The organism is Mycobacterium sp. 4D054, assembly GCF_052245755.1.
Lineage (GTDB): Bacteria > Actinomycetota > Actinomycetes > Mycobacteriales > Mycobacteriaceae > Mycobacterium.
The window spans coordinates 1-112,338 of sequence record NZ_JBQQCF010000016.1 but is presented as its reverse complement, the minus strand read 5'-3'; the positions used below and the strand labels follow the sequence as shown (position 1 = coordinate 112,338).

Here is a 112,338-nt window from a genome sequence, read left to right as displayed (position 1 = left end):
TTCGCCGACGAACCCGTCGACGAGCCGATCCCGGACTACCACAACATGCTCGAAGAGGTCCGTGCCGTCTTCGTCGGGATGGACGGGGTGCAACCCGGCGATCCCAGCCGTGGTGCCCGTGCAGTAATCGCAGCGATGGCCCAGGACTCACCGCCCCGTCGGCTCGTCCTGGGCAACAGCGGATACGACGCCGTGATCGATACGCTGGAGGAAAAACTGGCCGACATCCGGCGAACGAAACACTTTCTCGTAGCGCTGATTTCCCTACCTGACAGGCCTCAAGGCGCTTTGGCGGGCGTGAGTTGTCAGACCCTGCTGCTTGAATAGGGGCATGCCCTCGGCCGTAGCTGACACTCCCACTGTGCTGACACAGTCGGATCGGTTGGAGGTGCTCTTCGACGAACTGTCCCAGTTGGCCGGCCAGCGCAATGCGATCGACGGGCGGATCGTGGAGATCGCCGCCCAGATCAACCGCGACGGGCTCCTCGGGATCACCGGGGCTCAATCGGTGGCGGCATTGATGGCTTGGAAGACAGGGTGTTCGCCGCGCAACGCGGACACCATCATCGCGATCGCCGACCGGCTCGAAGAGTTCCCGCGTTGTGTCACTGACCTTCGCGAGGGGCGGCTCTCGCTCGATCAGGTCGGGGCGATCGCCGAGCGTGCCGGCGAGGGTTCCGATGCGCACTACGCCCTGCTGGCGAAGAGCGCTTCGGTCCGCCAACTGCGCACGGCGCTCAAACAGGAACCACGACCTGAGCCCGAACCGGTCACCGATCCTTTCGACGACGACGACGAACCGGCACCGCCGCCGCCCGTACCGCGGCCAGAGATCACCACCACCAGCGACGCCGACTACACCTACTGGCGCATCAAACTGACCCACGACCAGTCCGCGAAATTCGAGGCGGCCCTGCAATCGCACAAGGACGGGCTGATCGCTCAGTGGAAACGTGACCACGGCATCGACCGTGGCCCCGGTACCGGCGGCGACACCGGCAGCGGGTTGACGCGGCCGCCGCTGCCCAGCCGAGGGGATGCATTCATGGCGTGGGTCGACGCCGGCTGGGACGCCGAAACTTTCCGCCGACCGCACGGCCAGCACACCACCGTCATCGTCCACGTCAACGCTGAGACGAAAGTCGCCGCACTGCATCTGGGCCCATTACTGACCGACGAAGAACGACGCTACCTGAGCTGCGATGCCACGTGTGAAGTCTGGTTCGAACGCCAGGGCCGGCCCATCGGTGCCGGACGTTCCACCCGCACCGTCAACCGGCGCCTGCGTCGCGCGCTCGAGTATCGCGACCGCACCTGCGTGGTCCCGGGCTGCGGCGCCACCCAGGGGCTGCATGCTCATCACATCGTGCACTGGGAAGACGGCGGCGAGACCGAACTCGACAACCTCGTGCTGGTCTGTCCCTATCATCACCGGGCCCATCACCGCGGCATCATCATCATCACCGGACCCGCCCAACAACTCGTCGTCTCCGACCACGCCGGGCGAGAACTCAGACCCGGATCACTGGCGCGCCCCCCGACTACACCGCCACCAAATGTCGCGCCCTACCCCGGGTCGTCCGGAGAACGCGCCCAGTGGAAGTGGTACCACCCGTACGAACCACCACCGCCGATGCGGAACTAGCTTTCACTCACCGCGCTCGGAAGCCCACAGGCCGATCACGAATGCGGTCAAGTCATTGTGCTGCAACGGGTCTCGACCCGTGATCTCCTGGATCCGCGACAGCCGGTGCCGCACCGTGTTGGTGTGCAGAAAAAGCTCCTTGGCGGTGTCACTCAGAGATCCGTTGCAGGACAGAAATACTCGCAGCGTGCGCACGTGCTGAGTGCCCCGCTGATTGTCCAGCTCGGCAAGCGGGTCGATCAGCAACTGCTTGAACGGTGCCAGCTGCGCCAGCGGCAACTGCTCCAGCAGGCTCTCCAGCGTGCTCAGCTGATCCGGTCCGACCCGTCCGCCGCGCTGCTCTGCCAACGTCAACGCGATGCGGGCCTGCGCGATCGCCGACCCGATGTCGGTCAGGGGCACCGGGGCCGAGTGCCCGGTCGGTAACGCGAGGTCGTCAGTCATCCGCACCGGCCCGACCGACAACATGAGGCACAGATCAGGCGCGTCACCGATCAACGCGTCCGGGAAGGCCATCGACACCAGTGCTCCGGCACCTGCCGGCCACGCCGAGCACGCGATCTCACCGGCCGAGAAACCCGGCCACTCCAGCAGCTGGCTCAGCGCGTCCGGCAGAAGCATCCGCCGCTCGACCAGAGACAGCAGCTGCCCGACCCGCTCCCGGGCCAGCGCGGCCTCGATGTCGCGTTCGCCCTGGGCGGCGCGCACGAACCGCGCGATCAGATCGAGCAGCGCCGGTTCCGGCCGGTCACCACGCCCGACCCACGTCAGCGTGCCCAGCCCGGGCACCGGAACCGTCACCGCGTCGTCGTCGTCCGCCCCGCCGCGTCCGCCGGCCTCCACGCCAGGTTCGTCGGGCTCCAACAGGAAGTAGCACCCGAGCACCTGACCCGCGCTGTCGAGCAGCTGACGCGGCGAGTCGTGCCGGCGCAGCGAGGACAGCAGATCGGGCGCCAGCGCGTTGGTCGCGCGGGCAACGGCGATCTCCGAACCCAGCCAGAACTCCGCCACGAAGCGGCTGACCTGACTGAACGGCACGCTCGGCGGGGCGACCAGCACCGGCAACCCGCGTCGCCGGCACTGCGCGAGCAGGGCGGCCGGCACGACGTCATGACCGTCGCCCACCCCGAAGCACACGCCTGCTGCCCCGGCCCGGCTCAGCGCGTCGACGAACACCGTGCAGTCGTGTTCGGTCTGCAGACTGATCCCGACCGTGCACACCAGTTCACCGCCGCGCAGGTAGCGGGACGGGTCGCGCATCTCGGTGGTGTGCACCCAGCTGATGGGGCGGTCCAGATTCTGGGGCGCACCCGCAGGCACCGACACGCCGAACCCGCCGCTCTCCAGCAGGTCCCGCAGCGTCGGGGCCGCCGACTCTGCATGCACCTCCGACACCCCGCGAGCGTAACGCGGCCGTCACACGAACGAGCGCTGCCGTTGTGCGATCGTTCAACGCCACGGCACCGCCACGGTGCGATCTCTGCGTCTTCGGCCCGATGGCTGGCGTCGTCGCACGTCCGGCGTGATAGTTCTGCCATGTCATTGGTCAGCCCGGCTGAGCAGCAGCCACAGTTGCGCCGCGAGTTCTCCCTCGGATCGGCGTTCGCGTTCGCGTTCGCCTTCATCTCTCCGATCGTCGCCCTGTACGGGATCTTCGGCCTGGCGCTGTCGGCGGCCGGCCCGAGCTTCTGGTGGGGCTTCGCGCTGGTGTTCGCCGGCCAGTTCCTGGTGGCCCTGGTGTTCGCGACCCTGGTGTCGCGGTGGCCGCTGGAGGGCTCCATCTACCAGTGGTCGCGCCGCCTGCTGGGCAGCACGTACGGCTGGTTCGCCGGCTGGGTCTACATGTGGACGCTGGTGATCGCGATGGCCACCGTCGCACTGGGCGCGGCCGGATTCACCGCCCACATCGTCGGCATCGAGGAACCCTCGGGCGGGACGCTGGCCTGGATCGCGCTGCTGATCCTGCTCGCGGGTACGGCGGTCAACCTGATCGGGCGTCAGGCGCTGAAGATCTTCATGATCGGCAGCATCATCGCCGAGGTCATCGGCTCGGTGGTGCTGGGCACCTGGCTGCTGCTGTTCCACCGGCACAACTCGCTGTCGGTGCTGTTCGAAGGCGGCGGCACCGATGTGGATCTGTGGTCCTACCTCGGGGGGCCGTTCCTGCTCGCGGTCGCGTTCATCGGCTGGTCGTTCGTCGGCTTCGAGAGCGCCGGTTCCATCGCCGAAGAGGTGCACAACCCGAAGCGGGACCTGCCCAAGGCCGTGCTGTTCTCGCTGGCCTTCATCGCGCTGGTGGTGGGCTACTCGAGCCTGGCGATCATTCTGGCCATCCCCGACCTGGATGCGGTGGCCGAAGGCGCGGTCAGTGACCCGGTGTACGAGACGCTGACCGACGCGCTGGGCGCCGGCATCGCCAAGCCGGTTCAGGTGATGTTCGTGATCGGGTTCCTGGCCAGCTTCCTGGCGCTGCAGACCTCGGCGTCGCGGGTCATCTGGGCCTACGCCCGCGACGGTGCGCTGCCGGCAGCCGGCACGCTGGTGCAGCTGCGGGGCAAGGCCCGCATCCCGGTGGTGGCGATCCTGGTGACGACTGCGATCGGCGCCGGTCTGTTCCTGCTGAGCATCGTCGCCGGCGACATCTACTCGCTGATGGTGAACTTCACCGCCGGCGGCTTCTACCTCGCGTTCCTGTTCCCGCTGATCGGCTTCCTGGTGGTGCTGCTGCGCAAGGGCTGGACGGCCGGGGCGTTCTCACTGCGCGCATGGACGCTGCCCGTGGCGGTGGTGGCCGTGGTGTGGGCGGTGCTGCAGTTCGTCAACATCGCCTGGCCCCGTGTCGCGTTCGAGCAGCGCTACCTGGACTGGTCGGTGTGGATCGGCATCGTGGTGCTCGGGATCATCGGTGCGGTGCTGTACGCCACGGTGAAGTCGAGGATCACCGCGCCGCGTGACGAGGACGAGGACGAACCGGTACTGGCGAATGAGTGAGCAACCGGTCGCGCTGGTCACCGGCGGCGCCAGCGGGATCGGCGCCGCGGTGGTCGAGGCGCTGACCGCGCGCGGCTACACCGTCGGGTGCCTGGACCTCAACCCGGGAACAACCGAAAATGCCGTCGCGACCGACGTTTCCGACGCCGACGCGGTGACCCGTGCGGTGGGACAGCTCCGCGAGCGGCTGGGTCCGGTGAGCGCGGTGGTGACCTCGGCGGGCTACTACGAGATGGCGCCGGTGTCGGAGATCAGCGTGGACGCGTGGCGACGGATGCTGCGCGTGCACCTGGGCGGGCTGGTCAACGTCGCCCGGGCCACGCTGCCGGACCTGCGCGCGGCGCGCGGGTCGCTGGTCGCGGTGGCCAGTGAGCTCGCCGTGGGTGGCGGTGACGAGGACGTCCACTACGCGGCCGCCAAGGGCGCGATTCTCGGCCTCGTGCGCAGCCTGGCCGCCGAAGTCGCCGGCGCCGGGGTGCGGATCAACGCGGTCGCACCAGGCCCCACCGACACCCCGCTGCTGGCCGCCGACTCACCCTGGCGCGCACCGGAATACCTGCAGACGCTGCCGCTGCGGCGGCTCACCACGCCGGCCGAGGTGGCCCGCTGTGTCGAATACCTGGTCTGCGACGCGACGTTCAGCACCGGAGACGTCGTCAACGTGAACTCGGGAGCAGTGATATGAGTACCGATCTGCACGGTCGGGTCGCGCTGGTGACCGGGGCGGCCCAGGGCATGGGCGCCGCACACGCGCGGCGACTCGCGAAAGCCGGTGCGGTCGTGGCCGTCAACGACCGCGAAGACAGCGACGCGCTGACCGCGTTGGCCGCCGAGATCGGCGGGCTGACCGCCGCCGGCGACGTCTCGGATCCCCAGCAGTGCCAGACCATCGCCGCGCACGTGGCCGCCACCGCGGGCCGGCTCGACGTGCTGGTGGCCAACCACGCGTACATGACCATGGCGCCGCTGCTCGAGCACGACGCCGACGACTGGTGGAAGGTGGTGGACACCAACCTCGGTGGCACCTTCTTCCTGGTACAGAGCGTGCTGCCCTACATGCGGGACGCCGGGGCGGGCCGCATCATCGTGATCACCAGTGAGTGGGGAGTGACGGGCTGGCCCGAGGCGACCGCCTATGCCGCATCCAAAGCGGGGTTGATCTCGCTGGTCAAGACGCTGGGCCGCGAGCTGGCCCGCGAGCGGATCATCGTCAACGCGGTGGCGCCCGGAGTCATCGACACCCCGCAGCTGCAGGTCGACGCCGATGCCGCCGGAGTGCCCGTCGCCGAAATCCGGCACACCTATGCCGACGCGATTCCGTTGGGCCGCATCGGCGAGCCCGACGAGATCGCCGCGGCCGTCGAGCTGCTGGCCGATTTCAGCATGGAAGCCGTGGTGGGACAGGTGATCTCGTGTAACGGCGGCTCCACCCGCACCAGAGCGTAAAGGCAAGAGGAGAGCACAGTGCAACAAGATCCGCGGACGCGGACGGAGTCCGGAGTGCTGGGCCAGATCGACGCCCAGCAGGTGCCGCGCTATGCCGGGTTCGGCACGTTCGCCCGGCTTCCGCAGCGGCACGAGGTCGTCGACCATGACGTCGCGGTGATCGGTGTGCCGTTCGACAGCGGCGTCACCTACCGGCCCGGAGCGCGCTTCGGCCCGGCCGCGATCCGGCAGGCCTCCCGGCTGCTCAAGCCGTACCACCCGGCGCTGGACGTGTCTCCGTTCGCGGCGGCTCAAGTCGTCGACGCCGGCGACATCGCCGCGAACCCCTTCGACATCACCGCCGCGGTCGAGCAGGTCAAGGACGGCATCCTCGGCCTGGTCACCCGGCCGGAGCAGCGGTTCGTGCTGCTCGGCGGCGACCACACCATCGCGCTGCCCGCGCTGCAGGCCGTCAACGAGTTGCACGGGCCGGTCGCGTTGGTGCACTTCGACGCTCACCTCGACACGTGGGACACCTACTTCGGGGCTCCCTGCACCCACGGCACCCCGTTCCGCCGCGCGTCCGAGCAAGGGCTGATCGTCAAGGGCCACTCCGCCCACGTCGGCATCCGCGGGTCGCTCTACGACGCCAAGGATCTGCTCGACGACGTCGAACTCGGCTTCACCGTCGTGCACTGCCGCGACATCGACCGCATCGGGGTCGACGGGGTGATCGAGCGCGTCCTGGACCGCGTCGGCAACCACCCGGTGTACGTGTCGATCGACATCGACGTGCTCGACCCTGCGTTCGCGCCCGGCACCGGCACCCCCGAGATCGGCGGGATGAGCAGCCGGGAATTGGTCGCAGTGCTGCGCGCGATGCGCGCGCTGAACATCGTCGGCGCCGATGTCGTCGAGGTGGCGCCGTCCTACGACCACGCCGAGGTGACCGCCGTGGCGGGCGCGAACCTCGCCTACGAGCTGATCAGTCTTATGGTCGAGTGATGGAGCGCTTCCTCTGGCCGGCCGGCAAGGTCGCCGCGGCCGCGTTCACCTTCGACGTCGACGCCGAGTCGGCGATCCTGTGGGGCAACGAGACCGTCGGCGCGCGGATGAGCGTGATGAGCCACCAGGCCTACGGCCCGCTGGTCGGCATCCCGCGTATCCTGGATCTGCTTGAGCAGCACCAGATTCCGTCGACGTTCTTCGTCCCCGGCCACACCGCCGACCGGTACCCGGAGGCGGTGCGCAGCATCGTCGCCGCCGGCCACGAGATCGCCCACCACGGGTACCTGCACGAGCAGCCCACCGCGCTGACGCTGGAGGAGGAGATCGACGCGCTGGACCGCGGCTTGGCCGCGCTGGCCGAGGTCGCCGGCGTGCGGCCGGTGGGCTACCGGGCGCCGATGTGGGATCTGTCCTGGCGCACTCCGGCGCTGCTGGCCGAGCGTGACTTCCTGTACGACTCCAGCCTGATGGACGCCGACCATCCCTATGAGCTGGCCGTCACCCCGGGCGCGCAGCAGTCGCTGGTGGAGATCCCGATCCAGTGGGCGCTCGACGACTGGGAGCAGTACTGCTTCCTGCCCGACATCTCCGGCAGCGGCCTGATCGAGAGTCCCCGCAAGGCGCGCGAGCTGTGGCAGCTGGAATTCGACGCGCTGCGCAAGGCGGGTGGCTGCTGGGTGCTCACCAACCATCCGTTCCTGACCGGCCGGGCGTCGCGGGCCGCCGAACTCGGTGAGCTGATGCGGTATGTGCTCGACCACGACGACGTCTGGGTGGCCTCGCTGCAGGAGGTCGCCGAACACGTTCGGACGCTGAGGCTTTCACCGCGGTCGATCACGCCTCCCGACATTGCGCGCTGAGCAGGCTGCGCAGGGTGCTGGTGACGAACTTGCGCAGCGCCACGTCGCGTTCGGACCGGGCCTCGCCGACGGTGGTGAGCAGTGCGTAGACGCCGAGGAGGAAGAACGCCGCGCTGTGGTAGGAGTCGACGTCGTCATAGAGTTCGCCGCGGACGCGCAGCCGCTCGATCTCGGCGGCGAGCAGCACGAAGATCGGATGGTTGGTCCACTGTTCCCGTTCGGGCCGGGTGGGCGAGAAGTACAGACTGATGCCGTCGTGAAACAGCGCTGATCCCCAACGGGTCTCGAGTTCCAGCACCAGCTCGACGATCCGTGTCAACACCGCGGGCAGGTCGCGGCGGGTGTCGAGGAACCGGCTCAGCTCGTTGGCCAGGCGCATCTCGTCTCGTCGGATGAGTTCGAGCAGTACGTGTTCCTTGGTGGGGAAGTGGAAGTAGAAGGTGCTGCGCGCGACCCCCGCCGCCTTCACGATGGCGTTGATGTCGGCGGCGCTGGAGCCGGAACGCTGGAACTCCACAATCGCGGCGTCGAGCAGCCGCGCACGGGTGTTTCGCCGCTGGGCTTCGCGTCGCGTCGCACTCTCTGGCACGCGCCCCATTGTGCAGCACGGCGCCGTTGCTGACCAGTGTCACCGAAATCCTGAGATCGTCAGTCGGCCTGATCGGGCCGTGCAGGCGGCTCACTATCACACGATAAGCCGACTTAGGACGCCAGATTCGACCGGATCACCGTGCGGCGGGCCACCCGGGCCGGTTCAGGTTCATTGTCAATTGTCAGTGAATTGTGCTAGACCTGTGACGACCGGAGCGGCAGCAGATCGAATCAGGCGGAGCGAGCGATGACGACAGCGACGGCGAACACGACGAGGGCGATGAACACCAGAGGCCAGCGCATTCTCCTGTGGACGGTGCCGCCGGCGGCGGCGCTGTTCGTCCTCGCGTTCTTCCTTTTCCCGGTGTTCTCCCCGCCGCTGTCGCCGACGATGACCCCCGAGCAGGTGGCGGCCTTCTTCGCCGAGAACACCACCGGCATTCTGGGCGTCGCGATTCTGTGCAATCTCATCGCGTGCTCGCTGGTTCCCCTTTTCGCGGTGATCGCGGTGCAGATATCCCGGACCGCCACCTCGAGCAGCGTCTTCACCTACGCCTACATCCTGTGCGTCGGCGTCGGACTCACGGCGTTCATCCTCGCCGACTACTGCTGGGGCATGGCGGCGTTCCGGCCCGAGCGCGACCCCCAGCTGATCAGCCTGCTCAACGACATGGCGTGGTTCTTCTTCATCGCCCCGGTCGGCACGATCGTCGTGCAGAACCTCTGTCTGGCCGCCAGCATTTACCTCGACGCGCGGCCGGAACCGATCTTCCCCCGGTGGGTGGCGCACTTCAACATCGCGACAGCCGCCCTGTTGATTCCCAGCGCGTTCTCCGTCCTGCACACCACGGGTCCGCTCGCGTGGAACGGCGCGGTGTCATTCACGCTGCGGCTCAGCGTCTTTGCGTGCTACATCGTGGTGATGTTCATCGTCCTCGTGGGCGTGGTCAACCGCCAGGGCGACGAGCGGGAGGCTCTGGTATGACCCAGACCAGGAAGCTAGACCAGTGGATCGCGTTCTGGTCGGTCCCGATCTTCTTCAGCCTGTTCGGGTTGGTCTTCGTGCCGATGAGTTGGATGATGCCGCCGCGATCGCCGAGCAGTTCGCAAACCGAGATCGGCGAGTTCATGCAGTCGCCCAACCTGCTTGTCGCGTGCGTGATCCTGACACTGACGTTCGGGCTGGGGCCGGTGTCCAATGCGTGCTACCTGATCCAGATCAAGCGGATGTCGGTCAGCCCGGTGCTGCGCTTCACGCTGATGATGGGCGCGATCACCGGAACCATCGTCGGCATGCTGTTCCCGATGTTCTGCTTCGGGCTCGGCGCGTTCCGCCCCGGCTACGACCCGGCGATCCTGGCGATGCTGTTCGACTTCGGGTACCTGGCGTTCATCGGTTCGCTGGGCTGTTTCTGCGTGATGTGGATGGCCTTCGGACTGGCGATCATCCTCGACCAGAACAACATCCTGCCGAAGTGGCTGGGTTACTACACCGTGTGGCAGTACGTCACCGAGTTGATCGCCGCACCGGTCTGGATCGCCAAGTCGGGTCCGTTCGCGTGGAACGGGGTGATGACGTTCTGGTTCGCGATGGCGCTCTATGTGTCGTGGCAGATGATCGTGTACGTGTGCATCTTCCGGGCGATCAAGAATCAGCCCGACGAGGAGCTGGAGAACGCCTGGCTGACCACGGAATCGGCCGCCGCGCAACCTCCGGCCAAGGCCAGCGCATGACCGGGGTATCCACCGAGCCCACCGCGGTGGCCGGCGTCGGCTCGCGAAAGACCCAGCGGCGCGGTCACGTTCCCGGCGAATCCAGCATGTGGTTCTTCGTCATCGGCGACCTGCTGATCTTCGGCGTCTATTTCGTCGTCTACATGTACTACCGCGGCCAGGACCAGGATCTGTTCCTGCACAGCCAGGCGAAGCTGAACCTCACCATCGGCGCCGTCAACACCGTCGTGCTGCTGACCAGCTCGCTGTTCGTCGCGCTGGGCACTGCTGCGGCCCGGGCCGGGAAGACCACCGACGCCTACCGGTTGTTCTGGCTGGCGCTGGCCGGCGGTGCGCTCTTCCCGGTGCTCAAGGCGTTCGAGTACATCCCCGAGATCACCGCCGGTCTGACCCCGGGAACCAACCTGTTCTTCATGTTCTACTACGTGATGACGGGGATGCACCTGTGCCATGTGCTGCTCGGCCTGGTGATCCTGGGCTTCGTGATCCGTGATCTGCGCGGCCCGGCGCCCCGAATGTCGCTGGTGGAGACCGGCGCAACGTACTGGCACATGGTCGACCTGCTGTGGCTCGTCCTGTTCGCGCTGCTCTACCTGATGAGGTGATCCTGCTGATCGCATATCTGCGCCATCCGCTGACCCTGGTGTGGGCGCTGCTGACGGCGGTGACCGTGGCGTCGTGGCTGACCGCCCGCGACGGCGGTGGGGGAGAACACCTCAACGCGTCGGTGACCGTCGTGGTGCTGCTGATCGCGGCGGTCAAAACCCAGCTGGTGATCTGGCATTTCATGGAAGTACGGCGGGCACCGCGGTGGCTGAAGGTGACGACGAACGGATGGCTGGTCGTCCTTTTCGGTGTGCTGCTGGGTCTGTACTTCAGCGCTGTCTAGGGTTGTGCGAACTCAGCCACCGCGCACCTCATCGGTGATGTCGGCGAGCTGGTTGTCGTCGCGGTGGTCGTTGAAGTTCCGGCATTCCCCGTAGATCTCGACCGTGCCGCGGTCGGGGTAGTTCCCGGGGCCGACGAGGACCATCACGCCGCCTTTGTGGACCGCGTCGCCGGCGGGCTGGAAGCCCGGCGGCGGCCCCGGCGCCCAGCCGGGTTGGCCGGCCAGGGTGTCGGCGATCTGCCGGCTGACACTCTGGCCGGGCGGCGTCTCGAACGCCACATCGACGCGGCCGTGGAACGGCGGGTCGCCCTGATCGTTACACCACTCCCACTGGAAGCTCGCGTAGGTGACACGCAGGTTCGCCGCCCGCACAACATCTTTGGCCGCATCGACGACCTGGGCGCGGGATTCGGCGTCGGACGGCGGTGGGGCGGTGGGCCCCCCGGCCTGCGGTGTGTTCGGCTCGGACGGGGACATCGGTGAGCATCCTCCTACAGCTGACGTCGCGGCGGCGAGTATGACGGCCAGCCCCGCGATACGACGACTAGTACCCGTGGTCATTGGTCACCGATCCTCCCGCCCGGTTCCACTCGGGGTCATAGATCACCGGCGTCTCGACGTTCATGTGCGGCAACGGAACCACACCGAGGATCGGGACGTCGAGCTGCTGCGGTGTCGACACCGTCAGCTCGGTGCGCGGCTGCGCCAGCAGGCCGAGTTCGCCGAGACGGTCCGGATTGCCGGTGACGATCTCGGTCATGCTGCGCAGCGACTCGCTACCGACGGCGTAGTAATACGAATGGTCGGACGGGTCGATCATGTCGGCACCGGGAACCTCGGCCCGGAACCGCGTCGCACCGAAGTCCTCGAAGGCCGGGTCGGCGCCCAGACCGGCCGTCGGGCCGACCATGTTGCCCAACGAATCGTTGAGTTCGCCCGGCAGCGTGTTGCCCATCTGGCCCAGCCAGCCGACCGGGTCGGTGGACGCGTCCCCGATGTAGACCCGACCGCCGTCGAGGTTGAAGTCCGCGGCACTGCGCGCCACGTCGGTGCCGGGACTGCCGAGCAGGATCGCGTCGTCGGCGCGCATCCCGCTGCTGGCGAACGCGTCGGCGACGGTCGTGGAACCGTAGGAGTGCCCGATCACCGTCACATGCTCGGGAACGCCCACCTCGTGGGTCACGCTGAGCCCGTTGACATCCCACGCCAGTGCGTCGCCCCCGGCGCGTGCGAGGCCCGCGTTGGCGATGTTGGGGTCGGTGAAGCTCTCCGGGGTGTCGTAGCCCATCCAGGAGATCACCGCGGTGGGGTCACCGGGATCGGCCTTGAGTGATTGGCCGTAGAGATTGATCGCGTCGTTGTGCCCGTCGGACAGCCAGCCGTCGCGGACGCTGGCGCTGGTGCCGGGCACGATGACCGCGGTGTTCGACGCCTTGTCCGGATTGCCGATCGAGACCGCCGCGCGGCCCTTGCCGTCGAAGGCCTGTGGGTCGTAAGCCCACAGCATGGTCGGCCGCCAGTTCCTGTCGTGCCGCTCCTGTGCGCCGATCTCGCTGTAGCGGCGGGACTCTCCGTCGGGCGCGCCGAGCTGATGCAGCAGTCCTTCCTGGGTCCGCTTCGCATTCTGGTAACGCGTGACGTCGCCGTCGGTCAGCCCATAGCGGCCCGGATTGCCCACCACCTCATCGGCCGGGACGTGGTTGCGGGACGCCACGTTCTCCACCCGGTCGAGGTGGTCGTCCATCACCGCGACGTTGACCTGGTCGCGCACTTCGGCAGGAATCCCGTTGAGATTGCCCAGGATCGGTGGATGCTGGTCGATCAGCCCACGGCGTTGATCGTCGGTCAGCGCGTTCCACCACGCCGTCACGCCGGCAGGATCGGTGTCCGCCGACGGGATCGCGATGTTCTGCCCGCCCACGGCCACGGACGGAGTCGGGATGTCGACTCCGGCGGCCTGATCAATCGCCGACGCGGTGTTCTCGTCCAGGTCGGTGAACAGCTGCAGCATCTTCTTCAGAAACGCTGTGAACTTGTCGGCCAGGCTGTCCAGAAAGCGCCCGACAAGCCACTGCTGCGGGGTGACCGTCCCGTCGTCGGAGACGGCGAACCCGAACCGGTCCAGCGTCGACACCAGGTCCAGCAGAGCATCCCGCAACGCGGTCATCTGCACGCCGCCGTTGCGCAGCGCGGACTCGAGGTTGAGCAGCCGCCGGGCGATCCGGTCCTGCTTGGCGAGGTCCCTGACCCCCTGCGCAGCCGCGCCGGTGGCGGCCTGCCCGGTCCAGTGCTCCTGCAGATGGACCAGCATCTCCCGTTCGCCGGTGAGGATCGTCTCGAGTTCGCTGCGCCGGCGACCCAGGGCGTCGGCGGCGTCGACCAGCCGGTCGGGATCCGAGTCCCGCACCGTCGACACTGAAACCGACATGGCCCTCCTGTTCCGGTCGCAACGATCGTTCCACATCGAGGGCCGGCGCCTGCGGAGTTAATGTGGGCGGATGGGCACTCAGGTGATTCCGGGCGGCGTGGTGCACGAACTTCCCGATGATCTGCGCACCGCGCTGACCGGGAACGCGACGGCGCTGGCGGCGTGGCAGGACATCACCCCGCTGGCGCGCAACGAGTTCATCTGCTGGGTCGAGGACGCCAAACAGCAGAAGACCCGCGAGCGGCGGATCCGCCGCACTCAGGAGGAACTGGAGGAGGGCATGCGCCGGCCGTGCTGCTGGCCGGGCTGCAAGCACCGCGAGCGCAACGGCAAGGCCTAGCGGCTGCGCCGGCTCTCCCGCCGGTTGGCCTTCTTGATCTCGTCGACGAGTTCGTCCTTGGTCATCGTCGACCGGCCGGGGATGTCGAGGCGACGTGCCAGGTCGACGAGGTGCTTCTTGGTCGCGTTCGCGTTGACGCCCTCAGCGGTCTCTCCCTTGGCCTGCGGCCCGCCGCTCTCGGCCCGCTCGTCCGACGGCCCGCGCTGATCCTTCTTCTCCCAGTGGTCGCCGACCTTCTCGTAGCTGTGCTTGAGGGCGCTGTAGGCGACGCGGTGCGCCCGTTCACCCTCGCCGTATTCCTCGGCGGCAGCGTCGTGCGCCTTGGCGAACGTGCGCTGGGCCTTCTCCTCGGAGCGTTGCAGAGTGCTCGGCAGTTCCCTTTGCTTGGCCTTGCCGGATTTCGTGGTTTTCGGCATCGTTCACCATATTTTGTGGAAGTGGTTGTCGCTCAGTGGATTTGCTGTGCACAACGGTGCAGCACCTCCATCGTGTTCGTCTCGTCGACCAGCGGACCGAGCCGGCCGGTTGACGACGTCGTCATCGCGGGGGTCCAGGACGGTCGGTTCCTTCGTCTGCACGGGTACCCGGCCGACGGTGTGCGACACATCAGGAGCCGCCCTATTGAGCGGGCGGGGGTACAGGCGGGCGGGTGCGGCAGAATCGAGCACTTCACGGCAAGGCGATCCTTTGCTCGGAAAGCTGGGCCGAGCCGAACCGCTGCCCTGCATGGCAGATAAATTGTGTGCAGAAACGTGAATTCGCGGCGTGCGGAAGGTGAGCGGTGTGATCATGAAGTTCGCGGCAATGCCGACGACCTACCGCTAGAATGACGCCGCAATCGACTTCGGAGAGGCGGGACGCCCGTGTTCACAGGCAGGAAAACGCCTCTCACCGCGGCGGTCGCGCTGGTGGGAGCAGGCGTCATCGCCGTCACCCCCGTCGAACCCGCTTCCGCGGCGACGCCGCCGATCAACCCGGCCGTGCGGCTCGCGGCGATACCCAGCCCACTGCAGTTCTATCCGCAGGTGCTGCTGCGTGCGGCCGAGAACACCGCCGCGCTTGTCGAGGCGTACTTCGCCGACCCGCTGCCGCTGACGCGGCTGACCATCGAGAAGCAGGCGCACGCGCTCGTCGAGGCGTGGGACGCGATCGGCGCCGGCGACGGGGCGGCGGCATTGTCCGCCGTCGGCAGAATGGTCTTCCAGCCCGTCGTGACCGCCGCCGGTGCCTGGGAGTACTTCGACGGCCTGATGGACAATCCCAACGCACCGGGGGCGTTGTTCCAGATCGTGTTCAGTCCCGTCCTCGGCGGATTCGCGGCCCTCGGCGTGGCGATCGACGAGGTTGTCGACGCCGCGGTGGCCCTGGATCCGGTCGGTCTGCTCAACGCGGTGCTGAACATTCCGGCCCGTATCCTCGACGGTGTGCTCAACGGCGGGTACGGCTCTCCGTTCGGCAACTTCGACAATCTGCCGGGGCTCGTCACACCGCTGACGGTCGAGGGGTACCTCGCGCCCGGGCCGATCGCGCTCGCGATCCGGATCGGCCAGGACGCGGCCGACCATATCGAGCAGTCGGAGGCGGTCACGGCGCAGGTTGAGCCTGAACACGCTGTTGCCGTAGAACCTTCGGATGACAGCGGGGCCGGACCGCACTCGGAGACCGGAGGTGAGAAGTCCGAGCCGTCGGACGATCCCCTCGCCAAGGCGAATACCTCGAAGACCGGCGGACCGGCCGTGGCCGAGGACACCGCGACGAATGTGCCGGAGCTGGCGAATTCCGTGCCGGAGCCGACGGAAACAGAGCCGGACCAGCTCGACTCGAGGTCACACTCAGAGCCCGAGGCAGAAGCAGACTCCGAACCGGAGCTGGAATCGGAGCTGGCGCAGGACGCCGGTCCGGCGCAGGCGGTCAGCGCAGCGCGGCCCGACCCCGGACCCGAAAAAGCATCAACCTCGGCAGCGTGACGGCCGGCAGCAGCGCCGTGCTGCCGGCGGCCTGGAACACCTGATCCCGGCCGGTCCGAAGAGGGTCACCGAGGCGCCGATCCCCGCGGTGCGCGCAGACCCAGAGTCCGGCGGCCGGCGGCGATCAGATGCTCGCGGAACGCGTCCTCGTCGAGGTCGTCGAAGTCATTGCGGGCGGCCCCGGCGAATCCCGACATCACGATCGTCGCGTTGATCTGACCGCTGACGCCGGGTTCGACGTCGGCGAGCAGCCGCATCTGCCGGGTCACGATCGACCTCCAGTCCGCTCGCGAGCGCAGCAATTCGTAGACCAGCGCGTCACCACTGAGCACCGACACCAGGTCGCGGTTCGCGGCGGTCAAGGTGGCGTATCCGACGAGCATCCGGTCGGCACGCGCACGGGGGGTGCGTTGCGCCTCCGCCGCCTCGACGAGCGCCGACACGTCGGTCAGCACCGGTTCGAGGATCGCGTTCAACAACTCGTCTCGGGTCCGGAAGTGGTGATAGATCGCCGATTTCGTCAAGCCCAGTTCCTCGGAGATCATCTGCAGCGATGTACCTGCGACGCTGTGCTGCTTGAACAGTTCGATGGCGACCTCGATCAACCGCACGCGGGTCTGCTTACTGGTCTCGGATGCAGAACCGGGCACCCCGCCCCTGGCTGTCACGCCGCTCACAGCGCGATCGTAGCTGACCAGCCGGCTGGTCTGACCCGTACGTTTGGTCAGCTGTTCCTGTACGATTGGTCAGCAAGCAAGCTTGTGATCGTCCAGGACGCCGAACGACGGCGGACCTGCAGGCGGCCGTCATGGAGGCCGTTGAGGGCTGTCCCAAACGCGCGATCACCGCCCACCGAGAACCCGCCCACAACGGAGGAACAACTGCATGGCAATCGATTTCGATCGCAGAGAGCACAAACCTCTCGATCTCACCGGCAAGGTGGTGGTCATCGTGGGCGGTGGTCAGATGCCCGGACCCGGAACGGGCAACGGCCGCGCCACAGCCATTCTCGCGGCCCGGCACGGCGCCGAGGTGGTGGCCGCCGATCGTAATCGGGCCGCCGCGCAGGAGACGGTGGACATGATCGTCGCCGAGGGTGGACGCGCCTACGCCGTGCAGGCCGATGTCTCCCTCAAAGAGGACTGCCAGAAGATCTTCGACGTGACGATGCAGACCAGTGGCCGCGTGGACGGCATGGTGTACAGCGTGGCGATCACCCGCCGTTCGAGCGCGAAGCGAACTCGATGACGACCGAGGACTTCAACCACGGCATCAACGTCAACGTGCTGGGCTGCTACTACTGCAACTTGTACGCCGCGCAGTGCATGGAGAAGAACGACGGCGACACCACGGGCAGCATCGTGAACTTCTCGTCGATCGCCAGCTTGAAGAACGAGGTGGGCCTCAACATCGGCATCATGCCGTACGCACTGGGCAAGTGCGGCCTGAACTACATCACCGAACTGACGGCGGTGCAGTTCGCCGCTGCGGGTGTGCGCGCCAACACCCTGATGCTCGGGCCCATCGATTCCATTCTCGGCAACCATTCGCAGACGCTGTTCGGTCTGGAAGCCGAGGAGGTTGAGGCGACTTACCTCGAGGTCGTGAAGCTGAAGATGGGTCGGGGCAGTGTGTGGGAGACCGCGTACGCGGCGCTCTTCCTGCTGGCCGACGAGTCACGCTTCATGACCGGCCAGCAGATCCGTCTCGACGGTGGCGCCACCCTGGTGCGCTGACCGCTCCGTCCGCCGGCGTGTCCGTCTCCAATAACTCGGGGGCTCAACCCTGTTCGCCGCGGCCGGTGCGCTGTTGGAGGTCGTCGATCAGCTCGGAGGCCTGTGCCTTCGTCGAGTCCTCGGGAACCTCGACGCCGGCCTCCTGGGCCAGCGTGTGCAGGTAGCTGCGCTGCGCACCTGTCATCGGCTCATCTCCGGTGACCCACTGCGAGGTGTCCTTCTCGGCGTTCTCCCGAGGTGCCTGTGTCGTGTTCTCGCTCATGCGCTGCGGGATGCCCATCGCACGTGCGTTCGAAACACTCCGGGCGAATAGATCATGCGGACGGACGCCCCGAAAGCCGACCTGCCAGTATCGACGCGTGGGCAAGAACGAACGCGCAAAGATCGTGATGACCGACGACGAGATCACCGAGTTCATCGAACGCAGCCGCACGGCGACCATGGCTACCGTGCTGCCGAACGGCAGGCCGCACCTGGTCGCCATGTGGTACGCCGTCCTCGACGGAGAGATCTGGTTCGAGACCAAGGCCAAGTCGCAGAAGGCCGTGAACCTGCGCCGGGACCCGACGATCACCGTGATGATCGAGGACGGCCTGTCCTACGACACGCTGCGCGGCGTGTCGATCGACGGTCAGGCCGAGATCTACGACGACCCGGAAACCTCACTGCGCGTGGGCATCAGCGTCTGGGAACGCTACACCGGCCCCTACACCGACGAGATGCGCCCGTTCGTCGACCAGATGATGAACAACCGGATCTGCGTCCGCGTCGTGCCGTCCCGGATGCGCAGCTGGGATCACCGCAAGCTCGGCATGCAGGGCATGCCGGTGTCGGGCAGCACCGCACAGTACCTCAGCTGAGCGGGCGCCACCTCAGCTGAACGCGCGCGGCGGGTTGAACCCGGGGTTGGCCAGCGCAGTGGCCGTCGCCGTGCCGATCGGTCCGACCTCGTCGACCACCACCGCGGTGCCGGTCGCGACACCGGCGTGGCTGTCGTGGGTCAGCGCAGCCAGTCCGAGGTAGGGCCCTTCCGGCAGCCGGCTCAGCGTCAGCGTGTAGTCGGCGTTGATGAACGGCAGCCCGTCGGCGCCGAAGTGGGTCAGTGAGCTCGCCATGTCACCGGCGAGCGCCGCCCGCGTGAACGGTGTCAGCTCGATGTCGCCGACGATCGGGCCCAGTTCCCGGGTCCAGATGTACTTCGGGCCCTCGTGCGCCCACGCGCCGAGCCCCAGGCTGGGGGTGGCACCGTCCTTGCCGTAAGTCCACACCACCGTGACGATGTCGTCGGGAACGGAGTCGGCGTGGGACGGGATGGGCGGCATCGTCACTCGGGTGCTGAACCGCTCGCCCGGCGGCTGCTCGCCGCGGCGCAGGAACAGGGCGTTCGCCCGGGCGACGACGGTGCCCGACTGCGTCATGACGGCGTCGACCAGTTTGAGGCGCCGGCCCTCCCGGACCACGGTGGTCTGCACACGCACGGGTTCGGCGAGCGCGGCCGGCCGGAACAGGTCGACGGTGAGGCGGGCCGGTTGCAGCTCGGGATCTCCGGCGTCCCGCTCGATGACGTGGCCGAGCAGCCCACCGACGTAGTTGCCGCTGATGGTCTGGCCCCAGGGGCCGCGGGCCCAGTCGGTGGGACGGAACGCGTCACCGTCGGCGACGAAGAAAGCCCGGCTGCTCACCGCGGCGACGATAGCGGCCGCGCCCGGGTCGGCTCAGTGCAGCCCACCGGTGGTGTCGCGGTCAGCGCCGGGACAGGATCCGCTTGACGTCGGCGGTGACGGGATCGACGAGGTCATTGAACTCGGGGTGCTTGTCGATGAAGCCGGCGACCATCGAACACACCGGCACGATCCGCAGCCCCGCGGCACGGGTGGCCTCCAGCGCCTGCTGCACCAGAATCGTCGCCAGGCCGCGCCCGCTGAACGCGTCGTCGATCTCGGTGTGCGGGAAGATGCGCTGTCCGTCGTGGTCGATGTACTCGGTGAAGCCGGCTTTCGTGCCGTCGACGGAGATGGTGAAGCGGTCCGAGTCGTCGGTGACCTCGGTGGGGGCGCCGTTCTTGTCGGTGGTCATGGCCTCCTCTATACCCCGGGATGGGGGCGGGGACGCAGGGTGGCGTTCGGCAGTGGTGGCGCGGGCAGTCTGGTCGTGGTGCCGCGGTAACCCTCGACGGCGCCGAAGCGGTCGTCGTGGTTCTGCCACTGTTCGCGGTATTTGACGATGTCGTCGTGGCTGCGACCGACGAAGTTCCACCACATGATCAGTTCTTCGGTGAACGGGGTGCCGCCGAGCAGCAACACCCGGGCCGGGGTGTCCCCGCGGTTGTGCAGGTGCAGCCGGTGGTGGCCGGCGCCCTGGAACGCAAGGTCGGCGACGGCGAGGCGGGAGCCGCAGGCCTGGACGTCGCCCTGGTCGACGAGCACGCCGTGTTCGAAATCCCGGTCGATGTCGAGGGTTACGTCGACGCCCGGCTCTAGGTCCACCTGCGCCCCGAGCAGCGGGGTGAAGGTGTGCACGGGCGAGCGGTGGCCGTCGAGTTCGCCGAGGAACACCCTGGTGGTCACGCCGCCGGTGTGCCCAGGAGCGGGCGCGTAGTGCGCGAAGTCGCGGCCGGTGTCGCGGTCGGACTCGGGCAGCGCGACCCACAGCTGCGCGCCGTGCAGGACGGTCGTCGACGCCGTGGAGACCTCGGAGTGGCAGATGCCCGCGCCTGCGGTCATCAGGTTCAGCTCGCCCGGCCGCACCATCGCGTGCACGCCGGCGCTGTCACGGTGTTCGACCTCGCCGCTGAACAGCCAGCTCACCGTCTGCAGCCCGGTGTGCGGGTGCGGGGGCACGTCCCTACCCGTGCCTGCGCGCGCGTTGTGCGGGCCGTAGTGATCGGCGAAGCACCACGCGCCGATCAGCGACCGTTCCCGTTGCGGAAGTGTGCGCCGGACCCGGATGGCCCGCGGACCGCCCAGCGGGACCTCGCGCGGGTGCAGGACACCCGCGAATCCCGCGGCCGCGCAATTGATTTCAGGAGGCGCCAGATCGGTGTTGCTCATCGGTTCACAGTAGTCTCCTCTGCGTTCGGGCGGACCATCGCCGAACGGATCACCTCGAGGTCGTGGTCGTCGATCCGGAAGACGCCGAAGCGGAACTTGTAGCCCCACCGGGATTTGTCCTCGATGAAGTCGAGATCGCCGAGCAGCGGCCGGATCGGCGTCTCGACACAGTCGAGGAAGTCCACGTTGCGACGCCACGGTTGAAAGTCCGGCGTTATCTCTGCCTGATAGGGCTCGTCGTCGGCGACCTGACCGATCGCGGTGAACGCCTGCAGCGGTTCCCCGTCGGGATACGCGGTCTTCGGGGAGTAGAAGACAATCCAGTCGCCCCGGGACATTCTGCGCAGCATGTGCGGCTTGCCGTGGTTGGCCTGAGTGAAACGGCCGCGAACACCGCGCTCGACGTGGTCGCGGCTGACCGTGTTGATCCAGTTCGTCATGACCGCACGCTATGCCCGCGGCCCGACATTCCCCAGGGGCCGACCGCCCGCCCTGTGGATAACTCGGGCACTACTCTGACGCCATGAGCGACGGCGCCGTCACGGCCGACTATCTGCGCAGCATCACCTTCGAGAAGCCGCCGTGGGGCAAGCGCGGCTACAACGAGAAGGCGGTCGCCGATTTCCTGGCGTTGTGCGCGCGCCGCCTGGACGGGCGCGGGCATCTGACCGCCGAGGACGTGCGCAACGTGCGCTTCAACAAGCCGCCGTTCGGCAAGCGGGGTTTCAACGAGGAGCAGGTCGACGCCCTGCTCGCCGAGATCGCCACAGCCATCGCCGAACTCGATGCGCAACCCGAACTCGATGCCTGACCCGGAACCGATCCGCGGCGACCTGGCCGAACTGCGGCGCCGCCGTGCGCTCACCGAGGACGCCGCGCGTCCGGACGCCGTGGAACGCAGGCACGCCCGCGGTGGCCGCACCGCCCGCGAGAACGTCGACGATCTCGTCGACCCCGGCACGTTCGTCGAGTACGGCCGGTTTGCCATCGCGCCGCAGCGGATGCGCCGCGACGTCGAAGAGCTGGTCGCCCGCACCCCCGCCGACGGACTGGTGGCCGGCACCGCCCGCGTCGACGGGCGTCCCTGCGCAGTGCTGTCCTACGACTACACCGTGCTCGCCGGCACCCAGGGCGCGCTGGGCCATCGCAAGAAGGACCGGCTGTTCGAGCTGATCGAGCGCATGCAGCTGCCGACGGTGTTCTTCGCCGAAGGTGGTGGCGGCCGCCCCGGCGACACCGACTACCCCGTGGTCTCCGCACTCGACACCCGCGCGTTCGCGCTGTGGGCCAAACTCTCCGGCGTCGTGCCGCGCATCGCGATCGTCAACGGCCGCTGTTTCGCCGGAAACGCCGTCATCGCAGGCGCTTCCGATCTGATCGTCGCCACCCGCGACGCGTCGCTCGGCATGGGTGGGCCGGCGATGATCGCCGGCGGCGGCCTCGGCAACGTGCCACCCGACGAGGTCGGGCCGATGACGACGCAGGAACCCAACGGCAACGTCGACGTGGTCGTCGACGACGAAGCCGCCGCCGTCGCGGTGACCAAGAAGCTGCTCGGATACTTCTCGGGCCCGGTCGACCCGTGGACCGCGCCGGACCAGACGGTGCTGCGCACCGCGGTGCCCGAACGTGCCCGCCGCGCCTACGACGTCGCCCCCGTCATCGAGACCCTCGCCGACGAGGACTCCGTGACGTTCCTGCGGCCGAAGTTCGCCCGCGAGATGGTGACCGCGCTGGCGCGCATCGAGGGCAGGCCGGTCGGGGTGATCGCCAACGACACCCGCTTCACCGCCGGCGCCATCACCGCGGCCGCGTCGGACAAGGCCGCCCGGTTCCTGCAGCTGTGCGACGGGTTCGGGCTGCCGGTGGTGTCGCTGATCGACTGCCCGGGCTACATGGTGGGCCCGGCCGCCGAGGCGGAGTCGCTGGTGCGCCGCGCGTCGCGGATGCTGGTGGCGGGCGCCGCACTTCGCGTGCCGATGGTCGCGGTGATCCTGCGGCGCGGGTACGGGCTGGGCGCGCAGGCGATGGCCGGGGGCAGCCTGCACGAGCCGGTGCTGACGGTAGCGTGGCCGGGCGCGCACCTGGGTCCGATGGGCTTAGAGGGCGCGGTCCGGCTGGGGATGCGCAAGGAACTCGACGCCATCGACGATGAGCAGGAGCGCGAGGAACGCGTTCGAGCGGCCACCGCGGCGGCACAGGAGAACGCCAAAGCGCTGAATGCCGCGATGCTGTTCGAGATCGACGATGTGATCGACCCGGCCGAAACCCGCGCGGTGATCGCCGCCACCTTCGCCGCAGCGGAGATGGGCACGAAAAAACCGGCTCCTGTGGGGAGCCGGTTCATCGACACCTGGTGAAGAGAAACCAGGTGGGCGGTGACGGTGCCGCCTGCGCCTCTCGGCGAGTGGTCGCTCGAAGCGACGATTGTGGATGGGGCCCGGGGCATGCCCGGCACCGTCGCATGATGTAACCGGCGGGCGGCCGGATGTATTCCGGGCCGGGTCCGCCGCCGACCCGAAATCGGCGCATTCTGCCGAATCTGCAGTGCAAGCGATCTGAGCGTCTCGTACCCTGAGTTGTCTATAGCTGAAGGGGGAGAGCTAATGCCGCACGTGGGGACTCTGATCCGGGCAGCAGCGTCGGTTGCCGTAGTCGTCATTCTGGTCGTGTGGTCTGTCCTCGATTTGGACACCGCATCGAAGGTTGCCGGTGTCGGTGCCTGCCTACTGGCTCTGCCCGCCATCTGGGCGGTGGGCCGGCGGCGCCGAGGGCGGCAGACGGATGAAGACACGTCGGCGTCGGCGGCCCAAAGCATCCGGGGTGTCCGAGCCGGGGGAAGTGTCCGACAGCGCAGCTCGACCCCGACGGATCAGCGTATCGCTGGTGTGGTGACTGATCGCGACGTCGAACAGAGCCAATGATCCACCCGGCCTACAGCCAGAAGATCGAGGGTGCCCGCGCCGGGCGCGATATCAACCAGAGCCTGAACGTTGTCGATGGATCAACGCGCGACGCGGGGATCTGGCACTGGTCGAGCTGGCGCGAGAAAGCCTTGGCCTTCCACCTGAACAGCGCGGGTGCGCACGCCACTCGCTTGCTCGCGTCAGGGCTCGCGCTCCCTCGACCGGAGTCGACACTGATCGCCGAGTCTGCCGAGCGCTTCCTGAACGACGACCCGCATGCTCCTCAAACGGTCGCGCTGTACGGAAAGCACGGGACGGGTCGCAGCACACTGATGATGGCCGTCGCATTCGAGCTCGCGGACAAAGGGTTTGAGGACATCTTTGTCGCCGACGACTACATGCGGTTCGCGCAGACCGATCTGCGTCGGGTGCTGCCCACCGATCGGAAAAGCGTCCTGATAATCGATGACGCTGATCTGCAGGGGGCAGTGAGACCGGTCTACAACTGCCGGGGATCGGGCATCCTGGCGCTGGGCTCCTTTTCGAGACGCCGTGGCGCGACAACGTTCCTGGGTATCGGAGGCCGCCAGTACGAGCCGGTGACCCTGGCTGACCGGCCGGACGCTGAGCAGCTCGGGCAACTGGCGGATGTGCTGCAAGCGCCTCGGTTACCGAAGGACCGCCAGAACCAACTCAATCGGTGCAATTTCCGGTCGGCGTATCGCATCTTGAAAGGCGAGCCGCCCCCACTGGACTTAGCTCTCCAACTCGTTGACCTGCGCTTCGAGGGCCACGATATCGAGCTCGCAGTGTCCTTGTTGACATGGTGTGGGACGCACGATGTCCTGGTACCGGTTTCTGTCCTGCGAAGAGCCGTCAACACTCCCGTCATCGAAGAACTCGAGCCCTGGCTTCAGTCCCGCCCGATCTTCGATTCCGCCGGCGAGGCGTCGGCGGTGTGGATCGAGGACCAGGCAGTGATGAATCTCGCGATGAGCGAGTGGAAGAAACACCACGTCGTCGACAAGGCCAGCTTCGATTGGGAGATCGGCCGAAACATCGACGCAGTCCTCGGCGTGGTCAACGCGACCAAAGCCCCGGAACGCGTGTTCACCCGCCAGGTGATTCGAATCGCTGAACCCCAAGTGGCGCGAGAGGCGGTGGAACGCGGCTTCACAACGATCGTGAACTGCATTCACGAAGAAATCGACCGAGGGGCGCTTTTGGCTTGGGCATCGGCGATTCCGCCGGGTAGCGATGCCGCCTTCGCCCAGCTGCGCGACGCGGTTCAGGATCACATCCTCCAGACCAATCCCGATTTCGGTGCAGTAATCGCGTTCGTCACCGGCGAGTCAGAGCGCGAGATGTCTGACGACGCTGTGGCGACAGCCGCGAAAATGATCCCGATAGAGCAGTGGGCGGACGTTCTCGAACTGTGTCAGGGCCGGTCGGGCGGCGTCCTCGGGGTACCGACATTTCACACCGCGCTCAACTTCATACGTCGGCACCCCGACGCAGAAGAGATCCTGAAGATTAAGAACAGCGCTCAGATCATCGCGACGCGCCTGATACGGGACCCTCAGCCTGGACCACGAATCTGGCTGCGGGACCTGTTGATTGATCAAGACAGGCTGTCCCCGGCCGATGGAAAGTCGCTGTTGGCTCTGTGCGAAAGGTGCATCGGGCAGCGCCGGCACCGCGTCACGATGCAATCGAAGTGGGATCCGCCGAACGCCGACCAGAACATGGTGGACAGCCTGCGCGGCGAGTACATGCGCCTGTGGGAGACACGTGCGGCCGACCGGGTTGATGAAGTCACCGATGTGGTTCTGACACTGTTGAATTCGGGCAGGGCAGCAGGAGGGCAGGCGGGTACCCTGTGGGCAGCACTCTTCAAACTCGCCCGAAACTACCTGCCTGAGCGGGTACCGCATATGGTCGAGCCCATGTGGACGTTCGTCCGGTCAGCCTGGGAAACCGCGCGCGTCAGGGACTCGAGTCTGGCCGCTCAACTGTTGTTGAGAACGGACGCGGTCGGGGGACATCTCAGCCCGCAGACGATCAGGGAGGCCTTACAAGCGCTCGACGGGGACAAGTTCGAGCCCCTGCTCGTGCGTCTACTCGGAGATAGCGCATGGTGCGCCGGTGATGCCTCGGTGGCGCAGGCATCGATCTGTATTCTCCGTTCGTCGCTCGAAAGCGACCCGCAAAGGCGGGCCGACGGCATCAGCCGTGGTTGGGAGAGTCTTCTTCGTGCAGTCAATTTTGAGCCCCGGGGCGCACTGCGGGCGATCGACGGCCACGACATGGGGCGCATGATCGATGCTCTGCCGAGCGAAGTCATCATCAACGTCGGCGCGTTCCCGGATACGGACAGAGAAGCAGATCTGGCGTCGATGGTCCGCAGGTGGGGTCACAAACAGGCCATCAGTCTGTTCTCCGTATGCCTCTCGCACAACGCCCTACGCCTCGCCATGGACCTGGTTCCGAACAATTGGCCCGACGACCGCAATTGGTCGATTCAAATGGCGAGGCTGCGTGCCCTCCAAGGTCGGCTCACAGATGCGCGCAAACTGCTCATCGAGGGCGCGGCATTGGGCGGGTCCAACCCCACGTCCGTTTCACGCGCTCAGCACGAGTTGGCCAAGCGGACAACAGGTTACGAGAAGCAGATGTGGCAGATGCTCACAGCATTGAACAGGCCTCGCGTGCTCGACGAGCTTCCGGAAGGTTAGCCAGGCGTTCCTCACGACCCGGCCGAGACCCGCGCGGTGATCGCCGCCACCTTCGCCGCAGCGGAGATGGGCACGAAAAAACCGGCTCCTGTGGGGAGCCGGTTCATCGACACCTGGTGAAGAAAAACCAGGTGGGCGGTGACGGTGCCGCCTGCGCCTCTCGGCGAGTGGTCGCTCGAAGCGACTTTTGTGGATGGGGCCCGGGGCATGCCCGGCACCGTCGGATGATGTAACCGGCGGGCGTCCGGATGTATTCCGGGCCGCGTCCGCCGCCGACCCCCCGAGCCCGGCGGCGGACGAGCCGCTCGTCACGCACTTTCGGCGTAATAGACCCGGCGCTCTCCGACGGGGTAGCCGTTCTGCTCGGCCAGCGACTTGAGCTGTCGCAACGCGAAGGTCCGGCCACGGCCGCCCTCCGGGACGTAGATGCCCGCCCACAGGCCTTCAGCGCGCGGCGACTCGCAGGCCTCCCGGGCGCACAGCCAGCGCCGCGGGCAGGAACGGCAAATCGCCTTCGCCTCGTCGTCCGCGGTGGTGGTCCAGCGCTCGGGGTCCCTGGTGCACTCGCCGACCGGCGTGTCGTCCCACGACTTTGCGTTCATCGTTGTGCTCCTCTGTGCGCTGCGGCGGGGTCGCCGCGATGGAGGACAACGTAACCGACCAAACCGTAGCAGTGCAACAGTTACTGCAGCGGTTACCTGTCGCGAGCACGGTGCCTTCTGTCAACTTAGCCGTATTTTCCAGCAGGAATGCCGCTCAGCGAGCGTCGCAAGAAGGGGCAGGAATCTGTTGCATTGATGCGGTATAGACCGAAGAAGTGATGTAGTTTGGACATGCCCCGGCGCGTTCGGCGCCCCGGTACGCCACTACATTGCTCACTACGACGCGCACCACGAGAGTGCGCCGATCACACAGCTGAGGGACCCGGGTGATGACGAACGCCGAGCCGGTCGAGGAGTCGACCGGTGCGTTGGACCCCGGCATGGTCCGGGCCGGCGCGGCGGCCGCGGCCCGCCGGCGCGAACTGAACATCAGCCAGCGCAGTCTCGCCGCCGACGGCGTCATCAACGCCGGCGCGCTGATCGCGTTCGAGAAGGGACGCAGCTGGCCACGGGAGCGGACCCGGGCGCGGCTCGAGGAGATCCTGCAGTGGCCACCCGGCGCCATCGCCGCGATCCGGCGGGGTGAGCCGGTGCGGCCCGGTGCCGCACCGGGTACTGCGGCGCCGGGGTCCCCGGCCGGCAGTGACGAGGTGTCGCTGATCGCCCAGGCGGTGATCACCGCCGTCAACGCGTTCGCTGCGACGGTGGCGTCACTGCCGCCCGAGGACGACAGCACGTTCGTGCCCCGGGTCAGCGCGATCCTGGCCGATCTCCGGCAGCTCGAAGCGGTGGCCGCCCGGGCCGCGCGCATCGGCCGCGTGACACCGGCGTTGATCAAGGCGCTCAGCACGGTGCGCGGCCTGTACGACGACCTGATGCTGCGGGCCGCCCGTGCACCGCTGGCCACGCTCGGACAGCGGCTCTACGCGGCTCGGCGCGGGGCCAACCTCACGGTCGCCGAAACCGCGCAGGCGGCAGGCGTTTCCGAGCAGACGATCCAGCAGGCCGAGGCCGACGAAGCTCTCTCGCCCGCCGACATCGCCGCGATCGAGGCGCTCGTCAGCCAGATCGCGTGACCTGCGCGGGAAAGTACCCCGCCAGCGCGGCGGCCACCTCGACGAACTTCTTCCGGGTCGGAGCCGACATCTCACTCGTCCCGTCGATCACCCCGCCGGGCCGCAGCTGCCCGTCGAACGGTACCTCGATGACGTGCTGGCCATGTGAAGAGAACTGTTGCGTCAGAAGCTTTCTGGTGCGCTTGTCGGCGTGGCCGTCGGAATCGTTGAGCAGCACCACGGTGCGCTGCAGCAGGGTGGTCATGCCGCGCGCGGCCAGCCAGTCGAGGGTCTGACCGGCCGCGGCCGCGCCGTCGACCCACGGCGAGGACACCACGACCAGCGCGTCGAGGTCGCGCAGCGCCTCCTGGGTCACCGGCGAATCCATCGTGGAACTGCAGTCGATGACCGAGATGGTGAAGTGACGGTCGAGGCGGGCGACCGCTTCACGGTAGATCGCCGGATCGAGCACCCGACGGCGCGCCGGGGTGCCCTCACCGGCGAGCACGAAAAGCCCGGCGGCATTGCAGCCCAGCCGGTTCCGGACATCGGCGAAGGTGTCGAGGTGCTGGTCGCCGGCGAGCTCCCAGAACGATCCCTGCGCCTTCGGGTCGACCCGACTGCCCAGCTTTCCGAACGCGGTGTCCGCGTCGACGGCGACGACGCGCACGTCCTGGCGCAGCTCGGCCAGGACCGATCCGATGGCCGCGGACACGGTGGTCTTGCCGACGCCGCCCTTGCCCATCACGCCGATCTTGAAATTGCCGCGCAGCGGGCCCCGGATGACGGCCTCGAGTGCGGCGATGCGTTTGTCCTCCGGTGACGGGCCGAGGTTGATCAGTCCGAAACTGGCCTTGTAGACAGCCCGGCGCCACCCGCCCCCCGGGGCGGTCTTACGGGCGGGGACCAGCTCGTCGGGGCGGATCCAGTCGGCGAACGTCGTCGGCTGGGGCGCGGTCCAGGGCTCTTCGGCGGGTGGGGGATACGACAGCGGAGGCGGCTGCGGTACCCAGCCCTGCGGGCGCTGCGGCGGACGACCGTCGGCTCGACGCTGCGGTGCGGGCCGAGGCGGGGTGGGCTGGCGGTGCGCATCCGCCGCCCGGGCCGGGGCCGGCGGCGGCATCATCCGGGTCTGTTCGGCGGGGTCGCCGGGATCGGTCGGGTGGTCCCGCCGAAGATCATCGCGGTCGGTCACCACACGCCTCCTCTTCGGTGTTTATGGCATCGCCGCACCAGACTAACCGTGCGCAACTTTCAGCAAACTCATAGACGTTGCGATGGGGAGGGGCTGACGCCGGCTGGTGCGGCTGTACGTGGGGCGGTGCCGACCTCCGGCAAGTGCATCCGAACGGCCTCGTGTCCCTGGCCACGAACGTTAGCGGGAGTGGCAATGGTGCAGTTCCCGCTATCGGTAGCCATTGCTGTAGGGCCGTTCAGGGTGAACTCTGAGTCCATCCGCGGCGAGCAAAAAAGTGTCCGTGGGGGTCCTGCACCGCTGGTACGCTGCCGATGGGAAGGGGACCAGACCATGGCTAAGTTCGGCGGTCAACACGCGGCGGGCAAATTCGGCAACGCCGTCGGCCACGCATCCGCCGTCCGCCGGCGCGGTCTGCCCCGGTGATGGCGAGCCCGTTCTTCGGAGACGGCGAACCCACCCACTACGACGATGTGGTGGGTGTCGAGGTGACGATCGACGGGATGCTCGTCATCGCCGACCTGCTGCACTTGGTCGACTTCCCGCTGTCGCTGGGAATCCGGCCCAACATCCCCTACGAGGATCAGCGCAAGATCGTGTGGGATCAGGTGACCCGAGACCTGACCGCTCAGGGCATCCTGACCGCCTACGGCGATCCACATCCGGAGGTCGCCGCGATGGTCGACGCGTTGAGCCGTCCCGATCGCACGCTGGACTGCCGGTGGTGGCGCCGGGATCTCGGCGGCAAAATGGTCCGTTTCGTGGTCTGCCGGAAAGGCGAGCGCCACGTGGTGGCCGCCCGCGACGACGAGATGCTCGTGCTGCAGCGGGTGGCACCGCAGATCGGTCTGGCCGCGATGGTGACCGTCGTGATCGGTGAGGCCGAGCCTGCCCAGGTCGAACCACTGACGGGCATCGCGGCCAAGCTCGTGGAAGCCCGCACCGCCGAGCAGATCGGCAGGTACGGGCAACCGCCGCTGTCGGCGAAGATCTACGCCGAGGCGACGGCCGACCCCGACAGCTGGGTGGAGATCACCGCCACCGAACGTCACCCCGGCGGGACCTACTCCGAGGCCGGGGTGGGCGCCGGCGTGCTGGACTCCGGCCACGGCCGGATCGTCTCCATCCCCCGGCAGGTCGGCCGCGAGCTGTACGGAAGCTTCCTCCCCGGCTCCCAGGAGAACCTGCAGCGAGCCCTCGACGGCCTGATGCAGTTCCTTCCGTCCCAGGCGTGGTTCGACCACAAGAACGCGCTCGACAACGCGTACTCGGATTGAGAAAGGCGACAGACACGGTGGCCAACCCTCCGCCCGCGAACCCCGACGACGGGGAGCACGACGATCTGGCGGCGCTGGACTTCAGCCTCGCCCGGTCGCAGGGCGAGACCGACCTCAGTGTGATTCTCGGTGACTACGCGGCAGACGATGACGAGCCCGGCGACGATCTGTCCGCGTTCGGTCTCGACCCCTCCGTTGACGCCGACCCGATGCCGACCTTCACCGTCACCAATCCGCCGGGCACCGTGACGGTGACGACGTACATGGACGGTCGCGTGCACCAGGTCGATCTGTCGCCGAAGGCCGCGGAGCTCCCCGAAGCGGTACTCGCCGACGAGATCGTCGTCATCGCCGGCCTGGCCACCCAGGACGCCAGGTCCGCCCAGTACACGTTCATGTTGGATGGGATGAGGCAGCAGGGCCACGACAATGTGGCCACCCGCGACTTCCTCACCCGCGACCTCGATCTGCCCACTCCCGAACAGGCACAGGCGGCCCGCGCCGAACTGTTCACGACCCGTTACGCAGGTGACGAATGACCGAACACCTGGCCGGCATCTTCGGGACCGCGGTGGGATTGCTGCCCACCTCCCAGGCGCGGTCACTGGAGTTGTTCACCGAGATCACCACCGCTGATGAGGCGGCATGCGACGCGTGGGTAGGCCGCATCCGATGCGGTGACACCGACCGCGTGACGATGTTCCGGGCGTGGTACTCCCGCAACAACTTCGGTCAACTCGCGGGCACCGCCGAGCTGTCGATGAACAGTCTCGGTGCCCGCGTTCCGATCGGCGGCATATACGGCGACATCACCTATCCGGTCAATTCCCCGTTGGCGATCACGCTGGGCTTCGCGGTCAGTGAGGCGACGCTGGGCAACTACGCCGATGCGATGGAAGCCCTCGACGATGCGCCCGCCGCCGGCGGCGAGCATCTGATCGCGTGGGTCAAGGCGGTCATCTATGGTGCTGCGCAGCGCTGGACCGACGTGATCGACGAGGTGCGCAGCGCGGGCACCGCATGGCCTGACAAGTTCCTCGCCGGAGCCGCGCTGGTGGCCCACGGTGTGGCCGCGGCCAACCTCGGCCTGTTCACCGAAGCCGAACGCCGTCTGGTGGAGGCCAATTCGGCCCCGGCCGGGCAGGCGTGCAACAAGGCGATCGCGTGGTACTCCGCGATGGCCTATCGAGCGCTCGGCAACGAGGAAGCCGCCGTGCGCCTGCTCGAGTGGCTGCAGGCCTCCCATCCGTCCGCTGAAGTGGCTGCGGCGCTGCGGGATCCGGCATACCGGCTGCCCACCACCACGGCCGAGCAGATCGCCTCGCGGCGGGACCCGTGGGACCCGTCCAGCGTGGTGGCCGACAACTCCGGGCGGGAGAAGCTGCTGGCCGACGCGCAGGCCGAACTCGACCGCCAGATCGGCCTGACCCGGGTCAAGGAGCAGATCGAGCGATACCGGGCGGCCACGCAGATGGCGAAAGTGCGTGCCGCCCGCGGAATGAAGGTGGCCCAGGCGTCCAAGCACATGATCTTCACCGGACCACCCGGAACCGGCAAGACGACGATCGCCCGCGTGGTGGCCAACATCCTCGCCGGCCTCGGCGTGATCGCCGAACCCAAGCTGGTAGAGACCTCCCGGAAGGATTTCGTCGCCGAGTACGAAGGCCAGTCCGCGGTGAAGACCGCCCGCACCATCGACCGCGCGATGGGCGGGGTGCTCTTCATCGACGAGGCCTACACGCTGGTGCAGGAACGCGACGGCCGTACCGACCCGTTCGGCACGGAGGCGCTCGACACGCTGTTGGCCCGGATGGAGAACGACCGTGACCGGCTGGTGGTGATCATCGCCGGCTACGGCAACGACATCGACCGGCTGTTGGAGGTCAACGAGGGCCTGCGGTCCCGCTTTTCCACCCGGATCGAGTTCGATTCGTACTCTCCCGACGAGATCGTCGACATCGCCAGAGTGATCGCCGCCGGCAATGATTCGAGCCTGAGCGACGAGGCGGCCAAGCACGTGCTGGAAGCCGCGACGCTGCTGAGCCGCAGCACGTCCAGCGGCAAGCCGGCACTAGACGTGGCGGGCAACGGGCGGTACGCCCGCCAGTTGGTGGAGGCCGGCGAACAGACCCGGGACATGCGGCTGGCCCGGTCGCTGGACTTCGACGCCCTCGATGTCGAACAGCTCAGCGAGATCAACGGCGAGGACATGGTGGCGGCGATCGCATCGGTGCACGGACGAATGAACATCAGCGAGTAGGTCATGGCGGGATTCCGGCTCACCACCAAGGTGCAGGTCAGCGGCTGGCGGTTCCTGCTGCGCCGCGTCGAGCACGCGATCGTGCGACGTGATACGCGCATGTTCGACGATCCGTTGCAGTTCTACAGCCGCGCGGTGACGGCCGGAATCGTCCTCGCGGTGCTGATCTGCGTCGGCGCGGTGCTGCTCGCATACTTCAAACCGCTCGGAAAGCGCGGCGGTGACACGCTTCTCGTAGACCGCACCACCAACCAGCTCTTCATCGTGCTGCCCGACAGCAGCCAGCTCCGCCCCGTCTATAACCTGACCTCGGCGCGTCTCATCCTCGGCGAGGGTCGGACTCCGGTTGCAGTCAAGTCCGAAGAACTCGACAAGATGCCCAAGGGACAATCCGTCGGCATCCCGGGTGCGCCGTACGCCACCCCGGTCACGTCGTCGCCGGATTCGCAGTGGACGTTGTGCGACACCGTTATCAAACCGGACAGCGTAGCGCCTGCGGTGGAGTCCTCGGTGCTGATCACCCCGCTGGCGCTGGACGCGTCCGTCGCCGCGATGCGTCCGGAGCAGGGCATGCTGGTCTCCTTCAAAGATCAGGACTGGCTGGTCACCGCGAGCGGCCGGCACCTGGTCGACATGGCCGACCGGGCGGTGACCTCCGCGGTGGGCATCCCGGTGACCGCGCGGTCCACCCCGATCTCGGAAGGCTTGTTCAACGCGCTGCCCAACGCCGGCCCGTGGCGGTTGCCCGACATCCCGGCCGGCGGCACCCCGAACTCGGTGGGTCTGCCCCCGGTGCTGGTGGTCGGTTCCGTATTCGTGACCGTGACCGACTCCGACGAACAGCACTACCTGGTGTTGCCCAACGGTGTCGCGAAGGTCAACAACACGACCGCGGCTGCTCTGCGCGCCACCAACTCCTATGGGCTGATCGAGCCGCCAACGCTGGAGTCCAGCGCGGTTGCCCGCGTTCCGGAGCAGGTCTATTCCTCCCCGCTGCCCGACGCGCCGATGGAAATGCTGCCGCGCCAAGAGGTTCCGACGCTGTGCTGGGCCTGGCAGCGGGTCGCCGGGGACCAGACGCCCAAGATGACGGTCATCGCCGGCCGTCGGCTTCCGCTCTCCCCGCAGATGCTGCGCTCCGGTATCGACCAGATCACCGGCGACGCAACGGTCTACATCGACGGCGGGCAGTACATCCGGCTCCAGTCGCCGGATCCGCGCTACGGCGAGAACCTCTACTACATCGATCCGCAAGGGGTGCGCTACGGCCTGCCCGACGAGCAGACCGCGGCGAAACTGGGACTGTCCTCGCCGCGCACCGCTCCATGGCAGGTGGTGAGTCTGCTGGTCGACGGCCCGGTGCTCTCGCAGCAGGCGGCGCTGGTGGAGCACGACACGTTGCCGCCGAACCCGAATCCGCGACGCGCCGGGGGCGACGCCGCGGTGGCGGGCGCAAGCACTGGAGGCGGAGGATGACCACACGCAAGTTCACCCCGATCATCAAGCGGGGACCGCGTCTGACGCCCGGGGAGATCAATGTCACCCCGCCCGAAGATCTCGGCGTCGACATCCCGCCGTCGGGCATGCAGAAGGCGCTGCCCTGGGTGATGGGCGGCTGCATGCTCGGGATGATCGCGATCCTGATCTTCGGTGGGCTGCGCGCCTTCTCGCCGTACATGCTGATGATGCCGCTGATGGTGGTGATGGGCGCGGTGGGTCTGATGGCCGGTGGCGGCAGCGGCGGCAAGAAGGTGCCCGAGATCAACGCCGACCGCAAGGAGTACCTGCGCTATCTGGCCGGATTGCGCACCCGGGTGACGTCCTCGGCGTCGGCTCAGGTCACGTTCTTCAACTATCACGGGCCGCATCCCGAGGATCTGTTGTCGATCGTCGGTACGCACCGGCAGTGGTCACGACCGTCCAACCACGACTTCTACGCGGCGACGAGGATCGGGCTGGGCTCCGAACCCGCCGTCGACCGGCTGCTCAAGCCCGCGGTCGGCGCCGAGCTCGCCGGACCCGCCGGCGCTCCGCAGCCCCATCTGGAGCCGGTCAGCCACATGTGGGTGACCAAGTTCCTGCGCACGCATGGGCTGATTCACGATTGCCCGAAACTGGTGCAGCTGAAGACATTCCCGACGATAGCCATCGGCGGTGACCCCGAGGGCTCGGCGGCGCTGCTCCGCGCGATGATCTGCCACCTGGCGGTGTTCCATCCGCCGGACATGTTGCAGATGCGGGTGCTCACCGACAACCCCGAGGATCCGGCCTGGGCGTGGCTGAAGTGGCTGCCCCACCTGCAGCATCAGTCCGACACCGACGCCGCGGGCGCCACCCGCATGGTGTTCACCCGACCGGACGCGCTGAGCGACCTGGCCGCGCGCGGCCCGCACACCGCCGACGCGACCCCGAGCGGACCGTACGTCGTGGTCATCGACCTGACCGGCGGCAGAGCCGGTTTCCCGATGGACGGGCGCTCCGGCGTCACTGTCATCACGCTCGGTAACCATCGCTCCGCCTACCGGATCCGGGTCAACGAGGACGGCACCGCCGACGACAAACTGCCCGGTGCGTCGTTCCGGCAGGTAACCAGTCAGGTTGACGGGATCGCCCCGCGGCAGGCCGAGCGGGTGGCCCGCAAGCTGGCAGGGTGGTCGATCACCGGGACGATCATCGACAAGGGCACCCGGGTGCAGAAGAAGGTCGCGACCGAATGGCACGAGATCGTCGGGGCGCAATCGGTCGAGGAGGTCACCCCGGCGCGCTGGCGGATGTTCACCGACACCGACCGGGACCGGCTCCGGATCCCGTTCGGCCACGAACTCAAGACCGGCGACGTGATGTACCTGGACATCAAGGAGGGTGCGGAGTTCGGCGCGGGCCCGCACGGAATGCTCATCGGCACCACCGGTTCCGGCAAGTCGGAGTTCCTGCGCACGTTGATCCTGTCGCTGGCAGCCACCCATCACCCCGACCAGATCAACCTGCTGCTCACCGATTTCAAGGGCGGGTCGACCTTCCTCGGCATGGAGAAACTGCCGCACACCGCGGCGGTGGTCACCAACATGGAGGAAGAAGCCGAGCTGGTCAGCCGCATGGGTGAGGTGCTCACCGGTGAACTCGACCGCAGACAGTCCATCCTGCGGCAGGCGGGCATGCAGGTCGGCGCGGCGGGTGCGCTGTCCGGCGTCGCCGAATACGAGAAGCACCGCGAGCGGGGAGCCGATCTTCCGCCGCTGCCCACGCTTTTCGTGGTGGTCGACGAGTTCGCCGAACTGCTGCAGAACCATCCGGACTTCATCGGGTTGTTCGACCGGATCTGCCGCGTCGGCCGGTCGCTGCGCGTGCACCTGCTGCTGGCGACGCAATCGCTGAACACCGGTGGCACCCGCATCGACAAGCTCGAGCCCAACCTCACCTACCGAATCGCGTTGCGCACCACAAGCTCCGCGGAGTCCAAAGCGGTGATCGGCACACCCGAAGCGCAGTACATCACCAACAAGGAGAGCGGTGTCGGCTTCCTGCGGATCGGCATGGAGGATCCGGTGAAGTTCCAGAGCGTCTACACCGGCAATCCGTATGTGCCCACCGTGGTCAGCGCGGGAGACGACGAGGCTCCGAAAGCGCATGCCGACAGAAACATCCGTATCCACCGCTTCACCACGGCGCCGATCATGGATGCGAGGGTGAGCTGATGACGGTCGAGTCCGGGCAGAAGGTGCTGCGCGAAGTTGTCCTCGAGCAGCTGACCACCGGTGAGAATCATGCCTACCGGATGTGGTTGCCGCCGTTGGCCGATCCCACACCGGTCAACGAGCTGATCGCGCGCGACTACGAGCGGCGGCCGTTGCGGATCGGGCTCGGCATCATGGACGAGCCCCGCCGGCACCGGCAGGAGGTGTGGGGTATCGACGTCACCACCGCCGCAGGCAACATCGCGATCGGCGGGGCTCCTCAGACGGGTAAGTCGACGCTGTTGCAGACGTTCATCCTCTCGGCATCGGCGTCGCACACCCCGCGCCAGATTCAGTTCTACTGCGTCGACATGGGCGGCGGCGGGCTGATGTACATCGAGGACCTGCCACATGTCGGTGGCGTGGCGACCCGGGCCGAGCCGGACCGGGTCAACCGTGTGGTCGCTGAGGTGAAAGCCGTGCTGCGGCAACGTGAGCAGACGTTCAAGGAGTACCGGGTCGGCTCCATGGCCGACTACCGGCAGATGCGGGACAACCCCGATCACCCGGCGTCGGCGGACCCTTTCGGGGATGTGTTCCTGGTCATCGACGGCTGGCCGGCGTTCGCAGCCGAGTTCACCGAACTGGAAGCCACCGTGCAGGACATCGCCGGGCAGGGACTGGCCTACGGCGTGCACACGATGATCTCCACTCCGCGCTGGACGGAACTGCGTGCCCGGGTGCGCGACTACCTCGGCACCAAGATCGAATTCCGGCTGGGCGACGTCAACGAGACCCAGATCGACCGGATCACCCGCGAGATCCCGATCAACCGCCCAGGACGGGCCGTGTCGACCGAGAAGCACCACCTGATGATCGGGGTGCCCCGGCTGGATGGCGTGCACAGCGCCGAGGGACTGGTCCCCGCGATGTCCGCGGCCGTCAAGGAGATCGCGGCGCGTCACACCGAGGAAGCCCCGCGCGTGCGGGTGCTGCCCAGCCGCATCTACCTCAACGAGCTGGATCCGAACCCGCCCGGTCCGGACGCGGATTACCGGACGCGCTGGACGATCCCGGTCGGCGTGCGCGAATCGGACCTCACGGTGGCGCACAACCATATGCACACCACCCCGCACCACCTGATCTTCGGTGCGGCCAAGTCCGGCAAGACCACCATCGCGCACGCGATCGCGCGGGCGATCTGTGCCCGCAACACTCCGCAGCAGGTCCGGTTCATGGTGGCCGACTATCGGTCCGGTCTGCTGGAGGCGGTGCCTGAGACCCATCTGCTGCCGGCCGGCGGGATCAACCGCAACCACGGCGTGCTGGAGGAGTCGATCAGGGCGCTGGTGTCGAACCTGGTGAAGCGGCTACCGCCGACCGACCTCACCCCGTCGCAGCTGCGGCAGCGGTCGTGGTGGACCGGACCCGACGTCGTGCTGTTGGTCGACGACTGGCACATGATCACCGCCGCCGGCGGCATGCTGTCGCCGATGGCCCCGCTGGCGCCGTTGCTGCCGGCCGCCGCCGACATCGGTCTGCACCTGGTCGTCACGTGCCAGATGAGCCAGGCGAGCCGGGCCACGATGGACAAGTTCGTCGGGACCGCGTACGGGGCGGGCACCCCGACGATGTTCCTGTCCGGAGAGAAGCAGGACTTTCCGTCCCGCGAGATCGTGGTCAAGAAAAGGCCCCCTGGCCAGGCGTTTTATGTGACACCGGATGTGAAGGAAGTGATCCAGGCGGCGTATGTGGATCCGCCCGAAGAATAAGTGTTCCGAGCACTCTCTGACGGCGGTTAATATTGGGAAGTGCTTTTCCAGCAAATGGGAGAGTAGCCGAAAGGCAATTTTTGTCGGGGGGGTCAAAAAGCATCCCCGCTGGGTATCGGTGCCGATACTCCACAACTAAAGACATCCATGTGTTTAGACCAGCGAGGTAACAGCAAATGCAGCCATTGAGTCATAACCCGGGTGCTGTCGGCGTCGGCGGGCAGGTCACCGCGAACGGCGCGCGGGGTCTTGCGACGGGCACCGCGGCCACCGCCGAGGTCAGTGCGCTCGCCCCGGCAGGGGCTGATGAGGTCTCGGCCGCGGCGGCGTTGAACTTCGCTGCCGAAGGCGTGCAGACCCTCGGCATCAACGCACTCGCGCAGGAGGAGATCGCGCGCGCGGGCGCCGCCGTCATCGAGATCGCCGGGGTGTATCAGGCCGTCGACGCTGCGAACGGCGCGACGCTGATCTGAGCGGAGCAACCTGAGTCATGGCCGCCATCGGCATTCCCATCCCACCGATCTGGGGAGCGTTCCCTCCCGAGATCAATACGTCGCGGCTGCAGGCCGGTGCCGGTGCGGTGCCGATGCTGCAGGCGGCGGCGGGCTGGGAGGCGTTCGCGATCTCGCTGGAGACGCAGGCCGATGAGCTGACGGCCAGCCTCGCCTCGCTGGCCCAGATGTGGCAGGGAATGGGCAGCGAGCGCGCGGTTGCCGCGGCGATGCCGATGGTGTTGTGGCTGCGAATGCTCTCGCTGCAGGCGCACAAACGGGCCGCCCAGGCGTCGGCGCAGGCGTCGGCGTGGACCACAGCGGCCACCGGCACCCCGCAGTTGCCCGAGATCGAGCAGAACCACATCACCAACGCGGTGCTCAACGCCACCAACTTCCTCGGCGTCAACACCGTCCCGATCGCGGTCAATGAGGCTGACTACGTACGGATGTGGAACCAGGCGGCCGCGGTGATGACCGCCTATGAGGCCGAGACCATGCTGAACTCGACCTTCGAACCGGTGGCGCCGCCGAAGCCGATCGTGCTGCCGGGCGGAGCCGAGTCGGCGCTGGCCACCGGACTGGCCGGCGCCGCCCCCGGGATGGCGACCGCCGTCGCCCGCAATGCGACGTTTACCAAGGTGAGCAGCATCGGCAAGCTGGACGAGCTCAACCAGAAAGCCGGAAAGGTCGAAGGGACACTGCATCAGGCCGCGAATTCGGGCCGCTCCCAAGCCGAGCAGGGCCAGCTGCTGCAGCAGGCCCCCCAGCAGGGAATGCAGATGGGCATGCAGATGGCCTCCCAGTTGGGCTCGACGCTGGGCCAGGTCCCGCAGCAGATGATGCAGGGGGTCACGCAGCCGTTCCAGCAGCTGACGCAGCCGCTTCAGCAGATGTCCTCGCTGTTCGGTCAGATGGGCGGATTCGGTGGCGACAAGGGGGCACAGATCGGAATGCTGGGCGCCACACCGTTTTCCAACCATCCAGCGATCGGTGGGAACGGTGCTGCCGCCGGTGCGGGTCTGGTGCGCGCCGCGTCGTTACCCGGTGCGGGCGGTACTGCTGCGCGGACCCCACTGATGTCGAACCTTGTCGGTTCAGGACTGCAGCCGACGATGAACGCCGTGTCGGTCGGAGCGGGAGCCGGTGCGGGCGTCGGCGCCGGCCTGGCTCCTGTCGGCGCCGGAGCCGGGATGGGCGCCGGCGGACCGATGGGGATGCTGGGCCAGCGCGGCAGGAGCGGTGGCAGCAAGCCCGGATTGAACGCGCCCGCACCGCTGGAGCACGACCTCAGCGAAGACGAAGACGACGACTGGTAGTCGTCCACCACAGACTTGCCGGCCGCCTGGGTCGGGAGGGCTCGCCGATGCGGCGAGAGCACAGGGAAACCGAAACGCCGGTAACAGAGAGAAGGTCATCACATGGCACTTGAGGCAGATGTTGCGTCGTTAGCCACTGAGGCGGGGACATTCGACCGGATCGCGGGCGAGCTCACTGCGGTGCGCGCCCAGGTCGAGTCCACCGCCGCGGCTCTGGCAGTCAACCTGGATACCCCGGATGCGGGCAGGGCGGCGCAGGCCGCGCTGCTGCGTTACCAGGAGGCCTCCGATCAGCAGATCCGTCTGCTCACGGACATCTCGCAGAACATCCAGATCAGCGGCATCAAGTACGAAGCCACCGACGCCGACAACTCCTCGCGCGTCGCGGCCTCGATGAGCAACGTCCTGTAGCCCACACCCTCAGACCTTAAGGAGAACCATTGTGACTAGCGGAGGCTCGATCAACTACAACTTCGCCGGCATCGAAGCCGATTCCGGTGAGATCAGCGCGGCCGTGGGCAAGGTCAACGGCCTGCTCGCCGAGGGCCAGGGCGCACTGAACCGGCTCCAGGGCACGTGGCGCGGGGACGGCGCGATGTCCTACGAGGCCGTCCAGCAGCGCTGGAACCAGAACTCCGAGGAACTGAACCTGGCGCTGCAGAGCCTGGCGCACGCGGTTCGCGACTCCGGTGTCGACATGGGCGGCACCGAGCAGAACGTGATGGGAATGTTCACCTAACAGCTGCACCACGCCGGTGGGCGACCGGTCCCGGGACCGCGATCGCCCACCGCGTGCACAGCTCGCTTTACACCGAAACCCTTGAGAGGTGCACATGTCGGCCGACTATGACCGGCTCTTCCACTCCCCGGATGCCGTCCGAACCGCCGACGAGGATCCCGACCGGGACCCCACGCCGGCAGGGCGGGACACCGCGGTGCCGCCGGGGAACCCACCCAGCGGGGACGCCACCCCGCCGCCCATGCCGGCGGCATCTGCGCGCACCCAGACGGCGCAGGCACCTCCGTCCTGGCACACCGAGGTGATGAGCCCGGTCAACGATCTGCAACCGCCACCGCAGGCGGCTCCGCAGCATCGGGTGCCCAACAACGGGATGATGCGTGCTCCACAATCCACGCCCCAGCCGGGGGCACGCCACGAGCAGCAGCGCCCGATGACCGCCCCGGCGCCACGGCCGGCACCGGCGCCGCCGCCGTCGCAGTTCTACGGCGACAGCGTCGATCACCGACCGCCGGCGGCACCCACCTCGGCGGCCACGATGGGCAATCACCGCGCCATCGACGCGCTCTCCCACGTCGGGGTGCGCTCGGCGGTCAAGATGCCGTCCCAACGCGGCTGGCGGCACTGGCTCTACGTGATGACCAGGATCAACCTGGGGCTCTCCCCCGACGAGGTCTACGAACTGGACCTGCACACGCGGATCCGCCGCAACGCCCGCGACTCGTACCACATCGGGGTCTTCGGGCTCAAGGGCGGTGTCGGTAAGACGGCCGTCACCGTCGCGTTGGGGTCTGCGCTCGCCAGCATCCGCGGAGACCGGATCCTCGCCATCGATGCCGATCCGGACGGCGGCAATCTCGCTGACCGCGCCGGCCGGCAGTCGGCCGCGACGATCGCGGACCTGCTGTCGGACAAGGAACTGAAGCGCTACAACGATATTCGGGCCTACACCAGCATGAACGCCGCGAACCTGGAGGTGCTGTCCTCGGAGGAGTACAGCGCCGCCCGGCGCGAGTTCAACGACGAGGACTGGCGTGCCGCCACCGAGATCGTCTCCCGTTACTACAACTTGGTGCTCGCCGACTGCGGCGCGGGGCTGTTCCAGCCGGGCGCCCGCGGGGTGCTCTCGACGGTGTCCGGACTGGTGATCGTCGCCAGCGCATCCATCGACGGAGCGCGTCAGGCGGCGATCACGATGGACTGGTTGCGGCAGAACGGATATCAGGACCTGCTCGGAAGGTCCTGTGTCGTGATCAACCACGTGACCCCGGGCAAGCCGAACATCGACGTCGAGGACCTGGTGCAGCAGTTCGAGCGGCATGTGCCTGCCGGACGGGTCATCGTGCTGCCGTGGGACAAGCACATCGCCGCGGGCACCGAGATTCAATTGGGGCTGCTCGGCAAGACATTCACCCGCCGGATCGTCGAGTTGGCCGCGGCGCTGTCCGACGACTTCGACAGGCTTGAGCGGCGTTGACCGCAACGGTTGCCCCTCCGACGTCGTCGGGCACCACGCCGGGGCGCCCGTCGACCACCCGCGTCACGATCCTGACCGGCCGTCGGATGACCGATCTGGTGCTGCCGTCGGCCGCGCCGATCGAGACCTACGTCGACGAGACGGTGTCGGTACTGGCCGACATCCTCGCCGACACACCCGCAGACGTGTTGGCGGGCTTCGACTTCAAGGCCCAAGGAGTCTGGTCGTTCGCCCGTCCCGGCGCGCCACCGATCAAGCTGACCGACTCCCTCGATGACGCAGGCGTGGTCGATGGATCGTTGTTGACCGTCGTCTCGGTGAGCCGGACCGAACGGTACCGCCCGTTGGTCGAGGACGTCATCGACGCCATCGCCGTGCTCGACGAGACCCCGGAGTTCGACCGCGGCGCGCTGTACCGCTTCGTCGGGCTGATGCTGCCGCTGGCGGCGCTGATGGTCACGACGGTGGGGGTTCTGTCGTGGCAGTCAACCGGCCGCCACTGGTGGTGGGCGGTGGCCCTTGGCGTGCTCGGCCTGGGTCTGACGGGCGGCAGCATGCTCGCCCAGAAGCGGTTCGACAACTTGAACATGGCCGAGAGCCTGCTGGTGTCGTCGATGGTGGCACTCGCCGGTGCCGTCGTGTTGGCGGTTCCGTTGCCGGACGGGGTGGAGTCCCTGGGCGCGCCGCAAGTCGCGGGCGCCGGGGCGCTGGTGCTGCTGATGGTCCTGGCCACCCGAGGCGGTCCGCGCGGCCGGGCCGAAGTCGCGGCGTTTCTGGCGGTCGTCTCGCTGGCGCTGACGATCGCCGCCGTGGCGTACGGCTACGGATGGAACAGCTGGGTTCCGGCCGGGGCGATCGCTTTCGGGCTGATCGTGGTCACCAACGCCGCGAAACTGACGGTGGCCGTGGCGCGGATCGCGTTGCCGCCGATCCCGGCGCCGGGTGAGACGGTGACCAACGACGAGCTGCTGGACCCGGTGACCACGACGGATGCGTCCGAGGAATCCGAGACGTGGCAGGCGATCATCGCGTCGGTGCCGAGTTCGGCGGCGCGGTTGACCGAGCGCAGCCGACTGGCCAAACGCCTGCTGATCGGCTTCCTGAGCGCGGGAGCACTGATTCTCGCCGCGGGCTCGATCGCCGTGGTCGTCCAAGGACACTTCTTCGTGCACAGCGTGATCGTCGCCGTCCTGGTGACGATGTTGTGCGGCTTCCGTTCCCGGCTGTACGCCGAGCGGTGGTGCGCGTGGGCTCTGATGGCGGCGGCGGTGGCGATCCCGACCGGAGTCACGGTGCGGCTGTGCCTGTGGTACCCGGAACGGGCCTGGCTGCTGCTCGCGGTGTACACGGCGCTGGCGGTGGTCGCCGTCATCCTCATCGGTGCGAGCGAGGGTGTTCGGAGGATCTCGCCGGTGACCAAGCGGATTCTCGAATTGTTGGACGGGGCGACGATCGCCGCCGTGATTCCCATGCTGCTGTGGATCGCCGGGGTGTACGACGTCCTGCGGAACCTGCGGTTCTAGGAGGCCGATATGGCGACCGGAGGCACCCCACCACCGCTCTCGGTGAACCCCGAGGAGCTGAGCGCCGCCGGTGGTGCACTGTTGAACGCGGCAGGTCAACTACCGGAGGCGCCACCACCTTTCATGCCGGTGGGCACGGATCCGTTGTCGGTGGCGATCATCGGGCAGATCCCGGCGGTGGAAGTGCCCATCGCCACGCAGCTGCCGTTGATCCAGGCGCAGGCGACGACCACCGCGGAGAACGTGCAGAACGCCGCGCAGGCCTATGCGGCCACCGACGCACGCAACGGTGCCAAGATCACCAAGCTCATGGAGAATGCTCCGGAAACGCTCGGAATGGGTTCCGGCGGAGGGGGAATGGCGGCGGGGTCCGGCGGCGCCGGGTCGGCGGGTCAGATGATGAATACGCCGATGCAGATGGCCGGTCAGATGGCGCAGATGCCGATGCAGGTCATGGGTGCGGTGGCCGCGGTGCCGCAGGGAATCATGCAGGGCGCGCAGCAGGCCGGCCAGCAGGTGCAGCAAATGGTGGGGCAGTTCGGTCAGGGCGGTGCAGGAGGTCAGACCGGCTCGTCTGCCGGCGATAGTCGTGCCCCCGAGGTTCCCGGCGTTCCGGACACAGGTTCAGACGGTGCCGCCGCGGGAGCACCCGATGCCGAACGTGCACCGGAGGCCAAGGAGAAGGCGGATGCTTCCGGCGAACAGCGCGAGGGTCGTCATCGCGCCCCTGACCCCGACGAAAGGATCAATCTGTGACCGCACCCCTGGAAGTCGACACCAGTGTGCTGCGCCGGGTCGGCGGCGACTTCAGCGCCGCCGGCGACCGGATGGCGGGAATGCGGGCCGACGCACCGCTCGCCGACGCGGCGGCCGGAGTGCCCGAATTGCAGACCGCCGCGGCGTGTTACGCCGCGCAAAGCACCATCGCCGCTGAGATGGAGACCATCGCCGGCAACGCGCGCACCTACGGCACCGATCTGAAAAGCGCTGCCGACCGGTACGACGCGACCGACGAGGCGTCCGGCGAGGCGATCGAGGGCGTCGGCATTCCCGCGCCGAGGTGACTACCTCCGGACGGCGCGGCAGGCGTGGTCGGTGAGCGCTTGCAGCTGGTTGGCCGCGTCGTCGAGGTGGCTGTCCGGCAGCCCGTAGCTCGGGAGCGCCAAGGCGAAGGCGCGTCGGTAGTGGGACGACAGCGCGGCGAAGTCCGCGGCGGTCAGGTTGCCGCTCAGCAGGCCGAGAAGCTGAGTCCGGTCGGCGTTCTGCGACATGATGCCCGCGGTTCTGTCATCGAGCTGACGAAGCTCCGTAGGGCGTTGTGAGGCAGGCACATTCCGGTCGTGCCGGTCGCGCCATTCGCGGGTCTGGTCGGTGTATTCGATCGTCATCGAGATCCATTCGTCGCAGAAGGCGGAGGGCTCGACGATGAATCGCGGCGGTCGGCTGGGGTCGGGCAATCGCTCCTCGGGAACCGGGGGAGGTCCAGGCAGGACCAGAGGTCCGCGGTCCGCTGCGGCGCCGAAATCGATTGCCGCGCAGATTGACCGGATAGCTCCGACGGCGCCGGCTGCCGCACGCGCGAGCTGGTCTGCCGCGGGACGGTAGTTGCCGACGCTGCCGGCGTAGGCCCGCCAGTACGCGATGGCCTGTCCGTACAGCTCCCGCATGACCCGGTGCGGGGTCTGCTTGGCCAGCGGGACCGTCTTGTCTGCGGCTCCGCGCATCGCCTCCGCCACCGCCTCGTACTGTCGGCGCTGATCCTCAGTCCACTCGGATCGGGGGATGGCCGGGTCACGACGGTGCCAGCCGTTACCGAGCTCGGTGCCGAGCGCTGCGATGATCGGTTCCCAGTCCGGGCAGGTGGGGTCTTCGGTGATGATGCTGACCGGATCCTGGTCCTCGGCGCTGGCGATCTGCTCCGGTTTGACGGTGGGGCTGGGGGGCGGCGCCGGCGCGGCAGACTGCGCGGCCTGGTCGGATTCCCCACGGGAGATCCACAGCACGGCGGTGACGAGCACGATGACCGCGAGCAGGGCGCCGACCATGCGGGGCAGGTGGAGACGTCTCAGCTGAGTCATCTCCACCGACGGTACCTACACCGTGGCGTCCACGCCGACGGCGTCGCTCATCAGTACCTGAAGGTGCTGCCAGTACACCCAGTCGGCGATCGCTCGTCGCTGGTCAGCGGGTTCGGCGGAGATGTGGGCGTTGTACAGCGCGATCTCCTGGGCGTGGACGGCGTAGGCGACGAACGCCTTGAGGTGCGGAACGCTACGTTGCGGATTGGTGCTCATCAACGGTTTGGCCACTTCAAACCACAGCCGCGCAGTGTCGTCGGCGGGAGCCTCGATGTCGGCGGAGGCAGGAGGAAGCAGATCATTGAGCCCGAAATCGCTGACCGCGCCCAATCGTTGGGCGGCGTCGGGGGCGATGACTTCGAGACGGCTGCGTCCCTGCATTTGGCCCGTCTCGGGAATGTCGTCCTGGGTCAGGACGATCTTGGCGACGCCCGGGTCGAAATTCGAGAACTGTTCTTCGGTGGCGACCACCGCCCGTAGCTGATGGTTGTGGTGATGTGCCCAACCCTGAACGGCGAGAATCGGATAGGTGGCCCACCTGGCGCGTTCGGTGGCGGGGATCGATTCGTCGGCGGTGGCCATCCGCACTTGCTCGGGCAGGTTGACACCGTCGGGGATGTAAGCCAGGCCGTAGCTGTTCGCGACGATGATCGTGCCGTCGGTGGTGACACCAGTGACCCAGTAGAAGCCGTAGTCCATGACGCCGACGTTGAGTGCCGCGCCGATATGACGGGCTTGCTGCAGGGGATCGCTGCCGTTGTTCTTGCGGCGTGCGGCGCCGGCCGTTGAGGCGGACAGGATCGCGTCGCGTTCGGCACGGGCTGCCGACACTGGAACGGGTGCGGCGGCGGTGCCGCCAGCGTTGGACGTCGACATGGGCGCGACGCCGGGCCCGAGGGACGCGGTCGAGGCGCCGCCAGGTGTCGCGGTCGGCGGGGGCGGTCCGGGAGGAGGTGGCGTTGTCGGTGGTGCGAGCGGAACCGGCGGCGCGGCGGGGGGACCACCCGTCGCGGGCGGGCCGACGGGTGCAGCCCCAGCCGAGCCTCCGCCGGACACACCGCCTCCGCCACCGCCCATGCTCGCGCCGCTTGATGCGGCGGGCGGTGGTGCTGCAGCGGGTTGGCTGCTGGGCTGCGGAGCCGGAGCGGGGGACGATGCCGGCGCGGACGAGGCGAGCGGTGGTGAGGCCTGGTTGCTCAGCGGCTGCATCGGGGTGGCGCGAGAGGCTTTGGCTGCCTCGGCCGGCGCCGCGGTGGTCGGCTGACCGGCGGCCGCACCAGCGGGGGATGCGGTGCTCGTTGTCGGCGAGCCGGAAGCAGAGGACGAGTTGGCCGCGGACGAGGCGGATGGCGAACTTGAGCTGCCTGCCGATGGGCTGCCCGCGGATGGGCTGGTGCTGCCGAGCGGACTGGAAGGGGACGAAGGGCTCGAAGGGGAGCCGGGGCTGCCGAGTCCGCTCGGGGTGCCGGGGGTTGAACTGTTCGCTTCCACGGGCGCGTTCGGCGGCAGTGGGCGCGCAAGCAGGGGATCCTCTGTGACCCTCGCAGGATTTAGCAGGGGCGACGTACCGGTCGGCGCCGTCCGCGCCTGGAAAAACTGCACGTCGCGGCTGGACTTGGACGGTAGATATGAAGGCATCGGCGTCGGCTGCTGGGTGGGCAATGTAGCGAGACGTTCCGGCGGCGGTGGCGGTTGATACTGCTCAAAGGCCGTGACTTGAGTGGTTGCGCCAACAACGAGCGATGTGTTCAGCGCGTTCTGTGAGACGACCCATGCCTTTATGAGGGCATCCTTCTCTCCAGCGTCAAGATCTGGCAGTTCTCGAATGGCTGCAAAATACGCTTGGGCGTCTTCAAGGTTCTGGTTTATCGTCTCTTTGGTCTGGAGGATGACCTGGGCGACTAAGGTGTACCAGGCAATGGACTTCTCTATATGTGAGTACAGGTCGTTCATCTGGTTGATGCGTGTTTCGACTGCCGTACTACCTCTCTCTGCGGCACTTCCTTTCCACATTCCGCCGGCGAAAACCTCTGAATGCTTGCCCTTCCAGGACTCCATAACTCCTATAAGTTCGGAAGCCTTTTGTGAGTAGGTTACTGCCCGTCCACGCAGCAGATCTTCGTCAATGTCGGGCCAACCGGCCGGCTCGGTCATCTCTTCAATAAACTCACCTGGAGATTTCGCAATTCCCATTCTTATGCTCCAACGGCTCGGCACGCTTCGCTTATAGCGCCCGCCAGGGAGCCAGCAACTACCTGAAGGTAGTCATCCGCAGGTGCGTATGTTAGGAGTGCGCTTGAGTATGCCCGCCTGTACTGCGCACTCAGAGTCGCAAAGTCTGCCCAGACCGCATTGTCGCTTTTCCGTCCTACGCGTTGGGTTTCATCTGCGAATGCCTGCATGATTGGAAATACTGCTGCATTAATCGCGCGCTCTGCAGGTTGCAATTCTGTAGCCGGAATGTTCGGATCAATCGTACGCCACTCGGCGGTCTGATCCGTGAAAACTCTCGCGCCATCGAGCCATTGCGAACACATGGGATTTGTCATTGAAAGAAAAATGCCGGGGGCATCGGTATCCGGCGCGTTAACGCCACCAGGTGGCGGTGCTGCTCTCGCTACGAGGGGTGAACGTGCGCCCGCTGAACCGTAGGTGATGGCATTGCAAATGGCATCGAGAGATTCCGAAATTGCTATCGACACGCGTACGAAGTGATCGGCAGCGGGCGTGTAAGTGGCAATACGGTCGGCGTATTCGCGGCTATACGCTATGAACTGCTCGTAAAGCTCCCGCATAACTCTATGAGGTGTCTGTTGCGCCAGCTTCGCTGTGCGGCTTGCAGTGTCGTGGAGCGCGGCACCAACAGCGTCGTATTGATTCCGGACTTCGGCAGTCCATTGCGTCGCTGGTACCGCTGGATCGCGGACGTGCCAGCCATTCTGCTGGGCTTGCGCGAACGCCGCCGATATGGGCCTCCAAGGCTCACACGTAGGATCCTCAAGAATGATCCCGGCCGGGCTCCTGTCACCGGCACTGGCAATCTTCGGAGTATTGGCTGTCGGGTTTGGCGGGGCAGATGCGCTCGGCGGGTGAGGAGCACCCGAGTCCTTATTGAGGATGAGGACTACTGACACCACAGTGAGCACGACGATCACAAGCGCAGCCAGTCCGCCCAGCACCCACTTGCCGGTATTGCCCGATGCTCGAGCACCAGTCAGCTGCTGGCCCTGAGGCTGCGTCCCCCAAGGCCCGGCTGGCGGATCGCCCGGCATGGGATGGGACGGCGGCGGGGGCGGTGGCCATTGTCCGGGCGGCGGTGTGCTCACGTGGCCGCCCCCCGTTCGTGCCCGATCATCTCCAACCCCTTCCGGGTCGAAGAAGACCCGCCGTGGAATCATCAGCCGTCGTCCTAATCAGAGTACGAGACACACGGTCAGCTACTGGACGCTGATTCTGGCTCGGGGCACAGTGCGCCGGGAACGCGCTCCGAGGCGAACTCCATGACCCGCTGACGCACCGGACGGCGCCGAGCCCGCGAATCGGATCCTCCTTGAAGGACCTATGCCGGTGATGTTTCAGGAAGGCTCTCGCAGCATTACCCGGCCCAACCTCCGGTGAGCATGACTCGCAATCGGCGGGTTTCACGAGGCCAGTGCTGTGCATCCACAGTCGAACAAACATCAATTGCTTACCCCTCCCAGAGTGCCTGCGACCCAGAAGGGCACGATCGTGAGCGGAATCGTCGCCAGTGACAACACGAGTCCCGTGCAGAACTGCGCCGTCACCTTCAGGGCCAGCGTGAGCGGAAGCCCCACGACCAGTAGACCGACAAAACCTGCGGCAAGCCCGAACACCCCAAACAGGAGCAACACCAGGCACAGGGTCCCTAAGATGACCCCGACTAAGCTTGCGGGGCCGAAGAATTGGCTCAGTCCAGGACTGCCTTTCATAGCATCATCACCGCAGCGGCAAAGACGAAGAAGCCGGCGACAGCTACCGCGACCGATGTCCCGCGCATCCAGGGCGACACCGTAAGCCGCAGAACAACGAAGCAAATCCCCAGAGCGGCGAGGGTGGTGCCGACCGCGATTGCCTGGGCACCCGAGTCCGAAAATTCAAAGTGGCCCAGCACCATCACAACGACCAGCGTGCGCAGCAATGCTGCTGCCAAAAGGAGCGGAACGCCGAGGGTGGCTGCCACCCAGAAGTAGGTCTGTGTGTGTTGCGGCACCGGAGCGCCGAAGTGTGCAGTCATCGATCGCCCCTAACGCACCACGACGACGTTCGGGACCTGGTCGGTCGGTCCCAGGTCTGTCGGCATGTTCGGATCGACCCATTCGCGAACGCCCGGGACGATGTCGATGAAATCTCGGAACGCTCCTGGCACCGGTGAAGCGTATGGCGCGAAAGCTGCTGAGCCCTCGCCGATTCGATGGAAGAACGGCAGCTCCGTCAGCGGCCCGAAAGCGTTGCCGCTGTCCGCGGCGTCCTGCGCGAGAGTGTGAGACGAGCCGTCGGGCATGCTCTGGTAAATCTCCAGCGACGGGTAGTCCCCGATGATGCCGTCGACGGCGGCAGGCCGGCCGCCAGCTCCCGGGGTGATGACGACATCCCCACGCACCACGTGCCCAGACACCTCCGCTCGCGGCGGGGCAAACGCGTTCTTGGCCTCGTACTGGATCCTGACAGCGCCTCCCGGGGTCTGCTGAACCTTCACCTCAGGTAGCAACACCGCCACGTCGCCGTCAACGTCCACGGACGGGTTCTGCCGCGCGATGACCAACCCGTTCTCGTAATCGACATACAGACTCACACGCGTGTCCCCCGGCGCGAAATCTGGATCGAACCCGCGGTTGTCACCCAGATCGTTACGGGGGATGTTGAATACCTGATCGCTGGGTATGAAAAGGCCGGCCTTGATAAACCCTTGGCCGGGAACAGGTTCGATCCTTCCCACCACAATGCTCGGCGGCTTTCCGCTGTACCTGGTCGCGTAGCTGTGCGGGTCGAGGGCGGCCGCGGTCTGCCAATCGACCGCCGACGTCGGCTTCCGCCCGAAAATCTCCATGAATGCGGCGCTCTCATTGTCGCGCCGAATGACGTCGAGAACAGTGGGCGTTTGCCAGGTCCCGGGGAAGTCTTCCACCCGCATGTGCATGCCGGTGCGTTCGCCGCAGAGCGCCGCGGCGGTGGCCGTGTCGGCAGCCGTGAACGTCGCCAGCAGATTCCTCAGGACCGCCGAGTAGGCGGTGGCCACGTCCAGCGACATAAACCGGCCGATACCCAAAGATGTGACACGCCCGTCATCACTGAGCACACCGCCGAACTTGGCAACCTGGACAACCGCGGTCAGGACTTGTTCGCGAAGTTCGGAGAGCACACTGCCGCCGCGCGACATGACCTGCTGCGTCGTGTCCAAGCGGTCCCGCAGGGCTTGATGGGCAGCCACAATCGACCGGCCGCGATCAAGCGCCGCCAACCCGGCGTCGCCAGACCAACTTTCACTCAAGGCCTGCAACAGTCCGTGCTGGCCTTGAATCATGGCGTCGACGTCGGCTATCGACTGCCGCATCGCTTGAGCCGCACCGGTCAACCGGTCCGGCTCCGAAGACCGCACAACAGAGATGGTCACGGACACGGCTATTCCATTTCCGGAATCTCCGCCGTGATCTCGGCGACCACTGCGTCGATCCGCTCACGGTCGGCGTCGATCGACGCCGATGCTTGTTCACTCGCCCTGTGCAGAGCCTCGTTCACCCGATGCTCGACTTCTTCGGCGCCCAGACGCAGCAGGCCGTCTTGGATGTAGACGTCCTTGAGCCACTGATGCCCGTTGAGCGTCACCTCGACGGTGTCGTGTTCGTCAGTCGCGGTGAACGATGAGGTCGCCATCTTGTCGAGCTGCTCGTCCATCAACGATTGCAGTCGCCGTGCTTGCCGTAGCACCGCAGCCACTTCCGGGTGCATGTCGTCGGTCACTGCGTGTCCCCCTTCTTGTCCTCGCCGGCGCCGCGTCGCCGCGGCCGAACACCGATGACCTGCTCGGTGTGGGGCCGGTCCTCGACATAGAGCGGCTCGTCGGGCGACAGCTGCGGATTGCGTTTCTTCTCACCGCTTCCGCTGCCGTGTGCACCGCCCATCATCGGAGCCATGCCGCCGCCACCCATTGCTCCGGCAGCCGCACCGCCGGAGCCGCCGGTCGCCCCCGGGCCTGCAGCCGCCGGCAAGACCGGCGTCGGTGCCACCGTCTCCGCGCCGACCGCGGGTTGCATCGGCATGGCGGGGATTCCGCCACCACCGCCGCCTGCGCCTCCGCCCCCTGAGCCACCGCCTCCGGCCGCCGCGGGCCGCAAACTCGGATCGATCGGCAATTTCGGTTCGCCCTTCCCGACACCCGGCGACCCGCCTCCCGGAGAGCCGCCCGGCGACCCGCCGCCCGGAGAGCCACCCGGCGACCCGCCACCCGGTGACCCGCCGGGCGATCCACCTTGCGAACCCCCTTGCGGCGAGCCCTGTCCGGCCTGCGGTGCTGCCTGCTCGGCTGCCGACATCGGTGACACCGGCGCCCCCTGCGGCGTCTGCGGTTGACCTCCCGGCTGCTGCCCACCGGCGCCCGACGACGACTGTCCGCCACCGCCACCGGTGCCGCGCCGCTCCTCGGGCTCGGTCTGCGCCGGGACACCCCGTTGCCGGGGATCGCCGTTGCGCGTCACCGGTGCCGTGGGTGCCACCGCGTCGGGACGCGGTTGCGGCGGCTGCACCGGCGTGGGTTGGCCGGCCCTGGCGTAGGTTTCGCGGATCGCCTCGGACTCCTGGTACAGCTGCTCCATCTGCAGCTGAACAGCGCGTCGGGCGCCTCCATCCATCGGTGTGGTCATCAGCTGGGTCTGCAACGCCTCGTACTGAGCCCTGATCGGCGCATTGGCAGCCTTGGCCTGGTCGTGGGCGAGCGCCAGCTTCTCGGCCTCGGCCGCCAGCTGAGTCCACTTGCCCGCCAGGGCTTGCAGCCAGCCTCCGAACGACTTGAACTTCACATACGCAGCTTCGGCGGCGACACCTTCCCAGTTCTGGATCCTGATCTCGAACGGGAGTGAGGCTTCGGCCAGCCGGGCGGCGTTGGCGCTCCACTGGCCGGCTGCGGCCCGCAGCGCGGCGGCCTGGTCGCCCTCCAGCAGCTTGTTGTCGGTCTCGATGGGGTCCAGGATGTCGCCATCGGTGGCGACGTTGTCGAAGCCGGCCATCGGCGGGGGTGGCGGTGGCGCGGGTGTTGCGTTGGCTCCGATCGGCACCGGCGCACCCGGCGGTGACGACGTGCCGCCCGGAATCGTGCTGTCGATGTTGCCCGCTGACGCGGCGTCGACGGCCCGGTATGCCTGGCCCACCAATCGCAACGTCTCAGCGAGTCTTCGGCTTTCGGTCTTGCCCCACTGCTGCTCGGCGTTGAGCGCCTCGGCGTTTTTGATCAGGTTCCGTACCGATGCCGTTGTCGGGGTGAGTTTGTCCGGTTCGACGACCGTGACCGCTGTGGGATCCTCACCCCACGGGATTCCGTCGATCATGGTGGCCTTGCTGTCGAGATCGTCGGGATCGACCTTCAGTTCGTCGGCCATTACGCGTCCTCCCGATGCCGCGAATGCCCGGTCATGGCTCCAGAACCATCTGGTAGCGGCTCTCCTCGCGCGGATTGATCAGCCGGATCGGCAGCTGCTTGTGGCGTGGAGTGGCGATGAAGTTGTCCCGCAGCATGACTCGGCCGACTCCGGGATGCGGCCGAAGATACGTCGTCGCGGTCGGCCACACGACTTTCGCGACCTGCCCGATCCTGGCGTCGACGATCGCGGCGAACTCTTGGAACTGCGGCTGCAGGGTGACGACCGCGCCGGCCGCCGCCGACCTCACCACGAACTGGGTGAACAACCGGGCGTTACCCAGGTTCACGCTGACGTCCACGTCGTCGAAAGGCATGTACACCGGATAACGGTCCGCTGTCTCTCCCACGAGCACCCCGGCGGACCCGATCGGCAACTCGTAATGCCGGTCGGTCACCGGGTTCTCACCCAGTAGCGCTGCCCGCTGGCCGCCGTACAGACACGAAAAGCCGCGCGGGGTGGTCGGATTCGCCAGCGTCGTCAACAACACGGTCGTGGTCGGCGCCGAACCCGGCGCGATCCGCACTCGGGTCAGGGTGTGATCGGCCCGCGCCGACCACCACACGTCCGGGCCGCCCGGGGCGTGATAGGCGGCGGTGAAGGTGCTGCGGCCCTTCACCATCGACCACGTCTCGCGTTCGTAGCTGATCTCGGTGGCGCGGTCGAAGTCGTCGAAACTGCGCGCGGGCCGGGCGTCGACACCCGTGCCGGCCAGATGGTCGGCGATCCGGGTGGTGGACGACACCAGATACTGCGCCAGGCCGGCCACCCCGTCGTTTCGCCGCAACGCCGATTTGCGCGTCTTGTCCGGATCGGCGCGCAGCACGATCCAGGTGCGGCGGCTCGCCGGAGCGGGGTAGGGGCCGACGACCTGCTCGTAGAGCGCGACCAGCGCGGCCGGGGCGGTCTTGCCGACGCGGTATCCCGCGGAAACGATGTCGGCCTCCAGGTCCGGGCAGTATGCGCCGAGCAGCTCTTCGACCAGCTGGGTGTCGACGACGTCGTCGGTGGCGGCCGCACCGTTGACGATCACCGTCGGGGTGAACGGCCGGGGGATCAGCTCGATCACCGACACCATGTAGTCGCCCTGCCAGCGCAGCGCGACGTGGTCGCCGGGGATCACGGTCGCGCCCACGGCGGGCTCGGAGGGTTGCGGCGGCGCCTGCTTGTGCCGTCGCCGCCACGCGAACAGCGCAGCCACCCAGCCGCCGGGGCGGCGGCCGCGGATCGTCACCACCGCGGCCAGACCGATCAGCACCGACAGCGTGATGCCGAGCCACATCAGGTCCAGCTGGGCGAAAATCAGCAGGCACGCCGGGATCAGCACCGCCGCCCACAGCGCATGTCCAGCGCTGAACCGCAGGCCGAACAGGGACAGGATCTTGTTCATCGGCGCCTCAACGCGCGCCGCGCCAACGCTCCGATACCGAGCAGCGCCGCCACCCCGACGCCGACCACCACAACCCCGGTGATCGGGCTGCGATCCGGCGGCGGCACGTACACCGGCGGCGGAATCTCCTTGATGTTGTAGGGGACCTCGGCCGGTCCGGGCGGCACCTCCCAGGTCAGTGCAGCCACCGGATCGATCACCCCGGCGCCGACGACGTTGTTGACCCCGCCACCCGGATGTCGGGCGGTGGCGGTGATCCGGTTGATGACCTGGGCGGGCGTCAACTCCGGAAAGCGCTGCCTGATCAGCGCCGCCAACCCGGACACGTAGGCGGCCGAGAAGGAGGTGCCGCTGATCGGGATGGGTCCGTCCTCGCCCTGTAACGCGTTGACGGGGTTGCCGTCGTACCCGAGTGCGATGAGGTTCTCGCCGGGCGCCGCGGCCCCCACCCAAGGTCCCTGCATCGAGAACCCGCTGGGCTGACCGTTCGGGGCGATGCTGCCGACGGTGAGCACCAGCGGCGAGTACCAGGCCGGCGACACGATGGTCTGCACTTCCCGCCAGCCGCGCGGATCGGCCGGTACCGCGGCGTCGGGGGGCGGGTTCTGGGTGCAGTCGTTGCCGGTGTTGCCCGCGGCGACCACGATCACCGACCCCTTGACGTTGACGGCGTAGTTGATCGCCGCCCCGACGATGGCTTCGTTGATGGGGCGGGTGATCTTGTAGCAGGCGGCCTCGCTGATGTTGATGACGTGGGCGCCCATGTTGGCCGCATGCACGATCGCCCGCGCCAGGCTGCGCAGTGAGCCGGCGGTCTGGGTCGCGTTGGGATCGTTGGGGTCGTTGCGGGCGCCCACCGGGGAGAAACTGTCCGAGGTCTGCCGCAGCGACAGGATGCGCGCGTCAGGGGCGACGCCGATGAACGCGTCGGTCGGTGCCGGCCGGCCGGCGATCACCGCCGCCGTCAGCGTGCCGTGCGCGTCGCAGTCCGACATGCCGTTGCCGCTCTGATCGACGAAGTCACCACCGGGTTCGGCCGGCACCCGCGGCGAACCGTTCACGCCCGTGTCGATGACGGCCACAGTTATCCCCGCCCCGGTTGCGAACTTCTGCGCCTCGGGCAGCCGCAGGTAATCGTTGGCCCAGGGCCGGTCGGCGAAATTCGAATTGGGGAACACGGTCGGCGCCGCACAGATGCGGCGCTGCTCCATCGGCTGGTCAGGGCCGGTTTCGTCGGGAGGAATCGCCGCCGGATCGATGATCGGCGGCTCGATCGCACCTGCGGGCGGGGCTGTCAGCAGTACCAGCGACAGCGCGGCGATCAGCGCACCAATACGCCGCACGCGATGTCACCCCCCGCCTCACCTGACCGGCACACGCTGTGCCGGCGATCTGGCAGCAAACTCGCCGCCCATCGTCGCGCAACCCGAGAAACTGGCCTCGGGCTACGTGTTGAATGCACATCGGCAATGCTAAGGGCGCCGGGACGGGGGTCATTCCGCTTTCTTGGCGCCGAGATCGCGTCTGTTGAGGTCGTTGGACCGCTTCAGCCGCGTGGAATGCGATTTCGGCGGGATTGGGCGCTACGCGTCGAGGTCTTGCTGGACCAGCTCGGCGACCTTGTTCAGCGCGGCCTCGTCGTCGGACGACACAGTGACCTCGGCGCCGTTGCTGGCGCCGAGCGTCATGATCATCAGCGCCGAGCCGGCGTCCACAGGCTCACCGCCGTCCATCGACAGCGTGACGGGCACCCCGGCCTCGACCACGGCCTCGGCGATGATCGCGGCGGGCCGGGCGTGCAGGCCGATGGCCGATCCGACGATGACGGTCTTGGTGGGCATGGATTCTCCTTTATGGGTGTGGGGTGGAAACCGGTCAGGCGGTGACGAGTTCGGGTTCGGCCTTGTCACCGGCCTTGATGAACTGCTTGGCCGCGATCACGGCCAGCGCGGCGGCGACGGTGCCCGCCACCAGCGCGATGAGGAACCCGAGCTTGTTGTCGATGGCGAACAGCACGAAGATGCCGCCGTGCGGGGCCCGCGAGGTGGCACCGAACGCCATGCACAGCGCGCCGGTGATGGCGCCGCCGAACATCATCGACGGGATCACCCGCAGCGGGTCGGCCGCGGCGAACGGGATGGCGCCCTCGGAGATGAACGACGCACCGAGAAGCCAAGCGGCCCGGCCGTTCTCCCGCTCCGGCTCACTGAACAGCTGTGGCCGGATCGTGGTGGCCAGCGCCATCGCCAGCGGCGGCACCATGCCGGCGGCCATCACCGCGGCCATGATCTCGAACGACGCGGTGGTCTGGGCGGCCAGCCCGGCGGTGGCGAACGCATACGCGGCCTTGTTCACCGGACCGCCCAGGTCGAAACACATCATCAGGCCCAGGATGATGCCCAGGAACACCGCCGACGTGCCGGACAGCCCGGACAGCCAATTGGTCAAGCCGGTGTTGATCAGCGCCAGCGGGCGGCCCACCAGGAAGAACATGATCAGCCCGACGAACAGCGACGCACCCAGCGGCACGATCACGACCGGCATCAGGCCCCGGAACCATTGCGGCACCTTGCGATTGCTGATCCACAGTGCCGCGAAGCCGGCCAGCACACCACCGACGATGCCGCCGATGAAGCCGCCGCCGATGAACACCGCCAGCGCGCCGGCGGTGAAGCCGGGGGCGATACCGGGCCGGTCGGCGATCGCGAACGCGATGTAGCCGGCCAGCGCCGGCACCAGGAAGCTGAACGCCAGCCCGCCCAAGGTGAACAGGATCGCGCCCAGGTACTCCAGGAACCCGCCCGGCGGCAGGTTGGTCAGCGAATTGTTCAGCGCGATGTCGTTGCCGGTGTCGGCGATCTCGTACCCGGCGAACAGGAAGCCCAGCGCGATCAGCAGACCGCCGGCGGCGACGAACGGGATCATGTAGCTCACGCCGGTCAGCAGGATCTGCCGGGTGCGGGTGCCCCAGCCGACGTTTCCGGACGGCGCCGCCGCCGTCGCCGCGCCGGACCCCTCAACCCGCGCGGCATTCGGATTGTCGGCTGCGGCAACCGCTTCGGCGATCATCTTGGCCGGCTCGTTGATCGCGCGCTTCACCCCGGAGGCCACCACCGGCTTGCCGGCGAAGCGGCCCCGGTCCTTGACCCCGACGTCGGTGGCGAAGATGACCGCGTCCGCCTTGGCGATGGTGTCCGATGGAAGCGGAGTGCTGCCCGACGAGCCCTGGGTCTCGACCACCAGGTTCACCCCGGCCTCCTTGGCCGCGGCGGCCAGCGCGTCGGCGGCCATGTAGGTGTGCGCGATGCCGGTCGGGCACGCGGTGATCGCGACGACGGTCTTGGCGGCCGGCGTCTCGACCGGAGTCGCTGGGGCGGCGGGCGTCGGAGAAGCCGGAGAAGATGCCGCTGCGGGCGTCGCAGCCGGGGCGGGCGCCGGGTTGACCACCCCGTCGACGAGCCCGACCACCTCGTCGGCCGAGGTCGCCTCTCGCAGCGAGGCCACGAAGTCCTTGCGCACCAATGCCCGTGCCAGACTCGACAGCAGCTTCATGTGCTCCTGCCCGCCTGACTCCGGTGCGGCGATCAGGAACACCAGGTCGGCGGGTCCGTCCGGCGCGCCGAAGTCCACGCCGGGCTGCAGCCGGGCGAACCCGATGGTCGGGGTGTCGACGTACGGCGACCGGCAGTGCGGGATCGCGATGCCGCCGGGCAGGCCGGTGGCCGACTGGCCCTCGCGCGTCATCGCCGCGCCGACCAGTCCGTCGGCGTCGTCGGTGCGCCCGGCGGACGCGAGCGCGGCGACCAGTCGGGCGATGACAGCCTGCTTGTCCCCGTCGACCGAGACGTCGAGCAGCACAAGGTCACGCGTGATGATCGGGGTGGTGGAGGTGGTCATGGCATTACCTTCGTCCTCTTGTCGCTACTGGGTGGCGGGAATGGGCGAGATCGGTGACACCTGAACGGCATTCAGGTCGATCTGGGCGGGGGAGGGCAGTGTGGTGCCGGGCAGTGCGGCCGCGGCGCTGCCGTACGCGACGGCCATCTGCAGCCGCTGGGGTGGCACCGCGCCACCGACCTCGGCGCGCACGTATCCGGCCAGCGACGAATCGCCGGCACCGACGGTGCTGCGCGGCACGATGGGCGGCGGGGTGGCCATCCACGCCCCGTTGCGATCGACCAGCACGGCCCCGGCCGCGCCGAGGGTGGCCAGCACCGCGCCGATACCTCGGTCGATCAGCTGCCGGGCGGCGGACACCACCGGCTCCGGATCGCCATGGGCCACCGCGTCTTCCAAAACCTGCGACGACAGCCCGAGCACGCCGGCGAGTTCCTCGGCGTTCGGCTTGATCAGGTCGGGGGCGCCTCGGGCGAGTGCGTCGACCAGCGCGGCCAGCGGCGCGTCGGAGGTGTCGACGGCCACCCGGCACTCCCGCGCCGACAGCAGCGCGACGACGTCGCCGTACCAGGACGCCGGGACGCCCGGCGGCAGCGATCCCGACATCACCACCCAGTCGGCGCCGACCGCAGCGTCGAGCACCGCGTCGGTGAGCGATTGCAGCGCCGCATCGTCGAGTGCGGCTCCGGGCTCGTTGATCTTGGTGGTGGTGCCGTCGGGTTCGGTGACAGTCAGGTTGGTGCGCGCGGGTTCGGCGGCGGTGACGATGCGGTACGGCACCGCGGCGTCCTGCAGCGCGTTCAGCAGCGGATCGTTGGCGGCGGCCGGCAGCACCGCGACGGCGTCCACGCCGGCCATCGTCAGCACCTTGGCGACATTGACCCCCTTGCCGCCGGCCTGATTGGTCACCGAGGTGACGCGGTGCACCGCGCCGCGGGTCAGTGGTGACGGCAGTGTGACCGTGCGGTCGATGCTGGGGTTGGCGGTGACGGTGACGATCACGGGCGGCCTCCTGCGCAGATGACCTCGACGCCGTGCTCGCCCAGTTCGGCGGTGTCGGCGGCGGAGATCTCGGGGTCGGTGATGAGGGTGTCCACACTGGAGATCGGGGCGAAGCTGACGAGGTCCTCACGCCCGACCTTCGACGAATCCGCGGCCACCACGACGTAATTCGCGGCCCGCACCATGGCCCGCTTGACGGCGGCCTCGTCGCTGTCGGGGGTGGACAGGCCGTGCCGCACGCTCAGGGCGTTGGTACCGATGAACGCGATGTCCGCCCGCAGGGTGTCCAGCACGCGCAGCGCCTGCTCACCGACGGCGGCCTGGGTGACCCCGCGCACCCGGCCACCGAGCAGCTGCAGCGACACCGACGGCACAGTGGCCAGCCGGGCCGCGATCGGCACCGAGTTGGTGACCACCACGAGCTCGCGGTCGGTGGGGATCTGGGCGGCGATCCGCATCGTGGTGGTACCGGCGTCGAGCAGCACGCTGGCGCCGCTGAGCGGGAAGAACTCCGCGGCGGCCGCGGCGATGGCGTCCTTGTGCTCGGCGCGGGTGACGTCGCGTTCCCCGACGCCGGGCTCGACCAGATGCAGCGCGCGGACGGGCACCGCGCCGCCGTGCACACGCCGCACGATGCCCGCCTTGTCGAGGACGGCGAGGTCGCGGCGGACGGTCTCGGTGGTGACGTCGTAGGCGTGCGCCAGTTCGGTCACCGACGCCCGCCCCTTCGACATCACCAGCGAGGCGATCGCCTGCTGCCGTTCCTCGGGGTACATCAGCCTCCGTAAGTGTGGGAATCCAACCAACCGAATGTTGTTATGTTTGGTTTTACTCCTGAACGTGTTGACTTGTCAACAGATTTCTGTAATCTGGTTCACATGACCGCGTCGCCCTCACTCAGCTCACAGGCCGGCACCGTCCTGCACGGGGTGCCCGTCGTCGCCGGTGTCCAATACGCGCCGGTGATCCGCCCCGGCACCCTGCCCGACATCCCGGCTGGTGCCGGCGACGCCGCCGCGTTGCCCGAGGATCAGCGGCCCGCGGAGGTCGAACGCTTCACCGCCGCCGCGGCCACCGTGGCCGGCCGGCTGCGTGAGCGGGCCGCCCACGCCACCGGTGCGGCGTCGGAGGTGCTCGCCGCCACCGCGACACTGGCCCAGGACCGGGGCTGGCTGGGCGCGGCAGAGAAGCGCATCACAGCGGGCGCGCCCGCGGTGCGCGCGGTCGACGGCGCCATCGACCAGTTCGTCGACATGTTCACCAAACTCGGCGGGTTGATGGCCGAGCGCGTCACCGACCTGCGTGACATCCGCGACCGCGTGATCGCCCAACTTCAGGGGTTGCCCGAGCCCGGCGTCCCGCTACCGGATGAGCCGTCGATCCTGTGCGCCGAGGACCTGGCGCCGGCCGACACCGCCGGGCTCGACCCAGCGCTCGTCGTCGCACTGGCCACCACCCTCGGCGGACCGACCAGCCACACCGCGATCATCGCGCGCCAGCTCGGCATCCCGTGCGTCGTCGCCGTGGCCGGACTCGACGACGTCCCCGCCGGAACGATGGTGCTCGTCGACGGCACCACCGGTACCGTCACCGTCTCACCGGATGAGGCGTCGGCCCGCGAGGCGGTCGCCGAGGCCAAACGCGCCGCCGACGCGGCGGCCGACTGGTCCGGCCCCGGCGCCACCGCCGACGGGCACGCCGTCGCGGTGCTGGCCAACGTCCAGGACGGCGCCGCCGCGCGGTCCGCGCGCCAGACCCCCGCCGAGGGCATCGGCCTGTTCCGCACCGAACTGTGCTTCCTGAACACCGACACCGAACCCACCGTCGACGAGCAGGCGAGCATCTACGCTGAGGTGCTCGAGGCGTTCGCTGGCAACAAGGTGGTGATCCGCACCCTCGACGCCGGTTCGGACAAGCCGCTCAAGTTCGCCGGCCATCCCGACGAGGCCAACCCCGCACTCGGCGTGCGCGGCATCCGCATCGCCGCCAACAACCCCGGGCTGCTCGACCGCCAGCTCGAGGCGATCGCCGCCGCCGGGCAGCGCACCGGCAACCCGCCGTGGGTCATGGCCCCGATGATCGCGACCGCCGAGGAGGCCAAAGACTTTGCGGCCAAAGCTCGTTCACACGGGCTGACCCCCGGGGTGATGATCGAGGTGCCCGCCGCGGCGCTGCTGGCCGAGAGGATCCTTGAGCACGTCGACTTCCTGTCCATCGGCACCAACGACCTTGCCCAGTACACGATGGCCGCCGACCGGATGTCGGCCGATCTGGCGACGCTCACCGACCCGTGGCAGCCCGCGGTGCTCGCGCTGGTCGCGATGACGGTCAAGGCGGGCGACACCGCAGGCAAGCCGGTCGGGGTGTGCGGTGAGGCGGCCGCCGATCCGCTGCTGGCGTGTGTGCTCACCGGCTTCGGCGTCACGTCGCTGTCCGCCGCGGCCGCCGCGGTGCAGGGCGTCGGAGCCAAACTCGCGCAGGTCACCCTGCAGCAGTGCCGCGACGCGGCCGACGCGGTGCTCGGCACCGCCACTGCGGCCGAGGCCCGCGCCGCCGCGCTGGCCGTGCTGAGTTAGACCGTCCACCCGGTGGCCTGCGGCCACGCTTCGACATCGGTGCCGCCGCGGCGCAGCTTCACAGAGGAATAGCCGCGGTCGGCCGCCTGCGCGGTCGCGTCCGCGTACACCCGCCGGGCTTCGTCCTCGGCCCCTTGGACGAGAACGCTCTCCTCGGCTCCGTTCGCGGGATTGCCCGGGTCGTGCTGTGTGCCGACGACGACCTGCCAGGTCGCGTCTTCGTTCGGTTCGGTCACCGGTATCTCCTTCCGTGGGGACGGGGATACCCGCGCTCAGGTGCCCTTCACATTCAGCACCTGGCGAAGTGTGTGCTCGACCTCGACCAGTTCGGCGGCGTCGTGCATCACCTGGTCGATGTCCTTGTACGCGTCCGGGATCTCGTCCACCCACTGTTCGCCGTGGCGGTATTCGATACCCGTCATCCGGGCGGCCAGGTCGGCGGCGGTGAACCGTCGGCGCGCTTCGCCGCGCGAGAAGCGCCGGCCCGCGCCGTGCGGCGCCGAGCAGAGGCCGGCGCGGTTGCCCTTGCCGCGCACGAGGTAGGAGCGGGTGCCCATGCTGCCGGGGATGATCCCGCGGACACCCTCGTGGGCATCGATCGCGCCCTTACGGGTCAGCCACACCTCCCGGCCGCCGTGGTTCTCCAGCTGCGTGTAGTTGTGGTGCGTGTTGACGCGTTCGACCTCGATCTCGGCGGCGTCCTCGACGGCCAGCCCCATCCAGCGCGCCAGCGCCTGCCGGAACCGGTCCATCATCTCGGCGCGGTTGTCCAGCGCGAACCGCTGCGCCCAGTGCAAGTCACGCAGATAGTCGTCGAACTGCGGGGTGCCGTGGGTCAGATACGCCAGATCGACGTGGGGTAGGTCGACGTGCCTGCACAGATGCTGAGCCTGCTTGATGTGGTGCTGTGCGATTTTGTTGCCGACGCCGCGCGACCCCGAGTGCAGGAACATCCAGACCCGCGACTGCTCGTCGAGGCAGAGCTCGATGAAGTGGTTGCCGCCGCCCAGCGAACCGAGCTGCTGGGGCCACTTCGGGGAGTGTGACAGGTTCACCCCCTCGACGCCGGCCCGCGAACGCAGCTCCTCGATCCGCTGCTCGGTGAACGGGTACCGGTTGGTCGTGGCGTTGTCGTTGCCCGGGGACAGCGGGATCGCCGCCTCAAGGGATCGGCGCAGCAGCCGCAGGTCGCGGTTCTTGAAATCGGCGGCCGTGTAGACCGTGCGCGCGGCGATCATGCCGCAGCCGATGTCCACGCCGACCGCGGCCGGGATCACCGCGTCGATGGTCGGGATCACGGTGCCCACCGCTGAACCCTTGCCGAAGTGGGCGTCGGGCATCAGCGCCACGTGCGGGTGGACGAACGGCAACGCCGCGGTCTACTCAGCCTGCGCGAGCGCCTTCTCATCGACCAGCGACGCGAAGTTCACCAGCTTGCGCTCACCGACCTGCGGAGTGGTCACGGGTCCCAGTGTGCGCCCGGGTCGGCTCGGTCCGCCCGGGAATGAATCGGACTCTGGTCCGGTTGATTCGGGCATGCCTGCCATCACCGCCGACACGCTCACCCTTCCCCGCATCGCGGGCGCCGGACCGGCCGACACCGAGCGCCCCGTCCGCACGGTCACCACCGGCCCCCGCGGCTACGAGGGCGAGGGCTTTCCCGTCGTCCGCGCGTTCGCCGGCGTCAGCCCCCGCGACCTCGACCCGTTCGTCCACATGGACCAGATGGGCGAGGTCGACTACGAGCCGGGCGAACCGCGCGGCACCGACTGGCATCCGCACCGCGGGTTCGAGACCGTCACCTACATGATCGACGGCCGCTTCGCCCACCAGGACAGCCACGGTGGCGGCGGCTTGATCACCGACGGCGCCACCCAGTGGATGACGGCCGGCTCCGGCATCCTGCACATCGAGACTCCGCCGGCCGAACTCGTCGAGAGCGGCGGCCTGTTCCACGGCATCCAGCTGTGGGTGAACCTGCCGAAGAAGGACAAGTTCGCCGATCCGCGGTACCAGGCCATCGAGGGCAACCAGGTGGCGCTGCTGTCGTCCGACGACGGTGGGGCGCTGGTGCGCGTCATCGCCGGTGAGATCGACGGCCGGGGCGGCCCCGGTGCGACGCACACGCCGATCACCTTGGCGCACACCACGATCGAGCCCGGCGCGCGGCTGAGCCTGCCGTGGAACCGGGACTTCAACGCACTGGTGTACGTGCTGTCCGGGCGCGGCTCGGTCGGGCCCGTCGCGCACCCGATCCAGCAGGGTCAGCTCGCGGTGCTCGGGCCAGGCGACCGCATCACCGTGGCCGCCGACGGCGCGCAGGACTCGCACCGTCCCGCGATGGAGGTCCTGTTGTTGGGCGGCAAGCCGATCCGCGAGCCGGTGTTCCAGTACGGGCCGTTCGTGATGAACTCCAAGTCCGAGCTGATCCAGGCAGTCGAGGACTTCCAGGCCGGCAAGTTCGGCGTGATCCCGCCGGACGCGTTGATGCCGCACCGTCCGCTGGACTGACCTCACTCGGCGTGGGCCTGCTGGGGGTAGAGGAGTTCCAGCTCGCCCAGCGCGGCGGCCGCGGTCAACAGCGGCAGCGCCGCGGACACCCCGAGGTCGTCGTCGCGGGCTTCCGCGCGCAGGGCCCGCACGAAGTCGTCGCTGATCGGCGCCTGCGGCCGGTCCGCGTCACGTCCGGCGACCCGCGCGCAGATCGCCTCGGTGTGCTCCTCCAGCACCGCCCGCACCTTCGGATACGCGCCCAGCGGCGGGGGAGTCGGGATGTCGGCGACCAGGTCGGCGGCCCCGCGCAGCCGGATCGCCCGGTTGAAGGACCGCACGATCGGCGCCCGGAAGTCGGTCTCCCCGCTGCTTTCCGAAAGGTAGTGTCGCACAGCGTCGTCGATGACCCTCGATGCGTCGAGGGCGTTGTGGCCCAGCGTCGCGACCTCGTCGGTGCGTTCCTCGAACGCGCCGCGGGTGATCCGCAGGACCGTCGCCCGCAGATAGCCGGCGAACACCGCGCGGGCGGAGTCGATGGCCCTGGTCACCGACGCGGTGGCGCCCCGCGGCCACATCAGCAGTGACACCGCCACGCCGACAAGGGCTCCCACGACGACGTCCTCGACCCGGATCAGCCCGACCTGCCACCCGGTCGGCACGATCAGGTTGAACGAGATCAGCACCATCATCGTGAACGCAGCCTGCGCCGCGGTGAACGACGCGATCTCGGGCACATACGCCGACCCGAACACGACCAGCGGCAACAGCATCCACAACACCACCGGCTCGACGCCGACCAGGCTGATCAGCGCAGCGCCCAGCAGGAAGCCGATGCCGGTGCCGAACACCGCGCGCCACACCCGCGTGCCCGTGGTCAGCGCGCTGCTGCGCAGCACCGACAGCGCGCCCAGCACCACCCAGAAACCGTGCTCGACGGGGAACACGTGGGTGACCGCCACCGCCAGCGCCAGGCCGAGCCCGGTGCGCAGGCTGTTGCGCACCACCACCGACCGGTTCTCCAGGAAGCCCGACGTGATCTGCGCGGCGGCCACGGTCTCGGAAAGCAGCCGGTCCGAGGCGCCGGTGGGTGGGAGCCGCCGTCCCAGCGCGCGGGCCCACACCGGGCGGGCGTCGGCGGCGGCCGCCGCGGCGATGATGCGTCCGGTGGCGCCGATCGTGGCCGCGATGGTGCGCCGGCGCAACAGTTTCCGGCCCATCTCGATGGCCTGCTCGTCGTCGGGCGCGCTCAGGATCGCGTCCAGGTCCTCCCGCCAGCGGCCGCGCGCCACGGTGCGCAGCGTGGTCAGTGCGGCGTCCAAGTCGGCGCGGGCCCGGTCCCGGTCGGCCGGTCGGGCGATCCGCAACACCGCGGCGGCGCACCGCAGCACGCGGACCACCGCGTCCCGGTCGCGCAGCGTGACCCCGGTGCTCTGCCCGACGCGGTCGGCCACCCACTCGAGGTCGTCGACGACGCGGACCAGGGCGCGGCTGCCCGCCGTCAGGCCGACCGGCCGGAAGTCGGCGCCGAGGAAGGTCCGGCGCAGAGCGTCCATCGCCCGCGCGACGTCGTCGGCCGACGCGGAACCGTCGATGCGGTCGGCCAGGGTGCTGCACACGCGCGCGGCCCGGCGCCGCAGTTGACCGTGATGCCGCGGGGGGAACAGGAACAGCGCCGCCGGCACGCACACCGCCAGCGCGATGGCCCACCCGAGCAAACGGTCACCGATCGGGCCCGGCGGTGTGCACGCGGGCAGCACGAACGTCAGCAGCGTGGCCCGCTGCCCCGCCGCGATGGTCTCGCTCAGCACCCCGGAGAACGTGACCGCCACCCCGACCGCGAACATCGCGGCCACCGATAGCCACGGATGCGGTGCGACCAGCGTGCCGAGAGTGATCAGCACGAACCCGTTGAAGCCCAGCCCGGCGTAGGCCACGGCCCGGTTCTGCCGGTTGCCCGGGAAATCGGAGAACACCAGCAGCGCGATGGAACCGAAGATGGTGAACAGCGGGGTCTGCGCGTTGTCGCCGGCGACGACGAAACTCAGGCCGGCGGCCACCGGCACCACCACCGCCGCCCGCAGCGCCCGGCGCAGCGCATCGTTCTCGGGATCGCGCTGGGCGATTCGCCGCGCGACGCGGTCACGCAGCGCCGCGGCCATCAGTGCGCGAGAACCTTGATGCCGATCACCAGCAGGCCGATGCCGGTGAGCGCCAGCACCGTCAGGATCTGCTGCCACAGGCGCAGCCGGGCCCGCCGGACGCCCAGCAGCGCAATCAATCCCAGCTCGCCGACCAGGATCCACATGGCGATCCACATCGCGGTGTCGGTGTCCAACAGGTTGATCGCCGCGGTACCCAGGGCGAGCAGCGGAAGCAGCGCGGCCTGCAGGATCTGTCCGGACGCCTGCAGCATCCGCCACAACTGCACGCCCCGCGGGTTTGGCCCGTGCACGCTCATGTGCGCGACCCAGTCGGCAAGCAGGCTGGCCGCCCACAGCCCGCCCATCGTGATCCCGACGTCGAGCATCCGGGCCCACCCGCTGGTGTCGTCCTCGGTGTAGCGCGTCAGCACGACCAGCGTCGCCAGGCAGGAGATCGCGCCGTAGAGACGCTCCCGCAGCATCGCGACGACGTGCTCGACCGGCACCTCGTCGACCTCGGAGCCGGCGGCGGCCTCACTCACGTTCGGGCACCGAGGAGAACTGGCCGGAGTCCAGCGCCTCGCTCAGCTGGCCGACGATCCAGCCCAGCCCGGTGACATCCGGGGGCAGCGTGGCTTGCTCGTACCCGACCAGCACATACACCGCCCAGGCGGCGAACAACTCCGCCTGTCGCGGCTGGTGCAGGATCTCCATCGCGGCGTCGTACATCACGTCGAAGCGCTGCCGGTCGACGGCCTCCTGCACCGCGCGCACCTGCGGAGCCACCGCACTCCACACCCGGATGGCGGCTTCGGCGCCGTGCGGCAGCGTCAGGCCGGCTTCCATCAGCCGGTCGATGCGGCGGCGCGGGTCGGTCTCGGGCCGGACGGCCTCGACGATCTCCAGCGTCATGCCCTCATGCCAGTGCGCAACGAGTTGCTGTGTGAACGCGGGCCAGTTCGAGAAGTAGTGATAGAACGAGCCCGTGGTGACACCGAGCCGGTCACACACCGCCGCGAGCTTCAGACCTCCGTACCCGAGGTCGGACAGCACGTCGAGCCCCGCCTCGAAGAACGACTCCCGCGACGCCACAGCCCCCATGAGGGAGAACATTAGTTCGCATCCCGGCATGGGGAACAGTCCCGTGCCGGTGCGCGAGCCCGCCGTGGGCCGCGGTTCTGGCGTCGGAGTTTGCTGTCAGGTCACCCTCGGGTAACGGGTCGAGGACGTGTCACCGGGGCCCAGGTGACGTGTGGCACAATTTGACCGTGCCGTATACGGCTAGTCGAGGTCCAGGACGTCCTCCCGCAGCGAAGGCCGCTGAAACTCGGGAGCGCATCCTGCATGCCGCCCGCGAGGTGTTCAGCGAACTCGGCTACGACGCCGCGACGTTCCAAGCCATAGCGATCCGTGCGGATCTCACGCGTCCAGCCATCAATCACTACTTCGCCAGCAAACGGGTTTTATGGGGTGAGGTGGTCGAGCAGACCAACGCCTCGATCGTCAGCGCAGGCATCGCCCGGGCGCACGAACAGACCACGCTGATCGGGCGGCTGTCGGCGTTCGTGTCGGTGGCCACCCAGGCCGACGCCGAGGACCGATCGGCGGCGGCTTTCCTCGTGACCTCGGTGCTGGAATCGCAGCGTCACCCCGAACTCAGCAATGACGAACACGATTCGCTGAAGAACTCCCGTGACTTCGTGTCGTGGGCGGTCAACGACGCGGTGGCGCGCGGCGAGCTGAGCACCGACACCGACGTCAACCACCTGGTCGAGATGCTGGTCGCGGTGGTGTGGGGGATGGGCTTCTATGCCGGGTTCGTCGGCGACCGCAGCGAACTGGGCGCCGTGGTGCACAAGCTGGAGCTGCTGCTGGCCAACAAGTTGTGGAATCTCAGCGAATAACCTTCCCTTCTGAATGTTCCCTGTGAATGTGGTGCGGGCGCCGGTTTGACGCGAGTCGCTTAGTTAGGCTTGCAATGTAATGCCTCGTCCGAGCGAAAGAGCGCTGTCATGAGTTCACTCCGCACCGACAACGACACCTGGGACATCGCGTCCAGCGTCGGGGCCACCGCCGTCATGGTCGCCGCCGCGCGAGCGGCCGAGACCGAACGCCGGGACGCCCTCATCACCGATCCGTACGCCGAGATCCTGGTGGCCGGAGCCGGCGCCGGGTCCTGGCAGTACATCGCCGACGACGACTTCGTCGGCAGGGTCACCGAGTCCGATCCCGAGATCGGGACGCTGTTCGAGCACATGAAGAACTATCAGGCGGTGCGGACGCACTTCTTCGACGCGTTCTTCACCGCCGCGGTCGACGCCGGCATCCGCCAGATCGTCATCCTCGCCTCCGGCCTGGATTCGCGCGCGTTCCGGCTTCCGTGGCCGGCCGGCACCGTGGTCTACGAGATCGACCAGCCGCTGGTCCTCCAGTACAAGACCTCGACCCTGGCCGCGCACGGCGTGCAGCCCACCGCCGACCGCCGTGAGGTGCCGATCGATCTGCGGCAGGACTGGCCGGCCGCGCTCACCGACGCCGGCTTCGATCCGGGCCGGCCCACCGCGTGGCTCGCCGAAGGTCTGCTGATGTACCTGCCGGCCGACGCGCAGGACCGGCTGTTCGCGCAGATCACCGACATGAGCGCGCCGGGAAGCCGGGTCGCCGCGGAATCCATGGGCATTCACGCCCAGGAGCGCCGGGAACGGATGCGGAACCGTTTCGCGGCCATCACCGCCCAGATCGACGTCGAGCCCATGGACATCACCGAGCTCACCTATGAGGATCCCGACCGTGCGAATGTCGCCGAATGGCTGACCGCGCACGGTTGGACGGCCCGGGAGGTGCCCTCGCAGGACGAGATGCGGCGGCTGGACCGTCTGGTCGAGATCGCCGACAGCGACGAGCAGTCCTTCTCGACGTTCACCACCGCGGTGCGAACCTGACACCTGTTCACCAACCGGGTGGTTGGTTACGATGCGGGTACTCCCCCAGGTCAGGAAGGGACCCGTCATGACCACCGAATCCGTCGTACCCGCGCAGGCCGCCGCCGCCGTGACCAGTACCGACATCCCCGCCGTCGTCAGCAAGCTGCGGGCCACGTTCGCCACCGGCCGCACCCGCAGCGTGCAGTGGCGCAAGGAGCAGCTGCACGCGCTCGAACGGCTGATGACCGAGAACGAGGGCGCGATCGCCGAAGCACTGGAGAAGGATTTGGGCCGCGCGCCGTTCGAGGCGTGGCTCGCCGACATCGCCAGCACCGCCGGTGAAGCCGCCTACGCGGCCAAGAACGTCGGCAAGTGGATGAAACGGCGTTACCGCTTGCTGGAGATGTCCCAGCTGCCCGGCCGCGGCTGGGTCGAGTACGAGCCCTACGGCACCGTGCTGATCATCGGGGCATGGAACTTCCCGTTCGCACTCACCCTCGGCCCCGCCGTCGGGGCCATCGCCGCCGGAAACACTGCGGTGCTCAAGCCGTCTGAAGTCGCACCGGCGTCGTCGGCGCTGATGGCCGAACTGGTGCCGCGCTACATGGACAACGACGCGATCGCCGTCGTGGAGGGGGACGGCGCGGTCAGCCAGGAGCTGATCGCGCAGGGCTTCGACCACCTGATCTTCACCGGAGGCACCGAGGTGGGCCGCCGCGTGTACGAGGCCGCCGCCGCCCACCTCACCCCGGTCACCCTCGAGCTCGGCGGCAAGAGCCCGGTGATCGTGGCCGCCGACGCCGACATCGAGGTCGCCGCCAAGCGCATCGCCTGGACCAAGCTGATCAACTCGGGCCAGATCTGCATCGCACCGGACTACGTGCTGGCCGAGGCCCCGATCCGCGACAAGCTCGTCGACGGCATCCGCGCGGCCATCGACACGTTCGAGGCGGGCAACGCCGACGGCAAGAAGATCGTCAACGAGCGCCACTTCAACCGGCTTTCCAGCGCGCTGGCCGCCACCAAGGGCAGGGTCGCCGTCGGCGGCGGCTCCGACGCGGCAGCCCTGAAGATCGCACCCACCGTCGTGGTCGACCCCGATCCGGCCGAGCCGCTGATGACCGACGAGATCTTCGGCCCGATCCTGCCCGTGGTGACCGTGCAGAACCTTGACGAGGCAATCTCTTTCGTCAACTCCAGGCCGAAGCCCTTGGCCGCATACCTGTTCACCAAGGCCAAGGCGGTGCGCGAGCGGGTGATCAAGGAGGTGCCGGCCGGCGGCATGGTGGTGAACCATCTGATCTTCCACTTCGCCACCCACAAGCTGCCGTTCGGCGGCGTCGGACCGTCCGGTCTGGGCGCCTACCACGGCAAGTTCGGCTTCGAGGAGTTCAGCCACCGCAAGTCGGTGCTGACCAAGCCGACCCGACCCGACCTCGGCGCCATGATCTACCCCCCGTATACAGAGAAGGCGTGGAAGCTGGCGCGCAAGCTGTTCTAAGCCGGTCGAACCCCTAAGAGAGGAACATCAGTGCCAGGAGTGCAGGATCGTGTCATCGTCGTCACGGGTGCCGGAGGTGGCCTCGGCCGCGAGTACGCACTGACGCTCGCTCGCGAGGGCGCCAGCGTGGTCGTCAACGACCTCGGCGGCGCGCGCGACGGTACCGGATCCGGGTCGGCCATGGCCGACGAGGTGGTCAAGGAGATCAAGGACGCCGGTGGCCGCGCGGTGGCGAACTACGACTCCGTCGCCGAGCCCGAGGGGGCGGCCAACATCATCAAGACCGCCGTCGACGAATTCGGCAAGGTCGACGGTGTGGTCTCCAACGCGGGCATCCTGCGCGACGGCACCTTCCACAAGATGGAGTTCGGCAACTGGGACGCCGTGCTCAAAGTGCATCTGTACGGCGGATACAACGTGATCCGCGCCGCGTGGCCGCACTTCCGCGAGAACGGCTTCGGCCGCGTCGTGGTCGCGACGTCGACCAGCGGGCTGTTCGGCAACTTCGGGCAGGCCAACTACGGTGCCGCCAAGCTCGGTCTGGTCGGCCTGATCAACACGCTGGCCCAGGAGGGCGCGAAGTACAACATCAAGGCCAACGCGATCGCGCCGATCGCCGCGACGCGGATGACGCAGGACATCCTGCCGCCTGAAGTGTTCGAGAAGCTGACCCCCGAATATGTGGCGCCGATCGTGTCCTACCTGTGCACCGAAGAGGTGCCGGACACCGCCTCGGTGTTCATCGTCGGCGGCGGCAAGGTGCAGCGGGTGGCGCTGTTCCAGAACAGCGGCGTGACGTTCACCGAGGTGCCGTCGGTCGACGATGTCGCCGCCAAGTGGGGCGAGATCACCGATCTGTCGGCAGCCGAGCGAGCAACCTTCAGCCTCGGCTGACAGTAGTGAAAGCGCTTGTCGCACAGGAGCTGACAGGTCCGGCGGGGCTGGCGTACACCGACGTCGAGGAGGTGCGCGGCGGCGATGCCGTCGTCCTCGACGTCGGTGCCGCCGGCGTCTGCTTCCCCGACCTGCTGATGCTGCGCGGTGAGTACCAGATGAAGGTTCCGGCGCCGTTCGTGCCGGGCCTCGAGGTCGCGGGCACGGTGCGGTCTGCTCCGGAGGATTCGGGTTTGGTTGCCGGGCAGCGGGTCTCGGCGTTCAGCCTGCTGGGCGCGTGGGCCGAGCAGGTCGCGGTGCCGGTGGGCAGCGTGGTGCCGACCAACGCAGCGCTCGACGACGGGTCGGCGGTGTGCCTGCTGGGCAACTACTACACGATGTATTTCGCGCTGCACCGGCGCGGCGGGCTGCAGGCCGGTGAGACCGTGCTGGTGCTCGGTTCCGGTGGCGGGATCGGGACGGCGTCGGTGCAGATCGCGAAAGCGTTGGGCGCAAGGGTGATCGCGATGGTGCACCGCCCGTCGGCGGCCGGGTTTGTGGAGTCCCTGGGCGCCGACGTGGTGCTGCCGCTGACCGACGGGTGGCTCGAGGCGGTCAAGGCCGAGACTGGTGGCCGGGGCGTCGACCTGGTGGTGGACCCGATCGGCGGGCACGCGTTCGACGATGCCGTGCGCGCGCTGGCCACCGAGGGCCGGCTGCTGGTGATCGGCTTCGCCGCCGGCGGCATCCCGACGGTCAAGGTCAACCGGTTGCTACTGCGCAATGTCAGTGTGGTCGGCGTCGGGTGGGGCGAATTCGTCAACCGCACCCCCGGAGCGCAGGCCGAGGTCGGTGCCGCATTGGCGGGGTTGGTCGACAACGGCCTCAAACCGCCTGAGCCGGTGCGGTTTCCGCTCTCGGACGGGGTGGCGGCGCTACAGGCCTTCGCCGACGGGGCGGTCAACGGGAAGCTCGTCCTGGAGCCGTGAGTATTCGCGCGCTGGCCTTCGACGTGTTCGGCACCGTCGTGGACTGGCGCTCCAGCGTCATCTCCGAACTCGCCGAGTTCGGGTGCCGCAACGGTGTGTCGGCGGACTGGCAGCGGTTCGCCGACGACTGGCGGGCCGGTTACGCGCCGGCGATGGACCGGGTGCGCACTGGCGAGTTGCCGTGGACCCGCCTGGACGACCTGCACCGCGGCCGCCTCGTCGAGTTGCTCGCCGGTGCCGGGATCACGGTGAGCGACAACGAGATCGACGAGCTCAACCGGGCCTGGCACCGTCTGGATCCGTGGCCGGACTCCGTGGCGGGCTTGATGCGGATGAAGCGGCGATTCGTCATCACCACGCTGTCGAACGGCAACGTGTCGCTGCTGACGAACATGGCCAGACACGCCGGGCTGCCGTGGGACTGCGTGCTGTCGGCCGAGATCTTCCGCCACTACAAGCCCGACCGGCAGGCCTACCTGGGCTGCGCCGAGATCCTCGATGTGGCGCCCGGCGAACTGATGCTCGTCGCCGCGCACCCGTCCGATCTACGCGCCGCGCGTGATGCAGGGCTGGCCACGGCATATGTGCACCGGCCGCTCGAACGGGGTCCCGACCGTACGCCGGATCGCCCGGCCGCCGGCGAATTCGACGTCACAGCAGACGATTTCCTGGACCTGGCGGAGAAGCTGGGCGCATGAGCGGCGGGCGTACCGTGGTGACATGACTGAATCCGCGTTGCGCATGGCCGAGCGGCTGTTGATCGATCCGCCGGAGCATCCCGATGTGAGCAGAGGGTATCTGGACCTGCTCGGCGACGGGCAGGAGAAGAACCGCGGCGCGATCCAGGCGCTGTGGGCGTCGCAGCTCGGGTCGCTGTTCTACGACAACGCCCAGACGGTCATGCGGCGGCTGATGACGGCCTGGCACGAACCGACCGAGTGGCTGAACATCCCCGTCGGCGGCACCGCACTCGACGTCGGCAGCGGCCCGGGCAATGTCACTGCCGCGCTGGGCCGCGCCGTCGGCCCCGGCGGTCTGGCCCTCGGCGTGGACATTTCCGAACCGATGCTGGCGCGGGCGGTGGCCGCCGAGGCCGGGCCGAACGTCGGCTTCCTGCGCGCCGACGCGCAACATCTGCCGTTCCGGGACGAGTCGTTCGACGCGGTGGTGTCGATCGCGATGCTGCAGCTGATCCCCGACCCCGCGGTGGCACTGACCGAGATGGTCCGGGTGTTGCGGCCCGGGCGGCGGATGGCGGTCATGGTGCCCACAGCCGGCCCGGCGGCGAACCTGCTGCGCTACCTGCCCAATGCGGGCGCGCACGTCTTCGGCGACGACGAGCTCGGCGACACCCTCGAAGACCTCGGAATGGTCGGCGTGCGCACCAAGACTATCGGCACCGTGCAATGGGTCCGGGGCCGCAAACCGTGACCACGTAGGCTCGCCGGCATGAGCACCGGCGGCCTCGTCCTCGTCGCGCTGGCGATCGCCGTCGGCCTGGTCGGCATCGTGGTGCCGATCCTGCCCGGCGGGATCCTGGTGATCGGCGCGATCGCGGTGTGGGCGTTCGTGGTGAACAGCACGGTGTCCTGGGTGGTGTTCGGTGTCGCGGCCGCGCTGTTCGTCGCGTCCCAGGTGATCAAGTACACCTGGCCCGTCAAGCGCATGCGGCGCGCCGACGTGCGCACCTCGGTGCTCGTCGTCGGGGGCATCGCCGGCGTCGTCGGGTTTTTCGTGATTCCGGTGATCGGTTTGCTGATCGGTTTCGTGCTCGGGGTTTTCGCCGCGGAGATGGGAATCCGGCGCGACGTGACGCGGGCGTGGGCGTCGACCTGGCACGCGGTCAAGGGCGTCGCGCTGTCGGTCGGGGTCGAGCTCACCGGCGCGCTCCTGGCTACGGTGGCGTGGGTCGTCGGGGTGCTGCTGACCGGGTAGCTCACCGCCGAAATCGCATTCCACGCGGCCGAAACCGCGCGCAGACCGCGTGGAATGCGATTTCGGCGGAAGTCGGGGGTCGGGCTCAGCCGTGCAGGGCAGTGCGGAGCCGGCGGACGTCGTCGTCGGTCAATCCGGCGGCTTCCAGATAGCGTGCCAGCGAGCCGAATTCGGCATCGATCGTGCGCCGGGCGGTGTCGAGGTACTGCTCGCGCACGCCGAGCACCGCGTCGGTCAGGCGGGCCTCGGCCAACTGCATGATCTCGGGGGCCTCGGCCGCCCGCGCCCGCACCGATTCGAGGATGCTCTCCCGCAACTGCGGCACCGCGACATTGCTGCGCAGGTAGTCGGCCATGATCGCGTCGCGGTCGACACCGGCGGCCTCCAGCACCACCGCGATGGTGAAACCGGTGCGGTCCTTGCCGGCGAAGCAGTGCGCGAGCACGGCGCGGTCGGAGCCGAGCAGCGTCACCACGCGGTGCACCGCGCGGCGCGCCAACGGCGCCGCCGCGATCCGCCCGTACTCCTCGGTCATGTACCGGGCCGCGGCCTCGGCGACGGGCTCGTCGTCAGGCTTGTCGGTCATCATCCGCTGGAACGCGTGCTCGTGCGGGGACTCCCCGTCGGCGGCCATGGTCTCGACGAACGGCAGGTGATGGATCTCCACGCCCGCGGGCACCAGGCCCGGGCCGTGCCGCTCCAGCTCCCGCGACGTCCGCAGATCCGCGACGTCGGTGACACCGAAGCCGGCGAGCGCTTCACGGCCGGTGTCGTCGAGCATGGAGAGCTCACTGGCGCGGAAGAAGCGCCCCGGTGCGATACCGGTCTGCTCCGAGACGTCCCGGAAGTTCCAGGCGCCCGAGAGCTCACCGCCGGAGAAGGGCACTACTGCGTCACCGCCCGCGCCAGAGGGGACTTCTCCTTGCCGAGCTCGGCGCGCGCGATCGTGCGCATGTGCACCTCGTCGGGCCCGTCGAACAGCCGCATTGCGCGGTGCCAGCTGTACAGCCGGGCCAGCGGGAAGTCGTCGCACACCCCGGCGCCGCCGTGCACCTGGATGGCGCGGTCGATCACGTCGCAGGCCATCTGCGGTGCGACGGCCTTGATCTGCGCGACCAGCAGCTGGGCGTCCTTGCTCTTGTTGCCGTGCTGGTCGATGGTCCAGGCCGCTTTGTGGCACAGCAGCCGGGTCTGCTCGATCTCGTTGCGCGACTTCGCGATCGCCTCACGCACCACACCCTGTTCGGCCAGCGGCTTGCCGAACGCGACCCGCTTCTGCACGCGGTCGACCATCAGCGCGAGTGCCCGCTCGGCTGCGCCGATGGCGCGCATGCAGTGGTGGATACGGCCCGGCCCGAGACGGGCCTGCGCGATCGCGAACCCGGAGCCTTCCTCGTCGAGCAGGTTCGACGCCGGCACCCGCACGTTGTCGAACACGATCTCGCAGTGCCCGTGCTGGTCCTGCCAGCCGAACACCGGTAGCGAGCGCTGGATGTCCACCCCCGGGGTGTCGGCCGGGACCAGGATCATCGACTGCTGACGGTGGCTGGGCCCGTCGGGGTTGGTGCGGCCCATCACGATCAGGATCTTGCAGCGCGGATCCGCGGCGCCGGTGATCCACCACTTGCGGCCGTTGATGACGTAGTCGTCGCCGTCGCGGAGCATGGTCGTCTCGATGTTGCGCGCGTCGCTGGAGGCCACCGCCGGTTCGGTCATCGCGAACGCGCTGCGGATCTCACCGGCCAGCAACGGCTCGAGCCACTGCTTGCGCTGCTCCTCGGTGGCGAACAGGTGCAGGGTCTCCATGTTCCCGGTGTCGGGGGCGGCGCAGTTGGTGGCCTCGGGCGCGATTTCCATGCTCCAGCCGGTCAACTCGGCCAGCGGCGCGTACTCCAGGTTCGACAGCCCGGACTCCGAGGGCAGGAACAGGTTCCACAGCCCGCGCTGCTTGGCTTCCTTCTTGAGGTCCTCGACCACCGGCGGGACGGTGTGGTCGTCGGGGCCGGCCTCGGCGCGGTAGCGGTGGTAGGACTCCTCGGCCGGGAACACGAGTTCGGTCATGAAGCCGGTCAACCGGTCGTGGTAATCCTGCGCCTTGGCTGACATCGCGAAGTCCATGACGGCCACGATATGACACGGGTAAATCGCGAGGTCCACCGCCTGATCAGGACGACGCCAGAACCGCCGTCATTCGGCCCCGCGCCCCTGTCGGCTGTTGCGGTACGCGGCGCGGCGCAGCGAGGTGAGCCAGCGCGGCAGCAGGCTGATCTCGGTGCCGCTGCGGACCGTCGGATCGAAGGGCTGATCGCATCCCGGATCGCCGACCCGCAGCTCGCGGTCGAACGTCAGCCTCGCCAGATTGGCGAAAGGTCCTGTGCCATGCGCCTGTTCGACGTCGAACTCGATGGTGCCGGTGCGGACACGGTCGCTGATCGCGGACAGAGACAGGCCGTCGCCGTCGGGCGGCGTGCGCAGCTGAGCGCGCAACCAGAACACGCCGCCGCGGTAGCCGAGCGGCATCAGCGTCGAGTACGGCGCCGCAGGCCACGACGCGACGGGCCGCAGCGCGACCCGGGCCGCCGACGACACCGTGAGCACGTCCCACGGGCCGTCCGCATCGGCGAGCATCCGCCAGGCCAGGCCCGCGAAGTCCGGCAGCGCCCCGGGCGTCCCGGCACCCTTGGAGACGCGCCCGATCACGTCACCGGAGACCAGCGGCAGGCCTTCGCCGGCGGGCGCCAGACGGGTCACGGTGCCGCCGCAGAGCACCCCGGTGGGATGGAACACGCGCTTGTCACGCAGCGCCGCCCCCGCTTTGAGCGGCAGTGTGGTCAGGTCTGAGAGAGCCATGCGTCCTGTCTGCCCGCTCCCGGGCCGATGAAACGCGTGCCTGCGGCGATGGTGACGGACAAACACGCGGCGTTTGAGCAGGGGCGGACCGGGTAAACCGCGCGCCATGTCCTCGCTGTGGACCGAAGACCGGATCGAAAGCCCTTCCAGCCCGGATGAAGTGGCGCGGGTGCGCGCCGCCGACGTAGTGGTCGTCGGCGCCGGGATCACCGGCCTGACCACCGCCGTGCTGCTCGCGAGGGCCGGCAAGAAGGTGGTGGTGGTCGAGGCGCGCCGCGTCGGGGCGTGCGCGACGGGCAACACCACCGGCAAGGTCAGCGTGCTGCAGGGCAGCAAACTGGCCAGGATCGGGTCCAAGCACGGCGCCGATGTGCTGAACGCCTACGTCACCGGCAACGCCGAGGGCCGGGACTGGCTGGTCCGCTACCACGACGACCACGGGCTGGCCTACCAGCGCCAGGACGATCACGCCTACGCGCAGGCCGAATCTGGGATCGGTACCGCCCGTGACATTCTCGCCGCGTGCCGGGAGGCCGGTGTCGACGCGCAGTGGGTCGACGAGGCCGACGTGCCGTTTCCGTTCCGCGGCGGGGTGCGGGTTCGCGAGCAGGCGCAGATCGACCCGATTCCTTACCTGGGCAGCTTGGTCACCGAACTGGAGAGACACGGCGGCACCCTGCTGCAGGGCGTGCGTGTCACCTCCGTCGCCGGTACCGGTCCGGTGCGAGTTCGATTGCGGCTCAGCGAGATCGAACAGGACTCGCGCGATCAGCAGTTCGTCGTCGCCGCCGGGCACTGTGTGCTCGCGACCGGAATACCGATTCTGGACCGCGGCATGTTCTTCGCGCGCGTCGAGCCGGAGCGCTCCTACTGCCTGGCGTTCGACGTGCCGGGTGACATCACCACGGCGATGTACATCGCGGTGGACAGTCCGACCCGCTCGGTGCGGTACGCGCCGCGGCCGTCCGGCGACAAGCTGATCGTCGGCGGCGCCGGACACACGGTGGGTCGCGCCGACAGCCCGAAGAAGGCGGTCGAGGAGCTGGCGCACTGGGCCGCGCTGCATTACCCCGGTGCGGTGCAGACGCACTACTGGTCGGCGCAGGACTATCACCCCGACGACGAGATCCCCTTCGTCGGGCCGATCCTGCCCGGACACGACAGTGTGCTGGTGGCAACGGGTTTCGACAAATGGGGGATGACCAACGGGGTCGCGGCGGCACTCGCGCTGTCGGCGCGGATCCTCGGCGGCCGGATGGACTGGGCACAGGCATTCGCGAGCTGGCGGGCCCACGAGCTGCGCGGCATCTCGACGGCGGTGCAACTGAACCTCAAGGTCGGATTGCACCTGGCCAACGGCTGGGTCCACCCGCTGGGCGGCCATGACATGAGGCCGGCCGAAGGCGAGGGGGTGGTCACCGGGCCGCCGTGGCGCCGACGGGCGATCAGCGTGGTCGACGGCGTGCAGCGCACGGTCTTGCCCGTCTGCCCGCACCTGGGCGGCATCGTGCGATGGAACGACTCGGACTGCGCCTGGGAGTGCCCGCTGCACGGATCGCGGTTCGCCCCCGACGGCGCGCTGCTGGAGGGTCCGGCCACCCGCGGCCTGACCGCCGGCTAGCCGTCACGCGCGCAGCGTGTCGGACGGGTTGCGCCCGTAGGCTTCCCGGTACATCGATGCGAAGCGCCCGGTGTGCGCGAATCCCCAACGCGCCGCGACGATCTGGACCGTGGTGTCACCCGGGTCGGCTTTGACGAGCTCGCGGTGCGCGTGATCCATGCGCACCCTCCGCACATACTCCATCGGGGTCATGTCCAGGTGCCGGCGAAACATGTACTGCAACGCCCGCGGCGTCACGTGGATGCTCTCGGCGATGTCGGCCAGCGCGATGTCGCTGTCGGCGTTGCTCTCGATGTACGACGCCGCCCGCCGCACCAGCGGCGGTTTGGCTTCGTTGCGGTCAGCTGACGTGGGCTCGGTGGCGGCGTTAGTCGGGAACGCCGCGAGCACTGTGGCCGCGAGCATGGACGCGGTGGTCGACGCCACGAGGCGCGTCGGTTCCGGACCGTCGGAATGCACTACGGTGCGCACGAACTCGATGGCGGCGTTGAGCTGTTGCTCCGCCTGCGCCGAGACCGGGCGGTGGTCGAGGAGGCGCAGGGGGGCGGCGGCCCGGCCGCGCTCCGGCGCGGCGACCCGGTCCAGCAGCGTGGTGTCGAACATCGTCAGGTCGTAGGTCGCTTCGCAGACCCGGCCCGAATACGGGAGCTCAGGCGGGGAGAGCAGCGTGACGTCACCCGGCGCGAAGACGTCCTGCGGTTCCCCGATGAAGTCTTCCTCGATACAGCCTTCGTGCACCCGGCACAGGCAGATCTTGCCCAGCGGGGCGGCGTCGTAGGACATGTGGAAGTCGAGCCGAAGCTCGTCGTAGTTGACCGGTCCGAGCCAGCGCCGGTCGATGCGGGCCGCGGCCCGCTCACCCTCTCCGGCAGTGATGGACATCTTCGTGTACGCACGTACCAGAAAGTCTTCGGTGGCCTCGAGCGTGTGACCTTCGAAGTGAAGAGCCTGGTGTGAAGTCGCTGTCTGCATGCTGCTACCCCGCAACTCGCGGTGTACTACGGGGCGGTGGCTTCGCCCCCCGGCTTGGGCCAGCATAGCGGAATGGTCGCGGAAAGCCTGGTTACGTAGCCCGCCTATCCGGAAGAGGGCCTTCGACGTGCTGCGCAGGATGTCCCGGTAATCGAACACCAAGCTCGTCGACATCGCCGAGCGCATCGCGCAACGGGATCACACCGACGAGGAACGCCGCATCGGCGGACCTTTGCTGTGCGAAGCTGTGCGCATGGTGGGGCGATGACCGGGCAGAGGGTGCGCGTGGTGGTCGGTGACGACCACCCGATGTTCCGCGACGGGGTGGTGCGGGCGCTGCAGTCGAGCGGGTCGATCGACGTGGTCGCCGAGGCCGACGACGGGACCACCGCGCTGGCCGCGATCCGCGAGCACCGGCCCGAGGTCGCGCTGCTGGACTACCGGATGCCCGGCATGGACGGCGCCGAGGTGGCCGCGGCCGTGGTGCGTGACCGGCTGGTCACGCGTGTGCTGCTGCTCTCGGCGCACGACGAGTCGGCCATCGTCTACCGGGCTCTGCAGGACGGGGCCGCCGGGTTCCTGCCCAAGGAGTCCACGCGCAGCGAACTGGTCAATGCGGTGCTGGACTGCGCCGAGGGCCGCGACGTCGTCGCTCCCGCGCTCACGGCCGGGCTCGCCGGGGAGATCCGCCGGCGCGCGGAGCCCGACGGGCCGGTGCTGAGCCCGCGGGAACGTGAGGTGCTGGCGCTGATCGCCGCGGGCAGCAGCATCCCGGCCATGGCCAAGGAGCTCTTCCTGGCCCCGTCGACGGTCAAGACGCATGTGCAGCGTCTCTACGAGAAGCTCGGCGTCAGCGATCGGGCGGCGGCTGTCGCCGAGGCCATGCGGCGCAAGCTGCTGGACTGACCATGACCGGCCTGTGGAGCTCCTGGCGGGACTACCTGACCAGCGAGCCGGTGCGTGTGTCGGCGGTGCTGCGGCTGCCGCTGATCGCGCTGATCGGGGTGCTGGTGTGGATCTGGGAGGTGGACCACTGGCTCCCGCAGCTGTACGCGGTGATCCTCGGCGGCTACGCGGCCGTCGCGGTCGCCTGGCTGGTCGCCGTGTCGCGGGGACCGGTGCCCCGCTGGGCCGATTGGGCGTCCACCGCGGTGGATCTGCTCGTCATCATCGCGCTGTGCCTGGTCTCGGGCGGCGCGACGGCCGCGCTGCTGCCGGTGTTCTTTCTGCTGCCCATCTCGGTCGCGTTCCAGGACCGGCCGGCCCTGAGCGCGGTCATCGGCGCGATCACCGCGCTCGGCTATCTGACGGTGTGGATCTTCTACTCCAAGCGCGACGACACCGTCGGGTTGCCGAACATGGTCTACACCCATTTCGGGTTCATGGTGTGGATGGCGGTGGCGACGACGGCGCTGAGCTTCGTGCTGGCCCGGCGGGCGGTGCGGCTGAAAGCGTTGCAGCAGATGCGTGTCCAGCTGGTCTCGGAGGCGATGGAGTCGGACGAGCGGCACAGCCGCGAGGTGGCCGAGCACCTGCACGACGGACCGCTGCAGACACTGCTCGCGGCACGGTTGGAGCTTGACGAGGCCAGGGAACGCCATCCCGACCCGGCGCTGGACACCGTGTACGAAGCCCTGCAGCAGACCGCGACCGGCCTGCGGTCGACGGTGACCGAACTGCACCCGCAGGTGCTGGCGCAGCTGGGACTGACCGCGGGTGTGCGAGAGCTGTTGCGGCAGTTCCAGTCCCGTCACGACATCGAGGTACTCGCCGTGCTCGAGGAGGTCGGCACACCGCAGTCACAGGCCCTGATGTACCGGGCTGCCCGCGAACTCCTGACCAACGTCGGCAAGCACGCCGGCGCCACCACGGTGCGCGTCGGCCTGTGCCGGCGCGGCGACCGCGTCGTGCTCACCGTCGCCGACGACGGCCGCGGGTTCGACCCCGACACAGTCGGGAAGTCGTTGGCGCAGGGCCATATCGGGCTGGGCTCGCTGCTGGCCCGGTTCGACGCGATGGGCGGGGCGATGCGCGTCACCTCGAATCCCGGGACGGGCACCGAGGTGACGGCGACCTCGCCGCCGGAGCGCTAGACCCGTTCGGTGACCGACAACGCCGCGTTGATGGCGTCGACGCGGTCCTTGGCATCGCCGAACAGCATCTGGGTGTTCTCGCGGAAGAACAGCGGGTTCTGCACGCCGGCGTAGCCCGACGCCATCGACCGCTTGAACACGATGACGTTGTCGGCGTTCCAGACCGTCAGCACCGGCATGCCGGCGATGGGGCTGCCCGGGTCCTCCGAGGCGGCCGGGTTGACGGTGTCGTTGGCGCCGATGACGAGCACCACGGAGGTGCCGTCGAAGTCGTCGTTGATCTCGTCCATCTCCAGCACGATGTCGTAGGGCACCTTGGCCTCGGCCAGCAGCACGTTCATGTGACCGGGCAGCCGGCCGGCGACGGGATGGATGCCGAACCGGACGTTGACGCCGCGATCGCGCAGTTTGCGGGTCAGCTCGGCGACACCGTACTGGGCTTGGGCGACGGCCATGCCGTAGCCGGGGGTGATGATCACCGAGTCGGCCGAGGCGAGCAGTTCGGCCGCACCCTCGGCGGTGATCTCGCGGTGCTCTCCGTAATCCTTGTCCTCGGCCGGCCCTGCCTCGATGCCGAAACCGCCTGCGATCACCGAGATGAACGAGCGGTTCATCGCCTTGCACATGATGTAGGACAGGTAGGCACCCGAGGAGCCGACCAGCGCACCGGTGACGATCAGCAGGTCGTTGCCGAGCAGGAAGCCGGCCGCGGCCGCGGCCCACCCCGAGTAGCTGTTGAGCATCGACACCACGACCGGCATGTCGCCGCCGCCGATCGAGGCCACCAGATGCCAGCCCAGCAGCAGCGCCAGCACGGTCACCACGATCAGCAGCCACAGCTGCGGGTCGATGACGAACCACACGGTGAGCGCGAAGAACACCACCAGCGCGCCGACGTTGAGCAGGTTCTTGCCGGGCAGCATCATCGGCGCGGATTTCATCCGCGCGGACAGCTTCAGGTTGGCCACGATGGATCCGGTGAACGTCACCGCGCCGATGAACACACCGATGACGACCTCACCGGAGTGGATGCCCAGCATGCCTTCGCCTGCCAGTTGCGCGGCTTCGGCGCCGCCCGGGTCGGCCTCCACGTGCAGATAACCGTTCCAGCCGACCACCACGGCGGCCAGACCGACGAAACTGTGCAGCAGGGCGATCAATTCGGGCATGCCGGTCATTTCCACGAGCTTGGCCCGCCACAGCCCGATCGCGGCGCCGATGGCCATCGCGACGACCAGCAGGCCCAGGCCGAGCGGCTCGATATGGCGGGCGATCGCCAGGGCGATGGTCGCGATCAGCGCCACGGTCATCCCGACGATGCCGAAAGTGATTCCCGCCCGGGCGGTCTCGTGCTTGGACAGCCCGGCCAGGGCCAGGATGAACAGCAGGGCCGCGACGACGTACGCGGCGGTGGCGGCGGTTTCCAGGGTGAACATGGTTCTAGCTCCTCGAGAACATCGCCAGCATGCGGCGTGTCACCGCGAAGCCGCCGAAGATGTTGATGCTGGCCAGCAGGATCGCGACGAAGGCCAACCCGGTGATCAGCGCGCCACCGGAGTCCAGGTCGTGCCCGATCTGCAACAGCGCGCCGACGACGATGATCCCGGAGATCGCGTTGGTCACCGACATCAGCGGGGTGTGCAGGGCGTGGTGGACGTTGCCGATCACGTAGTAACCGATCACGATCGCCAGCGCGAACACCGTCAGGTGCACCTGCAGCGCCGCCGGGGACAGTGCGATGAGCGCGAACACCGCCGCCGCGACGGCGAACGTCAGCCCCAGCCGGCGTCCGGCCGTCATCGGCTTCTTGGCCGGTTTCTGTTCAACCGGGGCGGCGGGGATGGCGGCCGCGGGCGCGGCCGAGACCTGCACCGGGGGCGGCGGCCAGGTGATGGCGCCGTCGCGCACCACCGTCACCGAACGCTGGACCACGTCGTCGAAGTCCAGGTCGAGCCGGCCGTCCTTGTTCGGGGTCAGCAGCTTGAGCAGGTTCACCAGGTTGGTGCCGTAGAGCTGGGACGCCTGGGCCGGCAGCCGCCCGGCGAGGTCGGTGTAGCCGATGATGGTCACGCCGTTGTCGGTCACGATCGCCTGATCCTTGACGGTGCCCTCCACATTGCCGCCGTTGGCCGCAGCCATGTCGACGATCACGCTGCCAGGCTTCATCGACGCGACCATCTCGGCGGTGATGATGCGCGGCGCCGGCCTACCCGGGATCAGCGCGGTGGTGATGATGATGTCGACGTCCTTGGACTGCTCGGCGTACAGCGCCGCCTCGCGGGCCTTGTAGTCCTCGCCCATCTCCTTGGCGTAGCCGGTGGCCGACACCTCGGCCGCCGCCGGGTCCACGGCCAGGTACTCCCCGCCCAGCGAGGCGACCTGGTCGGCCACCTCCGGACGCGGGTCGGTGGCCCGCACGATCGCGCCGAGGCTGCCCGCGGCCCCGATCGCGGCCAGACCTGCCACGCCGGCGCCGACGACGAGCACCTTGGCCGGCGGCACCTTGCCCGCCGCGGTCACCTGACCGGTGAAGAACCGGCCGAACCGGTGGGCGGCCTCGACCACGGCGCGGTACCCGGCGATGTTGGCCATCGAGGACAGCACGTCCAGCGACTGGGCCCGCGAGATGCGCGGCACCGCGTCCATGGCCAGCACGGTGACCGGCCGGGTGGCCAGCTGTTCGAGCAGCTCGGGCTTCAGCGCCGGGGAGATCAGGCTGATCAGCGTCGCGCCGTCGCGCAGCCCGGCGATCTCGGCCGGGGTCGGCGCGTTGACCTTCAGCACGACGTCAGACGACAGCACCTGATACGTCGACTCGACGATTCCCGCCCCGGCCTCGGCGTACGCGTCATCGGAGAAGCTCGCCGCAGCACCCGCGCCGGACTCCACGACCACCTCGTAGCCGAGCTTGATGAGTTGCCCCACCGTCTGCGGGGTCGCGGCGACACGCGTCTCTCCGAGCAGTGACTCTCTCGGTATCCCGATGATCATCGATATCGATCCGATCTAAGCTTTGTCCGGGTGTGTGGACGGAACGCTGGTGCGCACTCCGGCACCGTCCTTCGTTGGACGGATAAAGCTGTCAGTGTAGGAGAGCCCGCACCGCGGCCTGCACCCCCGTCGGCGGGGGCGCCAGAATTTCACTCGTCGTGAGCGCAGCCATTCCCCGATCGTGACGCATCCGTCAATGTCTGCCGGTGTCCGTTTTCGTCGATCTAGCACCCGAGGACGCCGTCGCCCCGGCCCCGGGTACCGACGCCCGCCCGGGCGGGAGCCGCCGGCGCGGTCGCCTCACCCGCGCGGTGCTGCCGCTGCTGTCCGTCGCGGTGTTCGGTGTGCTGTGGCAACTCGCCGCGGCCAGCGAGATCTGGAGCCAGACCTTCGTGCCGTACCCGGCGACGGTGTGGAAGGCGTTCATCGACGTGTCGACGACGCATGACGGAGTCCGCGGCTACGCCGGCTACCTGCTGTGGGAGCACCTGTACATGACGTTGCGCCGCGTGCTCGCCGGCGTCGTCATCGGCGTCGTGCTCGGTGTGCTGCTGGGTCTGGTCATGGGCTCCGTCAGCTGGGTCCGCAGCGTGCTGGAGCCGTGGTTGACCTTCCTGCGGGCGCTGCCGCCACTGGCCTACTTCTTCCTGCTCGTGATCTGGCTCGGCATCGACGAGGCGCCGAAGATCACGCTGCTCGCGCTCGCCGCGCTGCCGCCCGCCGCCGTCGCGACCACGGCCGCCGTCGTTGCGGCCCCCGTCGGATTACAGGAAGCCGCAAGGGCCTTGGGGGCGTCCCGGCGCCAGGTCATCCGCGACGTCGTCGTCCCGTCAGCGCTGCCCGAGACCTTCACTGGAATCCGGCTGGCCGTCGGCATGGCCTACTCGTCGGTGGTGGCCGCCGAACTGTTCAACGGCATCCCCGGAGTCGGCGGATTGGTCAAAGACGCAAGCAATTACAACAACACCCCCGTGGTGCTGGTCGGGATCTTCGCCATCGGGTTCTCCGGTCTGGTGATCGACGGTCTGCTGCGCGCCGTCGAGCGGCGCGCTGTTCCCTGGAGAGGAAAGGTCTAACCGAAAATGAAACTCAAAGCTGCTGTGGTGGTGCTTGTCTCGGCTGTGCTGGTGCTTGCGGGCTGCTCGGTGGGCGGTCAGGGGCAGGACGCGAGTGACCCCGACAAGCCCACCATCCGGATCGGCTACCAGACGTTCCCGAGCGGCGACCTGATCGTCAAGAACAGCAGGTGGCTCGAAGAGGCGTTGCCGGACTACAACATCAAGTGGACGAAGTTCGACTCCGGCGCCGACGTCAACACCGCGTTCATCGCCGACGAACTGGACTTCGGCGCGCTGGGGTCCAGCCCGGTGGCCCGGGGGCTTTCCGCACCGCTGAACATCCCGTACCAGGTGGCGTTCGTCCTCGACGTGGCCGGTGACAACGAAGCTCTGGTGGCGCGCAACGGTTCCGGCATTGACACGATCGCCCAGCTGAGGGGCAAGCGCGTCGGGACCCCGTTCGCGTCCACCGCGCACTACAGCCTGTTGGCCGCACTCGACCAGAACGGGCTGTCCGCCAACGATGTTCAATTGATCGACCTGCAACCGCAGGCCATCCTCGCCGCGTGGGAGCGCGGCGACATCGACGCCGCGTACACGTGGCTGCCGACCCTGGACGAGCTGCGCACGACCGGCAAGGACCTGATCACCAGCCGACAGCTCGCCAAGGCCGGAAAGCCGACGCTCGACCTCGGCGTGGTGTCCAAGGAGTTCGCGCAGGCGCATCCTGACGTCGTCGACATCTGGCGCCGGCACGAGGCCCGCGCGCTCGATCTGATCAAGAACGACCCCGACGCCGCGGCAAAGGCGGTCTCCGCGGAAATCGGTCTGACCCCCGAGGAAACCGCCGGCCAGATCAAGCAGGGCGTGTTCGTGACCCCCGACGAGCTTGCCTCCGCGGAATGGCTTGGGGCCGAGGGAAACCCGGGCAACATTGCGGTCAACCTCCAGAGCGCGTCGCAGTTCCTGGCCGAGCAGAAGCAGATCCCGGCCGCCGCACCGCTGAAGACGTTCCAGGAAGCCATCTACACCAAGGGCCTGCCGGATGTCCTCAACCAGTGACAGCGCGATTCAGATCACGTCGGTCTGGCATCGCTACGGCAGCGGGCGGGACGGGGTCACCGCGCTCGGGCCGGTTGACCTGACCGTCGACCCGGGATCGTTCCTGGTGCTCGTCGGCGCCTCCGGCTGTGGGAAGAGCACGCTGCTGCGACTGCTGGCCGGCTTCGAGCCGCCCAGTCAAGGGTCGGTGCGGGTGGCCGGTGCGCAGCCCACGCCGGGAGTGACGGCGGGCGTCGTGTTCCAGCAGCCCCGGCTGTTCCCGTGGCGCACCGTCGGCGGCAACGTCGACCTGGCGCTCAAGTACGCAAAAGTGCCGCGGGACAAGCGGACCGAGCGCCGTGAGGAGCTTCTCGAGCGCGTCGGCCTCGGCGGCACCGCGGGTCGGCAGATCTGGGAGATCAGCGGCGGGCAGCAGCAGCGCGTCGCGATCGCGCGAGCTCTCGCCGCGGAGACGCCGCTGTTCCTGCTCGACGAACCGTTCGCCGCGCTGGACGCGCTGACTCGGGAACGGTTGCAAGAGGACGTGCGTCAGGTCAGCGCCGAGTCGGGGCGGACGACGGTGTTCGTCACCCACAGCGCCGACGAGGCGGCGTTCCTCGGTTCCCGGATCGTCGTGCTGACGCGCAGGCCGGGCCGGGTGGCTCTGGACATTCCGGTGGACCTGCCGCGGAACGGGGTCGACGCCGACGAACTGCGGCGCTCCCCCGAATACGGTGAACTGCGCGCGGAGGTGGGCCGGGCGGTCAAGGCGGCCGCGGCTTAACCGCGAATCCCGAGTGGCATATCTCGAAACGGCACCGATCGCGCATCGACATCGAATTAGAGGTGCGTCGGATGTGTTGGGCCACGCACGATGTCGATGTGAGCAGGGTGGTCGAACGCGGACTCGCCAGATGTCCGCGATGCGTCGCGGTGGCGGATTACGTCTTCATCGAGTCGGATCGCAACGTCGTGCGCTACGAGGTGCGCTGCCGCAAGTGCGGAGAGTGCTACCGCGAGGACAGCCGGCCGGGCGCGCCGTTGGCGGTCAGCGGCGAAGAGCCGTTGATCCAGTGGCCGCCGGACTGCGAGCCGACCCCGCCGCGCGACTGGCGCGATGAGTTGCGCGGCAAATTATCGGTGGCCACGCAGCGCGGCAAGGCCGAGATGGAGGTCGTGAACAAGCGGGCGCACGACCTCGTGGAGTTCGGGCGGTCGTGGCGCAACGAGCGCCGGTCGGCGCGGAAGGTGGATCAGACCGGGGGATAGGCCGGTGGCGGATACACCCCGCGCAGGATCCACGCGAACCAGTTGATGCCGTATTCGAGCTCGTCGCTCGCGTCGTAATCCGGATTCGGGTCCACCGCGCCACCTCCATCACTTCGGCCACTTCGGCCACGCCACTGCGGCCCGGCGTTTCGAGTCTAGACCCGGGGCGGCCGTGTGAACACAGCCTCGGCCTAAACTGAACCAACCAGTTAGTAGACCGCTGCGGCGGTCCGGCCTGCCTATAGTGAGTCGCCATGTCTGAATCCGTCACGAGCAACGGGATGTCCCGCCGCGAGGAACTGCTGGCCGTGGCCACCAAGCTGTTCGCGGCCCGTGGCTACCACGGCACCCGGATGGATGATGTCGCCGACGCCGTCGGTCTGAACAAGGCGACGGTCTACCACTACTACGCCAGCAAGTCGCTGATCCTGTACGACATCTATAAGGGCGCCGCCGACTTCACGGTGGATGCGCTGCACGACGACCCGAGTGCGTCGGCCCGCGAGACGATTTATCACTTCACCCGCCGGCTGCTGGTCGGTATCGCCAGCGACGTCGAGCGCGCCGCCGTCTACTTCCAAGAGGGCCCCTACATCAGCGAGTGGTTCACCGAGGAACAGGTGGAGTACATCCGGGAGAAGGAGGCGCAGGTCTACGAGCACGTCCGGGACGTGATCGACCGCGGTATCGCCAGCGGCGAGTTCTACGACTGCGACTCCCATGTCCTGGCCCTGGGCTATATCGGGATGACGCTGGGTTCCTACCGCTGGCTGCGCCCGCACGGCCGCCGGACCGCGCAGGAGATCGCGGTGGAGTTCAGCACCGCGCTGCTGCGTGGGCTGATCCGCGACGAGACAGTCCGCCAGGCGTCGCCGCTGGGTGTCGACGTCGACGCGGCGCGGGTGCGGCTCGGCGAAGAACCGAGCTAGCAACTGCGCCATCGCGGGTACCCGGGGCTGGTGACTGTCCGCATCGGCACGTCAGGCTGGGCCTACAACCACTGGCGCAATGTGCTCTACGAATCCGGGCTGCCGACCACGCGGTGGCTCCAGCGGTACGTCGCACACTTCGACACCGTGGAACTCAACGGCAGCTTCTACCGCTGGCCACAGGACGCGCAGTTCACGCGGTGGCGCGATCAGCTGCCGCCGGGCTTCGTGATGGCGGTCAAGGCCGCGCGGGGACTGACCCACGCGCGCCGGCTGCGGTCACCGGAGGTGTGGATCGAACGGCTGGAGCGCGGCTGGCGAGCTCTCGGTGACCGCGCCGGGCCGCTGCTCGTGCAGTTGCATCCCGCGCTGGAGCGAGACGACGCCCGGCTGGAGCACTTCCTTGCCGCGATGCCCGGCCAGATCCCGGTGGCCGTGGAGTTCCGGCACCCCTCGTGGGACGACCCGGCGGTGTACGAACTGCTCGAGAAGCACGACGCGGCCTATGTGGTGATGAGCGGGGCCGGGCTGCCATGCATCCTCAAGGCCACCGCGAGGTTCGTCTACGTGCGCCTGCACGGCCCGGATCCCAACGACATGTACGGCGGTTCCTACAGCCCTGCCGACCTTCGCTGGTGGGCCGAGCGGATCATCGAGTGGGACGCCCAGGGCCGGGACGTGTATGTGTACTTCAACAACGACCTCGGCGGCAACGCGGTGCGCAACGCGTGGGACCTCAAGGCGGAGCTGAGGGGCCGGCCCAACTCGCTATGCTCTGCCGATGCCGTTGGTGAGTAAGACAGTCGAGGTCGCGGCCGCGGCCGAGACGATCATGGCGATCGTCGCGGACTTCGAGAAGTACCCGGAGTGGAACGAGGAGATCAAGGGCTGCTGGGTGCTCGCCCGCTATAACGACGGGCGGCCGAGCCAGCTCCGCCTCGACGTGGTGGTGCAGGGCCAGTCCGGCACGTTCATCACCGCGGTGTACTACCCGGGCGAGAATCAGATCTACACGATGCTGCAGCAGGGTGACCACTTCTCCAAGCAGGAACAGCGGTTCTCGGTGGTGGCCATGGGGCCGACCTCGCTGCTGACCGTCGACCTCGACGTCGAGGTGAAGATGGCCGTCCCCGCCGCGATGGTCAAGAAGGTGATCGCAGACGCGCTCGACTACCTGGCTGGCAACCTGAAGGCGCGCGCCGAACAACTCGCGGCGTCCTAGCCTGCCTGGCCCCACCTGGACCGCGCCACCCGCGGCCACACCTGTCCCATGTTTCCGCTTTTGTCAGAGGTCCACTCGCACTTGTGCTGAGTTTCGCGGAAAGGTGTGACTGATGGGGCGTACGAGGCCACGGGGTCGGCAGGTCCAGGGGGCACAGCGTAGGGAACAGGTGGAGCCGACGCGCCGAACAACGCGCGGCGTCAGCTCCAGAGGCCGACCTGTTCCAGCCATGCGATCAGCCGGTCGAGTCCGTCGGTGAACTGTCCGCGGGTCAGGGCGACGACGGTGTGGACATCCCGCCGGCGCAGGGCCTCGATGAGCTCCGCATGGTTGGCGACGGCCGCCGGCCCCCACGTCTCGTCAAAGGCGAACAGCTGCGGCGGCAGATAACGGGCGGCGTGCAGCAGAAACCACGCCAGCTTGATCCGGCCGCCGGCGCGGTTGAACGCGCGGTGGAACGCGAACTCCGCCGCCGCCACCCGGTCGGCGTCCCGCGATTCGACCGCCGCGGCCAGTCGGTCGTTCAGCCGGGCCAGTTCGTCGATCTGATCGTCGGTGATCCTGCGCGCGGTGGTCGCGGCGAGTTCCTGCGCGATCGTCGACTGCAGCCAGAAGATGTCCTCGATGTCGCGGCGCGACAGCGGCACCACCCGGTGACCCCGGTGCGGCTCCAGCTCGACCATGCCCTCGCCGCGCAGCGTGCGCAGCGCCTCCCGCACCGGGGTGATGCTCACCCCGAGGCGGGCCGCGGTCTCGTCGAGACGGATGAACGTGTCCGGACGCAGCGCACCGGTCATGATCTCGGCGCGCAACCGGGCGGCGACCTGTTCGGAGAGCTGCTCGCGCCGCACCGCACCAGCCCCGGGCGTCCTGGCAGGAGCGTTCATCGCGTCGTCGCCTTTCCGGCCCGTCGGGTCAGCTGTCGGGACAGGTTGTCCTGTCGCCGCCGAGGTCCTAGTGTGACCGGGGCAACAACATGTTTGATCAAATATCATCCGTCCGCAAGTCGTCGATGGAGCAGAGGACGTTGACCGAACCGATCCGACAGCCCGGCCCCGAGACCGAGCAGCCATACCTGGCACGCCGGCAGAACTGGACCAATCAGCTCGCCCGGCATGCGCTGATGCAGCCCGATCAGCCGGCGTTGCGGTTTCTGGGCCACACCACCACGTGGGCTGAGCTGGACCGCCGGGTCAGCAACCTCGCCGGCGCACTGCATCAGCGCGGCGTCGGTTTCGGCGACCGGGTGCTGATCCTGATGCTGAACCGGACCGAGTTCATCGAGGCGGTCCTGGCCACCAACAAGCTCGGCGCCATCGCCGTGCCGGTGAACTTCCGGATGACGCCGGCCGAGATCGCGTTCCTGGTCTCCGACTGCGAAGCCAAGGCCGTCGTCACCGAAGCCGTGCTCGCCGGTGTCGCGACCACGGTCCGTGACCTCGATCCGACACTGGCCACGGTGATCAGCGCGGGAGGCGGCACCGGCGACGACATCCTCGACTACGACGACGTGCTGGCCGAGACCGCGCCGTGCCCGGTGGTGGACCTTCCGAACGACGCGCCCGCGCTGATCATGTACACCTCCGGCACCACCGGACGGCCCAAGGGTGCGGTGCTCACGCACACCAACCTGACCGGGCAGGTGATGACGCTGCTGTTCACCAACGGCGCCGACATCAACCACGACATCGGCTTCATCGGGGTGCCGTTCTTCCATATCGCGGGGGTCGGCAGCATCGTCTCCGGGCTGCTGCTCGGCAGGCCGACCGTGCTCTACCCGGTCGGCGCGTTCGACCCGAACGAACTGCTCGACGTGCTGGAGGCCGAGAAGGTCACCGGCATCTTCCTGGTGCCTGCGCAGTGGCAGGCGGTGTGCGCCGCGCAGAAGGCCAGGCCACGCGACCTCAAGCTCCGGTTTCTGTCCTGGGGCGCCGCGCCGGCCTCGGACACCCTGCTGCGGGAAATGGCCCAGACCTTCCCGGGCGCGCAGATCCTCGCCGCCTTCGGCCAGACCGAGATGTCGCCGGTGACCTGCATGCTGCTGGGCGACGATGCGCTGCGCAAACTCGGGTCGGTCGGCCGGGTGATCCCGACGGTGTCCGCGCGGATCGTCGACGAGAACATGAACGACGTGCCCGTCGGGCAGGTCGGCGAGATCGTCTACCGGGCGCCGACGCTGATGGCGGGCTACTGGAACAACCCCAAGGCCACCGCCGAGGCGTTCGCCGGAGGTTGGTTCCACTCCGGTGACCTGGTCCGTCAGGACGATGAGGGTTACATCTGGGTCGTCGACCGTAAAAAGGACATGATCATCTCCGGCGGCGAGAACATCTACTGCGCGGAAGTCGAGAACGTGCTGGCCGCGCACCCCGACATCGTCGAGGTCGCCGTGATCGGTCGCTCGCACGAGAAGTGGGGTGAGGTTCCCGTTGCTGTGGCGGTGCTGCGGAGTTCGCTGGGAACAACCACGCAGACGAGCCTGACGCTGGCCGATCTGGAAGGGTTCCTCAACGAGCGGCTGGCGCGCTACAAGCACCCGAAGGCCCTCGAGATCATCGATGCGCTTCCGCGCAACCCTGCCGGTAAGGTGCTCAAGACGGAGCTGAGAACACGCTTCGGCGCGGGCGAATCTGTTGACGCCGGCGAAAGTTCTACTCCGGCAACGATTTCAGCTGCGGCCCAGCGGGATTAGCGGCGGGGAGAACCATTTGCTTACGGATGGGGGGTCAATCCCCCGGATGCGGTACGCGGTGCCCACGCCATCGTGTACAGTCCTGAGACCTGTCTTACTACCGACCGGTAGGGAGACTGCGCTCACAAGATCGGGGACGGGGCTGGAAGGGAGCGTTCGACAGATGCTGCCGGTGCGCTACGCCAGCTGTCAGTGCGTCGCGGGAGCCGCTCGGTGACGACCAGTTCGAACCTGACCGGTTACGTACGCGATCAGGTCAGACCGGGGTTGGAGGCCGTCGGCGGCTTCGTGCGCATGTGCGTGCTCGTCGGAAAGGCCTCGCTGCGGCCGCCGTTCCAGTGGCGGGAGTTCATCCTGCAGAGCTGGTTCCTGATGCGGGTGGCGTTCCTGCCCACGCTGGCGGTGTCGATCCCGCTGACCGTGCTGCTGATCTTCACACTGAACATCCTGCTCGCCGAGTTCGGCGCGGCCGACGTGTCCGGCGCCGGCGCGGCCATCGGCGCGGTCACGCAGCTGGGACCGCTGGTGACCGTGCTCGTGGTGGCCGGTGCCGGCTCGACCGCGATCTGCGCCGACCTGGGCGCCCGCACGATCCGCGAGGAGATCGACGCGCTCGAGGTGCTCGGCATCGACCCGATCCACCGGCTCGTGGTGCCCCGCGTGATCGCGTCGACGTTCGTCGCGATCCTGCTCAACGGCGCGGTGATCACCGTCGGCCTGGTCGGCGGCTTCATCTTCGGCGTCTACCTGCAGAACGTCTCCGCCGGCGCCTACGTCTCGACGCTGACCCTGATCACCGGCCTGCCCGAGGTGCTCATCTCGATCATCAAAGCCGCCACGTTCGGCCTGATCGCCGGCCTGGTGGGCTGCTACCGCGGGCTGACCGTCGCCGGCGGCGCCAAGGGCGTGGGCACCGCGGTCAACGAGACCCTGGTGCTGTGCGTGATCGCGCTCTTCGCGGTCAACGTCGTGCTGACCACCATCGGTGTCCGATTCGGAACGGGGAGCTGACGTGACGAACACCGCCGCAGTCCTGCGCTCCCGCTTCCCCCGCGGGGTCGCCACAGCCGAGAAACTGGCCGGCGCCCCGGCCCGCGGCCTCGATTCGATGGGCCACGTCGCGGTGTTCGTCATCACCGCGATCGGCTCCATCGGGCATGCGCTGCGCTACTACCGCCGCGAGATGTTGCGGCTGATCGCCGAGATCGGCATGGGCACCGGCGCGATGGCGGTGATCGGTGGCACCGTCGCGATCGTCGGCTTCGTGACGTTGTCGGGCTCGTCGCTGGTCGCGATCCAGGGCTTCGCGTCGCTGGGCAACATCGGGGTGGAGGCGTTCACCGGATTCTTCGCCGCGCTGATCAACGTGCGCATCGCCGCGCCGGTGGTGGCCGGGCAGGCGCTGGCCGCGACGGTCGGCGCCGGCGCCACCGCGGAACTCGGCGCCATGCGCATCAGCGAGGAGATCGACGCGCTCGAGGTGATGGGCATCAAGTCGATCTCGTACCTGGTGTCGACGCGCATCATGGCCGGCTTCGTCGTCATCATCCCGCTCTACGCGATGGCGATCATCATGTCGTTCCTGTCGGCCCAGGTGACCACGACGGTGTTCTACGGACAGTCCGTCGGTACCTACGAGCACTACTTCCGCACGTTCCTGCGCCCCGACGACGTGTTCTGGTCGTTCATCCAGGCCGTCATCATCTCGGTGATCGTGATGCTCAACCACTGTTACTACGGCTTCTACGCCAGCGGCGGCCCGGTCGGCGTCGGCGAGGCCGTGGGGCGGTCGATGCGCGCGTCGCTGGTCGCGATCGTGGTCGTGGTGCTGCTGGCCTCGTTGGCGCTCTACGGCGTCGACCCGAACTTCAACCTGACGGTGTAGCGCGATGACTGCACCCGTGAACACCCGACGTCAGCCGCCGTACAAGCTCGCCGGCGCGATACTGGCACTGCTCGCCGTCATCGCGGTGGTGCTGGTGTACCTGCAGTTCCGCGGCGAGTTCCTGCCCCGCACGCAGCTGACGATGATCTCCGCCCGCTCCGGCCTGTCGATGGACCCGGGCGCGAAGGTCACCTACAACGGCGTCCAGATCGGCCGGGTCGGCAACGTCGACGCCACGACCGTCGACGGGGAGCCCCGCGCCAAGATCCTCCTTGAGGTCGACCCGAAGTACCTCGACCTGATCCCGCGCAACGTCGAGGCGAACATCAGCGCCACCACGGTGTTCGGCAACAAGTACGTGTCGTTCACGACGCCACCCAACCCGCAGTCGGAACGGATCTCGGCCTCCGACGTCATCGACGTCACGTCGGTGACGACCGAGTTCAACACCCTGTTCGAGACCGTCGTCGAGGTGGCCGGCCAGGTCGATCCGATCAAGCTGAACCAGACGCTGACCGCGACCGCGCAGGCTCTCGACGGGCTCGGCGACCGGTTCGGCCAGTCGATCGTCGACGGCAACGAGATCCTCGCCGACATCAATCCGCAGATGCCGCAGATCCGCCGCGACAACCAGCTGCTCGCCGACCTCGGCGAGGTCTACGCCGATGCCGCACCGGACCTGTTCGACGGCCTGCAGAACGCGGTGACCACCGCCCGCACCCTCAACGCACAGCGCGGTGACGTCGATCAGGCCCTGATGGCCGCCGTCGGATTCGGCAACACCGGCGGCGACGTCTTCGAGCGCAGTGCGCCGTTCCTGGTGCGCGGCGCCGCGGATCTGGTGCCCACCTCGGCACTGCTGGACAAGTACAGCCCGTCGTTCTTCTGCATGTTCCGCAACTACCACGACGTCGAGCCGAAGATCAGCGCCGCGCTGGGCGGCAACGGCTACTCGCTGAAGACCCACTCCGAGGTGCTGGGCCTGGGCGCGGGCAACGCGTACGTCTATCCGGACAACCTGCCGCGCGTCAACGCCAAGGGCGGCCCGGGCGGACGGCCGGGCTGCTGGCAGCCCATCACGCGGGACCTGTGGCCGGCGCCGTTCCTGGTGCTCGACACCGGCGCGTCGATCGCCCCCTACAACCACATGGAACTCGGCCAACCGCTGCTCACCGAGTACGTCTGGGGACGCCAAGTCGGGGAGCACACGATCAACCCATGAAAATCACCGGTACAGCGATCAAACTCGGCGCCTTCTCGCTGGTGCTGCTCATGTTCACCGCGATCATCATCGTGGTCTTCGGTCAGATGCGCTTCGACCGCACCACCGGCTACTCGGCGGTCTTCTCCAGCGCCAGCGGTCTGCGGCCCGGGCAGTTCGTCCGAGCCTCGGGCGTCGAAGTCGGCAAGGTCAAGGGTGTCGAGCTGATCGAGAACGGCTCCAAGGTCAAGGTCGACTTCAGCGTGGACCGGTCGCTGGAACTGTTCGACGAGACCAGGGCCTCGATCCGGTACCTGAACCTGATCGGCGACCGCTATCTGGAGCTTTCGCGCGGTGAGAGCAACACCAGAATGGCTGCGGGCGGGACGATCCCGATCGAGCGGACCCAGCCGGCGCTCGACCTGGACGCGCTGATCGGCGGCTTCCGCCCGGTGTTCCAGTCCCTGGAGCCGGAGAAGGTCAACACCATCGCGCAGTCGATCATCACGGTCTTCCAAGGGCAGGGCGGCACCATCAACGACATCCTCGACCAGACGGCGTCGCTGACCGCGGCGCTGGCCGACCGGGACCAGGCCATCGGCGAGGTGATCAACAACCTCAACACGGTGCTGGACACCACGGTGCGCCACCAGCAGGAGTTCGACGACACGGTGAAGAACTTCGAGGTGCTCATCACCGGACTGAAGAATCGTGCGGATCCGATCGCCGGCTCGGTGGCCGACATCAGCGACGCCGCCGGCACGATCAGCGACCTGCTCGCCGACAACCGGCCCCTGCTGCAGAGCACGGTCAGCAAGCTGGAGATCCTGAACCAGCCCCTGGTCGAACGGCGCGACGAACTCAACAACCTGCTGGTGCAGGTCCCCGACGCGCTGGCCATCATCGGCCGGTCGGGCGGTGTGTACGGTGACTTCTTCAACTTCTACGCCTGCGATGTCTCCTTGAAGCTCAACGGATTACAGCCGGGCGGGCCGGTCCGCACCGTGAAGGTCTGGAGCCAGCCCTCGGGTAGGTGCACGCCGAAATGAGAGTCCTGGAGGGTTCCAACCGCATCCGCGGCGGGTTGATGGGCATCATCATCCTGGTCATCGTCATCGGCGTCGGTCAGAGTTTCGCGAGCGTACCGATGCTGTTCGCCACGCCGACCTACTACGCCGAGTTCACCGACACCGGCGGCATCAACACCGGAGACAAGGTCAGGATCGCCGGTGTGGACGTCGGCACGGTGCGCTCACTGGAGATCGACGGCGACCGGGTGCGAATCGGCTACAACCTGGGCGGGACCGAGATCGGCACCGAGAGCCGGGCGGCGATCCGCACCGACACGATCCTGGGCCGGCGCAACCTCGAGATCGAGCCGCGTGGTTCAGACCCGTTGCGCGCCAACGATGTACTGCCGGTCGGGCAGACCACCACGCCGTACCAGATCTACGACGCGTTCTTCGACGTCAGCAACAACACCGCCGGCTGGGACACCGAGACGGTCCGCGATTCGCTGAACGTGCTATCCGAGACCATCGACCAGACCTATCCGCACCTGAGCGCGGCGCTCGACGGGGTGGCCCGGTTCTCCGACACGATCGGAAAGCGCGACGACCAGATCAAGCAGCTGCTGGCCAACGCCAACAAGGTGGCCGGGGTTCTCGGCAACCGCAGCGAACAAATCAACCAGCTGTTCGTCAACGGGCAGACACTGCTCGCCGCGATCAACGAGCGCAACTACGCGGTGAGCCGGCTGCTCGAAAACGTCGACACGTTCTCGGCCCAGGTGAAGGGCTTCATCGACGACAACCCGAACCTCAACCGTGTGCTCGAGCAGCTGCGGGTGATCACCGACGTGCTGGCCGAGCGCAAGCTCGACCTCGCCGACACGCTGTCGTCGCTGTCGAAGTTCATGGTGTCGCTGGGTGAGGCGCTCGCCTCGGGCCCGTACTTCAAGGTCATGCTGGTCAACCTGGCGCCGTACTGGATCCTGCAGCCGTTCGTGGACGCCGCGTTCAAGAAGCGCGGGATCGACCCGCAGGAGTTCTGGCGCAACGCCGGCCTGCCCGCATTCCGGTTCCCCGACCCCAACGGTGTCGGTTTCGAGAACGGCGCACCGCCGCCCGCCCCGACGCCGATCGAGGGAACCCCGGAGAACCCGGGGCCCGCGGTGCCGCCGGGATCCCCGTGCTCGTACACCCCGCCCGCCGACGGCCTGCCGACACCCGGCAACCCGCTGCCGTGCGCGGGTCTGACCCAGGGTCCGTACGGTCCGGTGCCCGGCGGGTACCCGCCGCCCAACGTCGCCACGTCGGAACCGAACATCCATGGGCCGCAACCGTCTCCGGGTGTTCCGGCCGCGGCGATCCCCGGCCAGCTGTCCCCTGACGTCCCGGGGGTGCGGCCTCCGCTGCCGCCCGCGCCGCCGGGGGCACGCACCGTGCCGCTGGAACCGCAGCCGTCACCGCCGGACTTCACCCCCGGCATCGCGCCGTTGCCGCCGGCCCTGACCGGACCGCCGCCACCACCCGGGCCCGGCCCGGCTCCCGCCCCCGCGGGCCAGCCAGTGCTGCCAGGTAATCCGCCGTTCCTCCCACCGGGATCGCAAGGGTAGGGGGTCGAGAAACGATGTCGACAGTCTTCAACGTCCGAAACCTCAAGGGACCCGGAGCGGCCCGCACGTTCATCATCGGCGCGATCGTGATCGTGCTCGTGATCATCGCGGCGCTCCTGGGCTGGAACCTGTACAAGAAGGCGACCACCAAGACCGCGGTCGCCTACTTCACCCAGACGCTGGCGATCTATCCCGGTGACAAGGTCCAGATCATGGGCGTGCAGGTCGGGACGATCGACAAGATCGAGCCCGCCGGCGACAAGATGAAGGTCACCTTCCACTATGAGAACAAGTACAAGGTGCCCCAGGATGCGACCGCGTCGATCCTGAACCCGAGCCTGGTGGCGTCGCGCACGATCCAGCTGTCCCCGCCCTACACCGGCGGCCCGGTGCTCGAAGACGGCGCCGTGCTCGACCTCGACCGCACCCAGGTGCCGGTCGAGTACGACGATCTGCGCGACTCGATCAGCAGGTTGCTGACTGATCTGGGCCCGACCCCCCAACAGCCGAAGGGCCCGTTCGGCGACATCATCGAGTCGGCGGCCGACGGCTTCGCCGGCAAGGGTGAACAGCTGAACAAGACCCTGAACAACCTGTCGGAGGCGCTGTTCGCGCTCAACGAGGGCCGCGGGGACTTCTTCAGCGTGATCAAGAGCCTGGCGATGTTCGTCAACGCGCTGCATCGCAGCGATCAGCAGTTCGTCGCGCTGAACAACGACCTCGCGCAGTTCACCAGCGCGTTCACCGACACCGACCGCGAGGTGGCCAACGCGCTGCAGGATCTGAACGAATTGCTCACCACCACAAGGAATTTCGTCAACGAGAACGGTGAGGTGCTGGCGCACGACGTGCAGAACCTGGCCGATGTGACCAACGCGATCCTGCAGCCCGAGCCGCGTGACGGCTTGGAGACCGCGCTGCACGCGTACCCGAACGTGGCCGCGAACCTGATGAACATCTCATCGCCGAACGCCGGCGGCATCGTGACCTTGCCGGTGATCTCGAACTTCGCCAACCCGATGCAGTTCCTGTGCAGCGCGATCCAGGCGGGCAGCAGGCTGGGCTACCAGGATTCGGCGGAGCTGTGCGCGCAGTACCTCGGGCCGATCCTCGACTCGATCAAGTTCAACTACCTGCCGTTCGGCGCGAATCAGCTGCAGACGGCGATGACGCTGCCCAAGCAGATCGCCTACTCCGAGGAGCGACTGCGCCCGCCGCCGGGATACAAGGACACCACCGTGCCGGGCATCTTCTCGCGCGACACCTTGTTCTCGCACGGCAACCACGAGCCCGGCTGGATCGTCGCTCCCGGCATGCAGGGCGTCGAGGTGCAGCCGTTCACCAAGAACATGCTGACCCCGGAGTCGCTCGCCGAGCTGATGGGCGGCCCGGACATCGTGCCGCCGCCGGCTCCGCCGGCGTTCGGCACCACCCGCGGCGGCAACCTGCCCGGCCCGCCGAACGCGTTCGACCAAAACAACCCGCTGCCGCCGCCGTGGTACCCGCAGCCCGGCCCGCCGCCGGCGCCCGCACCCGGTGTCGTCCCGGGCAATCCGGCTCCGGTGAGCGCCCCGGCCGCGCCGGCGGCGCCCGCGCCCGCAGCGCCGTCCGGTCCGCTGTTGCCGGCCGAGGCAGGAGGCTGATCGCGATGAAGAAGTGGACCACACTGGTGCGCCGCTCCGTCGCGCTGTCGGCGGCCGCGCTCGTGCTCACGTCGTGCGGGTCGTGGAAGGGCATCTCGAATGTGCCGTTGCCGGGCGGACCCGGCACCGGTTCGGAGCGCACCACCATCTACGTCCAGATGCCGGACACGCTCGCGCTGAACGTGAACAGCCGGGTGCGGGTGGCCGACGTCTACGTCGGCCGGGTGCGTTCCATCGAGCTGCGGAACTGGGTCGCCACCCTGACCTTGGATCTGGAGCCGAACATCGCGCTGCCGAAGAACACGCTGGCCAAGATCGGACAGACCAGCCTGCTCGGTTCCCAGCACGTTCAGCTGGACCTGCCGCCGGACCCGTCGCCGCGCAAGCTCGAGACCGGCGACACGATCCCGCTGCAGAACGCGTCGGCGTTCCCGACCACCGAGCGGGTGCTGGCCAGCATCGCGTCGATCCTGACCGGCGGTGGGGTGGCGAACCTGGAGACGATCCAGACCGAGGTCTACAACGTACTTAACGGCCGAGCCGATGAGATCAGGACCTTCCTCGGCCAGCTCGACACGTTCACCGCCGAGCTGAACCAGCAGCGCGCGGACATCACGCGGGCCATCGACTCGACGAACCGGCTGCTGTCGATCGTCGCCCAGCGCAACGAGACCCTCGACGCGGTGCTGACCGAGTTCCCGCCGCTGATCCAGCATTTCGCGGAGACCCGGGATCTGTTCGCCGACGCCGTCGAATCGCTCGGCCGCATCAGCAACGCCGCCGTAGACACGCTCGAGCCGGCCAACGACGACATCAGGACCAATCTGGCCAACCTGCAGCGGCCGCTGCGCGAGCTGGGCAAGTCCGGGCCGTACCTGCTCGGCGCGCTGAAGGTGTTCCTCACCGCGCCCTACAGCATCGAGAACGTGCCCAAGGCGATCCGCGGCGACTACATCAACGTGTCGCTGATGGTCGATCTGACGTTGTCGGCGATCGACAACGGGTTCTTCTCCGGCACCGGCGTCTCGGGCATGCTGCGCGCGCTGGAGCAGGCGTGGGGTCGTGACCCGAACACGATGATCCCGGATGTGCGCTTCACACCGAACCCGAACTCGGCGCCGAACGGGCCTCTCATCGAGAGGAGTGAGTGAGCGATGCTGACCCGCTTCGTCAAGATCCAGCTGATCATCTTCACGATCCTCACCGTGGTCGCGCTGGGCGTGCTCGGGATCTACTACCTGCGCCTGCCCAGCCTCGCCGGGCTCGGCGAGTACAAGCTGTACGCGCAGCTGGAGCGCTCCGGCGGCCTGTACCCGACCGGCAACGTCACCTACCGCGGCACCCAGATCGGCAAGGTCACCGAGGTCGAGCCGACCGAGACCGGCGCGCGGGTGACGATGAGCATCGGCAACGAGTACAAGATTCCCGCCGATGTAAGCGCCAACGTGCACTCGGTGTCGGCGATCGGTGAGCAGTACCTGGACCTGGTCTCCGAGAGTGGCACCGACCAGTACCTCAGCCCAGGCCAGACCATCACCGAGAGCTCGGTCCCGGCCGAGGTGGGTCCGGCGCTGGACGCCGCCAACAAGGGCTTGGCGGTGCTGCCGAAGGAGAAGATCGACGCGCTGCTCACCGAGACGGCGACCGCGGTCGGCGGGCTGGGTCCCGCGCTGCAGCGGCTCGTCGACTCGACGACGAACGTCGCCGAGGGGTTCCGCGACAACCTGCCCCAGGTCAACGACATCATCAACAACGCCGCCCCGATCCTGGAGAGCCAGGTGACCTCCGGAGACGCGATCGAGCAGTGGTCGCGCAACCTCAACGTCATCGCCGCCCAGGCCGCCGAGCAGGATCCCGCGCTGCGCAGCGGCCTGCAGCAGGCCGCGCCCACCCTGGATCAGGTGACCACGGTGTTCAGCGACGTGCGGGATTCGCTGCCCCAGACGCTGGCGAATCTGGCCGTGGTCAACGACATGCTCAAGCGGTACAACAAGGGCATCGAGCAGACGCTGGTGATCTACCCGCAGGGCGGGTCCCTGCTGCAGATGGGATCGATCTTCGAGGACGGCGGTCTGCTCCACTTCGGTCTGTCGATCAACCAGCCGCCGCCGTGTCTGACCGGCTTCCTGCCGGCCTCGGAATGGCGCTCGCCGGCCGACACCAGCACGGCGCCGCTGCCGTCCGGCACCTACTGCAAGATCCCGAAGGACTTCCAGGGCAACGTGGTGCGCGGCGCCCGCAACTACCCGTGCGCCGACGTGCCGGGCAAGCGGGCGGCGACGCCGAAGGAGTGCCGCAGCGACGAGCCCTACGTGCCGCTGGGCACCAACCCCTGGTACGGCGACCCGAACCAGATCCTGCCGTGCCCGGCCCCCGGTGCGCGGTGCGACCAGCGGGTGGCCCCGGGGCAGGTGATCCCGGCGCCGTCGGTGAACAACGGGATGAACCCGCTGCCTGCCGATCAACTGCCCCCACCGCAGTCGGCCGCGCCGAGCAGCGATCCGGTCAGCCGGCCGGGCTCGGGTACGGTCAGGTGCAGCGGTCAACAACCCAACCCGTGCACCTACACTCCTGCGCAGGGGCCGCCCGGCACCACCGCTGGGTACAGCCCGAGCAGTGGCGAGGTGGTGGGGCCTGACGGTGTCAGGTACAACGTGAGCAATTCGAGCAACCCAGGAGACGACGGATGGAAGGAGATGCTGGCACCAGCCGGCTGATCCCCGACCCCGGAACCGGCACCGTTGTCGACGCGTCACCCCAGGAGCAGTCCTCGGCCGAGCTCCGCAGGCCGTCGCGGCTGGGCAACGGTTGGGCTGCGACGATCTGCGTGGTGCTGCTGCTGCTCGCCGGCGGCGGCATCGCCGCAGGTGTGCTGGCGCTGCGTGCCAATGAACGCGCTGCCGAGATCGCACGCTCCGACGAGGCCGCGCTGCAGGCCGCCAAGGAGTGTGTCGCGGCCACCCAGGCGCCGGACACCGCCGCGATGACGGCCGCGCAGTCCAGGATCCTGGAGTGCTCCACCGGTGAGTTCGGGGTGCAGGCCGGGTTGTTCGGCAGCGTGATCGCCGAGGCGTATCAGGCGGCCAACGCGACGGTCGCGGTCGACGACCTGCGGGCCGCCGTCGAGCGGCGCAACGACGACGGCACGGTCAACGTGCTGGTCGCGGTGCGCGTCAGGATCTCCAACTCCGAAGCCGCCGACCAGCGGGTCGGGTACCGGCTGCGCGCGACGATGGCGTTCGACGAGGGGCGCTACCGGATCTCCAGGCTGGACCAGGTCAACTCGTGACGGCGGTGCTGAACACGACCCCGACCGTCCCCGCGCAGGAACCGACCGCGCAGGTGCCGCTGGCCTCGTGGCCGGCCCGGGCGGGTGCGCTGGCGGTCGACACGCTGCCCGCGCTCGGCGTGATGGCCACGGGCGCGCTGCTGGCGTTGACCGCGCCGTCCGACGGCTGGGCCCGGTGGGTGTTCACCGCCGTCGCCGCGCTGGCGTTCGTGTTGGTGGTGGTCAACCGGGTGGTGTGGCCGGCGCTCAGAGGATGGACGCTGGGGCGGGCGCTGTTCGGTATCGCGGTGCGCGGCCCCGACGGCGGCGCCGTAGGGGTTTCGCGGCTGGCCGCGCGCGAGGTCGCGCATCTGCTGGACACCGCCGCGCTGTGCATCGGTTGGTTGTGGCCGCTGTGGGACCGGCGGCGGCGCACCTTCGCCGATCTGCTGGCGCGAACCCAGGTTCTTCGCGTCGAGCGGCCGCACCGCGACATGCGCCGGCTGGTGGCCACGGTCCTGGTCGCGTCGGCCGCGGTGTCGGTCGCGGTGGCAGGTCTGGGTAATGCGGTGCTGTACCGCCAGGAACGGGCGCTGGACACCGCCCGGGAGCAGGTCGCCGCGCAGGGACCGCGCATTGTCGAGCAGATGCTGAGCTACGGCGCGGACACCATGATCGATGACTTCGCCAGGGCGCAGGCGCTGACCACCGACGGGTACCGGCCGCAGCTGATCGCCCAGCAGCAGGCGGTGCAGGGCGGCGGCGCGACCAGCAACGAGTACTGGGCCGTCAGCAGTGCGGTGCTGACCGATCCCCCTGTCACCGCGGGCCGGGTGTCGATGCTGTTGGCGATGCAGGGCCAGCGCGGCAACAATCCCGAGGACATGAAGTTCATCACCGCGACGGTCCGGGTCGACTTCGAGAAGTCGAGCGACGGACAGTGGAAGGTGGCGAACCTGACCGTGCTGAAGAAGCCGCTGATGAATGTGCCGGGCCAGTGAGCCCGGTACGCAGGATCGCCGCCGACGCCGACGATCACGACGGCGGAGCCGCCGAGCGCACCGTCGCCGACGACTATTTCCGCGTCGAACCCAAAGCGCCTGTCCGGTGGGGGCTTCCGCTGGTGTCGGTACTTGCCGCGCTGGTCGTGGTCGCGGCCATCGCCGCCGCCACGTTCATGCTCGTCCGCCAGCTCGACGACCGCCGGGAGGCGGTCAACGAGGCCTCGGCGCTGGGTTACACCAGCGAGTTCATGGTGATGTACACCAGCCTGGACCCGTTCAACGCCAACGACTACGCCGATCGCGTCGCCGCCCAGGCCACCGGCGAGTTCGCCAAGAACTTCGCAGACCGGCTCAACGAGATCCTGGTACAGGTGGCCCGGTCGGAGCCGAGCACCGGTGAGGTGCTGGCCGCGGGAGTGCAGCGCTGGAACGACGACGGAAGCGCCGACGTGCTGATCGCGACCAAGGTCACCTCGAAGAGCCCGGACGGGAAGTCGACGGTCGAAAGCGGAAGCCGTTGGGTCGCAACGACGATCAAGGAGGGACAGCAGTGGAAGATCAGCAACCTGGTTCAGGTGATCTGACCACCGGGGACCTCGCGCAGCCGTCACGGCGACGCTTCTTCGGCCGCAACCCGAAGGCCCGGCCGCCCGCCGGACAGGAATCGCCTGCCACCGAGGCGGCTGCTGTGGAATCGCCTGCCGCAGAGGCACCGAGGACCCCCGTCGGCAAGGCGCGCAGAACAGTGAAACCGCAACCGGCGCAAGCCGAATCAGCGCCCGAGCCCGACACCGACGCCACTGACGCGCCGTCCGAGATCGAGCCGGCGCCCGACGCCGAGACCCAGCCCGAACCCTCGCCGGACACTCAGCCCGGCGACGTGGTGCTGGTACCGCACCGGCCGGCCGGCCGCCGCGCGCTGATCGCGGCGGCAGCCGCCTCGGTCGTATTCGTCGGCGCCACCGGCTTCGCCGCGGCCACGGTGCAGCCGTACCTGTCCGAGCAGGCGCTGTATGAGACCAAGCTGACCATCGCGCGCACGGCGACCGATGCGATCACCACGCTGTGGACCTACAGCCCTGACGACATGGCCACCCTCGCCGACCGGGCCTCGGTGTTCCTGTCCGGTGATTTCGCCGCGGAGTACCGCCGCTACATCGACGCGATCGTCGAACCGAACAAACAGGCCCAGGTCACCAACACCACCGAGGTGATGGGCGCGGCCGTGGAATCGGTTTCCCCGCAGTCGATTCCGACCGAGGCCACCGCACTGGTCTACACGAACTCGGTGGCCACCAGCCCGGTGACCAAGAACATCCCGTCGCTGCGCTACCTCTCCTACCGGCTGACCATGCAGCGCGACGGCGGCGACTGGCGCATCACCCGGATGTCGACCATCACGTCGTTCGATCTGACGCCGCAGCTGTAACGTCCGCCGTGGCCCTGAAATCGCCGGTCTCGCGACGTCAGACGGTCACCGCTCTGCTGCTGCTCACCTTCACCACCGGTCTGATCGACGCGGTCAGCGTGCTCGTGCTCGGGCACGTGTTCGTCGCGAACATGACCGGCAACGTGATCTTCCTGGGGTTTTGGTTTGTTCCGCATTCCGGCGTCGACCTGACCGCGGCGATCGTCGCGTTCGTCGGGTTCGTGCTGGGCACCATCATCGGGGGACGGCTGTCGCGGCATCTGGACGCCGACGTGCGGATGTGGCTGACCACCGCGCTCGGCCTCGAGGTGGTGCTGCTCGCGCTGCTGGCGATCCTGGCCGGCGCCGGGGTGCTGGACTACCGGGACGACACCAAACTCATCCTGATCGCCGGGCTCGCAGTGACCTTCGGATGCCAGAACGCGACCGCGCGCCAGTTCGGCATCCAGGAACTGTCGACGACGGTGCTGACGTCGACCATCGTCGGACTCGGCTTCGACAGCCGGCTGGCCGGCGGCACCGGCGAGGGGGAGAAGCTGCGCTACGGCGTGGTCGCGACGATGTGCGCCGGGGCGGTGGTCGGCGCAACGCTGACCCGGTTCACCGTCGCCCCGATCATCGGGCTGGCCGCTGCGATCGTCGCCGTCAGCGCCGCGATCTTCTGGTTCGGCCGCGGCGGTGAAGCGTGAACCGGCGGTTCGTCAAACGGAATCCAGCTGCGCCGCAGGGCTTTTTCGCGTGCGAGGCCGCGGGGCTGGGGTGGCTCGCCGACGCCGACGGCGGAGTGCCGTGTGCCCGTGTGCTCGCCGTCGCAGAGGATTCCCTGACCCTGGAACGGGTGACCACGACGGCGCCCAGCCGGGCCGCGGCCCGCGAGTTCGGCAGCCGGCTGGCGCGCACCCACGAGGCCGGAGCCGACGCGTTCGGCGCCCCGCCGCCGGAATGGAGCGGACCGGGTTTCTTCGGCCCGCTGCAGCACCCGCTGCCGATGGAGTACGGGCGCGACGGCGCCTGGGGTGTGTTCTACGCCGAGCGCCGGCTGGCGCCGATGGCCGCGCGCGCCGAGCTGGACCCGAACACCGCGGCAGCCGTCGGTGACGTCGTACAGCGTTGCCGCGCAGGTGAATTCGACGACGGAGAGCCGCCAGCGCGGCTGCACGGGGATCTCTGGAGCGGCAACGTGCTGTGGAGCGCCGACGGGGTGGTGCTGATCGATCCGGCCGCGCACGGTGGACATCGCGAGACCGATCTGGCGATGCTGGCGCTGTTCGGATGCTCGTACTTCGACGACGTGCTCGACGCGTACCAGCAGCACCGGCCCCTGCGGGCCGGCTGGCGCGACCGGGTCGGGCTGCATCAGCTCTACCCGCTGCTGGCCCATGTGGTGCTGTTCGGATCCGGCTATCTGGCCCAGACCCGGACCGCTGCGCGCAGCATCAGTTGAACGCCAGCCAGGCCGGCTGAGCCCGCTCGCGCGAATCGCACAGCACCGCCATGGTGTCGCACGAACCACGGGGTGCGCCGGCACCGGCCCACATGCCACCGGTGTCGCGGCGCAGCACGATCGCCGACGATCCGCCTCCGTCGAGCAGCACCGCGGTGTCGCTGCCCAGCCCGCGGAACAGGTCCTGGATCTGGTCGGGGGTGTAGCTTCCGCCCTGGAACACGTACATCTCGTCGCGGTCCTTGACGTAGGCGATCGCGGTGCGGGCCGCGCTCGGCCCCGGGTCGTTGAGCTGACCGGTCTCGCCGGGGGCCAGCAGCCCGATGCCGGCCACGGCGACGAACCGGGTGCCCTGGTCGATCAGCCTGCTCACCACCGGTGTCGCGGCGTCGAAGTCATCGTCGTGGCGGGGCGGGACGACGAACGGCGCGCCCTTGACCGGCAGGATCATCGTCGACAGCGCCATCCAGTGCTCGTTACCGCCGGAGAGGCCCTGCTTGCCCGCGTAGGCCAGCGTGCCGGTCACCGCGGCGTTGGTCCGGCCCAGGCCTCGCGTGTTGTCGACGTAGGCGCCCAGTGGCGAACTGCAGCCGGTGCTCTTCCAGGAGCCGCCCTGCTGACCGCGCACGTCGAAGAAGTTCGCGTTGATGGCGATGGTCGGCTGGCCGAGGGCGTGCCACGCCTCGAGCGGGGTGTAGATTTCCGAGGCCTGCCACAGCCCCTCGCCGGTCCGTGCCCGCGGATCACGTTCGCAGCGGGCCTGATAACCGGTGTGCGAGTCGGCGAGCAGGCGCGGCGCCAGCCGCTGTGAGGCGCCCTTGATGACCATCAGCCGGCCGCCGTTGTTCAGCTCGTACCAGTTCCCCGCCGCGTTGAGCATCGGCGCCGGGAACCCGCCGCCGAAGTTGTACACCAGATACGAACCGCGGGTGTTGGCGATCGCGCCGGCCAGCAGTTCCCGCGCGTCGGCCGCCCTCGCAAGGGGCGCCGTCGTCGCGGCCGCCACCACCACGCACATCACCACCGAGCACATCAGCACCGCGAGCGCATACCGCGCCGCGGCGAGAAGGCGCCGCATGTTTGCGGTGGGCATCGGCACCGGCGACTCCTTTCGGCACAGCGGACACGGCTCACTGAGAGTAATCCCACCAGAAACAGTGTCAACTTTCGTCACGACTGCATCACAGGAAGGTTCCGAGCTGGTCGCCGCGGTCTTTGCTGAGGGCCTCGCCGTGGTTATGTTGGCGGATGACGCACCGGACGACCGGGTACCCGGATGACATGTCTACCGTGACTCGTACCTTCACCGTCAGTCCGCCACCGCAGGTCGTCGTCGACTACCTCAAGGACTTCGAACACGCCGAACAGTGGGATCCCGGTACCCGCCGCTGCGAGCGCATCGACACCGGACCCGTCGTCGAGGGCGCATTCTGGCACAACGTGTCGAAAATCCTGGGGGTCACCGCCGAACTGACCTACAAGCTCGAAGAACTCACGCCCAGCAGGGTGGTATTTGTCGGAGAGAACCAGTCGTCGCGGACCATCGACACGATCACCGTCGACGCGCGAGGTTCGGGGTCGGTGGTCACCTTCGAGGGCGATCTCGAAATGCACGGCTCGGCAAGGATTCTCACGCCGCTGGTGAAACTCGCGCTCGAGAAGCGGGTCGGCGGCACCGAGAAGCGGATGGCCTCGGTGCTCAACCGGCTTGCGACGACGCCGGGATAGCGCGGCCCCGGGTCAGGACGGAGCCAGCCGGTAGATCGCGTCGGCGGCGTCGTCGGTGATGTAGACGGCGCCATCGGGACCGGCGACCGCGGCCACCGGCCGGCCCCAGCGGGTCCCGTCGTCGTCCTGGAATCCGCCGACGAGTGTCTGCTGATCGCCGAGATCGCCGCCCTGCCAGGGGTAGAACGACACCTCGGGAGCACGGGGCGGCTGCCGGTTCCACGAACCGTGCACCCCGATCAGCGCGCCGCGACTGTACGGCGCGGGCAGCTCGCCGTCGACGAAGCTCAGGCCCAGCGGCGCCGAATGTGCGCCCATGCTCTGCTCCACGGGCGGCAGCAACGCGCAATCCATCTGTGCGCCATCGGGATTGGTCTGCACATCCCGGATGAAGGTCAGATCGGCAGGCCCGCCGTCGGGATTGCAGTACGGCCAGCCCAATTCGCGTCCGGGCGTCAAGTTGGCGATCTGCTCGGGCGGATGGTCGCCGACGTACTCCGGAATCACCTGTCCGTAGGACGGTCCCGGCTCGGGGTAGGCGACGTTGTCGCGGCCGTTGTTGGCCGTCCACACCGCGCCGTCGGGCGCCACCGCCAGCCCGGTGCCGTTGCGCACCCCGGTGGCGAACGGCTCGGCGGGACCGCCGCCGGGTGGTACCCGCATGATCGTGGCTCTCGGCGGGTCCGCGGTGCGGTCCTGCGCCGAGATGTTGCCCGTCGAGCCGATCGAGAAGTAGACGGCGCCGTCGGGGCCGACGGCCACGCTCTTGAGCACATGAGAGTACGCGCCCCGCAGGTCCGGGCTTCGATCGTCGGGCAGCCCGGCCGCCACCGTGCGCGGATCGTTGGCCGTGCCGTCGGCGTACCGGTACGCGACCACCTGATCGCTCTCGGCCACATACAGCGTCGACTTGTCGAACGCCAGGCCGTGCGGTTCGTCGAGCCCGTCGAGCAGCACCGACTCCTCGGCTGCCTCACCGTCGCGCGACGCGAACCGCAGCACCCGGCCCGCGCTGGGCACCGAGACCAGCAGCTCGCCGTCCGGGGTCCACGCCGCTAACCGCGGCCGCGAGGTCCGCGCCCACACCGACAGCGTCCAGCCCTGCGGCACCAGCGCCTGGCGGGGCCGGTCGAACGGTGCATCGGCCAGCCGCCGATCGACCTCGACGTTCACCGGGCTCAGCCTCGACTCGGGGGTGCCGCCCGTCGTCGTCACCGCCGACGGTGTCGGCGACCGAGCGGAGGTGGCCGACGGACCCGGCTCGGACGTGCATCCGGTGAGCAGGGCGGTGCCTGCCAGCAGGATGCCGATTCGTTTATGCCGCACCGAGTCCCGCATGCATCTCCCAGACCAGGATCTCCGCGGGCCCGGTCGCGGTAATCCGTTGACCGCCGGATGCGGTGAACCGCACCGCGTCGCCTTCTGTCAGTGGTCCGACCCCTTCCAGCGTGACCGCCCCCCGGGGCACGAACAGGTGCAGGTACGGCGCCTCGGGCAACAGGACGCTCTGACCCGCCTCCAGTCGCGCGCCGTGCAACGCCGCGTACCGGTTACGGATCGTGATGGCGGCGGCATCGCGGTGTGCGGGCATCCCTGACGCGATCGTCACCAAGTTGCCGCGCAACAGCTCGTCGTCGATCTCGAGCTGCTGGTAGCCGGGGTCGATTCCGGATTCGTCCGGTACCACCCACATCTGCACGAAATGCACCGGTTCGCTGTGGGTCTGCGCTCCGGTCAGGGTCCAGGAATCGTTCTTCTCGGAGTGCAGGATTCCGCGTCCCGCCGACATCCGCTGTGCCAGACCGGGATAGATGACCCCGGAGTGTCCGGTGGAGTCCTGGTGCACCAGCGAACCGCGCAGAACCCAGGTCACGATCTCCATGTCGCGGTGCGGATGGGTGTCAAAGCCGGTGCCGGGCTTGACGATGTCGTCGTTGTTGACCAGCAGCAGACCGTGGTGGGTGTTGCCGGGTTCGTAGTGGCTGCCGAAGGAGAACGAGTGTTTGGAGTCCAGCCACTCGATCGTGGTTTTCGCGCGGTCGTCGGCACGCCGGACGTCCACGATGCTCGGGCTGCTGCTCATGTCTGGATCACTCCTCGGAGAGTTCTTGTCAGCCTAGCCCGGATTTTGCGTGGTAATTGGTGTGGGTTCGGTGTGATGCCGAGTTGTGTTGTTGGGTAGTGGTTTTCGTGTGGTGGCGTAGAGGTGCTGTCCCGTGTCGCCGGGTGGGGCGGGCTTTCCTG

General features: G+C 68.3%; 111 protein-coding genes and 3 pseudogenes (1 of these 114 only partly in view). 72 read left to right on the top strand and 42 right to left on the bottom strand.

Annotated elements, in window-relative coordinates; genetic code table 11:
* Together ACTWP6_RS14070 and ACTWP6_RS14065 are read left to right on the top strand one after the other, a co-directional pair.
* Positions 1–272 (top strand): annotated as a pseudogene (locus ACTWP6_RS14070) (SDR family NAD(P)-dependent oxidoreductase) (it extends 567 nt beyond the left edge of the window).
* A 59-nt stretch (positions 273–331) separates the two neighbouring features.
* Complete coding sequence (locus ACTWP6_RS14065; protein WP_443188016.1) at positions 332–1,645, top strand: HNH endonuclease signature motif containing protein; 1,314 nt, start codon at positions 332–334, stop codon at positions 1,643–1,645.
* Between the two features lie 3 nt (positions 1,646–1,648).
* Here ACTWP6_RS14065 and ACTWP6_RS14060 read toward each other — a convergent pair whose 3' ends face one another.
* Positions 1,649–3,040 carry a PucR family transcriptional regulator gene (locus tag ACTWP6_RS14060; protein WP_443188015.1) on the bottom strand — a complete coding sequence of 464 codons (1,392 nt, stop codon included), beginning with the start codon at positions 3,038–3,040 and terminating at the stop codon, positions 1,649–1,651.
* A gap of 141 nt (positions 3,041–3,181) precedes the next feature.
* Between ACTWP6_RS14060 and ACTWP6_RS14055 the strand changes: the two genes are divergently transcribed.
* Genes ACTWP6_RS14055 through ACTWP6_RS14035 form a run of 5 tightly spaced genes read left to right on the top strand, consistent with a single transcriptional unit; the run spans position 3,182 to position 7,929 of the window.
* Positions 3,182–4,636 (top strand): APC family permease, encoded by a 1,455-nt coding sequence (locus tag ACTWP6_RS14055; RefSeq protein ID WP_443188014.1) that lies wholly within the window; start codon positions 3,182–3,184, stop codon positions 4,634–4,636.
* Positions 4,629–5,321, top strand: a complete 693-nt coding sequence (locus ACTWP6_RS14050) for an SDR family NAD(P)-dependent oxidoreductase (protein WP_443188013.1) — start codon at positions 4,629–4,631, stop codon at positions 5,319–5,321. Before ACTWP6_RS14055 ends, ACTWP6_RS14050 begins: the two co-directional genes overlap by 8 nt.
* Positions 5,318–6,082: an SDR family NAD(P)-dependent oxidoreductase gene (locus tag ACTWP6_RS14045; protein ID WP_443188012.1), complete on the top strand. Its 765-nt coding sequence runs from the start codon at positions 5,318–5,320 to the stop codon at positions 6,080–6,082. The genes ACTWP6_RS14050 and ACTWP6_RS14045 overlap by 4 nt, the downstream gene beginning before the upstream one ends.
* Positions 6,083–6,100: 18 nt before the next feature.
* Positions 6,101–7,066: an agmatinase gene (speB, locus tag ACTWP6_RS14040; protein WP_443188011.1), complete on the top strand. Its 966-nt coding sequence runs from the start codon at positions 6,101–6,103 to the stop codon at positions 7,064–7,066.
* Positions 7,066–7,929 (top strand): polysaccharide deacetylase family protein, encoded by an 864-nt coding sequence (locus ACTWP6_RS14035; protein ID WP_443188010.1) that lies wholly within the window; start codon positions 7,066–7,068, stop codon positions 7,927–7,929. Before speB ends, ACTWP6_RS14035 begins: the two co-directional genes overlap by 1 nt.
* Here the strand turns inward: ACTWP6_RS14035 and ACTWP6_RS14030 are convergent.
* Positions 7,904–8,527: a TetR/AcrR family transcriptional regulator gene (locus ACTWP6_RS14030; RefSeq protein WP_443188009.1), complete on the bottom strand. Its 624-nt coding sequence runs from the start codon at positions 8,525–8,527 to the stop codon at positions 7,904–7,906. The genes ACTWP6_RS14035 and ACTWP6_RS14030 overlap by 26 nt on opposite strands.
* 240 nt (positions 8,528–8,767) lie before the next feature.
* Here ACTWP6_RS14030 and ACTWP6_RS14025 point away from each other — a divergent pair, with 240 nt between their 5' ends.
* Genes ACTWP6_RS14025 through ACTWP6_RS14010 form a run of 4 tightly spaced genes read left to right on the top strand, consistent with a single transcriptional unit; the run spans position 8,768 to position 11,143 of the window.
* Positions 8,768–9,505: a hypothetical protein gene (locus tag ACTWP6_RS14025; protein ID WP_443188008.1), complete on the top strand. Its 738-nt coding sequence runs from the start codon at positions 8,768–8,770 to the stop codon at positions 9,503–9,505.
* Complete coding sequence (locus ACTWP6_RS14020) at positions 9,502–10,254, top strand: hypothetical protein (RefSeq protein WP_260756184.1); 753 nt, start codon at positions 9,502–9,504, stop codon at positions 10,252–10,254. The genes ACTWP6_RS14025 and ACTWP6_RS14020 overlap by 4 nt, the downstream gene beginning before the upstream one ends.
* Entirely contained in the window at positions 10,251–10,859 is a 609-nt protein-coding gene (locus tag ACTWP6_RS14015) for a cytochrome c oxidase subunit 3 (protein ID WP_443188007.1), read from the top strand. The genes ACTWP6_RS14020 and ACTWP6_RS14015 overlap by 4 nt, the downstream gene beginning before the upstream one ends.
* A gap of 5 nt (positions 10,860–10,864) precedes the next feature.
* Positions 10,865–11,143 carry a cytochrome C oxidase subunit IV family protein gene (locus ACTWP6_RS14010; protein WP_443188021.1) on the top strand — a complete coding sequence of 93 codons (279 nt, stop codon included), beginning with the start codon at positions 10,865–10,867 and terminating at the stop codon, positions 11,141–11,143.
* Between the two features lie 12 nt (positions 11,144–11,155).
* On the opposite strand, the gene ACTWP6_RS14005 is transcribed toward ACTWP6_RS14010, so the two are convergent.
* A complete protein-coding gene (locus ACTWP6_RS14005; protein WP_443188006.1) occupies positions 11,156–11,620 on the bottom strand; it encodes a hypothetical protein in 465 nt (154 codons plus the stop codon).
* Positions 11,621–11,687: 67 nt separating this feature from the next.
* Positions 11,688–13,571 carry an alpha/beta hydrolase gene (locus ACTWP6_RS14000; RefSeq protein ID WP_443188005.1) on the bottom strand — a complete coding sequence of 628 codons (1,884 nt, stop codon included), beginning with the start codon at positions 13,569–13,571 and terminating at the stop codon, positions 11,688–11,690.
* A 70-nt stretch (positions 13,572–13,641) separates the two neighbouring features.
* Between ACTWP6_RS14000 and ACTWP6_RS13995 the strand changes: the two genes are divergently transcribed.
* Complete coding sequence (locus ACTWP6_RS13995) at positions 13,642–13,911, top strand: YdeI/OmpD-associated family protein (RefSeq protein WP_098002373.1); 270 nt, start codon at positions 13,642–13,644, stop codon at positions 13,909–13,911.
* Here the strand turns inward: ACTWP6_RS13995 and ACTWP6_RS13990 are convergent.
* Positions 13,908–14,327, bottom strand: coding sequence for a ChaB family protein (locus tag ACTWP6_RS13990; protein ID WP_443188004.1), 420 nt, complete (start codon positions 14,325–14,327; stop codon positions 13,908–13,910). The two genes, ACTWP6_RS13995 and ACTWP6_RS13990, sit on opposite strands and share 4 nt — an antisense overlap.
* Before the next feature lie 447 nt (positions 14,328–14,774).
* Between ACTWP6_RS13990 and ACTWP6_RS13985 the strand changes: the two genes are divergently transcribed.
* A complete protein-coding gene (locus tag ACTWP6_RS13985) occupies positions 14,775–15,878 on the top strand; it encodes a hypothetical protein (RefSeq protein ID WP_443188003.1) in 1,104 nt (367 codons plus the stop codon).
* A 65-nt stretch (positions 15,879–15,943) separates the two neighbouring features.
* Here the strand turns inward: ACTWP6_RS13985 and ACTWP6_RS13980 are convergent, their stop codons facing one another.
* Positions 15,944–16,555, bottom strand: coding sequence for a TetR/AcrR family transcriptional regulator (locus ACTWP6_RS13980; protein ID WP_260756191.1), 612 nt, complete (start codon positions 16,553–16,555; stop codon positions 15,944–15,946).
* A gap of 208 nt (positions 16,556–16,763) precedes the next feature.
* Here ACTWP6_RS13980 and ACTWP6_RS13975 point away from each other — a divergent pair, with 208 nt between their 5' ends.
* Positions 16,764–17,126 (top strand): SDR family oxidoreductase, encoded by a 363-nt coding sequence (locus ACTWP6_RS13975; RefSeq protein ID WP_443188002.1) that lies wholly within the window; start codon positions 16,764–16,766, stop codon positions 17,124–17,126.
* Positions 17,123–17,614, top strand: a complete 492-nt coding sequence (locus ACTWP6_RS13970; RefSeq protein WP_443188001.1) for an SDR family NAD(P)-dependent oxidoreductase — start codon at positions 17,123–17,125, stop codon at positions 17,612–17,614. Before ACTWP6_RS13975 ends, ACTWP6_RS13970 begins: the two co-directional genes overlap by 4 nt.
* Before the next feature lie 43 nt (positions 17,615–17,657).
* On the opposite strand, the gene ACTWP6_RS13965 is transcribed toward ACTWP6_RS13970, so the two are convergent.
* On the bottom strand, positions 17,658–17,876 hold the full coding sequence (locus ACTWP6_RS13965; protein WP_443188000.1) for a DUF3072 domain-containing protein: 219 nt from the start codon (positions 17,874–17,876) through the stop codon (positions 17,658–17,660).
* Between the two features lie 97 nt (positions 17,877–17,973).
* Between ACTWP6_RS13965 and ACTWP6_RS13960 the strand changes: the two genes are divergently transcribed.
* The gene (locus ACTWP6_RS13960; protein ID WP_443187999.1) at positions 17,974–18,474 is read left to right on the top strand and encodes a pyridoxamine 5'-phosphate oxidase family protein; all 501 of its coding nucleotides are present in this window, start codon (positions 17,974–17,976) and stop codon (positions 18,472–18,474) included.
* A gap of 12 nt (positions 18,475–18,486) precedes the next feature.
* Here the strand turns inward: ACTWP6_RS13960 and ACTWP6_RS13955 are convergent, their stop codons facing one another.
* The 4 genes from ACTWP6_RS13955 to ACTWP6_RS13940 all read right to left on the bottom strand — a co-directional run bounded on the left by ACTWP6_RS13955 (position 18,487) and on the right by ACTWP6_RS13940 (position 21,104).
* Positions 18,487–19,296 (bottom strand): acyl-CoA thioesterase domain-containing protein, encoded by an 810-nt coding sequence (locus tag ACTWP6_RS13955; protein WP_443187998.1) that lies wholly within the window; start codon positions 19,294–19,296, stop codon positions 18,487–18,489.
* A 61-nt stretch (positions 19,297–19,357) separates the two neighbouring features.
* On the bottom strand, positions 19,358–19,690 hold the full coding sequence (locus tag ACTWP6_RS13950) for a GNAT family N-acetyltransferase (RefSeq protein ID WP_260756197.1): 333 nt from the start codon (positions 19,688–19,690) through the stop codon (positions 19,358–19,360).
* A gap of 8 nt (positions 19,691–19,698) precedes the next feature.
* Positions 19,699–20,664, bottom strand: a complete 966-nt coding sequence (locus ACTWP6_RS13945) for a pirin family protein (protein WP_443187997.1) — start codon at positions 20,662–20,664, stop codon at positions 19,699–19,701.
* A complete protein-coding gene (locus tag ACTWP6_RS13940) occupies positions 20,661–21,104 on the bottom strand; it encodes an EVE domain-containing protein (protein WP_443187996.1) in 444 nt (147 codons plus the stop codon). The genes ACTWP6_RS13945 and ACTWP6_RS13940 overlap by 4 nt, the downstream gene beginning before the upstream one ends.
* An 83-nt stretch (positions 21,105–21,187) precedes the next feature.
* Between ACTWP6_RS13940 and ACTWP6_RS13935 the strand changes: the two genes are divergently transcribed.
* The 3 genes from ACTWP6_RS13935 (at position 21,188) to ACTWP6_RS13925 (ending at position 26,305) form a co-directional block, all read left to right on the top strand.
* Entirely contained in the window at positions 21,188–21,475 is a 288-nt protein-coding gene (locus tag ACTWP6_RS13935) for a DivIVA domain-containing protein (RefSeq protein WP_313901361.1), read from the top strand.
* Positions 21,468–23,024 (top strand): acyl-CoA carboxylase subunit beta, encoded by a 1,557-nt coding sequence (locus tag ACTWP6_RS13930; protein ID WP_443187995.1) that lies wholly within the window; start codon positions 21,468–21,470, stop codon positions 23,022–23,024. The genes ACTWP6_RS13935 and ACTWP6_RS13930 overlap by 8 nt, the downstream gene beginning before the upstream one ends.
* 560 nt (positions 23,025–23,584) lie before the next feature.
* The gene (locus ACTWP6_RS13925) at positions 23,585–26,305 is read left to right on the top strand and encodes a hypothetical protein (protein ID WP_443187994.1); all 2,721 of its coding nucleotides are present in this window, start codon (positions 23,585–23,587) and stop codon (positions 26,303–26,305) included.
* Between the two features lie 308 nt (positions 26,306–26,613).
* On the opposite strand, the gene ACTWP6_RS13920 is transcribed toward ACTWP6_RS13925, so the two are convergent.
* Positions 26,614–26,907 (bottom strand): WhiB family transcriptional regulator, encoded by a 294-nt coding sequence (locus tag ACTWP6_RS13920; protein ID WP_260756203.1) that lies wholly within the window; start codon positions 26,905–26,907, stop codon positions 26,614–26,616.
* Between the two features lie 329 nt (positions 26,908–27,236).
* On the opposite strand from ACTWP6_RS13920, the gene ACTWP6_RS13915 reads away from it, so the two are divergent.
* The gene (locus ACTWP6_RS13915) at positions 27,237–27,983 is read left to right on the top strand and encodes a helix-turn-helix domain-containing protein (protein WP_260756204.1); all 747 of its coding nucleotides are present in this window, start codon (positions 27,237–27,239) and stop codon (positions 27,981–27,983) included.
* On the opposite strand, the gene ACTWP6_RS13910 is transcribed toward ACTWP6_RS13915, so the two are convergent.
* The gene (locus ACTWP6_RS13910) at positions 27,967–29,157 is read right to left on the bottom strand and encodes a MinD/ParA family ATP-binding protein (protein ID WP_443187993.1); all 1,191 of its coding nucleotides are present in this window, start codon (positions 29,155–29,157) and stop codon (positions 27,967–27,969) included. The genes ACTWP6_RS13915 and ACTWP6_RS13910 overlap by 17 nt on opposite strands.
* Before the next feature lie 425 nt (positions 29,158–29,582).
* Here ACTWP6_RS13910 and ACTWP6_RS13905 point away from each other — a divergent pair, with 425 nt between their 5' ends.
* The 14 genes from ACTWP6_RS13905 to ACTWP6_RS13840 all read left to right on the top strand — a co-directional run bounded on the left by ACTWP6_RS13905 (position 29,583) and on the right by ACTWP6_RS13840 (position 44,753).
* Positions 29,583–30,434: an ESX secretion-associated protein EspG gene (locus tag ACTWP6_RS13905; RefSeq protein ID WP_260756206.1), complete on the top strand. Its 852-nt coding sequence runs from the start codon at positions 29,583–29,585 to the stop codon at positions 30,432–30,434.
* Between the two features lie 17 nt (positions 30,435–30,451).
* Positions 30,452–30,973 carry a DUF2694 domain-containing protein gene (locus ACTWP6_RS13900; protein ID WP_260756207.1) on the top strand — a complete coding sequence of 174 codons (522 nt, stop codon included), beginning with the start codon at positions 30,452–30,454 and terminating at the stop codon, positions 30,971–30,973.
* Entirely contained in the window at positions 30,970–32,694 is a 1,725-nt protein-coding gene (eccA, locus tag ACTWP6_RS13895) for a type VII secretion AAA-ATPase EccA (RefSeq protein ID WP_260756208.1), read from the top strand. The genes ACTWP6_RS13900 and eccA overlap by 4 nt, the downstream gene beginning before the upstream one ends.
* A 3-nt stretch (positions 32,695–32,697) precedes the next feature.
* Positions 32,698–34,170, top strand: coding sequence for a type VII secretion protein EccB (gene eccB / locus ACTWP6_RS13890; protein WP_260756209.1), 1,473 nt, complete (start codon positions 32,698–32,700; stop codon positions 34,168–34,170).
* Positions 34,167–36,389 (top strand): type VII secretion protein EccCa, encoded by a 2,223-nt coding sequence (gene eccCa, locus ACTWP6_RS13885; protein ID WP_443187992.1) that lies wholly within the window; start codon positions 34,167–34,169, stop codon positions 36,387–36,389. The genes eccB and eccCa overlap by 4 nt, the downstream gene beginning before the upstream one ends.
* Complete coding sequence (gene eccCb / locus ACTWP6_RS13880; protein ID WP_443187991.1) at positions 36,389–38,140, top strand: type VII secretion protein EccCb; 1,752 nt, start codon at positions 36,389–36,391, stop codon at positions 38,138–38,140. Before eccCa ends, eccCb begins: the two co-directional genes overlap by 1 nt.
* A gap of 176 nt (positions 38,141–38,316) precedes the next feature.
* Complete coding sequence (locus ACTWP6_RS13875) at positions 38,317–38,613, top strand: PE family protein (RefSeq protein WP_260756212.1); 297 nt, start codon at positions 38,317–38,319, stop codon at positions 38,611–38,613.
* Positions 38,614–38,630: 17 nt separating this feature from the next.
* Positions 38,631–39,950: a PPE family protein gene (locus tag ACTWP6_RS13870; RefSeq protein ID WP_443187990.1), complete on the top strand. Its 1,320-nt coding sequence runs from the start codon at positions 38,631–38,633 to the stop codon at positions 39,948–39,950.
* Between the two features lie 102 nt (positions 39,951–40,052).
* Positions 40,053–40,361 carry a WXG100 family type VII secretion target gene (locus ACTWP6_RS13865; RefSeq protein WP_260756214.1) on the top strand — a complete coding sequence of 103 codons (309 nt, stop codon included), beginning with the start codon at positions 40,053–40,055 and terminating at the stop codon, positions 40,359–40,361.
* Positions 40,362–40,392: 31 nt separating this feature from the next.
* A complete protein-coding gene (locus ACTWP6_RS13860) occupies positions 40,393–40,689 on the top strand; it encodes a WXG100 family type VII secretion target (RefSeq protein WP_260756215.1) in 297 nt (98 codons plus the stop codon).
* A 94-nt stretch (positions 40,690–40,783) separates the two neighbouring features.
* Positions 40,784–42,166, top strand: a complete 1,383-nt coding sequence (locus tag ACTWP6_RS13855; RefSeq protein WP_260756216.1) for a MinD/ParA family ATP-binding protein — start codon at positions 40,784–40,786, stop codon at positions 42,164–42,166.
* The gene (gene eccD / locus ACTWP6_RS13850) at positions 42,163–43,689 is read left to right on the top strand and encodes a type VII secretion integral membrane protein EccD (protein WP_260756217.1); all 1,527 of its coding nucleotides are present in this window, start codon (positions 42,163–42,165) and stop codon (positions 43,687–43,689) included. Before ACTWP6_RS13855 ends, eccD begins: the two co-directional genes overlap by 4 nt.
* Before the next feature lie 9 nt (positions 43,690–43,698).
* Positions 43,699–44,445 carry a hypothetical protein gene (locus tag ACTWP6_RS13845; protein ID WP_443187989.1) on the top strand — a complete coding sequence of 249 codons (747 nt, stop codon included), beginning with the start codon at positions 43,699–43,701 and terminating at the stop codon, positions 44,443–44,445.
* The gene (locus ACTWP6_RS13840; protein WP_260756219.1) at positions 44,442–44,753 is read left to right on the top strand and encodes an ESX-1 secretion-associated protein; all 312 of its coding nucleotides are present in this window, start codon (positions 44,442–44,444) and stop codon (positions 44,751–44,753) included. Before ACTWP6_RS13845 ends, ACTWP6_RS13840 begins: the two co-directional genes overlap by 4 nt.
* On the opposite strand, the gene ACTWP6_RS13835 is transcribed toward ACTWP6_RS13840, so the two are convergent.
* Both ACTWP6_RS13835 and ACTWP6_RS13830 read right to left on the bottom strand, forming a co-directional pair.
* Positions 44,754–45,767 carry a hypothetical protein gene (locus ACTWP6_RS13835; protein ID WP_443187988.1) on the bottom strand — a complete coding sequence of 338 codons (1,014 nt, stop codon included), beginning with the start codon at positions 45,765–45,767 and terminating at the stop codon, positions 44,754–44,756.
* A gap of 15 nt (positions 45,768–45,782) precedes the next feature.
* A complete protein-coding gene (locus ACTWP6_RS13830) occupies positions 45,783–46,643 on the bottom strand; it encodes a secretion protein EccK (protein ID WP_260756224.1) in 861 nt (286 codons plus the stop codon).
* Here ACTWP6_RS13830 and ACTWP6_RS13825 point away from each other — a divergent pair.
* Both ACTWP6_RS13825 and ACTWP6_RS13820 read left to right on the top strand, forming a co-directional pair.
* Entirely contained in the window at positions 46,642–47,031 is a 390-nt protein-coding gene (locus ACTWP6_RS13825; RefSeq protein WP_443187987.1) for a hypothetical protein, read from the top strand. The two genes, ACTWP6_RS13830 and ACTWP6_RS13825, sit on opposite strands and share 2 nt — an antisense overlap.
* A gap of 27 nt (positions 47,032–47,058) precedes the next feature.
* On the top strand, positions 47,059–47,463 hold the full coding sequence (locus ACTWP6_RS13820) for a hypothetical protein (protein WP_443187986.1): 405 nt from the start codon (positions 47,059–47,061) through the stop codon (positions 47,461–47,463).
* Between the two features lie 1,984 nt (positions 47,464–49,447).
* On the opposite strand, the gene ACTWP6_RS13815 is transcribed toward ACTWP6_RS13820, so the two are convergent.
* The 11 genes from ACTWP6_RS13815 to ACTWP6_RS13765 all read right to left on the bottom strand — a co-directional run bounded on the left by ACTWP6_RS13815 (position 49,448) and on the right by ACTWP6_RS13765 (position 60,481).
* Positions 49,448–49,639, bottom strand: a complete 192-nt coding sequence (locus ACTWP6_RS13815) for a hypothetical protein (protein WP_260756227.1) — start codon at positions 49,637–49,639, stop codon at positions 49,448–49,450.
* Positions 49,640–49,713: 74 nt separating this feature from the next.
* Complete coding sequence (locus tag ACTWP6_RS13810) at positions 49,714–50,022, bottom strand: hypothetical protein (protein ID WP_260756228.1); 309 nt, start codon at positions 50,020–50,022, stop codon at positions 49,714–49,716.
* Between the two features lie 9 nt (positions 50,023–50,031).
* Positions 50,032–51,405 carry a WXG100 family type VII secretion target gene (locus ACTWP6_RS13805; RefSeq protein ID WP_443187985.1) on the bottom strand — a complete coding sequence of 458 codons (1,374 nt, stop codon included), beginning with the start codon at positions 51,403–51,405 and terminating at the stop codon, positions 50,032–50,034.
* A 2-nt stretch (positions 51,406–51,407) separates the two neighbouring features.
* Positions 51,408–51,746 carry a YbaB/EbfC family nucleoid-associated protein gene (locus ACTWP6_RS13800; protein WP_313901362.1) on the bottom strand — a complete coding sequence of 113 codons (339 nt, stop codon included), beginning with the start codon at positions 51,744–51,746 and terminating at the stop codon, positions 51,408–51,410.
* A complete protein-coding gene (locus ACTWP6_RS13795) occupies positions 51,743–53,377 on the bottom strand; it encodes a PPE domain-containing protein (RefSeq protein ID WP_260756230.1) in 1,635 nt (544 codons plus the stop codon). Before ACTWP6_RS13795 ends, ACTWP6_RS13800 begins: the two co-directional genes overlap by 4 nt.
* Positions 53,378–53,408: 31 nt before the next feature.
* Positions 53,409–54,806, bottom strand: a complete 1,398-nt coding sequence (gene eccE / locus ACTWP6_RS13790) for a type VII secretion protein EccE (protein ID WP_443187984.1) — start codon at positions 54,804–54,806, stop codon at positions 53,409–53,411.
* A complete protein-coding gene (gene mycP, locus ACTWP6_RS13785; protein WP_443187983.1) occupies positions 54,803–56,149 on the bottom strand; it encodes a type VII secretion-associated serine protease mycosin in 1,347 nt (448 codons plus the stop codon). Before mycP ends, eccE begins: the two co-directional genes overlap by 4 nt.
* Before the next feature lie 240 nt (positions 56,150–56,389).
* A complete protein-coding gene (locus ACTWP6_RS13780) occupies positions 56,390–56,647 on the bottom strand; it encodes an HPr family phosphocarrier protein (protein WP_260756232.1) in 258 nt (85 codons plus the stop codon).
* A 34-nt stretch (positions 56,648–56,681) separates the two neighbouring features.
* The gene (locus ACTWP6_RS13775) at positions 56,682–58,703 is read right to left on the bottom strand and encodes a PTS fructose transporter subunit IIABC (protein WP_260756233.1); all 2,022 of its coding nucleotides are present in this window, start codon (positions 58,701–58,703) and stop codon (positions 56,682–56,684) included.
* Between the two features lie 24 nt (positions 58,704–58,727).
* Positions 58,728–59,705 (bottom strand): 1-phosphofructokinase, encoded by a 978-nt coding sequence (pfkB, locus tag ACTWP6_RS13770; RefSeq protein WP_260756234.1) that lies wholly within the window; start codon positions 59,703–59,705, stop codon positions 58,728–58,730.
* The gene (locus ACTWP6_RS13765; RefSeq protein WP_260756235.1) at positions 59,702–60,481 is read right to left on the bottom strand and encodes a DeoR/GlpR family DNA-binding transcription regulator; all 780 of its coding nucleotides are present in this window, start codon (positions 60,479–60,481) and stop codon (positions 59,702–59,704) included. Before ACTWP6_RS13765 ends, pfkB begins: the two co-directional genes overlap by 4 nt.
* A 42-nt stretch (positions 60,482–60,523) precedes the next feature.
* On the opposite strand from ACTWP6_RS13765, the gene ptsP reads away from it, so the two are divergent.
* Positions 60,524–62,281: a phosphoenolpyruvate--protein phosphotransferase gene (ptsP, locus tag ACTWP6_RS13760; RefSeq protein WP_260756236.1), complete on the top strand. Its 1,758-nt coding sequence runs from the start codon at positions 60,524–60,526 to the stop codon at positions 62,279–62,281.
* On the opposite strand, the gene ACTWP6_RS13755 is transcribed toward ptsP, so the two are convergent.
* Positions 62,278–62,517 (bottom strand): hypothetical protein, encoded by a 240-nt coding sequence (locus tag ACTWP6_RS13755; RefSeq protein WP_260756237.1) that lies wholly within the window; start codon positions 62,515–62,517, stop codon positions 62,278–62,280. The two genes, ptsP and ACTWP6_RS13755, sit on opposite strands and share 4 nt — an antisense overlap.
* A gap of 36 nt (positions 62,518–62,553) precedes the next feature.
* A pseudogene (locus ACTWP6_RS13750) lies at positions 62,554–63,744 on the bottom strand (RtcB family protein).
* Between the two features lie 73 nt (positions 63,745–63,817).
* Between ACTWP6_RS13750 and ACTWP6_RS13745 the strand changes: the two are divergent.
* A complete protein-coding gene (locus tag ACTWP6_RS13745) occupies positions 63,818–64,792 on the top strand; it encodes a pirin family protein (RefSeq protein WP_443187982.1) in 975 nt (324 codons plus the stop codon).
* 2 nt (positions 64,793–64,794) lie between these two features.
* Here the strand turns inward: ACTWP6_RS13745 and ACTWP6_RS13740 are convergent, their stop codons facing one another.
* Genes ACTWP6_RS13740 through ACTWP6_RS13730 form a run of 3 tightly spaced genes read right to left on the bottom strand, consistent with a single transcriptional unit; the run spans position 64,795 to position 68,016 of the window.
* On the bottom strand, positions 64,795–66,933 hold the full coding sequence (locus ACTWP6_RS13740; protein WP_443187981.1) for an FUSC family protein: 2,139 nt from the start codon (positions 66,931–66,933) through the stop codon (positions 64,795–64,797).
* Positions 66,933–67,397 (bottom strand): hypothetical protein, encoded by a 465-nt coding sequence (locus ACTWP6_RS13735; protein WP_443188020.1) that lies wholly within the window; start codon positions 67,395–67,397, stop codon positions 66,933–66,935. Before ACTWP6_RS13735 ends, ACTWP6_RS13740 begins: the two co-directional genes overlap by 1 nt.
* Positions 67,398–67,449: 52 nt before the next feature.
* Complete coding sequence (locus tag ACTWP6_RS13730) at positions 67,450–68,016, bottom strand: TetR/AcrR family transcriptional regulator (protein WP_260756240.1); 567 nt, start codon at positions 68,014–68,016, stop codon at positions 67,450–67,452.
* 167 nt (positions 68,017–68,183) lie between these two features.
* Here ACTWP6_RS13730 and ACTWP6_RS13725 point away from each other — a divergent pair, with 167 nt between their 5' ends.
* The 8 genes from ACTWP6_RS13725 (at position 68,184) to ACTWP6_RS13690 (ending at position 75,137) form a co-directional block, all read left to right on the top strand.
* Positions 68,184–68,819 (top strand): TetR/AcrR family transcriptional regulator, encoded by a 636-nt coding sequence (locus ACTWP6_RS13725; protein ID WP_260756241.1) that lies wholly within the window; start codon positions 68,184–68,186, stop codon positions 68,817–68,819.
* Positions 68,820–68,927: 108 nt separating this feature from the next.
* Positions 68,928–69,857: a class I SAM-dependent methyltransferase gene (locus ACTWP6_RS13720; protein WP_443187980.1), complete on the top strand. Its 930-nt coding sequence runs from the start codon at positions 68,928–68,930 to the stop codon at positions 69,855–69,857.
* A 67-nt stretch (positions 69,858–69,924) separates the two neighbouring features.
* Entirely contained in the window at positions 69,925–71,340 is a 1,416-nt protein-coding gene (locus ACTWP6_RS13715; RefSeq protein WP_260756243.1) for an aldehyde dehydrogenase family protein, read from the top strand.
* Positions 71,341–71,370: 30 nt separating this feature from the next.
* Positions 71,371–72,234, top strand: coding sequence for an SDR family oxidoreductase (locus ACTWP6_RS13710; RefSeq protein WP_260756244.1), 864 nt, complete (start codon positions 71,371–71,373; stop codon positions 72,232–72,234).
* A gap of 5 nt (positions 72,235–72,239) precedes the next feature.
* Positions 72,240–73,202, top strand: a complete 963-nt coding sequence (locus ACTWP6_RS13705; protein WP_260756245.1) for an NADPH:quinone oxidoreductase family protein — start codon at positions 72,240–72,242, stop codon at positions 73,200–73,202.
* Positions 73,199–73,900 carry a haloacid dehalogenase type II gene (locus ACTWP6_RS13700; protein ID WP_443187979.1) on the top strand — a complete coding sequence of 234 codons (702 nt, stop codon included), beginning with the start codon at positions 73,199–73,201 and terminating at the stop codon, positions 73,898–73,900. The genes ACTWP6_RS13705 and ACTWP6_RS13700 overlap by 4 nt, the downstream gene beginning before the upstream one ends.
* A gap of 22 nt (positions 73,901–73,922) precedes the next feature.
* Positions 73,923–74,633, top strand: a complete 711-nt coding sequence (locus ACTWP6_RS13695) for a methyltransferase domain-containing protein (RefSeq protein ID WP_443187978.1) — start codon at positions 73,923–73,925, stop codon at positions 74,631–74,633.
* 18 nt (positions 74,634–74,651) lie between these two features.
* Positions 74,652–75,137, top strand: coding sequence for a DUF456 domain-containing protein (locus ACTWP6_RS13690; RefSeq protein ID WP_443187977.1), 486 nt, complete (start codon positions 74,652–74,654; stop codon positions 75,135–75,137).
* 85 nt (positions 75,138–75,222) lie between these two features.
* On the opposite strand, the gene ACTWP6_RS13685 is transcribed toward ACTWP6_RS13690, so the two are convergent.
* The 3 genes from ACTWP6_RS13685 to ACTWP6_RS13675 form a co-directional block, all read right to left on the bottom strand.
* Positions 75,223–76,023, bottom strand: a complete 801-nt coding sequence (locus ACTWP6_RS13685) for a tyrosine-protein phosphatase (protein ID WP_443187976.1) — start codon at positions 76,021–76,023, stop codon at positions 75,223–75,225.
* Positions 76,023–77,243: an acyl-CoA dehydrogenase family protein gene (locus ACTWP6_RS13680; protein WP_260757884.1), complete on the bottom strand. Its 1,221-nt coding sequence runs from the start codon at positions 77,241–77,243 to the stop codon at positions 76,023–76,025. The genes ACTWP6_RS13685 and ACTWP6_RS13680 overlap by 1 nt, the downstream gene beginning before the upstream one ends.
* 81 nt (positions 77,244–77,324) lie before the next feature.
* On the bottom strand, positions 77,325–77,987 hold the full coding sequence (locus tag ACTWP6_RS13675; RefSeq protein ID WP_443187975.1) for a phosphodiesterase: 663 nt from the start codon (positions 77,985–77,987) through the stop codon (positions 77,325–77,327).
* A 106-nt stretch (positions 77,988–78,093) separates the two neighbouring features.
* Here ACTWP6_RS13675 and ACTWP6_RS13670 point away from each other — a divergent pair, with 106 nt between their 5' ends.
* Positions 78,094–79,608 (top strand): FAD-dependent oxidoreductase, encoded by a 1,515-nt coding sequence (locus ACTWP6_RS13670; protein ID WP_260756251.1) that lies wholly within the window; start codon positions 78,094–78,096, stop codon positions 79,606–79,608.
* Between the two features lie 3 nt (positions 79,609–79,611).
* Here the strand turns inward: ACTWP6_RS13670 and ACTWP6_RS13665 are convergent, their stop codons facing one another.
* Positions 79,612–80,580 (bottom strand): helix-turn-helix transcriptional regulator, encoded by a 969-nt coding sequence (locus ACTWP6_RS13665; RefSeq protein ID WP_260756252.1) that lies wholly within the window; start codon positions 80,578–80,580, stop codon positions 79,612–79,614.
* Positions 80,581–80,844: 264 nt separating this feature from the next.
* Between ACTWP6_RS13665 and ACTWP6_RS13660 the strand changes: the two genes are divergently transcribed.
* On the top strand, positions 80,845–81,486 hold the full coding sequence (locus tag ACTWP6_RS13660) for a response regulator (protein ID WP_260756253.1): 642 nt from the start codon (positions 80,845–80,847) through the stop codon (positions 81,484–81,486).
* A gap of 2 nt (positions 81,487–81,488) precedes the next feature.
* Entirely contained in the window at positions 81,489–82,673 is a 1,185-nt protein-coding gene (locus tag ACTWP6_RS13655) for a sensor histidine kinase (protein WP_260756254.1), read from the top strand.
* On the opposite strand, the gene pntB is transcribed toward ACTWP6_RS13655, so the two are convergent.
* Together pntB and ACTWP6_RS13645 are read right to left on the bottom strand one after the other, a co-directional pair.
* On the bottom strand, positions 82,670–84,109 hold the full coding sequence (pntB, locus tag ACTWP6_RS13650) for a Re/Si-specific NAD(P)(+) transhydrogenase subunit beta (protein ID WP_260756255.1): 1,440 nt from the start codon (positions 84,107–84,109) through the stop codon (positions 82,670–82,672). The two genes, ACTWP6_RS13655 and pntB, sit on opposite strands and share 4 nt — an antisense overlap.
* Before the next feature lie 4 nt (positions 84,110–84,113).
* Positions 84,114–85,664 (bottom strand): Re/Si-specific NAD(P)(+) transhydrogenase subunit alpha, encoded by a 1,551-nt coding sequence (locus ACTWP6_RS13645; RefSeq protein ID WP_260756256.1) that lies wholly within the window; start codon positions 85,662–85,664, stop codon positions 84,114–84,116.
* 206 nt (positions 85,665–85,870) lie between these two features.
* On the opposite strand from ACTWP6_RS13645, the gene ACTWP6_RS13640 reads away from it, so the two are divergent.
* The 4 genes from ACTWP6_RS13640 to ACTWP6_RS13625 all read left to right on the top strand — a co-directional run bounded on the left by ACTWP6_RS13640 (position 85,871) and on the right by ACTWP6_RS13625 (position 89,032).
* Positions 85,871–86,740 carry an ABC transporter permease gene (locus ACTWP6_RS13640; protein WP_443187974.1) on the top strand — a complete coding sequence of 290 codons (870 nt, stop codon included), beginning with the start codon at positions 85,871–85,873 and terminating at the stop codon, positions 86,738–86,740.
* Between the two features lie 6 nt (positions 86,741–86,746).
* Positions 86,747–87,784 carry a taurine ABC transporter substrate-binding protein gene (locus ACTWP6_RS13635; RefSeq protein ID WP_443187973.1) on the top strand — a complete coding sequence of 346 codons (1,038 nt, stop codon included), beginning with the start codon at positions 86,747–86,749 and terminating at the stop codon, positions 87,782–87,784.
* The gene (locus tag ACTWP6_RS13630) at positions 87,768–88,547 is read left to right on the top strand and encodes an ABC transporter ATP-binding protein (protein ID WP_443187972.1); all 780 of its coding nucleotides are present in this window, start codon (positions 87,768–87,770) and stop codon (positions 88,545–88,547) included. The genes ACTWP6_RS13635 and ACTWP6_RS13630 overlap by 17 nt, the downstream gene beginning before the upstream one ends.
* A gap of 98 nt (positions 88,548–88,645) precedes the next feature.
* The gene (locus ACTWP6_RS13625; RefSeq protein ID WP_260756260.1) at positions 88,646–89,032 is read left to right on the top strand and encodes a hypothetical protein; all 387 of its coding nucleotides are present in this window, start codon (positions 88,646–88,648) and stop codon (positions 89,030–89,032) included.
* Here the strand turns inward: ACTWP6_RS13625 and ACTWP6_RS13620 are convergent.
* Positions 89,017–89,127: pseudogene (locus ACTWP6_RS13620) on the bottom strand (CAP domain-containing protein); the annotation flags it as partial. The gene ACTWP6_RS13625 and the pseudogene ACTWP6_RS13620 sit on opposite strands and share 16 nt — an antisense overlap.
* Before the next feature lie 159 nt (positions 89,128–89,286).
* Between ACTWP6_RS13620 and ACTWP6_RS13615 the strand changes: the two are divergent.
* From ACTWP6_RS13615 to ACTWP6_RS13605, 3 genes are read left to right on the top strand one after another with little or no spacing between them, the layout of a single operon-like run.
* A complete protein-coding gene (locus ACTWP6_RS13615; RefSeq protein WP_443187971.1) occupies positions 89,287–89,961 on the top strand; it encodes a TetR/AcrR family transcriptional regulator in 675 nt (224 codons plus the stop codon).
* Positions 89,962–89,991: 30 nt separating this feature from the next.
* Positions 89,992–90,759, top strand: coding sequence for a DUF72 domain-containing protein (locus ACTWP6_RS13610; protein ID WP_443187970.1), 768 nt, complete (start codon positions 89,992–89,994; stop codon positions 90,757–90,759).
* Positions 90,743–91,183 carry an SRPBCC family protein gene (locus ACTWP6_RS13605; protein WP_260756264.1) on the top strand — a complete coding sequence of 147 codons (441 nt, stop codon included), beginning with the start codon at positions 90,743–90,745 and terminating at the stop codon, positions 91,181–91,183. Before ACTWP6_RS13610 ends, ACTWP6_RS13605 begins: the two co-directional genes overlap by 17 nt.
* A 200-nt stretch (positions 91,184–91,383) precedes the next feature.
* On the opposite strand, the gene ACTWP6_RS13600 is transcribed toward ACTWP6_RS13605, so the two are convergent.
* Entirely contained in the window at positions 91,384–92,070 is a 687-nt protein-coding gene (locus ACTWP6_RS13600) for a GntR family transcriptional regulator (protein WP_443187969.1), read from the bottom strand.
* 125 nt (positions 92,071–92,195) lie between these two features.
* On the opposite strand from ACTWP6_RS13600, the gene fadD5 reads away from it, so the two are divergent.
* The 15 genes from fadD5 to ACTWP6_RS13525 all read left to right on the top strand — a co-directional run bounded on the left by fadD5 (position 92,196) and on the right by ACTWP6_RS13525 (position 108,366).
* Positions 92,196–93,875, top strand: coding sequence for a fatty-acid--CoA ligase FadD5 (fadD5, locus tag ACTWP6_RS13595; protein WP_443187968.1), 1,680 nt, complete (start codon positions 92,196–92,198; stop codon positions 93,873–93,875).
* Positions 93,876–94,088: 213 nt separating this feature from the next.
* Positions 94,089–94,886, top strand: a complete 798-nt coding sequence (locus ACTWP6_RS13590) for an MlaE family ABC transporter permease (protein WP_260756267.1) — start codon at positions 94,089–94,091, stop codon at positions 94,884–94,886.
* A gap of 1 nt (position 94,887) precedes the next feature.
* Complete coding sequence (locus ACTWP6_RS13585) at positions 94,888–95,760, top strand: MlaE family ABC transporter permease (protein WP_260756268.1); 873 nt, start codon at positions 94,888–94,890, stop codon at positions 95,758–95,760.
* A gap of 4 nt (positions 95,761–95,764) precedes the next feature.
* Entirely contained in the window at positions 95,765–96,982 is a 1,218-nt protein-coding gene (locus tag ACTWP6_RS13580; protein ID WP_260756269.1) for an MCE family protein, read from the top strand.
* On the top strand, positions 96,979–98,010 hold the full coding sequence (locus ACTWP6_RS13575; RefSeq protein WP_260756270.1) for a virulence factor Mce family protein: 1,032 nt from the start codon (positions 96,979–96,981) through the stop codon (positions 98,008–98,010). The genes ACTWP6_RS13580 and ACTWP6_RS13575 overlap by 4 nt, the downstream gene beginning before the upstream one ends.
* Positions 98,007–99,578, top strand: coding sequence for a virulence factor Mce family protein (locus ACTWP6_RS13570; RefSeq protein ID WP_260756271.1), 1,572 nt, complete (start codon positions 98,007–98,009; stop codon positions 99,576–99,578). The genes ACTWP6_RS13575 and ACTWP6_RS13570 overlap by 4 nt, the downstream gene beginning before the upstream one ends.
* Positions 99,579–99,592: 14 nt before the next feature.
* Positions 99,593–101,221 carry a virulence factor Mce family protein gene (locus ACTWP6_RS13565; protein ID WP_260756272.1) on the top strand — a complete coding sequence of 543 codons (1,629 nt, stop codon included), beginning with the start codon at positions 99,593–99,595 and terminating at the stop codon, positions 101,219–101,221.
* Between the two features lie 5 nt (positions 101,222–101,226).
* Positions 101,227–102,372, top strand: a complete 1,146-nt coding sequence (locus ACTWP6_RS13560) for a virulence factor Mce family protein (protein ID WP_260756274.1) — start codon at positions 101,227–101,229, stop codon at positions 102,370–102,372.
* Positions 102,373–102,375: 3 nt separating this feature from the next.
* Complete coding sequence (locus ACTWP6_RS13555) at positions 102,376–103,938, top strand: MCE family protein (RefSeq protein WP_260756275.1); 1,563 nt, start codon at positions 102,376–102,378, stop codon at positions 103,936–103,938.
* Positions 103,908–104,510, top strand: a complete 603-nt coding sequence (locus ACTWP6_RS13550) for a hypothetical protein (RefSeq protein ID WP_260756276.1) — start codon at positions 103,908–103,910, stop codon at positions 104,508–104,510. Before ACTWP6_RS13555 ends, ACTWP6_RS13550 begins: the two co-directional genes overlap by 31 nt.
* Positions 104,507–105,490: an RDD family protein gene (locus tag ACTWP6_RS13545; protein ID WP_443187967.1), complete on the top strand. Its 984-nt coding sequence runs from the start codon at positions 104,507–104,509 to the stop codon at positions 105,488–105,490. The genes ACTWP6_RS13550 and ACTWP6_RS13545 overlap by 4 nt, the downstream gene beginning before the upstream one ends.
* Complete coding sequence (locus ACTWP6_RS13540) at positions 105,487–106,077, top strand: mammalian cell entry protein (protein ID WP_443187966.1); 591 nt, start codon at positions 105,487–105,489, stop codon at positions 106,075–106,077. The genes ACTWP6_RS13545 and ACTWP6_RS13540 overlap by 4 nt, the downstream gene beginning before the upstream one ends.
* Positions 106,044–106,922: a mammalian cell entry protein gene (locus ACTWP6_RS13535; RefSeq protein ID WP_443187965.1), complete on the top strand. Its 879-nt coding sequence runs from the start codon at positions 106,044–106,046 to the stop codon at positions 106,920–106,922. Before ACTWP6_RS13540 ends, ACTWP6_RS13535 begins: the two co-directional genes overlap by 34 nt.
* Before the next feature lie 8 nt (positions 106,923–106,930).
* Positions 106,931–107,611, top strand: a complete 681-nt coding sequence (locus tag ACTWP6_RS13530) for a YoaK family protein (RefSeq protein ID WP_260756279.1) — start codon at positions 106,931–106,933, stop codon at positions 107,609–107,611.
* A complete protein-coding gene (locus tag ACTWP6_RS13525) occupies positions 107,608–108,366 on the top strand; it encodes a fructosamine kinase family protein (protein ID WP_443187964.1) in 759 nt (252 codons plus the stop codon). The genes ACTWP6_RS13530 and ACTWP6_RS13525 overlap by 4 nt, the downstream gene beginning before the upstream one ends.
* On the opposite strand, the gene ACTWP6_RS13520 is transcribed toward ACTWP6_RS13525, so the two are convergent.
* Entirely contained in the window at positions 108,359–109,465 is a 1,107-nt protein-coding gene (locus ACTWP6_RS13520) for a phosphodiester glycosidase family protein (RefSeq protein WP_443187963.1), read from the bottom strand. The two genes, ACTWP6_RS13525 and ACTWP6_RS13520, sit on opposite strands and share 8 nt — an antisense overlap.
* A gap of 182 nt (positions 109,466–109,647) precedes the next feature.
* On the opposite strand from ACTWP6_RS13520, the gene ACTWP6_RS13515 reads away from it, so the two are divergent.
* The gene (locus tag ACTWP6_RS13515; RefSeq protein WP_260756282.1) at positions 109,648–110,094 is read left to right on the top strand and encodes an SRPBCC family protein; all 447 of its coding nucleotides are present in this window, start codon (positions 109,648–109,650) and stop codon (positions 110,092–110,094) included.
* A 12-nt stretch (positions 110,095–110,106) separates the two neighbouring features.
* Here the strand turns inward: ACTWP6_RS13515 and ACTWP6_RS13510 are convergent, their stop codons facing one another.
* Both ACTWP6_RS13510 and ACTWP6_RS13505 read right to left on the bottom strand, forming a co-directional pair.
* The gene (locus tag ACTWP6_RS13510; RefSeq protein WP_260756283.1) at positions 110,107–111,432 is read right to left on the bottom strand and encodes a PQQ-dependent sugar dehydrogenase; all 1,326 of its coding nucleotides are present in this window, start codon (positions 111,430–111,432) and stop codon (positions 110,107–110,109) included.
* Positions 111,410–112,177, bottom strand: coding sequence for a pirin family protein (locus tag ACTWP6_RS13505; protein ID WP_260756284.1), 768 nt, complete (start codon positions 112,175–112,177; stop codon positions 111,410–111,412). Before ACTWP6_RS13505 ends, ACTWP6_RS13510 begins: the two co-directional genes overlap by 23 nt.
* Positions 112,178–112,338: the final 161 nt, after the last annotated feature.

Excerpts from the sequence above, each read along its gene's own strand:
- ACTWP6_RS14065 (WP_443188016.1), top strand. The coding sequence starts at position 332 with ATGCCCTCGGCCGTAGCTGACACTCCCACTGTGCTGACACAGTCGGAT.
- ACTWP6_RS14055 (WP_443188014.1), top strand. The coding sequence starts at position 3,182 with ATGTCATTGGTCAGCCCGGCTGAGCAGCAGCCACAGTTGCGCCGCGAG.
- ACTWP6_RS14050 (WP_443188013.1), top strand. The coding sequence starts at position 4,629 with ATGAGTGAGCAACCGGTCGCGCTGGTCACCGGCGGCGCCAGCGGGATC.
- ACTWP6_RS14045 (WP_443188012.1), top strand. The coding sequence starts at position 5,318 with ATGAGTACCGATCTGCACGGTCGGGTCGCGCTGGTGACCGGGGCGGCC.
- ACTWP6_RS14035 (WP_443188010.1), top strand. The coding sequence starts at position 7,066 with ATGGAGCGCTTCCTCTGGCCGGCCGGCAAGGTCGCCGCGGCCGCGTTC.
- ACTWP6_RS14030 (WP_443188009.1), bottom strand. The coding sequence starts at position 8,527 with ATGGGGCGCGTGCCAGAGAGTGCGACGCGACGCGAAGCCCAGCGGCGA.
- ACTWP6_RS14025 (WP_443188008.1), top strand. The coding sequence starts at position 8,768 with ATGACGACAGCGACGGCGAACACGACGAGGGCGATGAACACCAGAGGC.
- ACTWP6_RS14020 (WP_260756184.1), top strand. The coding sequence starts at position 9,502 with ATGACCCAGACCAGGAAGCTAGACCAGTGGATCGCGTTCTGGTCGGTC.
- ACTWP6_RS14015 (WP_443188007.1), top strand. The coding sequence starts at position 10,251 with ATGACCGGGGTATCCACCGAGCCCACCGCGGTGGCCGGCGTCGGCTCG.
- ACTWP6_RS14005 (WP_443188006.1), bottom strand. The coding sequence starts at position 11,620 with ATGTCCCCGTCCGAGCCGAACACACCGCAGGCCGGGGGGCCCACCGCC.
- ACTWP6_RS14000 (WP_443188005.1), bottom strand. The coding sequence starts at position 13,571 with ATGTCGGTTTCAGTGTCGACGGTGCGGGACTCGGATCCCGACCGGCTG.
- ACTWP6_RS13995 (WP_098002373.1), top strand. The coding sequence starts at position 13,642 with ATGGGCACTCAGGTGATTCCGGGCGGCGTGGTGCACGAACTTCCCGAT.
- ACTWP6_RS13990 (WP_443188004.1), bottom strand. The coding sequence starts at position 14,327 with ATGCCGAAAACCACGAAATCCGGCAAGGCCAAGCAAAGGGAACTGCCG.
- ACTWP6_RS13975 (WP_443188002.1), top strand. The coding sequence starts at position 16,764 with ATGGCAATCGATTTCGATCGCAGAGAGCACAAACCTCTCGATCTCACC.
- ACTWP6_RS13970 (WP_443188001.1), top strand. The coding sequence starts at position 17,123 with ATGACGACCGAGGACTTCAACCACGGCATCAACGTCAACGTGCTGGGC.
- ACTWP6_RS13965 (WP_443188000.1), bottom strand. The coding sequence starts at position 17,876 with ATGAGCGAGAACACGACACAGGCACCTCGGGAGAACGCCGAGAAGGAC.
- ACTWP6_RS13950 (WP_260756197.1), bottom strand. The coding sequence starts at position 19,690 with ATGACCACCGACAAGAACGGCGCCCCCACCGAGGTCACCGACGACTCG.
- ACTWP6_RS13945 (WP_443187997.1), bottom strand. The coding sequence starts at position 20,664 with ATGAGCAACACCGATCTGGCGCCTCCTGAAATCAATTGCGCGGCCGCG.
- ACTWP6_RS13940 (WP_443187996.1), bottom strand. The coding sequence starts at position 21,104 with ATGACGAACTGGATCAACACGGTCAGCCGCGACCACGTCGAGCGCGGT.
- ACTWP6_RS13935 (WP_313901361.1), top strand. The coding sequence starts at position 21,188 with ATGAGCGACGGCGCCGTCACGGCCGACTATCTGCGCAGCATCACCTTC.
- ACTWP6_RS13930 (WP_443187995.1), top strand. The coding sequence starts at position 21,468 with ATGCCTGACCCGGAACCGATCCGCGGCGACCTGGCCGAACTGCGGCGC.
- ACTWP6_RS13925 (WP_443187994.1), top strand. The coding sequence starts at position 23,585 with ATGATCCACCCGGCCTACAGCCAGAAGATCGAGGGTGCCCGCGCCGGG.
- ACTWP6_RS13920 (WP_260756203.1), bottom strand. The coding sequence starts at position 26,907 with ATGAACGCAAAGTCGTGGGACGACACGCCGGTCGGCGAGTGCACCAGG.
- ACTWP6_RS13915 (WP_260756204.1), top strand. The coding sequence starts at position 27,237 with ATGACGAACGCCGAGCCGGTCGAGGAGTCGACCGGTGCGTTGGACCCC.
- ACTWP6_RS13905 (WP_260756206.1), top strand. The coding sequence starts at position 29,583 with ATGGCGAGCCCGTTCTTCGGAGACGGCGAACCCACCCACTACGACGAT.
- eccA (WP_260756208.1), top strand. The coding sequence starts at position 30,970 with ATGACCGAACACCTGGCCGGCATCTTCGGGACCGCGGTGGGATTGCTG.
- eccB (WP_260756209.1), top strand. The coding sequence starts at position 32,698 with ATGGCGGGATTCCGGCTCACCACCAAGGTGCAGGTCAGCGGCTGGCGG.
- eccCa (WP_443187992.1), top strand. The coding sequence starts at position 34,167 with ATGACCACACGCAAGTTCACCCCGATCATCAAGCGGGGACCGCGTCTG.
- eccCb (WP_443187991.1), top strand. The coding sequence starts at position 36,389 with ATGACGGTCGAGTCCGGGCAGAAGGTGCTGCGCGAAGTTGTCCTCGAG.
- ACTWP6_RS13875 (WP_260756212.1), top strand. The coding sequence starts at position 38,317 with ATGCAGCCATTGAGTCATAACCCGGGTGCTGTCGGCGTCGGCGGGCAG.
- ACTWP6_RS13870 (WP_443187990.1), top strand. The coding sequence starts at position 38,631 with ATGGCCGCCATCGGCATTCCCATCCCACCGATCTGGGGAGCGTTCCCT.
- ACTWP6_RS13865 (WP_260756214.1), top strand. The coding sequence starts at position 40,053 with ATGGCACTTGAGGCAGATGTTGCGTCGTTAGCCACTGAGGCGGGGACA.
- ACTWP6_RS13855 (WP_260756216.1), top strand. The coding sequence starts at position 40,784 with ATGTCGGCCGACTATGACCGGCTCTTCCACTCCCCGGATGCCGTCCGA.
- ACTWP6_RS13845 (WP_443187989.1), top strand. The coding sequence starts at position 43,699 with ATGGCGACCGGAGGCACCCCACCACCGCTCTCGGTGAACCCCGAGGAG.
- ACTWP6_RS13835 (WP_443187988.1), bottom strand. The coding sequence starts at position 45,767 with ATGACTCAGCTGAGACGTCTCCACCTGCCCCGCATGGTCGGCGCCCTG.
- ACTWP6_RS13825 (WP_443187987.1), top strand. The coding sequence starts at position 46,642 with ATGGGCGCGACGCCGGGCCCGAGGGACGCGGTCGAGGCGCCGCCAGGT.
- ACTWP6_RS13830 (WP_260756224.1), bottom strand. The coding sequence starts at position 46,643 with ATGTCGACGTCCAACGCTGGCGGCACCGCCGCCGCACCCGTTCCAGTG.
- ACTWP6_RS13810 (WP_260756228.1), bottom strand. The coding sequence starts at position 50,022 with ATGACTGCACACTTCGGCGCTCCGGTGCCGCAACACACACAGACCTAC.
- ACTWP6_RS13795 (WP_260756230.1), bottom strand. The coding sequence starts at position 53,377 with ATGGCCGACGAACTGAAGGTCGATCCCGACGATCTCGACAGCAAGGCC.
- eccE (WP_443187984.1), bottom strand. The coding sequence starts at position 54,806 with ATGAACAAGATCCTGTCCCTGTTCGGCCTGCGGTTCAGCGCTGGACAT.
- ACTWP6_RS13780 (WP_260756232.1), bottom strand. The coding sequence starts at position 56,647 with ATGCCCACCAAGACCGTCATCGTCGGATCGGCCATCGGCCTGCACGCC.
- ACTWP6_RS13775 (WP_260756233.1), bottom strand. The coding sequence starts at position 58,703 with ATGACCACCTCCACCACCCCGATCATCACGCGTGACCTTGTGCTGCTC.
- ACTWP6_RS13765 (WP_260756235.1), bottom strand. The coding sequence starts at position 60,481 with ATGTACCCCGAGGAACGGCAGCAGGCGATCGCCTCGCTGGTGATGTCG.
- ptsP (WP_260756236.1), top strand. The coding sequence starts at position 60,524 with ATGTTTGGTTTTACTCCTGAACGTGTTGACTTGTCAACAGATTTCTGT.
- ACTWP6_RS13745 (WP_443187982.1), top strand. The coding sequence starts at position 63,818 with ATGCCTGCCATCACCGCCGACACGCTCACCCTTCCCCGCATCGCGGGC.
- ACTWP6_RS13740 (WP_443187981.1), bottom strand. The coding sequence starts at position 66,933 with ATGGCCGCGGCGCTGCGTGACCGCGTCGCGCGGCGAATCGCCCAGCGC.
- ACTWP6_RS13735 (WP_443188020.1), bottom strand. The coding sequence starts at position 67,397 with ATGCTGCGGGAGCGTCTCTACGGCGCGATCTCCTGCCTGGCGACGCTG.
- ACTWP6_RS13730 (WP_260756240.1), bottom strand. The coding sequence starts at position 68,016 with ATGGGGGCTGTGGCGTCGCGGGAGTCGTTCTTCGAGGCGGGGCTCGAC.
- ACTWP6_RS13720 (WP_443187980.1), top strand. The coding sequence starts at position 68,928 with ATGAGTTCACTCCGCACCGACAACGACACCTGGGACATCGCGTCCAGC.
- ACTWP6_RS13715 (WP_260756243.1), top strand. The coding sequence starts at position 69,925 with ATGACCACCGAATCCGTCGTACCCGCGCAGGCCGCCGCCGCCGTGACC.
- ACTWP6_RS13695 (WP_443187978.1), top strand. The coding sequence starts at position 73,923 with ATGACTGAATCCGCGTTGCGCATGGCCGAGCGGCTGTTGATCGATCCG.
- ACTWP6_RS13690 (WP_443187977.1), top strand. The coding sequence starts at position 74,652 with ATGAGCACCGGCGGCCTCGTCCTCGTCGCGCTGGCGATCGCCGTCGGC.
- ACTWP6_RS13680 (WP_260757884.1), bottom strand. The coding sequence starts at position 77,243 with ATGTCAGCCAAGGCGCAGGATTACCACGACCGGTTGACCGGCTTCATG.
- ACTWP6_RS13675 (WP_443187975.1), bottom strand. The coding sequence starts at position 77,987 with ATGGCTCTCTCAGACCTGACCACACTGCCGCTCAAAGCGGGGGCGGCG.
- ACTWP6_RS13670 (WP_260756251.1), top strand. The coding sequence starts at position 78,094 with ATGTCCTCGCTGTGGACCGAAGACCGGATCGAAAGCCCTTCCAGCCCG.
- ACTWP6_RS13665 (WP_260756252.1), bottom strand. The coding sequence starts at position 80,580 with ATGCAGACAGCGACTTCACACCAGGCTCTTCACTTCGAAGGTCACACG.
- ACTWP6_RS13660 (WP_260756253.1), top strand. The coding sequence starts at position 80,845 with ATGACCGGGCAGAGGGTGCGCGTGGTGGTCGGTGACGACCACCCGATG.
- ACTWP6_RS13655 (WP_260756254.1), top strand. The coding sequence starts at position 81,489 with ATGACCGGCCTGTGGAGCTCCTGGCGGGACTACCTGACCAGCGAGCCG.
- pntB (WP_260756255.1), bottom strand. The coding sequence starts at position 84,109 with ATGTTCACCCTGGAAACCGCCGCCACCGCCGCGTACGTCGTCGCGGCC.
- ACTWP6_RS13645 (WP_260756256.1), bottom strand. The coding sequence starts at position 85,664 with ATGATCATCGGGATACCGAGAGAGTCACTGCTCGGAGAGACGCGTGTC.
- ACTWP6_RS13635 (WP_443187973.1), top strand. The coding sequence starts at position 86,747 with ATGAAACTCAAAGCTGCTGTGGTGGTGCTTGTCTCGGCTGTGCTGGTG.
- ACTWP6_RS13630 (WP_443187972.1), top strand. The coding sequence starts at position 87,768 with ATGTCCTCAACCAGTGACAGCGCGATTCAGATCACGTCGGTCTGGCAT.
- ACTWP6_RS13615 (WP_443187971.1), top strand. The coding sequence starts at position 89,287 with ATGTCTGAATCCGTCACGAGCAACGGGATGTCCCGCCGCGAGGAACTG.
- ACTWP6_RS13605 (WP_260756264.1), top strand. The coding sequence starts at position 90,743 with ATGCCGTTGGTGAGTAAGACAGTCGAGGTCGCGGCCGCGGCCGAGACG.
- ACTWP6_RS13600 (WP_443187969.1), bottom strand. The coding sequence starts at position 92,070 with ATGAACGCTCCTGCCAGGACGCCCGGGGCTGGTGCGGTGCGGCGCGAG.
- fadD5 (WP_443187968.1), top strand. The coding sequence starts at position 92,196 with ATGGAGCAGAGGACGTTGACCGAACCGATCCGACAGCCCGGCCCCGAG.
- ACTWP6_RS13580 (WP_260756269.1), top strand. The coding sequence starts at position 95,765 with ATGACTGCACCCGTGAACACCCGACGTCAGCCGCCGTACAAGCTCGCC.
- ACTWP6_RS13575 (WP_260756270.1), top strand. The coding sequence starts at position 96,979 with ATGAAAATCACCGGTACAGCGATCAAACTCGGCGCCTTCTCGCTGGTG.
- ACTWP6_RS13570 (WP_260756271.1), top strand. The coding sequence starts at position 98,007 with ATGAGAGTCCTGGAGGGTTCCAACCGCATCCGCGGCGGGTTGATGGGC.
- ACTWP6_RS13565 (WP_260756272.1), top strand. The coding sequence starts at position 99,593 with ATGTCGACAGTCTTCAACGTCCGAAACCTCAAGGGACCCGGAGCGGCC.
- ACTWP6_RS13560 (WP_260756274.1), top strand. The coding sequence starts at position 101,227 with ATGAAGAAGTGGACCACACTGGTGCGCCGCTCCGTCGCGCTGTCGGCG.
- ACTWP6_RS13555 (WP_260756275.1), top strand. The coding sequence starts at position 102,376 with ATGCTGACCCGCTTCGTCAAGATCCAGCTGATCATCTTCACGATCCTC.
- ACTWP6_RS13550 (WP_260756276.1), top strand. The coding sequence starts at position 103,908 with ATGGAAGGAGATGCTGGCACCAGCCGGCTGATCCCCGACCCCGGAACC.
- ACTWP6_RS13515 (WP_260756282.1), top strand. The coding sequence starts at position 109,648 with ATGTCTACCGTGACTCGTACCTTCACCGTCAGTCCGCCACCGCAGGTC.
- ACTWP6_RS13510 (WP_260756283.1), bottom strand. The coding sequence starts at position 111,432 with ATGCGGGACTCGGTGCGGCATAAACGAATCGGCATCCTGCTGGCAGGC.
- ACTWP6_RS13505 (WP_260756284.1), bottom strand. The coding sequence starts at position 112,177 with ATGAGCAGCAGCCCGAGCATCGTGGACGTCCGGCGTGCCGACGACCGC.